This window comes from Kitasatospora sp. NPDC017646, assembly GCF_044329365.1.
Classification (GTDB): Bacteria; Actinomycetota; Actinomycetes; order Streptomycetales; family Streptomycetaceae; genus Kitasatospora.
Genome location: NZ_JBIRJC010000011.1, coordinates 97,041 through 212,383, shown reverse-complemented (window position 1 = coordinate 212,383; position 115,343 = coordinate 97,041). Strand labels below are relative to the sequence as shown.

Annotated in this window: 98 protein-coding genes and 2 CRISPR repeat arrays (1 of these 100 only partly in view); of the genes, 40 read left to right on the top strand and 58 right to left on the bottom strand. The window is 70.5% G+C overall.

Annotated elements, in window-relative coordinates; all coding sequences use genetic code 11:
* Positions 1-1,174: direct repeats of the CRISPR family, unit length 30 nt; unit sequence CCGGCCAACCTCCGCGCGGGCGGAGAGGAC (it extends 252 nt beyond the left edge of the window).
* Positions 1,175-3,365: 2,191 nt separating this feature from the next.
* From ACH4J0_RS19790 to casA, 7 genes are all read right to left on the bottom strand, one after another.
* A complete protein-coding gene (locus ACH4J0_RS19790; RefSeq protein WP_396241751.1) occupies positions 3,366-4,202 on the bottom strand; it encodes a transposase family protein in 837 nt (278 codons plus the stop codon).
* Positions 4,203-4,262: 60 nt separating this feature from the next.
* A complete protein-coding gene (locus ACH4J0_RS19785) occupies positions 4,263-4,718 on the bottom strand; it encodes a hypothetical protein (protein WP_396241749.1) in 456 nt (151 codons plus the stop codon).
* Between the two features lie 1,544 nt (positions 4,719-6,262).
* A CRISPR array of direct repeats spans positions 6,263-7,205; the repeat unit is 29 nt; unit sequence CGGAAGACCTCCGCGTGGGCGGAGAGGAC.
* Between the two features lie 87 nt (positions 7,206-7,292).
* Positions 7,293-10,022 (bottom strand): CRISPR-associated helicase Cas3', encoded by a 2,730-nt coding sequence (cas3, locus tag ACH4J0_RS19780; RefSeq protein ID WP_396241747.1) that lies wholly within the window; start codon positions 10,020-10,022, stop codon positions 7,293-7,295.
* Between the two features lie 25 nt (positions 10,023-10,047).
* The gene (cas6e, locus tag ACH4J0_RS19775; RefSeq protein ID WP_396241745.1) at positions 10,048-10,719 is read right to left on the bottom strand and encodes a type I-E CRISPR-associated protein Cas6/Cse3/CasE; all 672 of its coding nucleotides are present in this window, start codon (positions 10,717-10,719) and stop codon (positions 10,048-10,050) included.
* Positions 10,716-11,453 (bottom strand): type I-E CRISPR-associated protein Cas5/CasD, encoded by a 738-nt coding sequence (cas5e, locus tag ACH4J0_RS19770; protein WP_396241743.1) that lies wholly within the window; start codon positions 11,451-11,453, stop codon positions 10,716-10,718. Before cas5e ends, cas6e begins: the two co-directional genes overlap by 4 nt.
* Before the next feature lie 84 nt (positions 11,454-11,537).
* A complete protein-coding gene (locus ACH4J0_RS19765; RefSeq protein ID WP_396241742.1) occupies positions 11,538-12,848 on the bottom strand; it encodes a type I-E CRISPR-associated protein Cas7/Cse4/CasC in 1,311 nt (436 codons plus the stop codon).
* Complete coding sequence (gene casA / locus ACH4J0_RS19760; RefSeq protein ID WP_396241740.1) at positions 12,845-14,995, bottom strand: type I-E CRISPR-associated protein Cse1/CasA; 2,151 nt, start codon at positions 14,993-14,995, stop codon at positions 12,845-12,847. The genes ACH4J0_RS19765 and casA overlap by 4 nt, the downstream gene beginning before the upstream one ends.
* A 799-nt stretch (positions 14,996-15,794) precedes the next feature.
* Here casA and ACH4J0_RS19755 point away from each other — a divergent pair.
* Positions 15,795-16,991: a hypothetical protein gene (locus ACH4J0_RS19755; protein WP_396241738.1), complete on the top strand. Its 1,197-nt coding sequence runs from the start codon at positions 15,795-15,797 to the stop codon at positions 16,989-16,991.
* A gap of 86 nt (positions 16,992-17,077) precedes the next feature.
* On the opposite strand, the gene xerC is transcribed toward ACH4J0_RS19755, so the two are convergent.
* Both xerC and ACH4J0_RS19745 read right to left on the bottom strand, forming a co-directional pair.
* On the bottom strand, positions 17,078-18,331 hold the full coding sequence (xerC, locus tag ACH4J0_RS19750) for a tyrosine recombinase XerC (protein ID WP_396241736.1): 1,254 nt from the start codon (positions 18,329-18,331) through the stop codon (positions 17,078-17,080).
* A 394-nt stretch (positions 18,332-18,725) separates the two neighbouring features.
* Positions 18,726-19,379 (bottom strand): helix-turn-helix domain-containing protein, encoded by a 654-nt coding sequence (locus ACH4J0_RS19745; RefSeq protein WP_396241734.1) that lies wholly within the window; start codon positions 19,377-19,379, stop codon positions 18,726-18,728.
* 172 nt (positions 19,380-19,551) lie between these two features.
* On the opposite strand from ACH4J0_RS19745, the gene ACH4J0_RS19740 reads away from it, so the two are divergent.
* Together ACH4J0_RS19740 and ACH4J0_RS19735 are read left to right on the top strand one after the other, a co-directional pair.
* Positions 19,552-19,713, top strand: a complete 162-nt coding sequence (locus ACH4J0_RS19740) for a hypothetical protein (RefSeq protein ID WP_396241732.1) — start codon at positions 19,552-19,554, stop codon at positions 19,711-19,713.
* An 88-nt stretch (positions 19,714-19,801) separates the two neighbouring features.
* Positions 19,802-20,608, top strand: a complete 807-nt coding sequence (locus tag ACH4J0_RS19735) for a class I SAM-dependent methyltransferase (protein ID WP_396241730.1) — start codon at positions 19,802-19,804, stop codon at positions 20,606-20,608.
* Here the strand turns inward: ACH4J0_RS19735 and ACH4J0_RS19730 are convergent.
* A complete protein-coding gene (locus ACH4J0_RS19730) occupies positions 20,589-21,362 on the bottom strand; it encodes a phytanoyl-CoA dioxygenase family protein (RefSeq protein WP_396241728.1) in 774 nt (257 codons plus the stop codon). The two genes, ACH4J0_RS19735 and ACH4J0_RS19730, sit on opposite strands and share 20 nt — an antisense overlap.
* A 431-nt stretch (positions 21,363-21,793) precedes the next feature.
* On the opposite strand from ACH4J0_RS19730, the gene ACH4J0_RS19725 reads away from it, so the two are divergent.
* The gene (locus ACH4J0_RS19725; RefSeq protein ID WP_396241726.1) at positions 21,794-22,567 is read left to right on the top strand and encodes a TauD/TfdA family dioxygenase; all 774 of its coding nucleotides are present in this window, start codon (positions 21,794-21,796) and stop codon (positions 22,565-22,567) included.
* Positions 22,568-22,754: 187 nt separating this feature from the next.
* On the opposite strand, the gene ACH4J0_RS19720 is transcribed toward ACH4J0_RS19725, so the two are convergent.
* The gene (locus tag ACH4J0_RS19720; RefSeq protein ID WP_396241724.1) at positions 22,755-24,125 is read right to left on the bottom strand and encodes a transcriptional regulator; all 1,371 of its coding nucleotides are present in this window, start codon (positions 24,123-24,125) and stop codon (positions 22,755-22,757) included.
* Positions 24,126-24,451: 326 nt separating this feature from the next.
* Here ACH4J0_RS19720 and ACH4J0_RS19715 point away from each other — a divergent pair, with 326 nt between their 5' ends.
* From ACH4J0_RS19715 to ACH4J0_RS19705, 3 genes are all read left to right on the top strand, one after another.
* Complete coding sequence (locus ACH4J0_RS19715) at positions 24,452-25,873, top strand: putative PEP-binding protein (protein ID WP_396241722.1); 1,422 nt, start codon at positions 24,452-24,454, stop codon at positions 25,871-25,873.
* A 74-nt stretch (positions 25,874-25,947) separates the two neighbouring features.
* Positions 25,948-27,378, top strand: a complete 1,431-nt coding sequence (locus ACH4J0_RS19710; RefSeq protein WP_396241720.1) for a Gfo/Idh/MocA family oxidoreductase — start codon at positions 25,948-25,950, stop codon at positions 27,376-27,378.
* A 31-nt stretch (positions 27,379-27,409) separates the two neighbouring features.
* Positions 27,410-28,921 (top strand): glycosyltransferase, encoded by a 1,512-nt coding sequence (locus ACH4J0_RS19705; RefSeq protein ID WP_396241718.1) that lies wholly within the window; start codon positions 27,410-27,412, stop codon positions 28,919-28,921.
* Positions 28,922-29,110: 189 nt separating this feature from the next.
* On the opposite strand, the gene ACH4J0_RS19700 is transcribed toward ACH4J0_RS19705, so the two are convergent.
* The 12 genes from ACH4J0_RS19700 to ACH4J0_RS19645 form a co-directional block, all read right to left on the bottom strand.
* Entirely contained in the window at positions 29,111-30,421 is a 1,311-nt protein-coding gene (locus tag ACH4J0_RS19700; protein ID WP_396241716.1) for a UDP-glucose dehydrogenase family protein, read from the bottom strand.
* Positions 30,422-30,574: 153 nt separating this feature from the next.
* A complete protein-coding gene (locus ACH4J0_RS19695; protein ID WP_396241714.1) occupies positions 30,575-31,450 on the bottom strand; it encodes a hypothetical protein in 876 nt (291 codons plus the stop codon).
* A 117-nt stretch (positions 31,451-31,567) separates the two neighbouring features.
* On the bottom strand, positions 31,568-34,231 hold the full coding sequence (locus ACH4J0_RS19690) for a hypothetical protein (protein ID WP_396241712.1): 2,664 nt from the start codon (positions 34,229-34,231) through the stop codon (positions 31,568-31,570).
* Between the two features lie 235 nt (positions 34,232-34,466).
* On the bottom strand, positions 34,467-35,630 hold the full coding sequence (locus ACH4J0_RS19685; RefSeq protein ID WP_396241710.1) for a hypothetical protein: 1,164 nt from the start codon (positions 35,628-35,630) through the stop codon (positions 34,467-34,469).
* A gap of 240 nt (positions 35,631-35,870) precedes the next feature.
* Positions 35,871-36,689, bottom strand: coding sequence for a hypothetical protein (locus tag ACH4J0_RS19680; RefSeq protein WP_396241708.1), 819 nt, complete (start codon positions 36,687-36,689; stop codon positions 35,871-35,873).
* Between the two features lie 78 nt (positions 36,690-36,767).
* Positions 36,768-37,628: a PP2C family serine/threonine-protein phosphatase gene (locus tag ACH4J0_RS19675; protein ID WP_396241706.1), complete on the bottom strand. Its 861-nt coding sequence runs from the start codon at positions 37,626-37,628 to the stop codon at positions 36,768-36,770.
* A gap of 39 nt (positions 37,629-37,667) precedes the next feature.
* On the bottom strand, positions 37,668-38,303 hold the full coding sequence (locus ACH4J0_RS19670; protein ID WP_396241704.1) for a DUF5753 domain-containing protein: 636 nt from the start codon (positions 38,301-38,303) through the stop codon (positions 37,668-37,670).
* 95 nt (positions 38,304-38,398) lie between these two features.
* Complete coding sequence (locus tag ACH4J0_RS19665; RefSeq protein WP_396241702.1) at positions 38,399-39,079, bottom strand: hypothetical protein; 681 nt, start codon at positions 39,077-39,079, stop codon at positions 38,399-38,401.
* Positions 39,080-39,147: 68 nt separating this feature from the next.
* Positions 39,148-39,423: a hypothetical protein gene (locus ACH4J0_RS19660; RefSeq protein WP_396241700.1), complete on the bottom strand. Its 276-nt coding sequence runs from the start codon at positions 39,421-39,423 to the stop codon at positions 39,148-39,150.
* 57 nt (positions 39,424-39,480) lie between these two features.
* The gene (locus ACH4J0_RS19655) at positions 39,481-39,840 is read right to left on the bottom strand and encodes a hypothetical protein (protein ID WP_396241698.1); all 360 of its coding nucleotides are present in this window, start codon (positions 39,838-39,840) and stop codon (positions 39,481-39,483) included.
* A 210-nt stretch (positions 39,841-40,050) separates the two neighbouring features.
* The gene (locus ACH4J0_RS19650; RefSeq protein ID WP_396241696.1) at positions 40,051-40,584 is read right to left on the bottom strand and encodes a GNAT family N-acetyltransferase; all 534 of its coding nucleotides are present in this window, start codon (positions 40,582-40,584) and stop codon (positions 40,051-40,053) included.
* Positions 40,581-41,711, bottom strand: a complete 1,131-nt coding sequence (locus ACH4J0_RS19645) for a hypothetical protein (RefSeq protein ID WP_396241694.1) — start codon at positions 41,709-41,711, stop codon at positions 40,581-40,583. The genes ACH4J0_RS19650 and ACH4J0_RS19645 overlap by 4 nt, the downstream gene beginning before the upstream one ends.
* Positions 41,712-42,078: 367 nt before the next feature.
* Between ACH4J0_RS19645 and ACH4J0_RS19640 the strand changes: the two genes are divergently transcribed.
* The 7 genes from ACH4J0_RS19640 to ACH4J0_RS19610 all read left to right on the top strand — a co-directional run bounded on the left by ACH4J0_RS19640 (position 42,079) and on the right by ACH4J0_RS19610 (position 46,257).
* Positions 42,079-42,531, top strand: coding sequence for an ATP-binding protein (locus ACH4J0_RS19640; protein ID WP_396241692.1), 453 nt, complete (start codon positions 42,079-42,081; stop codon positions 42,529-42,531).
* Complete coding sequence (locus ACH4J0_RS19635; RefSeq protein WP_396241690.1) at positions 42,528-42,713, top strand: hypothetical protein; 186 nt, start codon at positions 42,528-42,530, stop codon at positions 42,711-42,713. The genes ACH4J0_RS19640 and ACH4J0_RS19635 overlap by 4 nt, the downstream gene beginning before the upstream one ends.
* A gap of 21 nt (positions 42,714-42,734) precedes the next feature.
* Positions 42,735-43,877 carry a cyclophane-forming radical SAM peptide maturase AmcB gene (amcB, locus tag ACH4J0_RS19630; RefSeq protein WP_396241688.1) on the top strand — a complete coding sequence of 381 codons (1,143 nt, stop codon included), beginning with the start codon at positions 42,735-42,737 and terminating at the stop codon, positions 43,875-43,877.
* Entirely contained in the window at positions 43,874-44,044 is a 171-nt protein-coding gene (amcA, locus tag ACH4J0_RS19625) for a multiple cyclophane-containing RiPP AmcA (protein ID WP_396241686.1), read from the top strand. Before amcB ends, amcA begins: the two co-directional genes overlap by 4 nt.
* Positions 44,045-44,109: 65 nt before the next feature.
* Positions 44,110-44,799 (top strand): pentapeptide repeat-containing protein, encoded by a 690-nt coding sequence (locus ACH4J0_RS19620; RefSeq protein WP_396241684.1) that lies wholly within the window; start codon positions 44,110-44,112, stop codon positions 44,797-44,799.
* 22 nt (positions 44,800-44,821) lie between these two features.
* Positions 44,822-45,538 carry a hypothetical protein gene (locus ACH4J0_RS19615; protein ID WP_396241682.1) on the top strand — a complete coding sequence of 239 codons (717 nt, stop codon included), beginning with the start codon at positions 44,822-44,824 and terminating at the stop codon, positions 45,536-45,538.
* 113 nt (positions 45,539-45,651) lie between these two features.
* Entirely contained in the window at positions 45,652-46,257 is a 606-nt protein-coding gene (locus ACH4J0_RS19610) for a 2'-5' RNA ligase family protein (protein ID WP_396241680.1), read from the top strand.
* Positions 46,258-46,382: 125 nt separating this feature from the next.
* On the opposite strand, the gene ACH4J0_RS19605 is transcribed toward ACH4J0_RS19610, so the two are convergent.
* From ACH4J0_RS19605 to ACH4J0_RS19485, 25 genes are all read right to left on the bottom strand, one after another.
* On the bottom strand, positions 46,383-47,357 hold the full coding sequence (locus ACH4J0_RS19605) for an endonuclease/exonuclease/phosphatase family protein (RefSeq protein WP_396241678.1): 975 nt from the start codon (positions 47,355-47,357) through the stop codon (positions 46,383-46,385).
* Between the two features lie 41 nt (positions 47,358-47,398).
* Complete coding sequence (locus ACH4J0_RS19600; protein WP_396241676.1) at positions 47,399-47,911, bottom strand: NUDIX domain-containing protein; 513 nt, start codon at positions 47,909-47,911, stop codon at positions 47,399-47,401.
* Positions 47,912-47,946: 35 nt separating this feature from the next.
* Positions 47,947-48,285: an HIT domain-containing protein gene (locus ACH4J0_RS19595; RefSeq protein WP_396241674.1), complete on the bottom strand. Its 339-nt coding sequence runs from the start codon at positions 48,283-48,285 to the stop codon at positions 47,947-47,949.
* 2 nt (positions 48,286-48,287) lie between these two features.
* Entirely contained in the window at positions 48,288-49,628 is a 1,341-nt protein-coding gene (locus ACH4J0_RS19590) for an NUDIX domain-containing protein (protein WP_396241672.1), read from the bottom strand.
* Positions 49,625-49,996 carry a glutamate ligase domain-containing protein gene (locus ACH4J0_RS19585; protein ID WP_396241669.1) on the bottom strand — a complete coding sequence of 124 codons (372 nt, stop codon included), beginning with the start codon at positions 49,994-49,996 and terminating at the stop codon, positions 49,625-49,627. The genes ACH4J0_RS19590 and ACH4J0_RS19585 overlap by 4 nt, the downstream gene beginning before the upstream one ends.
* Complete coding sequence (gene fxlM / locus ACH4J0_RS19580; RefSeq protein ID WP_396241667.1) at positions 49,993-51,237, bottom strand: methyltransferase, FxLD system; 1,245 nt, start codon at positions 51,235-51,237, stop codon at positions 49,993-49,995. The genes ACH4J0_RS19585 and fxlM (ACH4J0_RS19580) overlap by 4 nt, the downstream gene beginning before the upstream one ends.
* A complete protein-coding gene (locus ACH4J0_RS19575; RefSeq protein ID WP_396241665.1) occupies positions 51,234-53,192 on the bottom strand; it encodes an ATP-binding cassette domain-containing protein in 1,959 nt (652 codons plus the stop codon). Before ACH4J0_RS19575 ends, fxlM (ACH4J0_RS19580) begins: the two co-directional genes overlap by 4 nt.
* Positions 53,189-53,515, bottom strand: coding sequence for a MazG-like family protein (locus tag ACH4J0_RS19570; protein ID WP_396241663.1), 327 nt, complete (start codon positions 53,513-53,515; stop codon positions 53,189-53,191). Before ACH4J0_RS19570 ends, ACH4J0_RS19575 begins: the two co-directional genes overlap by 4 nt.
* A 110-nt stretch (positions 53,516-53,625) precedes the next feature.
* Positions 53,626-54,228, bottom strand: coding sequence for an exonuclease domain-containing protein (locus tag ACH4J0_RS19565; RefSeq protein WP_396241661.1), 603 nt, complete (start codon positions 54,226-54,228; stop codon positions 53,626-53,628).
* 7 nt (positions 54,229-54,235) lie between these two features.
* Positions 54,236-55,324: a hypothetical protein gene (locus ACH4J0_RS19560; protein WP_396241659.1), complete on the bottom strand. Its 1,089-nt coding sequence runs from the start codon at positions 55,322-55,324 to the stop codon at positions 54,236-54,238.
* Between the two features lie 4 nt (positions 55,325-55,328).
* Entirely contained in the window at positions 55,329-57,404 is a 2,076-nt protein-coding gene (gene fxlM, locus ACH4J0_RS19555) for a methyltransferase, FxLD system (protein ID WP_396241657.1), read from the bottom strand.
* Positions 57,405-57,418: 14 nt separating this feature from the next.
* A complete protein-coding gene (locus tag ACH4J0_RS19550; RefSeq protein WP_396241655.1) occupies positions 57,419-58,678 on the bottom strand; it encodes a lanthionine synthetase C family protein in 1,260 nt (419 codons plus the stop codon).
* Complete coding sequence (locus ACH4J0_RS19545; protein WP_396241653.1) at positions 58,675-61,734, bottom strand: lantibiotic dehydratase; 3,060 nt, start codon at positions 61,732-61,734, stop codon at positions 58,675-58,677. Before ACH4J0_RS19545 ends, ACH4J0_RS19550 begins: the two co-directional genes overlap by 4 nt.
* A gap of 126 nt (positions 61,735-61,860) precedes the next feature.
* Positions 61,861-62,028, bottom strand: a complete 168-nt coding sequence (locus ACH4J0_RS19540; RefSeq protein ID WP_396241651.1) for an FxLD family lanthipeptide — start codon at positions 62,026-62,028, stop codon at positions 61,861-61,863.
* Between the two features lie 396 nt (positions 62,029-62,424).
* Positions 62,425-62,913, bottom strand: a complete 489-nt coding sequence (locus ACH4J0_RS19535; protein ID WP_396241649.1) for an NUDIX domain-containing protein — start codon at positions 62,911-62,913, stop codon at positions 62,425-62,427.
* A gap of 65 nt (positions 62,914-62,978) precedes the next feature.
* Entirely contained in the window at positions 62,979-63,563 is a 585-nt protein-coding gene (locus tag ACH4J0_RS19530) for an AAA family ATPase (RefSeq protein ID WP_360330612.1), read from the bottom strand.
* Positions 63,560-64,000, bottom strand: a complete 441-nt coding sequence (locus tag ACH4J0_RS19525; protein ID WP_360330615.1) for an NUDIX domain-containing protein — start codon at positions 63,998-64,000, stop codon at positions 63,560-63,562. Before ACH4J0_RS19525 ends, ACH4J0_RS19530 begins: the two co-directional genes overlap by 4 nt.
* A 316-nt stretch (positions 64,001-64,316) precedes the next feature.
* Positions 64,317-66,212 (bottom strand): glycoside hydrolase family 15 protein, encoded by a 1,896-nt coding sequence (locus ACH4J0_RS19520; RefSeq protein WP_396241647.1) that lies wholly within the window; start codon positions 66,210-66,212, stop codon positions 64,317-64,319.
* A gap of 27 nt (positions 66,213-66,239) precedes the next feature.
* Entirely contained in the window at positions 66,240-66,719 is a 480-nt protein-coding gene (locus tag ACH4J0_RS19515) for a nucleoside 2-deoxyribosyltransferase domain-containing protein (RefSeq protein WP_360330621.1), read from the bottom strand.
* Between the two features lie 118 nt (positions 66,720-66,837).
* Positions 66,838-67,083, bottom strand: coding sequence for a hypothetical protein (locus ACH4J0_RS19510; RefSeq protein ID WP_396241645.1), 246 nt, complete (start codon positions 67,081-67,083; stop codon positions 66,838-66,840).
* Positions 67,080-67,598: a LuxR C-terminal-related transcriptional regulator gene (locus ACH4J0_RS19505; protein WP_360330627.1), complete on the bottom strand. Its 519-nt coding sequence runs from the start codon at positions 67,596-67,598 to the stop codon at positions 67,080-67,082. The genes ACH4J0_RS19510 and ACH4J0_RS19505 overlap by 4 nt, the downstream gene beginning before the upstream one ends.
* Before the next feature lie 32 nt (positions 67,599-67,630).
* On the bottom strand, positions 67,631-69,139 hold the full coding sequence (locus ACH4J0_RS19500; RefSeq protein ID WP_396241643.1) for a glutamate ligase domain-containing protein: 1,509 nt from the start codon (positions 69,137-69,139) through the stop codon (positions 67,631-67,633).
* A gap of 98 nt (positions 69,140-69,237) precedes the next feature.
* Positions 69,238-70,674 carry a glutamine synthetase family protein gene (locus tag ACH4J0_RS19495; RefSeq protein WP_396241641.1) on the bottom strand — a complete coding sequence of 479 codons (1,437 nt, stop codon included), beginning with the start codon at positions 70,672-70,674 and terminating at the stop codon, positions 69,238-69,240.
* Complete coding sequence (locus tag ACH4J0_RS19490) at positions 70,671-72,170, bottom strand: amino acid permease (protein WP_396241639.1); 1,500 nt, start codon at positions 72,168-72,170, stop codon at positions 70,671-70,673. Before ACH4J0_RS19490 ends, ACH4J0_RS19495 begins: the two co-directional genes overlap by 4 nt.
* A gap of 53 nt (positions 72,171-72,223) precedes the next feature.
* Positions 72,224-73,129 carry a hypothetical protein gene (locus tag ACH4J0_RS19485; protein WP_396241637.1) on the bottom strand — a complete coding sequence of 302 codons (906 nt, stop codon included), beginning with the start codon at positions 73,127-73,129 and terminating at the stop codon, positions 72,224-72,226.
* 349 nt (positions 73,130-73,478) lie between these two features.
* Between ACH4J0_RS19485 and ACH4J0_RS19480 the strand changes: the two genes are divergently transcribed.
* A complete protein-coding gene (locus tag ACH4J0_RS19480; protein ID WP_396241635.1) occupies positions 73,479-74,801 on the top strand; it encodes a helix-turn-helix domain-containing protein in 1,323 nt (440 codons plus the stop codon).
* Here ACH4J0_RS19480 and ACH4J0_RS19475 read toward each other — a convergent pair.
* From ACH4J0_RS19475 to ACH4J0_RS19465, 3 genes are all read right to left on the bottom strand, one after another.
* Positions 74,779-76,554 carry a prolyl oligopeptidase family serine peptidase gene (locus ACH4J0_RS19475; protein WP_396241633.1) on the bottom strand — a complete coding sequence of 592 codons (1,776 nt, stop codon included), beginning with the start codon at positions 76,552-76,554 and terminating at the stop codon, positions 74,779-74,781. The two genes, ACH4J0_RS19480 and ACH4J0_RS19475, sit on opposite strands and share 23 nt — an antisense overlap.
* A gap of 151 nt (positions 76,555-76,705) precedes the next feature.
* Entirely contained in the window at positions 76,706-77,389 is a 684-nt protein-coding gene (locus ACH4J0_RS19470; RefSeq protein ID WP_396241631.1) for a RibD family protein, read from the bottom strand.
* Positions 77,390-77,421: 32 nt separating this feature from the next.
* Complete coding sequence (locus ACH4J0_RS19465) at positions 77,422-78,837, bottom strand: helix-turn-helix domain-containing protein (RefSeq protein WP_396241833.1); 1,416 nt, start codon at positions 78,835-78,837, stop codon at positions 77,422-77,424.
* Positions 78,838-79,133: 296 nt separating this feature from the next.
* Here ACH4J0_RS19465 and ACH4J0_RS19460 point away from each other — a divergent pair, with 296 nt between their 5' ends.
* From ACH4J0_RS19460 to ACH4J0_RS19435, 6 genes are read left to right on the top strand one after another with little or no spacing between them, the layout of a single operon-like run.
* Positions 79,134-80,300 (top strand): cytochrome P450, encoded by a 1,167-nt coding sequence (locus ACH4J0_RS19460; protein ID WP_396241629.1) that lies wholly within the window; start codon positions 79,134-79,136, stop codon positions 80,298-80,300.
* 56 nt (positions 80,301-80,356) lie between these two features.
* Positions 80,357-81,751, top strand: coding sequence for a hypothetical protein (locus ACH4J0_RS19455; protein WP_396241627.1), 1,395 nt, complete (start codon positions 80,357-80,359; stop codon positions 81,749-81,751).
* Between the two features lie 29 nt (positions 81,752-81,780).
* Positions 81,781-82,755 carry an aspartyl/asparaginyl beta-hydroxylase domain-containing protein gene (locus tag ACH4J0_RS19450; RefSeq protein WP_396241625.1) on the top strand — a complete coding sequence of 325 codons (975 nt, stop codon included), beginning with the start codon at positions 81,781-81,783 and terminating at the stop codon, positions 82,753-82,755.
* A 22-nt stretch (positions 82,756-82,777) separates the two neighbouring features.
* Entirely contained in the window at positions 82,778-83,923 is a 1,146-nt protein-coding gene (locus ACH4J0_RS19445; RefSeq protein WP_396241623.1) for a glycine amidinotransferase, read from the top strand.
* The gene (locus ACH4J0_RS19440) at positions 83,920-85,197 is read left to right on the top strand and encodes an ATP-grasp domain-containing protein (RefSeq protein WP_396241621.1); all 1,278 of its coding nucleotides are present in this window, start codon (positions 83,920-83,922) and stop codon (positions 85,195-85,197) included. The genes ACH4J0_RS19445 and ACH4J0_RS19440 overlap by 4 nt, the downstream gene beginning before the upstream one ends.
* Position 85,198: 1 nt before the next feature.
* Positions 85,199-86,209 carry a hypothetical protein gene (locus tag ACH4J0_RS19435; RefSeq protein ID WP_396241619.1) on the top strand — a complete coding sequence of 337 codons (1,011 nt, stop codon included), beginning with the start codon at positions 85,199-85,201 and terminating at the stop codon, positions 86,207-86,209.
* On the opposite strand, the gene ACH4J0_RS19430 is transcribed toward ACH4J0_RS19435, so the two are convergent.
* Positions 86,200-87,183, bottom strand: coding sequence for a phosphotransferase family protein (locus ACH4J0_RS19430; protein ID WP_396241617.1), 984 nt, complete (start codon positions 87,181-87,183; stop codon positions 86,200-86,202). The two genes, ACH4J0_RS19435 and ACH4J0_RS19430, sit on opposite strands and share 10 nt — an antisense overlap.
* 354 nt (positions 87,184-87,537) lie before the next feature.
* Here ACH4J0_RS19430 and ACH4J0_RS19425 point away from each other — a divergent pair, with 354 nt between their 5' ends.
* The 8 genes from ACH4J0_RS19425 (at position 87,538) to ACH4J0_RS19390 (ending at position 97,389) form a co-directional block, all read left to right on the top strand.
* The gene (locus tag ACH4J0_RS19425) at positions 87,538-88,383 is read left to right on the top strand and encodes a hypothetical protein (RefSeq protein WP_396241615.1); all 846 of its coding nucleotides are present in this window, start codon (positions 87,538-87,540) and stop codon (positions 88,381-88,383) included.
* A 3-nt stretch (positions 88,384-88,386) separates the two neighbouring features.
* Positions 88,387-89,217, top strand: a complete 831-nt coding sequence (locus ACH4J0_RS19420) for a hypothetical protein (protein WP_396241613.1) — start codon at positions 88,387-88,389, stop codon at positions 89,215-89,217.
* A 52-nt stretch (positions 89,218-89,269) separates the two neighbouring features.
* The gene (locus ACH4J0_RS19415; protein WP_396241611.1) at positions 89,270-89,989 is read left to right on the top strand and encodes a class I SAM-dependent methyltransferase; all 720 of its coding nucleotides are present in this window, start codon (positions 89,270-89,272) and stop codon (positions 89,987-89,989) included.
* 161 nt (positions 89,990-90,150) lie between these two features.
* Entirely contained in the window at positions 90,151-91,470 is a 1,320-nt protein-coding gene (locus tag ACH4J0_RS19410) for a GDSL-type esterase/lipase family protein (RefSeq protein WP_396241609.1), read from the top strand.
* Positions 91,471-91,809: 339 nt separating this feature from the next.
* On the top strand, positions 91,810-93,096 hold the full coding sequence (gene serS / locus ACH4J0_RS19405) for a serine--tRNA ligase (RefSeq protein ID WP_396241607.1): 1,287 nt from the start codon (positions 91,810-91,812) through the stop codon (positions 93,094-93,096).
* A 740-nt stretch (positions 93,097-93,836) separates the two neighbouring features.
* The gene (ltrA, locus tag ACH4J0_RS19400; protein ID WP_396241605.1) at positions 93,837-95,201 is read left to right on the top strand and encodes a group II intron reverse transcriptase/maturase; all 1,365 of its coding nucleotides are present in this window, start codon (positions 93,837-93,839) and stop codon (positions 95,199-95,201) included.
* A gap of 180 nt (positions 95,202-95,381) precedes the next feature.
* The gene (locus ACH4J0_RS19395) at positions 95,382-95,900 is read left to right on the top strand and encodes a GNAT family N-acetyltransferase (protein ID WP_396241603.1); all 519 of its coding nucleotides are present in this window, start codon (positions 95,382-95,384) and stop codon (positions 95,898-95,900) included.
* Positions 95,901-96,444: 544 nt separating this feature from the next.
* Positions 96,445-97,389 carry a hypothetical protein gene (locus tag ACH4J0_RS19390; protein ID WP_396241601.1) on the top strand — a complete coding sequence of 315 codons (945 nt, stop codon included), beginning with the start codon at positions 96,445-96,447 and terminating at the stop codon, positions 97,387-97,389.
* 203 nt (positions 97,390-97,592) lie between these two features.
* Here the strand turns inward: ACH4J0_RS19390 and ACH4J0_RS19385 are convergent, their stop codons facing one another.
* The 4 genes from ACH4J0_RS19385 to fabG all read right to left on the bottom strand — a co-directional run bounded on the left by ACH4J0_RS19385 (position 97,593) and on the right by fabG (position 101,347).
* Positions 97,593-98,780, bottom strand: coding sequence for a cytochrome P450 (locus ACH4J0_RS19385; RefSeq protein WP_396241599.1), 1,188 nt, complete (start codon positions 98,778-98,780; stop codon positions 97,593-97,595).
* Between the two features lie 9 nt (positions 98,781-98,789).
* Entirely contained in the window at positions 98,790-100,031 is a 1,242-nt protein-coding gene (locus ACH4J0_RS19380; protein ID WP_396241597.1) for an MAB_1171c family putative transporter, read from the bottom strand.
* A gap of 18 nt (positions 100,032-100,049) precedes the next feature.
* Positions 100,050-100,547: an ImmA/IrrE family metallo-endopeptidase gene (locus ACH4J0_RS19375; RefSeq protein WP_396241595.1), complete on the bottom strand. Its 498-nt coding sequence runs from the start codon at positions 100,545-100,547 to the stop codon at positions 100,050-100,052.
* A 92-nt stretch (positions 100,548-100,639) separates the two neighbouring features.
* Complete coding sequence (gene fabG / locus ACH4J0_RS19370; protein ID WP_396241593.1) at positions 100,640-101,347, bottom strand: 3-oxoacyl-ACP reductase FabG; 708 nt, start codon at positions 101,345-101,347, stop codon at positions 100,640-100,642.
* Between the two features lie 402 nt (positions 101,348-101,749).
* Here fabG and ACH4J0_RS19365 point away from each other — a divergent pair, with 402 nt between their 5' ends.
* Positions 101,750-102,568: a helix-turn-helix transcriptional regulator gene (locus ACH4J0_RS19365; RefSeq protein ID WP_360330716.1), complete on the top strand. Its 819-nt coding sequence runs from the start codon at positions 101,750-101,752 to the stop codon at positions 102,566-102,568.
* 290 nt (positions 102,569-102,858) lie between these two features.
* On the opposite strand, the gene ACH4J0_RS19360 is transcribed toward ACH4J0_RS19365, so the two are convergent.
* Positions 102,859-103,284, bottom strand: a complete 426-nt coding sequence (locus ACH4J0_RS19360; protein WP_360330719.1) for a helix-turn-helix transcriptional regulator — start codon at positions 103,282-103,284, stop codon at positions 102,859-102,861.
* Between the two features lie 357 nt (positions 103,285-103,641).
* Between ACH4J0_RS19360 and ACH4J0_RS19355 the strand changes: the two genes are divergently transcribed.
* From ACH4J0_RS19355 to ACH4J0_RS19320, 8 genes are all read left to right on the top strand, one after another.
* Complete coding sequence (locus tag ACH4J0_RS19355) at positions 103,642-103,983, top strand: hypothetical protein (protein ID WP_396241590.1); 342 nt, start codon at positions 103,642-103,644, stop codon at positions 103,981-103,983.
* A gap of 209 nt (positions 103,984-104,192) precedes the next feature.
* Positions 104,193-105,539 carry a winged helix-turn-helix domain-containing protein gene (locus tag ACH4J0_RS19350; RefSeq protein ID WP_396241588.1) on the top strand — a complete coding sequence of 449 codons (1,347 nt, stop codon included), beginning with the start codon at positions 104,193-104,195 and terminating at the stop codon, positions 105,537-105,539.
* Positions 105,539-106,207 (top strand): DciA family protein, encoded by a 669-nt coding sequence (locus tag ACH4J0_RS19345; protein ID WP_396241586.1) that lies wholly within the window; start codon positions 105,539-105,541, stop codon positions 106,205-106,207. The genes ACH4J0_RS19350 and ACH4J0_RS19345 overlap by 1 nt, the downstream gene beginning before the upstream one ends.
* A gap of 112 nt (positions 106,208-106,319) precedes the next feature.
* Complete coding sequence (locus ACH4J0_RS19340; protein ID WP_396241584.1) at positions 106,320-106,856, top strand: WhiB family transcriptional regulator; 537 nt, start codon at positions 106,320-106,322, stop codon at positions 106,854-106,856.
* Entirely contained in the window at positions 106,853-108,259 is a 1,407-nt protein-coding gene (locus tag ACH4J0_RS19335) for a DUF2637 domain-containing protein (protein ID WP_396241582.1), read from the top strand. Before ACH4J0_RS19340 ends, ACH4J0_RS19335 begins: the two co-directional genes overlap by 4 nt.
* A 51-nt stretch (positions 108,260-108,310) precedes the next feature.
* Positions 108,311-108,535: a hypothetical protein gene (locus ACH4J0_RS19330; protein ID WP_396241580.1), complete on the top strand. Its 225-nt coding sequence runs from the start codon at positions 108,311-108,313 to the stop codon at positions 108,533-108,535.
* A gap of 255 nt (positions 108,536-108,790) precedes the next feature.
* The gene (locus tag ACH4J0_RS19325; RefSeq protein WP_396241578.1) at positions 108,791-109,204 is read left to right on the top strand and encodes a plasmid mobilization protein; all 414 of its coding nucleotides are present in this window, start codon (positions 108,791-108,793) and stop codon (positions 109,202-109,204) included.
* A complete protein-coding gene (locus ACH4J0_RS19320; protein ID WP_396241576.1) occupies positions 109,194-110,924 on the top strand; it encodes a relaxase/mobilization nuclease domain-containing protein in 1,731 nt (576 codons plus the stop codon). The genes ACH4J0_RS19325 and ACH4J0_RS19320 overlap by 11 nt, the downstream gene beginning before the upstream one ends.
* 511 nt (positions 110,925-111,435) lie before the next feature.
* Here ACH4J0_RS19320 and ACH4J0_RS19315 read toward each other — a convergent pair.
* Positions 111,436-112,902 carry a hypothetical protein gene (locus tag ACH4J0_RS19315; protein ID WP_396241574.1) on the bottom strand — a complete coding sequence of 489 codons (1,467 nt, stop codon included), beginning with the start codon at positions 112,900-112,902 and terminating at the stop codon, positions 111,436-111,438.
* A 458-nt stretch (positions 112,903-113,360) separates the two neighbouring features.
* Here ACH4J0_RS19315 and ACH4J0_RS19310 point away from each other — a divergent pair, with 458 nt between their 5' ends.
* Entirely contained in the window at positions 113,361-114,626 is a 1,266-nt protein-coding gene (locus tag ACH4J0_RS19310) for an acetyl-CoA carboxylase biotin carboxylase subunit family protein (RefSeq protein WP_396241572.1), read from the top strand.
* A gap of 124 nt (positions 114,627-114,750) precedes the next feature.
* Entirely contained in the window at positions 114,751-115,152 is a 402-nt protein-coding gene (locus tag ACH4J0_RS19305) for a hypothetical protein (protein WP_396241570.1), read from the top strand.
* Positions 115,153-115,343 lie beyond the last annotated feature (191 nt).

Below are 115,343 nucleotides of genomic sequence, written 5' to 3'. Positions count from 1 at the left end.
CTCCGCACGGCGGAGAGGATGGGATATAGACGGGGATGATGATGTAGGCCATCGGTCAACCTCCGCACAGCGGAGAGGACAGGATGTGCTGTATGTGGGGCTGAACCCGAACGGCCAACCTCTGCATGGGCGGAGACCACGCGGCCAGCAGGTCGAAGACGCCAGCCACCTCCGACCAACCTCCGCGCAGGCGGAGAGCACAAGGACGCCCTGGAGCCGATCCTCGGCACCACCGGCCAACCTCCGCGCGGGCGGAGAGGACCGCACCTCCGAAAGGTCGTCGCCGTAACCGCCCGGCCAACCTCCGCGCGGGCGGAGAGGACTCCTCCCACAGGCCGTGCAGCCACCACAGCGCCGGCCAACCTCCGCGCGGGCGGAGAGGACGACCCGTAGGAGCAGTAGACGATGCAGATCCGCGGCCAACCTCCGCCCAGGCGGAGAGGACGCGGTCGCCCGGTTCGCGTCGGTGCGCAGCACCGGTCAACCTCCGCGCGGGCGGGGAGGACGGCCACGCCGACCCCTCATCGGTCAACTGCCGCGGTCAACCTCCGCGCGGGCGGAGAGGACATCGAAGCCGGCGACGAGATCAAGGTCAAGACCGGCCAACCTCCGCGTGGGCGAAGAGGACCGCTGGTTCCTCGTGCTGGAGGAGCAGAACGACGGCCAACCTCCGCGTGGGCGGAGAGCGTGTGATTAGGTACACAGCCGCCAGCCGAACCGCGGCCAACCTCTGTGCGGCAGAGAGCGAGTCGATCTCAATATCCGAAGCTGTGACGGCTGCGGCCGACCTCCGCGCGGGCGGATAGCGCGGCCAGGGCGTCTGGGTGAGCATCAGGTGGGGCGACCAGCCTCCGCGTCGGCGGAGAGCACAGTATTGGCGGCCTGCTCAAGGGCGGCGTCGGCGGCCGACCTCCGCGCGAGCGGAGGGCACATGTACGCTCCGAAGGACGAGGCCGCGAAGATCGGCAAACCTCCGCGTGGGCGGAGAGAATACATTTTTGGTCGCCAGGGTCTCCACGGCGTCCGGCTAACTTCCGCGCGGGCGGAGGTACCTGCTGATCGGCGTCATCCAGATGGTGATGATCGGCCCACCTCCGCGCAGGCGGAGAGCACCCGCGCTTGGTGAACGCGGCTGGGATGCCGTCCGGCCAAACTCCGCACGGGCGGAGGGTGCGCCAGCGCTCACTTGAGCCGGTGGTGCAGGGTCGGCCAACCTCCGCCGCGAAGGCGGAGAGCACGTGACGCCGATCCGCGCCGCCGAGCAGGTCGACGGCCAACCTCCGCACGGGCGGACAGGAGACGGCGTCGGCGGCCACCTGCATCGCGGTGGTCGGCCAACCTCCGTACGGCGGAGAGCAGTGTGGACGGATTCTCGCCGAGACCCGCAGCCGCGGCCAACCTCCGCACAGACGGAGAGCACTCTGACGGAGCCAGGTATGGATCGGCGCTTCGCGGCCAACCTCCGCGCGGGCGGAAACGACCTGGGCTACGCGGCCTCGTTCCGTCCCCACGACGGCCAACCTCTGCGTGGGCGGAGGGAACCCCTCGTACTCGCGGCCGACCTCGGTCATGACCGGCCAACCTCCGCACGGGCGTAGCGCACGCCAGCGCGCGCTTGAGCTGGTAGTGCAGCGCCGGCCGACTTCCGCGTGCGCGGAGAGAACACGCTCGTCTACGACGGTGTCCGGCAGCCCAACGGTCAACCTCCGCACGGGCGGAGAGGACTGTGCCATGTCGTCGCCGAAGCTCGGCACCCACGGCCAACCTCCGCAGGGACGGAGAACAGATCGACGAATTGGCAGACCCACGATATTTGGATTGGTCAACCTCTGCGCGGGCGGAGAGCACGAGGCTAGGAATGCCCAGGAGAAGGAGGTGCTTGGCGAGCCTCCGCGCGGGCGGAGAGTACCCGCCGGTGATGAGCCGTTGGTGGGCCCCGGCCGGCGAACCTCCGCACGGGCGGAGAAAACCAGGTGCTGGCCTTCTGGGATCCGGACAAGATCGGCCAACGTCCGCGCGGGCGGAGAACATATGCAGCTGCGGGCGGTCGGGGTCGGCGGCGGCGGCCAACCTCCGCACGGGCGGAGAGCATTGTTCCCACGGAACGAACTTGATTCCGCTGTCCGGCAGACCTCCGCGCGGGCGGGGGCGCGACGAGGCAGCCATGTACCTGATGATTCTGGCGAGCCTACCTCTGCGCGGGCAGAGGGAACAGGCACCGGCGAATCGGCGTGGGGCACCTCGGCGACGGACCTTGGCGAGGGCGGAGGGCACTGAACCTTGTTCTCGGGCCAGCCGACCACATTCGGTCGACCTCCGCGCGGGCGGAGGCACTTGGGCGCACTGAATGTCACGTCCACCTATGTCGGCCAACCTCTGCGCGGGCGGAGAGGACCGCTTGGTCTCGCGCAGCGCGTTGAGCAGCTGGGGTCAACCTCCGCGTGGGCGGAGAGGGCCTCGTGCGGCTCGGCCTGGAAACCGTAGGCCGCGGCCAACCTCCGCGCGGGCGGAGAGGACCGGGCCTCGGCCGGCACGGCGATACCGCGGGCCGGCCAACCTCCGCGTGGGCGGAGAGGACACGCTCCCCGAGTTCGATCGAATCGGCCGTACCGGCCAACCTCCGCGTGGGCGGGGGCGCGACGAGGCAGGCATGTACCTGATGATCCTGGCGAGCCTACCTCTGCGCGGGCGGAGGGCACCGGCACCGGCGAATCGGCGTGGGGCACCTCGGCGACGGACCTCCGCGTGGGCGGAGAGCACGAGCGGCCCGCGACGCAGTGCAGCAGAACCCGCGGGCAACCTCCGCGCGGGCGGAGAGGACTCCAACCACATCGGCACCAAGGCCAAGCAGGACGGAAGACCTCCGCGTGGGCGGAGTGCACGTCGTTGGGACGCATCAGTTCGCGAACGCCTACGGCCAACCTCCGCGCGGGCGGAGAGCACCTGTAGGTCGATCGGATCACCTATATCTACGACGGCGAACCCCGCGCGGGCGGAGGGCACGAAATTTCCAGTCGGACGGCATAGGCATAGTTCGGTCAACCTCCGCCCGGGCGGAGAGGATGCGGGGAAATATGGTGGCGCCCATCCAAGGTACGGCCGACCTCCGCGTGGGCAGAGCGAGCACGACGAGGCAGCCATGTACCTGATGATCCTCGCGGGCCTACCTCCGCAGGGGCGGAGATCACGAAGGCTGGCACTCGCAGTCCGCGGCCACCCGCGGCCGACCTCCGCGCAGGCAGACAGCACTGAGCCTTCGCCATCTTCGAACGTGCTGGTCGGAGGGGCTGGCGTGGCGCTCGGTCGGGATGCTCGGGCTGGTCGCGGGCGGGAGTCTGCGGTCTTGATCATCCGTCAACCGTGCGTCACCGGTTGACCTCGAGGTTGGTCAGGACGAGCAGGGCGCGCAGGAGGGCGGTGGCGCGGGCGGGGTCGGTGCGGAGCTTGGTCAGCACGCGCCAGGCCTTCAGGTTCGCGAAACCGTGTTCGACCGGGGCGCGCCCGGCGGCCAGGATTCGGTTGGCCTGCTTCTGGCCCGGGGTGAGCTGGCGGGCGCGGGTGGCCTTGTAGCCGGTGACGATGACCAGGTCGTCGGGGTCCTCGGGCTTGTCGACGCCGATGAAGCCCAGGTCGGCGAGCGCGCCGAGGCCGGCCGCCTTCAGGTGATCGACGATCTTGTCGTGGCGGGTCGCCGTGGCGTCGTGGGTCCGGCCCGGCCGGGCGGCGGAGATCCAGATCAACCTGCCCTTCTCGTCGGTCAGGGCGAGGAAGTGCAGGCCGTGGCTGTGGTGCTTGCCGGAATAGTTGCGCCGGTTCTCCGCTCCGGTGCGGCGCTGGGTGGGGATCAAGGTGCCGTCGATCAGCACGACCTCGCCGCCCCGCCGGGCTACCTGGCGAAGCGCCCGGTCCAGGCGCGGGGCGCGGGCTGCGAGCAGGTCGATCATCTCGTCGCGCCAGCGCCGCAGAGTGGATTCCGGCACGCCGTTGCCGCCGGCGAGGTCCAGCAGGCGCTGGTCGTGCCGCAGCATGGCCAGCACGAGCACCGCGATCCGGCCCGGCGGCAGCGACCGCCACGGGGAACGTATCGCCTTCAGCCGGGAGCGCAGCAGGTCGGCGAGGTGGTCGATCGTGCTCGTGGACAGGTTCAGCTTGCACTGGTAGACAAGGGAGACGCCCTCGGCGGGCGCGTTGTTATTCGTCACACAATCTCAACGACCGCCGGGGGCAGCACAGTTACGCCATGCCCCGCACTGCGGTCCCGGTCACAGGCGGGCGGTGAAGCGCCCGTCGGGCAGCTTGCGCAGCCAGCCCCGCCCGGCGAGCTTGGACAGCTTTCCGCGCAACGGCTCCAGCTTGCCCCGCACCGCCACCGGAAGCCCCAGCACCTCGCCGACCCGCCTGGTCGCAACCGGGCCGCCCGCGTCGCGCACGATGGCGAGGATGCGCTGGTAGTCCGGCGGCAGCGCGTCCTCGGCCACGCCGTGCCCCCGGTGCGGGACCAGCAGCACCGCTCGGCCCGCCACCTCCACCGGCACCGGTGCGGCCGCCGCCGTCTGCGCGGCGAGCTGTTCAGCCATCCGCTGCCAGACCCGTTCGGCCACGGCGAGTTCGTCGCGCTCGGCCCGCACCTCCTCCAACTGCTTGACCAGCTGGTCTTCCAGTTCGTCCAGCTCCGCGCGTCGCGCCGCGATCCGTTCCGCGATCTCGGACTCCACCATGAATCGGATGGTAGGCGGCATGGGGCCGACGACGCGGAGGAACCGGAGAAGCCGCCCCGGCCCGCCGCGTCAGACGATCAAGACCGCAGACACCCGCCCGCGACCAGCCCGAGCACCCCGACCGAGCGCCACGCCAGCCCCTCCGACCAGCACGTTCGAAGATGGCGAAGGCTCACTGATCAGGACCGAGCCTACTACGACGCCACCGACCTATCTCCGCGCGGGCGGAGGGCACATTGCTGCTGACCGCCACTACACCGTCCCCGGCGGCCAACCTCCGCAAGGGCGGAGAGCACAGGTAGTAGTGCTCAGCCCCGCGACCAACCTCCGGCCGACCTCCGCGCGTGCGGAAAGCAGACTTCTCTGGTGACTACGTTCTTGTCCTGGGCTGGCTGACTTCCGCGTCGGCGGAGAGCAAGCTATTCGAGTCAGTCCGACCGGTGGGCTCTACGGCCAACCTCCGCGTAGGCGGAGAGCACATCTACGGAATGGGCCGCTTTTCGTCCGGTCCTGGCCGACCTCCGCGGGTGGAGAGTTCCTGAGCCGGGAGGTCAAGCTTCACGGCATGGGCGGCCAACCTCCGCACGGCGGAGAGGAAGGGATGTAGACGGGGATGATGATGTAGGCCACCGGCCAACCTCGGCACGGGCGGAGAGGACCGGTAGATCAGCGTCCCGTCGATCGCGCCCCACAGCCAAGCTCCGCGAGGGCGGAGAGCGCGGACACGTCGCCGCCCGCGTCTCCGGCGCCAACGGCGGGCCTCCGCACGGGCAGAGCGGGCAGAGCGGCGAGCTTGCGGCGCTCAGGGCCTCGCGGCCGACCTCCGCCCGGTCGGAGAGGACGCCATCGCCACCGAGTACGTGCAGCGCATGGGCGGCCAACCTCCGCACGGGCCGAGAGGACGGGTTCGCCGACCGCGGCGAGATCCGGGAGCACGGCCAACCTCCGCGCGGGCGGAGGGCGCGGGTAGATCTTCGCGTCGATGTCGCCAATCGGTGGCCAACCTCCGCGCAGGCAGGAAGCACACTCATCCAGTGACGAGCCACGTCTTGACCGCCGGCCAAGCTTCGCAGGGCGGAGAGGGCGGCGGCGACCTCCACCGCCAGGAGCATTTCACCGGTCAAGCTCCGCATGGGCAACGAAGACACCGCATTGACGTAGTTCCGGTCCTCCTTCTCCGGCCGACCTCCGCGCGGGCGGAGCACGCCTCGACCTCCTGGAGGATGGCAGCACGCGAGGCGGCCAACCTCCGCATGGGCGGAGGGCTCTGTCGATACTGCGACGTTGCATCTCGGGTGATCGGCCGACCTCCGCGCGGGCGAAGGGTACCTCCTCGGCCTCTACGTCGCGTAGGTGCGGGTGGACCAACCTCCGCCTGGGCGGAGAAGTCCAGGCTGGCCTCTCCCTGGATCCCCTGCGCATCGGTCAACCTCCGCATAGGCGGAGAGGACTCGACTTCCGCCGCGTAGCACATCTCCGACCTGGGAAGACCTCCGCGCGGGCGGAGAGGGTATCCCGCCGGAGATGCCCATGACCTCGATCGCTGACCGACCTCCGCATGGGCGAAGAGCATACGGCCGCCAGAGCCTCAGCCCGGGTGAAGTCCGGCCAACCTCCGCCCGGGCGGGGAGCACAATGCGCCGAGCCACGCCGCGCTCTTGTCGTACGGCCAACCTCCGCGCGGGCGGGAAGGACTGCGGGCAGATCTGCCGCAGCGCGGTGAGTAGCGGCCAACCTCCGCACGGGCGGAGAACATGCCGTCTGCATCATCCTGGAGTGGATGGCCCGCAGCCAACCTCCGCTCGGGTGGCGGGCACTGAGCCGGGTAGGGCCAGCGCGGCGGCGGGTTCGGCCAACCTCCGCGTGGGCGGAGAGGACGCGCTGTTCACGACCGGTGTGGCGACCATCGATGGAAGACCTCCGCGTGGGCGGAGAGGACGAACCCCCCAGCACCAACGGCGTGATGACCGCCGGAAGACCTCGCGTGGGCGGAGAGGACATCCACTGGCGGGAGACCTACTGGCGCCGCTACGGAGGACCTCCGCGTGGGCGGAGAGGACGTGCCCAAGGGCTGCAAGGACCCGGTGATGGCCGGCCGACCTCCACACGGGTGGAGAGGACACCTCCAGTCACGGGCGGAACGCCCCGCCCTCCGGCCGACATCCGCGTGGGCGGAGAGAACTGACGGAAGGCCGGCGCGACCTCGTCGGAGGCCGGAAGACCTCCGCGTGGGCGGAGAGGACGTTGGGGCCTCAGCCCTCAAGGGCGATGGGCTCGGAAGACCTCCGCGTGGGCGGAGAGGACCTCCTCCCGGCGGCGAACCCGAAGCCGCCGGCCGGAAGACCTCCGCGTGGGCGGAGAGGACGACTTCACCGACGAGGCCCGCAACGCCGATGTCGGAAGACCTCCGCGTGGGCGGAGAGGACTTGCCGCTGCCCGCGGACGAGAAGGTGATGAACGGAAGACCTCCGCGTGGGCGGAGAGGACCCTTCGCGACCTGCGGTGCTGGGAGGGCTTTGCTGTTTCTTTTATCAAGGAGCGTGGGCTGTTTGGACCTGGTCTGACTCTACGTGGTCAGCGTCTGGTGGTGGTGAGTCCGAGGGTGGGGTGGAGCTGGATGGTGGTGGTTGGGGTTCGGTAGGAGCGGGTTCCTGTTGAGGTGGCGGGTTGAGGGAGGAGGGTGAGGTGGCGTAGGCCTCCGATGGTTCGCCATCCGGGGGGTGGGGCGGTGTCGGGGTCGTGGTGTTGGAGGAGGTCGGCGCGGATGGGGAGGGTGAGGTTCATGAGGTGGCGGATGGTGTGGAGGTCGTCGGGGTTGATGGTTTCGGGTAGCGGGGTGGTGCAGCGGCGGTTGAGCCAGCGGGTGCCGTCGGGCTGGGTGTAGACGGGCAGGATGCGCAGGCTGTCGGCGCCGAGGCGGGTGGCGGGGTCGTCGACAAGGCCTTCGGAGAGGAGGTGGAGATCGTGGACCTTGCTGGGCGGGTTGATGGCGGTGATGGCGGCTTGGGCGGTGCGCTGGCGGTCCTGGACTTCGCGGGCGCGGCCGTCGGGGGTGGTGAAGTCGTCCGCGTACACGGCGTCGATGAGGTTCTGGACCTGTTGGGGCACGGCGAGGGAGACGGTCCCGGTCTTCGTGGGATCGAGATCGTGTAGCTGCTGGCGGGTGTTGAGGAGCAGGATCTTGTCGTAGATGTAGAGCCAGGCGGGCGGCATGGCGCCGGGCGGGGTGAGGACGACGAGGGTGGGGTGCTGGGCCCAGGTGGGTCGGTCGGTGCGGTGGTGTCGGTGGCCGCGGCCGGCGCGCTGGAGGAGCTGGGCTGCGGGGGCGAGGTCGGAGATGACGAGGTCGAAGTCGACGTCGAGGCTCTGTTCGCAGACAGGGCTGCTGACGACGACGAAGGGGCGGTTGGGTCGGGTGCGGCCTCGTCCGGTCCAGCGTTCGATGCGCCGGGTGATGGCGGTGCGCCGGTGGGCGGGCAGTTGGGAGTGGAGCAGGAGCAGACGGGGAGTGTCGGGGCCGGTTCCCCAGGTGGCGCGCAGGAGTTGGTGGGTGCCCTGGGCGGCGGCGACGGTGTTGCAGACGACGAGGGCGCTGCCGGTGTGGGTGTCGCGCAGCGGTGCGAGGGCGTCGAGGAGCGCGTGGGTGCGGCTGCCGAAGGTGGTGGGGTCGTCGGGGGTGGCGTCGGGCATGGTGATGGTGAGCTGGTGGGCGCGGCTGGAGGGGATGTCGTCGTGGGAGACGGTGGTGGTGCCGTTGGCGTCGGTGTAGGACCAGCCGGGGTAGGCGGGCTGGATCTTCTCGGGCACCGCCTTGGGGTTTTGGCCGGTGCGGTAGGCGTTGATGAGGCTGGCGGCGGTGCGGCCGGTAAGGGTGGCGGAGAGCAGGACGACGGGGGTGCCGAGGGCGCCGAGCCATTCGAGGAGGCGGGCGGTGAGGTAGTGCTCGTAGGCGCCGTAGGCGTGGGCTTCGTCGACGACGACGACGTGGCGAGACAGGCCGAGCCAGCGCATGGCGTTGTACTTCACCGGGAGGACCGCGGTTGCGGCCTGGTCCCAGGTGCCGGCGCAGGCGTGGGTGAGCAGGCCGCGGTATCGGCCGCGCAGCCATTCGTCGACGGTGGCGTGGTCGCAGTGCGCGGTGTCGCCGGCGGGGTTGTAATCGGCGTGGTACCAGGCCGCGGAGTGGAGGAGGGCGGTGGGGTGGCGGCGGCCGGTGAGGTTCGCGAGGTGGCGGCAGTGGTCGCGCAGGCGCTTCCACATGGCGTCGGTGGTGGCCATGGTGGGCAGCAGGACGCAGGGGCCGGCCGCGCCGCTGGCGGCGGCCAGGATCGCGCTGGCGAGGAGGGCTGACTCGGTCTTGCCGTCGCCCGTGGGGGCGGTGACGAGCAGCAGGCCGGGCCCGCCGTTCTTGATGAGGGCGGGGAGGCGCTGTTCCAGGTCTTCCTGGAGCGGGTGGAGCGGGTGGCCGGCGAGGTGGGGGAAGAGGCCGGTGAAGGCCGTGGTTTTGGGGCGGGGCGCGGTGGTGAGCTGGGCGCGCTGCAGGGCGCGGGGTGCGGCGCGGCGCGCGGCGGCGAGGTGGGCTGCCCAGTCGCCGGGGTTCTTCTTCCACTGGCGCTGGCGGGCACGGATCCAGCCGATCTGGGAGACCAGCCAGTCGGCGAGCATGACGGTGCCGGTGACGAGGACGGCGGCCGGTGCGGGGGCGACCCGGTTGGGCATGACCGGGACGCCGAGGTGGTCGGCGGCCAGGCGGAGGAGGGCTTCGCGCTGAGTGTCCCACTGTTCGCGGCCGAGGCCGGGGGCGGCGTCGAGGGGGCAGGTGAGCTGGTTGCCGTGGTGGGAGAGGGCGGGGTGCCACAGGCCGTGGTGGCCGCCGAGTATCTGGGCGAGTTGGTGGGCGACCAGGCGCAGGGGGCGGTCGTCGAGGGGGAGTTGGTGGGTGCGGTGGAGGATGTTGGGCAGGGCGAGGTGGACGCCGCGGTCGTGGCGCAGTCGCTCGCCGGGCGGGGCGGCGGGGTAGCCGGGGGTGCCGGTGAGCTGGTCGGCGTCGCCCAGGCCGCGAAGGAAGGTGGGGCTGATCTTGGCGAGGTCGTGGAGGGCGGCGAGGAAGACGATCAGGGTGCGAGCCTGGTCGTCGGTCAGGCCCCAGCCGGTGGCGATGACGCGGCGCTGGGCGGGGGTGAGGTAGGTGTTCCACAGGCGTTCGGCCATGGCGCCGGCGTCCAGGGCGTGGCAGCCGGTGGGGTAGGGCTCCTTGAGGCCGTGTTCTTTGGCGGGCAGGCGAGGGTCGAGCGGTGCGGGCACGTTGGTCGTTCTCCGGGCGGGGTGGTCAGGCGCGGTTGGGGGCGATGGAGAGCATGCCGAGGCCGAAGGCGCGGCCCTGGCCGATGCCCTGGCGCAGCGCTTCGTGGAGGGTGTCGGGGTCGGTGATGGTGGCGGTGCCTTCGAAGCGGGTGACGCGGTAGGAGATCCGCTTGCCGCTGTCGCGGTTGGCGGTGACGGCGGGTTGTTCGAGGTCGAGGACGACGTGGGGCTGGAGTCCGGCGAGGGTGGCCTGGCGGTGCCACCAGTCGATGGCGTCCTGCCCTTGCAGGGGTACCCGCTTGCCGCGGGGGCGGGCGACGCCCGGTTCGTGCGGGGCCCGCACGGCGCGGGCGGGGTGGGCGTCGATGCGGTACTGGACGATGCGGCCGGTGCCGGCCCAGTCCAGCAGCGGCGTCAGGTCGCGGTACTCGACGTCGGCGTTGGTGTAGCCGGTGGGCAGGGCGTTGCGGTTGATGGGGATCGAGGACTGGATGAGGACGGTGGCGGCCTGTTCGGTGCGTTCCAGGCGAAAGAGGATGCGGGCGGCGGCGCGGGGCTCGGCGCCGAGCTGGTCGGGGAAGAGGGCCTGGATGCGGCGGTGGAGCGAGCCGCGCTCCTTGAGGTCGTCACGGGCCTCCTGCGAGTAGGGGTTGAGGGAGAGCCGCGCGAGGTGGAGGCCTTCGGTGAGGGCGGTCATCGGGCGTTCTCCAGGTAGTCGCTGAGGGCGGTGAGGTAGGTGGTGCCGAGGCCGGCGTCCGGGGCGGGGATGTGGCGGGTGCGGTACCACACGTCGCGGTCGGTGAAGTGCCGTCCGGGCAGGGGCTGGTCGCGCAGTTGGCGATCGGGCCGGGCACCGGGTTCGGGGGCGGTGTCGTAGACGAAGCCGACGCCCTGGCGCTCGTCCCAGGACGCGGGGGCGGGACGGTGCAGCGGGAGGTGGTCGAGGGCGGCGACGGGGTCGGGGTGGGTGGTGAGGAAGATCGGCACGTCGGGCGGGCAGGAGCGGCGTCCCAGATAGGGCCCGTACACGGGGTTGGCCAGGGAGTGGGCGGCGTGGGCGATGGTGTCGGCGGGGCCGGTGATGGCCAGGGTGAACGCGGCGCCGGCGCGGTAGGCGCGTTCGGTGACCATGGTGCTGGTGCCCTCGTCGCGGGGGCCGCCCTCGGCCTTGGGCACGGCTAGGTGCGCGGGCAGGCCGCCGCCGATGGTGTGGAAGTCGACCTCCCGCTCGCCGGGGCGGTCGATGCGGATGGTGAAGCGCAGGTGCTGCAGGTCGGGGTTGGGGTGATCGCTGGAGCGGCCCATCGCGGAGGCGATCAGGCCGATCAGGGCGCCGCGGGTGGGGTGCTTCTCCGTGGGATGGATGTTGTGTTCGGCCTGCAGACCCCAGGACTGCCAAGGCGCGGACATGTGGGCGAGGATGCCGGTCATCGGGGCCTCCAAGGACGACGGGGTGGGGTGCCCGGGCCGCCGGTGGGCGGCGGGGGCACCCCGTGAACAAAGGTGCAGGAAGGGCTACTTGGTGGTCGTGCCGAGGTCGGCGATGGCGCCGGTGATGCCGTCGATGAGCTCGTCGAGGCCGCCCAGGCGCTTGCCCAGGGCCGGGATGTCGTCGTCGACGAGGCCAGTGTGGGCGTGGAAGGCGCGTCCCCTGATGCCGAGGAAGCGGTCAGTGGCCGCGGCGTGCTTGCCGAGCGCGGCGAGGGAACCGGGCAGGAAGCCGCCCTCCTCGGCGGCCCGGACCGGGGTCTCGAACGCCCCGACCAGGTTGATCGGACGGTCGGTGCGCACCGCGGTGTAGACGAGGTGCGGCAGGGTGAACGCGGCGGTGTTGTTGCCCTTGGCCGGCAGCACGGTGGTGATGAACGAGCGGGTGAACGCCTCCAGGACCTCCCGGGCGGTGGCCTCGTCGCCGTCGAGGTTGCGGACCAGCTCGTGCCAGTTCAGCGAGGCGTAGCGGTAGTACACGCCGGTGGTGTACCGCTGGTCGCCGATGTGTCCGGCGCCGGTCTCGGTGCCGCCGGTGAGGACGTCGTCGACCGCGGAGAAGAAGTCGACCTGGACCGACAGGCGGTGGGTGGTCAGGCCGTGGGCGACCTGGACGGCGCCGTTGACGCTGGACTCCGCCTCGTTGGCGAGCATGCGGCCGTAGGCGGCGACGGCGGCGTTACGCGAGCGCAGGATCGCCAGCACCAGGGCCTTCAGCTCCTTCGGGGCGTGCTTGGCCATCACCGCGCCAGCGGCGGACTCCGCCTCCTCGTCTTCCTCGTCCGCCTCGGCCTGGTCGTCGACGTCGGCCGTGTCGCTGCTCTTGGCGGGCCGCTTCTTCTTGGCCTTGGCGAGTTCGGCCTCGACCTTGGCCAGGGCCCCCGCCAGCTGCTCGCGCTCGGCCTCCGCGAGGTCGGCGAAGTCGGTGAGGGCCGCTTCGGGCAGGAACAGCAGGGCGTTGGTGCCGCCGTTGTCCGCCACACCCAGACCCTTGACGTGGGCGCAGTAGATGAGCATCTGGGCGGCGGCCAGGGCCTCCTGCGCGTCCCAGCCGCGTTCCGCGAGGATCGCCGCGACCTCCTTGGGCACCTGCCGGGTGCGCAGCGCCCGGACACCGAGGGTCTTCTCCACATCGGTGCGGGTGTGGCGGCGGGTGTTCTGCGCGGACAGCCGCCCGCGCACCGTCGCGCCGTACGAGGCGGTCTTCGGCGCGCCCTGGCGGTCGCGGTTCAGGTTGGAGTACGGGAACGACTGGATAAGGTGGACATCGACGTGCACCTTCTGCGCCGGGTCGAAGACCGAACCCGTGGTGGCCTCGGCGTCCTTGGTGGTGGTCATGCGGCGTTCTCCTTCGAAGCGGTGGCGGGGTGGAAGGCGTGGATCCAGTCCAGGCGGATCGCATCGGCGTGGCGGGGCCAGCGGGTCAGGTCGCGCAGGAGCACGGACCAGGTGACGGGGACCTTCTGCGAGCGCAGCTGGCTGATCGCGCCGGGAAGGGTGAGAACGAGGTCGTCGAGTTCGAGGCCGGCCAGGGAGAGCAGCGCGTCGCGGGCGTTGCCCGCGCGCATGCCGCGGTTCGCCGCCTCGCGGTAGGTCCAGCCGAGGTTGTGCCGCAGAACGCCCGGCCGCGGCGGCCGGGGCCTGCGCTTTCCGGCGGTCTTGGGGTTCGGGGCGTCATGGAAGGCGTAGAGGCAGGCGATCAGGATGAACAGCCGGGCCTGCCGCGGATCGACGATGGACCCGCGGACGCGGTCGGTGGGCTCGGCGTCCAGCAGCGCCTCGACGAGGTGGAACGGAGCGCCCTCGGTCAGGTCGCAGGCCAGGCCGTCGGCGAGCCGGGCCCGGCCGCCGGACGTCGAGCAGACCTTGGCGACCAGACGCAGGAAGTCGTCGAACACCTCCAGCGGACTGGGACGGCTGGAGGCGGCCGTTGCCGTGGGCGGCTCGGCGGACGCGGTGTCGGCGGTCACGGGTTTGGCCTTTCCACGGCGGGGAGCGGGAGGGGAGATGACGGAGTGGCGGTGGGCGGCGATCGGGTCCATGCCGTCGACCGTGGCGGCCTGCGGTGCGGTCACGGCGTCGTAGACCTGCAGCGCGATCCGGCGAAAGCCCGGACCGGAGGGCCGCGCCCTGTCCTCGACGGCGTCCTCGACCGCGGGCTCGGCCGTGATCGCAGCCCAGAACGGCGCCTCTGCCCGGTCCCAGAACGCGGCGTCCGCCGACTCCGTCCAGGCGTTCTGCTTCGGGTTGCTGCCCATGTCCCGCCACGCGGCCCGCAGTGCGGTGCCGAGCGACTTGGCGGCGTCCTCGGCGGCCTTACGGGTCCGGCAGACCAGCGCGGACCGCTGCGGATCACGTGACGGCAGGTACGGGGCGACCGCCACCGGAGTGGTCTCGGCCCACCAGTGCTCCATGCCACCGGCCTGCGCAGCCTGCTGGCATCCCAACACCCGCACCCGGACGTCGGAGAGAACGTCCAAGGCCTTCGGTGGCAGGTCAGCGAACGTGCTCAGCCAGATCGGCGGCACGCTCGACACCTTGGCGCTCGCCGATGCGTCCTTCGCGTGCGCGAGCGCGTCGAAGTCCCGGAGGAGCGATCGGCCGGCGTTCGCCAGCCGGGCCTTGCCCGCCGACGTCGTCATGGTGAACGGATCGACGGCCGCCGGCAGATCGGTGCGCGTACCCCAGGCGATCCAGCACGAAGTCGTCTCCGCACCAGCCACCCCGGGCGCCAGCTGCACGGAGTGAGCCGCCCGGCCCGTCAGCAACGACACCGGCCCGCACGCCGCGACCGGAGCCAGCGGATCCGGCAGCTCCTCGCGCTCCCACGGCGCCAAGTCCTCACCCGGCAGCTGCGGCCACCGCGACGGCGGCGGACACCCCAGCACCAGCGACGTGAACAGGCTCTCGCCCACCGGGAAGTAGGAGACCGTCCGCCGGTTGGGCCCCGCCTTCGACGACTTCGTGCTCTGCCCACCGTGACTGCGCAAGGCCGCCATCCCGCACGGCCCGTAGTCCCGCCACGCCAGCAGCCACCCGAACGCATCCGCCGACGCCACCGGAACCTCCTGCGGCACCCGGCTGCGCCACGGCTGCGTGTTGCCCGACGGGCGGGTCATCGCCAACCGTCCCGGCGCCGAGGCCTTCGTGCACTCGGCAGCCAGGCGCGGGTCCTGGAGGAACGGCCTTGCCGGGTCGTAGAGGTCAAACCGGCCCGGGAACTGCTCCAGGTAGCCGTCCACTGCTGCCGCATCGAAGCGGCCGGCCAGCAGCAGGGCCTGCTGTACGTCCTGCCACTCGTATTCGTCCGGCACGTCCAGCCCCGTCACGCGCACGGCCAGAGCGGTCAGGAACCGCCGCAGCGCTGCTTCGACGGCGACATGCGGCACTTGCAGGTCGGCAATAAGGTGGGCGGCCACCAGTACCTGGCGCACGCTCATCTGGACGGCCCCGCCCGGGAGGGCGCCCGGCGCTAGCTCGGTCACCTCTCCGTCGTCGGCATCGGCGCGAATCCGCACCAGGACGCACGGCGAAGCCATCACACTGAAACTGGGCAGCGAAGGCAAGGCGCTACTCCTCTTTGACAACTAAGAGACGGCTTCCGGTAGTTGGCGGCAAGTGCCCTTCACTGCCGAGATCGGGCGGGGCCGCCGGACGGGCGATGGAGGGAACATAGGCTCGTCAGCAATTCCTGACAAATCATCAGCAAACTTGTGCGAATAGCTACTTGGAGGATCTGTCGGACCGCCCGTGTACGGTGAGCGAGGCCGCACGCCACACTCGTCGGAGGCGAAGCGCGTTGGTGGGGGCGGGGGTTGGGATCGGTTGCTGTGAGCATTGACCGGCCAACGGGCGCGTCCGGGGCGAATGGTCAACCCTGAATCGCGAGGCGGGCATGCAGGGCCTTGATGGTCTTTGTGCGCACCGATAGATCGCGGCTGTTGGCAGCGGGGAGTGTCCGAGGCTGGTGATACTGGGGCGGCCAACCCGGCCTGCCGTTGATCCGGTGAGCTCCTTTCGACGTCTCGGATCTTCACTGGGAGACCCTGTCGGCGGATGCGCCCCTGTGGCGTGAATCACAGGATCGGGGGCACTGGAAGCCTTGGTGATGGTCGTCGAGGAACAGTCATCGAACAGCCGCGATTGCGACTCCTCAACGGCCGGCCCCCGGCGGCCGGGTAGTCACGTCGGGTGAACAGGGCTCCATCGCGAGGCTGCCGGCTATGCGTGGGCCGTATCCTCCGACGCAGGCGGTCGCAGGGGACGGTTGAAGGAGCGGATGCAATGGCCGAGCAGCGTGGCGGGGCGTCAAGGCAGGCGGATCCGTCCGGCCTCGTGATGGAGTTCCAGCATGCCTACCGATTGCTGGATCCCGGCACAGATGATGTCCACCATTGGCGCGTGAGTGTGACCGACGCCGGTGGCGGTCAGGTCGGGCTACTGGGCATCAGTCGCTGTCGGCCATGGGGTGTCGGCAACTTCAGCGATCGTCTCAGGGACGAGAGTCCGCTGCTCGCTGTGATCGCCTCCGAACTCCTCACACCGGACGGCGACCCGAACGTGAGGTTCGACGGCGCTGTCGAGATGGCAGTGGGGGACTTCCTCGTGATCGAGCATCTCGACTTGGCGGCGCCGTACGACACTCCGCTGGTCGCGGCTGCGGTGGTGGCGAGTGCCGCCGATCGGCTCGCCGGTGACTGCGGAACGATCGTCATCCCCCGATCAGCGTTCGTCCTTGAGGGAGGCAAGCTTCTCGATGAGGCGGGTGCGCTGCTCCAGGCGTTCGAGTTCAGCGACCGCTTGCGACTGATTGACACCGCGCTTGCCGCCTCCGAGGAGGCCAGCCGACAGGTCAGAGAGCGGCTTGGGAGACGGCGTGTCGAGCGCTGGGAGGAAGGCCCGGACGAGGAGGTTGACGAGGACAACTGGCAGCTGAGTGCGCGCACCGCCACCGTACTGCAGGCAGCCCTGGAGGATCTGTCGCAGCAGGCTTGGGAGGAGGTCGTGGCATTGGACGATGAGCCCCTGGCCCGAGGAGCCGCCGGCCTGTTTGCGGAGCTCCCGCCGTTGACGTTCCATCGCCCCCGAGCTTGGCGCAAGCACATGGCCCGCGCGTTCGATGATCTCTGCGCTGATCTCGATGCCGGGAAGACGCCCTACCCGCGGTGCACCGGCGAGGAGATGGCCCTGCATCTGGCGATCCGGCAGGCCAAGACGCTGCTGCGTGATCGCCCTAACCGGATCACGGACCTTGTGCATGAGCTGCCAGTCAGCGAGGACGACTTCGACTGGGAGGCATGCCTGGACCTCCTGTTCGAGGATCACGACGTCCTGTTGCTGTTCGACCGCAGCCTTGACGGCGTCGATGATGCCGACAGCGAGATCAGTCAGAAGCTGGGAACCGTGAACCTCAACCCGGATGACTGGTTCGAGCCGTTCGGCGAAGAACGCGATCCACAGCGAGGGTTCCGGCACGAGTGACCGTGCCCCACGACGAGTACCTGGGTTAACGCGCTGGGTCCTCCGTCCGGGCACCGCGACACGGATGGAGGACCCAGCGGACCAGGTCAGCGGACGATGTAGAGACGACGGACAGGGGCCTCGGGCTCGGGATCCGGAACCGCCGAGGCTGTGTCCCGACCACCGCTGAGGTGGGTGCTCAGCTTGTTGCCGGCCTCGATGTAGTCAGCATGCGACGGGTGGAGATAGCGCTGGGTCGTGGTGATCTGCCCGTGACCAGCGATTTTCTGCAGGACGTGCAGGCGCACGCCGGCGTCGGCGAGCCACGTGAGACCGGTGTGCCGCAAGCCGTGGCGGCGAAGCCAGGGGTAGCCGAGCGCAGTGACGACCTCGTCCCAGTGGGTGGCGTCACGGAGTACGGCGGTGCTGATACGGCCACCGCGAGGGCCGGTGAACAGCCGTGCCATCGGGTCGTGTCCGACGACGGTGAGGCGCCAGGTCACCATGTCGCGGATCTCTTCGATGATCGGGACGGTGCGCTTGCGCTTGCCCTTGGTGCCCTTGTCGGTCAGCCCTCCGGGGCCAGGCGTGGTCTGTCGCAGTAGGTCCCAGGTCCAGTCGAAGCGGTTGATGTCCCGGACCCGGACCCCGGAGACCTCACCGATGCGCGCACCGGTGCAGGCGGCGAAGCGGACGACGTCGCCCCAGATCCGATAGTTGCCGTGGGAGCGGGCCACGAGCGCCTCGGCAAGGGCCTCGAGGGTGTCCCAGTCGGGCAGAGCGAGGGCGCGCGGGTTGTCCAGCTCGTCCTCGTACTGCTTGTACAGGGACTGCCAGCCGGTCAGCCGGCAGGGGTTGAGGTCGATAAGGCCGTCGCGGCGGGCCTGCTCCATGATCCGGACAAGGGGGGCAAGGGTGTTCTTGACGGAGGACTTGCCGACCTCGTCGGAGATCCAAGTGTTCAGGGCCCGGTCGGTGATCCCGTTGGTCATCGACACCACCGGGACGTGGCCCATGGTGGGGACGACACGCAGCTTCCAGCCGGCGCGATAGGGGTCGAGGGTCTTCGGCTCCAGACCGCGCATGGCCAGGTCCCAGTTCTCGTCCCCGTAGTCCGCCAACGTCACGTTCGAGAGCGACGGAACGATTCCACGTTTGGCAGCCTTGCGCAGACGGTCGATCCAGTCCTTCGCCTCGTCCTCGGAGGCAACGGAGTTGGACAACGACTTCCGCCCGCCGCCGTTGGGATCCCACCAACGGACGCGCGCGCGGTAGCGGAAGTCGGGACGGCGGTCCGCCCGGAACTCGATGTCGTCGGTCAGGTCGATCGCGATCGGGACGATCACGGGGGTGTCAGCCAAGCTAGCCGGCCTCCGATTCTGCGGGGACTATTCGTTGGGACAGGAGCCATGCCTGCGTGTCGGGGATGGAGTAGACAACGGTCCGGTTGGCGAGGCGCACGAAGGGAGGCCCTTGTGGGGGCCTGGCGTTGCGCCAACGGCGAAGGGTTGACGGATCGACCTTCAGGAGCGGCGCGAGCTCCTCCGCGGTGTACCAGCCGCTGTGGAGTAGATCGACGGCCGAAGGGCGTGTGGTGTCCTCCCCGTGTTCTGTGGCGGTTCGACCGACAGGCTGAAGGCCGCTCATGCCGCATGCCCTGTGGTGGGGATCGGGCGCGGGGAGAGAGCCGGAGGGCGTGCGGAAGATCGGGGCATGTCGGTGATCCTCGGGGCTGGCTGAAGTGGATGCGAACGGTTAGCTGTCGGCCGGTGCTGGTCTCTCCGGGTCGACGAAGTCGAGTGCGGAGGGCAGGGGCGCTGGCTGGAGTCCGTCTGCCCGCATCTGGTCTCGGACGGCCTTGAGCCGGGTGCAGTCCTCGTGGGCCATGCGGTCGAGTTCGTCTGCCTGGCGGGCCAGCTGCTCGTAGCGGGCCGATCCGAGTGCCTGGCGTGCCTGGAGGCGGCGGTTATGGGCTTCCCGGGTGGAGATCAGCGCGGTACGGACGTCGACGTCGTGCTCGCGGAAGGCGGCGAGTATGGCTCGTGCCGACCCCGACGGTGGCGCTTCGACGAGGTGGTCCTCGCCGGTGACCCATGCCGCTGCCTCCCAGATGGACAGGGTCACCTCGGGCAGTAGATCGACGTCGGTCTGGCTCTCCAGCGGGATGAGCAGTGCCACGAACGGTAGATCGAGGGCGTGCGCGAGGACGAGGGCCTCCTCCACCTTGAGGGAGTCCCGCTGACCCTTCTCGATCTTGGTGATGGTGTTCGCGGCGATCGGCACGCCTCGTGCCGCGCAGGCTGCCGAGAGGTCGCCGGTCGTCATGCCGCGCTGGGCCCGGTGCGTCTTGACCGTCTGGGCGATGCGCGCCGTGAGGGCGGCCGGCCACTGCTCCTTCGATTCTGTCACTAGAGAAGAATACACACGGAATGTTCTTCGTCCAGAGCAGATGTGATAGATGTTTCTCGCACAGAGAACATCGCGTGGGAGGGAAGTTGCCGTGAACGCAGTCCGAACTGCCCGGCCGGGAAAGTACTCGCCGGAAGCTCTCGCTGCCCTCCCGCCGGCGATTCCGCTATCGGTGGCCAACGAGCTGCTCTCGCTCGGCCGGACGGTCGGATACCGCATGGTCAGGGAGGACCGCTACCCGGTCACCGTCGTGGAGGTCGGCGGCAGCTACCGCGTGATCACCGCAGACCTCCTCCACTTCCTGCGCCCGCGTACCTCGCAGAACGCGGCGTAGATGCCAGGAGGAGGACGCTTCGACCGCCGCTCCGTTCCAAGGGGGAGCTCGACCGATGCGACCTGGGCGGCGGTGGCAGGATGGCTGCGTGGCGGATACGAGTAATGGGCCGGCCGAGCTGTTCGACGGCACCGCGCCGTACTACGCGGCCTACCGGCCGCGCTACGACGAGCGGATGTTCACCCATGTCGCCGAGCGCATCGGCCTCGACGGAACCGGGTGGGCACTGGACCTGGGCACCGGCACTGGAGCGGTCGCCCTACCGCTGGCCCGCATGGTGAACTCAGTGATCGCCATCGATCCGCAGCCGGGCATGCTCGCCGAGGCCCGAGCGCTCGCCGCCGCGGACAGCGTGACCAACATCGAATGGCGCCTGGGCGAGGCGGCACAACTGGCCAGCATGGACCTGCCACCGCTCCGGCTGGTGACCGTAGGAGCCGCCTTCCACTGGATGGACCGCGCCGCCGTCGCCCAGGACCTGGATGCCCTCATCGACGACGGAGGCGCGATCGTGCTGGCCTCCGGCGGCGCTCCGGGCGACATCGCCCCGCCGCCCTGGTCGGACACGATCAGGGAAGTCCGGGTCCGGTACCTCGGCCCGGAGCGCCGGGCCGGGCGCGGTACCTACACCCACCCGGCCGAGCGCCACCAGGACGTGCTGGCCCGTTCCCCGTTCTCCCGGATCGAGACCGCGCACTGGGACCGGACGATCGCCCGAACCGCGGACGAGGTGGCCGGCCTGCAGCTCTCCTACAGCTACAGCAGCCCGCGCCAACTCGGCCCGGACACAAAGGCGTTCGTGAACGACGTTCGGGACGCCTTGCTGGCCTTCGAACCGGCGGGCATCTTTGAGCAGACGATCCGCACGGAGGCGATCATCGCCCGCCGCCCGTGACGGAGCCTCCCGTCTGATCCGGCAGCGCGAACTCCAACAGTGGGTCCGTCACAACCTCGCGCCAGCGTTCGCGGTGGCCGACGGTGCGCAGCCGGAAGTACACGGTCTCGCGGCGCTCGTCGTCGGCGGTACCGAAGTGGCCGCCGATGTTGTGGGCGAGCAGGTAGTGGACGAGGACGAGGCTTCCGGCCGTGCCGGTCACCTGGAGCGGGATGGGCAGGTCCACGGGCGGGTAGGGCGTGGCGTCGCGCAGCGCGTCCGCGCCGTGGTGGCGCAGCCACGCTGCCGTGCTCAGGTGCGTGCCTGGCCAGACCCAGAGGTTGCCGCGGTCGCGCTGGCGCTGGTCAGTGAGTAGGAGGCCGGCCAGGACGGTGAACGTGCCGGGGCGGCCGTCGTCCTCGGTGGGGGTGAGGCCGTCGATGTGAGGGGCGCCGGGGCGGTGCAGGTGTGGCGGCAGGGTGAGCGCCAGCTGCGCGACCTCCGGGGCCGGCAGGGCGAGGTCGGGCCGCAGAAACGCGCGGACGGCGTCGCCGATGCCGCTCTCCTCGTAGAGGGCGCGCAGGTCGGCGTGGTCGGCGAGGGCCGGCCACAGGAAGTACGGGCCGGTACGGCCGGGCTCGGGCGGCTGGGCCGCAACGTGCCGCGCGAGCGCCGAGCGCCAGTGGCCCACCTGCTCGGCGGTGAGGACATCGGGCAGAACGCAGTAGCCGTCACGCTGAAATGCCTTGCTCAGAGAGCGAGTTGTCGTCTCCATCCTGCAATGGAAGCGGCAGTGAGCTGGGGTGGGCAACAGGATTTCCACCGCTTGTACGGCGGCGGGCCACCCGTCCGACCGGCACTGAGTCGGGTATTGCTCGCTCGGCGGAGGCCCCGTCTTGGCAGCATCGGGCTCGTCGTTGCCGTCTGTTGACCCCATCCGGCTGTTGACGGTTCCCGCCTGTCGTCTCATGTTGCCTTCTATGTCGCGGCCGTTGCCCAGAGATGCGCCAACGTCAAGGCTGGGGTGGGCGACGGTATCGGTACCGACCACGTGACGGCCAGGCCGACCAAGCCAGTCCGTCCGCTCGCCGCGCTGGGCACCGCAAAGGAGTCTGGCGCCCTGGACGGATCGGCCAAGAGCGCGCGATGTGTCCGACTCGAGACCGCCGCAGGAATCCCGCAGCACATGCAAGAGGAGGCTCGCACGTGACGGATCTTGAACTGATCTCCGAAGTGAATGAACGCGGGTACGCCGTCATCTCGGCGCCCGCACTGGAGGACGACCCGTTCAACGCGCACAGGGACATCGCCCGATCGCTGGGCCTGTCCGACGCCTACACGCCAGTTCTCTACAGGGATCCGGAGGTGTGTGAGGTGGTTGGCCAGGTGGGGCCGTACAACGAGATTCCCCGGGACAGTACCTCGGCACTGCCATGGTCCGAGATGCCAGGACAGCAGTTCCACGTGGACGGCCTGCTGGAACCCCTCGCTGGGATCAAGACCACCGTTCTCCACTGCCTGGAACAGGCGCACACCGGTGGCGAGACGGAACTGTTCTTCTCCTGCGAGGCGTTCCTGAAGCTGTCGGTGGCCGATGAGGACGCGGCGGTGAGCCTGCAGCACCCCGAAGCGTTGACGCGATTTGCGACCATCGCCGTGGCGGACCCCGCGCGCCTTCGCGCCGCAGGGCCGGCCTTCGGCCGGGTCGACGGGGAGCTGGCCACCCGCTTCTCGGACGGGACGACCGAGCTGTGGAACACTCCGGGGAACCCCGCCCTGCAACGGGCGTTGGACTACCTGCGCGGACCGGCGCTCGAAGCGCACTCCGCTCGCATCCGTCTCGCACCGGGCGAGATGCTGATCTTCCGGAACGACCGGGTCTCGCACCGCGGCTGCGCCTACCGGAACGGCGACCGGCCGCGCAGGTTCACCCGCTCCATGTACGGCAGTGCTCCGTACCACCGGACGCTGGACAGGTAGAGCCACGCCCGGCGCCGACACAGGTTCGGACGGTCGGCACAATTCCGAGAACAGGCGTTCAGTCGGAATCGCGCCGACCGTCCAGGGGCACACCCCATCCGATCGGCCGGGCTCGCGACCCGGCTGACAGTCGGTGAGCCTCCTGGACGTCCCGTGCCGTCGGCCCGAACGGGCCGACCGCTCGAGGTCAGGCTGAAATGCTGAGGAACTCCGCGACGGTCGGGACGTGCCGGTGCCGGTGCAACTGTGTGCGCAGGTCGCCGAGTGTGCTGGTAGAGCGGGCTGAGTCGACGCCGCCCATCGCGTCGATGACGTGGTGTCCGATGGCGACGGCGGCGTCGAGTTCGCCGAGCGCCAGATGGGCCTCGGCGCGTCGGGCCTCGTAGATGACGGTGCCGCGGATCTCGCGTTCGGTGTCGTATGGGTCTTCCTGGGTGGCGGCGGCGGTGAAGTGGTCCAGGGCTTTTCGAGGCTCGCCCAGGCTGAGCGCCGAGCTCGCGGCGACTTGGTGGATCTCGCCCCGTGACAGCCAGTACAGGGCAGGCAGGTCGGCCTCGATCGCTTCGGCACTTTCGTATGCCGCGAGCGCATTGTCGATGTGACCGTAGGCAGCGGTGCTCTCGCCGGCCTTGGAGTGGGCTCGGGCCGCGCGGGCGTGGAGCATTGCCCGTACGCGGGGTGAGGAGATCTTCTTCCGGTCGGACATCGCCGCGTCGATCAGGTGGAGCGCACCTCGGGGGTCGCTCTTCTCGGCGTTGTAGCGAAGGTTGGCCCAGAATCCGAGAACGAGGGCGCCCAGGGTCGGGTCCTGGGCGGTGGCGGCGGCGCGCAGGGCGGTGACGAAGTGCCGCTCGGCAGCGGCGTGCCGGCCTTCGTCATAGGCACACCATCCGGCCAACCGGGATGCCTCGGCTGCGACGGCGAACAGTCGGCGGCCGGTCTCCTCGGTGTAGGTGGCGTTGATGATCCGGTCCCGGATCATCTGTAGTTCGAAGACGGCGCCTTGGTAGACCTGCTCGGATCCCACGGTGTCGTCGAGATGCCGAAGGGCGTCCAGGCGAAGTTCGAAGAGCCGGGCGTCGCTCGTGCCGAGCCTGCGGCCGGTGGTGGGGAGGGCGAGTGCGGGATCGGCGGTTTGCCACTGGGCGAGGATCGCCCCGAGCGCGCCGGTGGACGTGATGAGGAAGGCGCGCCGGTCCACGTGACCTCCTAGGTCAGTCAGTGAGAGGACCGTACCCGCTGCCGTCCAGGGCGACTCCAGGACGACGCCATCGTCGTGGAGCGCGAGGTACAGGAAGTCCGGCCAGCCGTACCGGTCGACGTCCGTGAGGTCGATGCCGTGGTAGCGGGCCATGGCCAGCAGCGCAGGCCGTTCGGGGGTCACGCCTTTTCGTGTCCACCGCGTGAGCTTCTCCCTGCGGACGGCCATCGCTCCGAAACCCAGTTCCTGGTGCGCCTGGTCGATCCGCGTGAGGTAGCGCGTGGCACTGAGACCATCGCGGACCAGCAGCGCGGTGAGCGGGTGGACGGACTGCCCGACCTCGACCGCCTTGGCCACGATGTCCTCCCTGCAGTGGTGTCAGCTCCATCTTTGACGATGCATCACGACCGATCAAGTCCTGTGTGTCCGAAGGCAACACGGAGCAACGCGAGGCAGCACGAGGCAACGCGCGGCGCCTTCCGCCACCGCCCTGTGCGGGCGGACAGTAGCGATCCCGCCGGCCTGCCGGCCCTGGTGAGCCCGTCGCGCAGTGAACTCGCGCGGCCGGCGGCCCGCGCCAGTTTGCGGCCACAACGGTTCGCTGCCGCAGCGACCTTGCCGCACACCCGGTCGCACCCGGCGCACTTTGGACGATCCCGGTTCCCGACGACGGAGGCACCGACATGAACTCCACGGCCAGCAGCAAGGGCCAGACCCAAGCCATCGAGGGCGGCAGCGCCGGGTACCTGCGCGCGGACGGTGCCAAGGACAACCCGCTGGTGCTCTCCGGATCCGTCATCCGGCATGACGGGGCCGCCGGCACCCGCGGCTTCGCGGTGGCCCCGGTCTGGCAGCTGCACAGTCCCCAGCCTGCCGCCGACGGGCCGCACATCCTGATCGCCCATGATCTGACGCCCGCTGACACCGCAGCCCTGGACCTCACCCGGATCGCCGCGTTCTGCACGGCCGCCGGAGGCCCCACCTCCCACGCCGTGCAGGTCGCCTACAGCCTCGGAATCCCGACGATCGTCGCGGCCGGCGACTCAGTTCTTGCCGTCCCGGACGGGACGATGTGCGCCCTCGACGGCGATACCGGCACCCTCTACACCGGGCTCGCGGGGAGCGACCTGGCCGCAGCCACCACGCACCGCGACCGCAGCCTGGCCAAGCCGCGGGCGCGAGCCAACGGAGGACACGTCCCGGTCACCCTCACGGGAACGATCACGCGGCCGTCCCAGGCGGCCGAACTCAGCGAGGCCGGCGCCGACGGCCTCGGCCTGCTCGCCACCGAGCTGCTGTTCCTCGGCCGCGAACAGGACCTCGCCGACGAGGAACGGCACTACACCGCCTACCGCGAGATCGCCCGCGCCGTCGGCGGGGCACCCGTGACCCTGCGAACACTGGACATCGGCGGCGACAAGGACATGCCGGCACTCGGCCTGCCCCGCGAGAACAACCCGTTCCTCGGCGTGCGTGGCCTGCGCCTGAGCCTGCGCCGACCGGACCTGTTCCTGCCACAGCTGCGGGCCGCCTACCGGGTCGCCCGTGACGAGGGTGCCCAGTTGCGCCTGATGTTCCCGATGGTCACCCACGTCGAGGAGTTCCTCCAGGCCGCCGAGACGGCCCGCACGGTGCAGGCCGAGCTGGACGCCCCCGCTCTGCCTCTGGGTGTGATGGTCGAGGTTCCGGCGTGCGCCCTGGCCGTCGACCAGTTCGCCGAGCACGTCGATTTCCTGAGCATCGGCACGAACGACCTCGCCCAGTACCTGACGGCCATGTCGCGCACCAGCGCGGACCTCGCCCGTGACATCGACCCTCTGCACGTCGCCGTCACCCGCACCGTGCGGGCGGTGGCCAAGACGGGCGCCGACCACGGCATCCCCGTGTCCGCGTGCGGAGGGCTGGCCGGCGATCCGGTGGGCGCCGTCGTCCTGGCGGCTGTGGGCGTCACCGCTCTCACCGTCGCCTTGCCGTACCTGCCCGAGGTGCGCGACGCCCTCGGCCGCACGGACACCGCCACCCTGGCGACGATCCGAGACCACGCCCTCAGCACCGGCGGCAGCCGGTACCTGCGGGCCTTGGTAGCCGAACTGCTCGATCTCTGAGCAGACCACCACCCGCCTGCCCAGTCTCACTCCTGATGGGCTGCCACATCGTGGCGGCTCGGGAAGGCACCACCATGCCCTCACCTGCACCGTGGCCGATCAGCGTTCTGCTGGTCGGCGGCTGCGGCCACTGGGCCGCGGCCGAGAACCACATCCCGGCCATCCTCGCCCTCCAGAAGAACGGCGTCTCCGTGCGCGTGGCCGCCATCTGCGACCCCCGCGACCCCTACAACCCGGCGCTCCTGGCCCACATGCCCGACCTCGACGCCCTCGTGCAGCGGGACAAGCCCGCGTGGATCAAGCCCCACCCGGGCGAGACATCCGACCGGCTCGAGCACCGCCTGCAGCAGGCCCACCAGGAACACCGCTTCGACGCGGTCATCGTCGCCTGCGACCCCGTCGCCCACTACCCCTACCTCAAGTGGGCCACAGACCAGGGCGTCCACGTCCTGTGTGACAAGCCGATCGTCTGCGTCGAGGACGCCGCCTGGAACCCCGAGCGCGCCGCCGAGATCCACCACCGCTTCGACACACTGCTGCGCGCCCACCGCGCTCGCCCCGGCCACCTGTTCGCGGTACCCCTGCGGCGACGCGCCAACGACGCCTTCCTGCACGTCGGCGAGCTTCTCCGCGAAATCCACGACGACCACAAGCAGCCCCTGACCATGGGGCGCATCGACGTCGCCGGCGGCCACTTCCGCCTCCCCGAGGAGTACGCGCTCGGCAACGCCCACGGCTACACCCACGGCGTGGGGGCGCTCAGCTTCAGCAGCTACCACTACCTCGACGAGCTGACCCGCTACCTTCTGCTCGCCTCCGGGCAGATCAGCGCACTGCGCCTGACCCTGCAGTACGTCCGCCGCGTCGGCGACCACCTGGCGACCGGCCAGAATGATGCCCTCGCCGCCCTCCTGCGGCTCCATTCGGAGGCTGATCTGCCCGCTGCGGACCTCCCCGAGCGCGTCCTCCTGGCCGAGATGGACTTCGGCTTCACCGTGGAACTCCTCGACTCCCGGCAGCGCTCTCACGGCGTCCTCACCTACAGCTTCACCTCCAACTCCCTCTCCAACCGCACCGTCGGCACCCTGGCCCGCGACGTTCAGGACGACGTCGCGTTCCGCGAGAAGGGCCGCATGTCGCAGTACGTCATCGACCTGCATCAGGGCAACCTCCAGCACGTGCGGCTGACCAAGAACGACGCGGTCGGTGAGACGTACACCATCCGCGTCGAGCACCGGCGCAACCCGCTGATCAGCGCCACGGGTCGACTCGAGACCGTCTACGAGAACGCCCACGCCAGCAGCGCCGTCACCCCCCGCGACATCACCGCAGCCTTCCTCGCCATGGCCGCCGGCGGCACCACCAGCGCGGACGTCACCGACAAGATCGCCTTCCTCGACGGCCAGACCCTCACCCACCAGGTCTACGCCGCCATGTACCAGCTGATCGCCACCAGCCACCACGATGCGATCCCCTGCCCGTCGATCCTCGTCGACCTGCCCTGACCCACGGCGCATCACAGACAAGGAGCCGCACATGAACCGCCTCGTCCCCGTCGATCACGGCCTCATCTTCTACCCCCGTGGCGGGTCCGCCCTCGTCGCGAAGAACCTCACCGAACAACTGCGCGCCCAGGGCCGCCCCGCCCGGGTCTTCGCCGGATCCCTCGGCGAGCCCGGGGACTACTCCCACGCGCCCACCTTCTACGGCCCGGCCCACCTGGTGGCCTCCGACTACAACCTCGCCGCGACCACCCACGCCGCCGGGCTGGATCCCCTGGAGATGCCCGTCCCCCTGCACCCCTCCTACGAGGACCGCCCCGGCGTGCCGGACCGGGTCTTCGCCGCGGTCTCCCCCCGCACCAACGCGCACCTCGAGGACTACTGGACCCGGCAGTTCGCCGACCACGGCGCCGGCGAGGGTGGCCTGCTCCACCTGCACCACCTCACCCCGCAGCACACTGCGGCCCGCAGCCTCGAGCGCACCGTCGTGACGACCCTCCACGGCACCGACCTGAAGTTTCTCCAGGGCGCCCTGGACCGTGTGCGTCGAGCCGCCGCCACCAGCCTGAGCGTCGCCGAACTCGCCCGGCGCGAGGAGATGGCCGGCGACCGCACCGAGAACCCGCCAGACGAGCGCTGGCGCAGCTGGGCCCACGCCGAGTTCTGGATCCAGACCCTGCGGGAACACGCCCAGAGCAGCGAGCACATCGTCACCGTCTCCGAGCAGGACCGCGCCCTCGCCCACGAGCTCCTCCACATCCCCGAAGACCGACTCGAGGTCATCCCCAACGGCGTCGACACCAACCTGTTCCAGCCCCACCCCACCCTCGACGACACCGGCAAGCGCACCCTCCTGCACCGCTGGCTGGTCGAGGAACCGCAGGGCTGGCTGCCCGGCCACGGCCCCGGCACGATCACCTACACCCACTCCGACGTGGACCGCATGCTGTGCGACGACGCGGGCAACCGGCGCCCCCTGCTGCTGTGGATGGGCCGCTTCCTGGACTTCAAGCGCCTGGATCTGCTGCTCCACGTCTTCGCCGCCCTCAAGGAGAGCGCGCCGGTGCGCCCGGCCCTGCTGGTGCTGGGCGGCTTCCCGGGCGAGTGGGAGGGCGAACACCCTCACACCCTGGCCGAACGCCTCGGCATCGGCAACGACGTGTACTTCGCGGGATGGCGACCGCACGGCGACCTTATCGACGGCCTCAACGCCAGCGATCTGTTCGTGACGCCCTCCGTAGACGAGCCGTTCGGGCTGGTCTGCCTGGAGGCGATGGCCTCCGCCACCCCGGTCGTCGCGACCGCCAGCGGCGGCCCCCTCGCCACCATCCGGACCCACGGGCCCCGGCCCACCGGGTGGCTCACAGTGCCGGGTGACGCCGAAGATCTGCACGCCACCCTGTTGGAGGCCCTCACCCGTCCCGGGGAGATCGAACGGCGCGGACGCCACGCCCGTGACTTCGTCGTCCAGCACTACAGCTGGCGCACCATCACCGACCGGTACGGCCACATGTACGACAGGGTGTTGGCGAGCATCCGCGCATAGCGACCAGCAAGCTTGGCCGACTGGGCGCAGTGGGTCGGTTCGACCGGGCGTAGGTGACTTGCATGGCTGCGCATTCAGCTCCACCGGTTCCGTTCGACGAGGAGGACTGCCGCCGGTAGCCACTTCACGGGAGGGCGAACGCGATGGCCGGGGCAGCGACACTCGCTGCCCCGGCCATCGCGTTTCGGATCAGGCCGAACCGCGGACGGTCGTGCGGCCCACACTCATGTAGGTGAGGCCGAACGAGGCCATCCGCTGCGGGTCGAGGAGGTTGCGGCCGTCGAAGACCAGGGGACGCGCCATGAGGGCCGCAGCCTGGTCCCAGGCGACGTCCTGAAGCTCCGGCCATTCCGTCACGATGATCGCCGCGTCGGCGCCGATCATCGCCTCCAGCGGGGTGGTGCAGCGCGTGGTCGACGACCAGGGCGCGGTGTCGAGCTGGCGGACCAGCGGATCCCAGCAGCGGACCGCCGCGCCCTCGGAGAGGAGCCGGGAGGCGATGATCGTGCTCGGGGCCTCGCGAACGTCGTCCGTTCCGGGCTTGAACGCGACGCCGAGCAGGGCGACGGTCCGGTTGTGAAAGGCGCCGCCCAGCTCGTCCTTCAGCCGCTGGATCGCGCGCCTCGGCTGCAGGTCGTTCACCTCGATGACGGAGGTGAGCAGCTGGAAGGAGTACCCGGCGTTGCCGGCCAGGGCCCGAAGCGCTCGGGAGTCCTTGGGGAAGCAGGAGCCGCCCCAGCCGACGCCGGGCCGCATGAAGTGCGGCCCGAGCCGGTGGTCAAGGCCGACCGCGCGGACCACGTGTTCGACGTCGGCGCCGGTGGCCTCGCAGATCGTCGCGATCTCGTTGGTGAAGCTGATCTTCGTGGCCAGCAGCGCGTTGGCTGCCAGCTTCACCATCTCCGCCGAGCGGACGTCCATCTCGGCGATCGGGCCGTCCACGCCCTCGTGCAGAAGGGCGACCAACTTCGCCGTCTCGGGATCGTCAGCGCCGATCACCACCCGATCAGGGTGCATGAAGTCCCGCACTGCCTGGCCCTCCGCGGTGAACTCCGGGTTCGACGCGTACCCCACATGCCGGAGACCGGCGCGGTCCATCGCGGCCCTGACCCTGGCGCCGGTGCCCACGGGCACCGTGCTCTTGACCACCACCGCAGCCAGATGACGAGCATCCCGCAGGGTCTCGATCACCTGCCAGATCCTGGACAGATCGGCATCCCCGGAGGGCGTCGACGGGGTGTCCACGCACACGTACACGACGTCAGCGTCGCGGACAGCCTCTTCCGCGTCCAAGGTGAACGTCAGACGGTCGGCGTTCTCCGCGATCAGGGGCGCCAGCCCGTCCTCATGGATCGGAACTCCACCGCTCCGGAGGAGCTCGACGCGCTCCCGCTGGATGTCGCGAACGACGACGTCATGCCCCAGTTTCGCGAAGCAGGCGCCCGTCACGAGGCCGATGTAGCCCGCACCGAAAACCGCGATTCGACGTTGTCCCAGCATCGGTTCGTTCACCTTTCCGGCCCCGAGGCGCCGTGCCTGTCAGCCGCATCTGACCCTAGAGCATGTCGCAGGCTGCGTCCGTGGGATGACGAGCTGGCCACCCGCTACGTCGGGCGGAGGCCCTGCAGGCGTCCGGTCAACCCGGAGCGCCGCCTAAGACTTGCCCTTCCGCTGGCGCTTCGGTTGGCGCTTGGGCTGGACCCGCTTACCGACCGTGCGCACCGAGGGCTTCGGCGCCTGGGTAAGCGTGGCCGTGGCAGCCTGCAGCACAGTGAGAAGCTTGGCCTTGAGTTCCTCGGCCTGCTCCGAGGTGGTGGCGTCGGCGGGCGTTTCCAGCAGGTGCATCTTCAGGACGGCCAGCATGTCCCACTCCCAGGGGCCCCGCTGACGCGGGCCGGGGATCAGGCGGACGTAGTCCTCGCCGTACAGGTCGGCGAGCAGAGCAAGCGCGTCAGCGTCGCTGACGTCGTTGACCTGTTCGCGTTCCGGCGCGCCGGTGGCCACGCTCTCTGCGCGGCGGACCTCCTTCAACAAGGCCAGCCGCAGGTTCTGCTGCATCGCCACGCGCCCGCCAGCGCCGCCGGCAATCCACGCCGCCGCTGCCGCGGCGATGACGTAATCCACCGGCCCGACTTCATCGCCGCCGGAGAGGTCCATCGGCTCCCTGCCGGGAGGGAAGGTCGCCAGCTTCTGCAGGGCGGCGTCGCGGAACTCCGCGGGCGCGAACGACTCGATCAGCGGCCGGGCGCCTTCCACCACCGCCTCATTGAGGAGGGGGCCGTGCTCTTCGATAGCCGTGAAGCCGTTGTTGACGACGCGCAGCGCCTCGGTGACCGCGAACTTGTAGCGCGGCATTGGATACGGCGAACGTCCTGGATCGTCGTCCCAGGTGCCGATCCGGTCCACCAGCGCGGCGAAGGTGTCCGGCTCCTCGTCGACCAGGGCGATGACGCCGCGCAGCGCCATGCCGCTCATCCGGCCCATCCGCTCAACCAGCGGACGGGGCAGCTGGCTCATTAGATCGTTCACCGAGTTTCCCTCCCGTAGCTTTCGGTGGCGCCGTGATGTCCGGCCGAGCTGCTGGGAGCCGACGACCCCGGAGAACGGCGTCCGGCGGGCCAGGTTGGGACCAACGCCGAAATGAGCCTATCGCGCGGTCGGGTCGCCAGCCGGGTCGTTCGGGGTGGCAGGTGGGGAGCCGGGCCGGCTGCGTCCGTCCGTGTGGCTAGCGAGCTGGCCGGCGTCGATCTCCACCGCGCCGTCGAGGTCGTCGAGGTCGACGACGTATGTGGCGGGGGGCACCGCGATCTGCAAGGTCTCGCGGTCCAGCCTCCAGGCGGGGCGTCGTGCGAAGCCGGCACGGCCCTCGTACGGGCCGGCCGTGACGCGGATGCGCTGATGCTCGGTGAAACCGTCCTCCAGGACTGCGTGGACGGCGGTGGCAGCGCGAGGGACGCACGCTTTGATGATCGGGTCGGGCCGGCCGCTGCGGCGGCTGCCCTGGAGGTCGGGCCCGGAGCCGGGCCCGTGGTCAGGGCCGTCGTGTAGTCCGCCCGCACGCGGGTCCTGCGGGCGGTTCGGGTCCTGCAACCGGTTCAACCGGTCCCACCGCCGGGTGATGGGGTCGGCTCTCCTCTGGTCGGGCGACCTGAAGCTGAGTCGTGGGATCACGTCGTGGCCGGTGTTCTGGAGCGTTTGCTCCACCAGGTCGATGAGGTGCTGGTCGTCCTGGAGGTGGAACAGCACGGTCCACCACGACACTTCGGCAACTGGCTGTCGTTCGCGTAGGTGGAGGGCGTAGAGGGTCATCGCGATGACGTCCCGGACGGCGGCAGAGCCCGCGGCATCGTCCGATCCCTCGTGGCGGGGGACGGTGAGGGTGGTGGCCCGGCGGACGGCCTCGCGCCACTGCAGCGTCCTCTGGCGCGCGGCCTCCGGGTCAAGGGATGCGGTTGGCGGGTTGGGCTGCACGGCGGTGGTGATGGCGCCCAGGGTGGCCCAGTCGCAGACCGGGTTCGCCATGAGGTCAGCCAGCCGGTGCACCTCCGGCGCGCCGACTGGGCTCAGCTCCAGTCGGTCCTGGAGGTCGTCGAACTCCCTGTCGGTCAACGCGACGCGGACGACGCTGCGGCGGGCGGAGGTGAGGTGGCTGTCGTTGCGGAACGCGCTTCCGCGCAGGCGGTCGGAGTCGAGGAAGAGGCTGAGCCCTTCCACGAGGAACGACCAGGCGCGGTCGGTGTTGCCTCCGCCGGCGCGCACGTTGTTGGTGACGGTGGGAAGGCGCAGGAACTCGCGCGTTTTCCCCCGTGCGGCGGCGGGACTGGGGACAAGGACGACCTCGGTGTCCGTCCACGGTTCCCGCGGGTGGTAGACGACTACGCTCAGCAGGCCCGGGTGCGCGAGGACGGTCTCCTCGCTGCGAGAGAGGTCCTGGTGTCGAAGGCGGGCGCGCAGGATCCACCAGGAGATCGGCTCATCGGCATCCTCCTCGCGGCACACCCACTCCACTCGGGCTTCCTCCAGCACCGTGCCGGCCGTCAGCTGTTCCACGGACCAGCCGATGAACGCTGCGGAGTTGGCGACGAGAAGCGGCACCTGGCGATGCCCGGCGGCCCGTTGGTGTCCTCGGCCGACCCGGCTCAGCGCTGCCTCGACCGCCCCAGCGATCGTGGGCGCAACGCCGACGCGGTGGGTCCGAGCCCAGGAGGGTGTGTCTTCGGGGGTCGGAACACGTCCCGGGGCGGCTATGAGGGTCAGGCGCGCAGGGTGGTGAACGGCGTCGGCTGGCCGGTCGGGCGTGAGCCGAGGCGGGGAGGAACGGTCGTCGGGTTCGAGGGCGATGATCTCGTCGGCCCAGCCGGCGGCCGAGTCAACCCACCGCTCCTCCTCGGCGCTCAGCGCCTGACCGTGGAGCGGCCGGGCCAGGAGGACGACCATGCGTCCACCGCCCTGCCACTGCCGAAGGCGCTCCACGGCTTCGTCGTGCCAGGCGGGCGACGGACCGGCGGCGGCCAGCAGCACGGTGGCAGCCCACTCGGTGGGCAGCGGCTCGCCCGCGTGGATGACGACGAACCGGCGGTCCCACTCGGGCAGCTTCTCCACGTCGCCGGGGGCAATGTCGGCACTTTCGCGGCGGTCGTCGAAGTCGACCCGGAAGGTCGCGGGGGTGTCGGTGCAGGTGCGCTGTTCGTCGTCGGTGCCCCAGGTGACTGCGCTGAGACGGCCGGTCCGTCCGGCATGGACGCCGTCAGTGACCCGGACGTGGGCCCACAGGCTCAACGCTCCGCTGGCCGGCAGGAGAAGCCGGTCGACTTGGCTGGTCAGCTCGCGTACGGCGTGCTCGAAGACGGTCATCCCGCTCGACCGGTATCTGCCGTACACGTCCTCGGTGACCATGTCGGACGGCAGGGTGTCCTCCAGCGGCACTCCGTGCTGGGCGTTCAGCGCGTGCCAGAGCTTCCAGATCGTTCCCTCCACGGGGGGCGGGCCGGTGAACGGGCCGTAGTCCTGGGCGTGCTCGAGCAGCCGTGCCTGCGTCAGGTCGGCCAGGCCGGTCCCGACCGGCCTGGTTCCGTCCTCCTCACGTGCTGGGCCGGGCAGCAGTTCGGCGAGGGCTCGGTGCAGGCGCCGCGGATCGGCCAGGCGGTAGCGGACGGACCGCAGGGAGAGCTGGTCCATGGCGCCGCCGTCCTGAGCCGCGATCAGGTAGTAGATCAGGGCGAGGACATCCCGTACGTTGCGATCAACACGCTGGAACTCGCGGGCCTTGGCCCGGGCGTCATCCCACCCTCTCCCACCGTTGCTGACCATGCATCGATCCTAGGCGGTGGGGCCCTGTTCACGAGTTTCAGCGCCGGTTCAGCACTCTGGGGGGCACCCCGTCAGCGCGGTATTCGATGTGCACGTGCTTCGACAGCACGCCTACCGGTCCGGCTTCATGCGGCGGTGAGAATCATGTCCCCGCCGGGCAACTCGATTTGAGGCATCTGCGTCAGATCGCGCACTGAGCCCGGATCACTACTCGTGAGCGGCTGATCGGCGCTGGCTACCCAGACGAGTTCGGAAGAGCCCTCTCTTCGGCGAGTGTGTCCCACCAGCGCAGCAGCATGCCGCGCACCAAGTGAGCGAAGACCGCCAGGGTCATCGGCAGCTCCGCAGCCGGCCACGTGGTGTCCCCCGACCCGTAGGTGTCCTGGGTGAACACCTCAGCGGGCAGACCGTCGCCGGCGGCGGGTGGCGGGATCAGCAACGGCCACGGGAAGGCCGTCCCGGCATGCAGGCGGGCGGAGCGCAGCTTGTACACCGCCTCCAGGGCCGCGCTCATCTTCGTCTTGGACCACGGCAGCTGGCCAGCCTGGTCGGTCGTGCGCTCGTCCGGCGGGTTGGGGAGGAACTTCTTGGCGAAGGCGAGGAAGCGGCCAGTGGCCCCAACGAGCTTGTAGAACTCGGCGTCGGCAGCCTTGGCGAGCAGGGTCTCCCCACCCGTGGCGATCAGGGCCTCGGCGGAGATAGGGAAGGATTTCTTCACCAGCAGCGCGTAGTCCTCGGTGGCGGCCTGGTGGGCGGTCGCGGCGACCTCGACGGCGCTCACCAGCATCAGCCATGCCAGCTCCGGCGCGCCCTCGGCCATCCACAGGGCATCGGCGTACTGCCTGGCGGCCCGCACCAGCTGGACAGTGTGGTCCGGGGCGAGGTGAGGCAGCGACTCCAGGTAGGGCTGCAGCGACCCGAAGTCAGCCGTGCTGCCCGCCAGACCCGGCAGGATCGGTGAGGACCAGGGCGAGGCCGGAGCGCTCGGCACGACCTGCGCGGACACCTCGTAGCTGGTGACGTCGCCGTCCTGCTGGCGGTAGCGGGGGCGCGGGTCATCGCCGCGCAGTCTGACTCCCAGGACCAGCGACGCCAGCGCCCCGACCTCCTGGTGGATCGACAACCCCGTCCAGCCTGCACTGCCCGAGGCGGCGGGCTGCTGATTGGGGTAACGGAACCAACTGGCCAGCTCCAGCACCGGGCGCAGCCGCCCCGAGCGCTGGCCAGCAGCTTCGTCGACCGGGGTGAAGCGGTAGGGGCCGATGATCTGCGTCCCAGCGATGCCGGCGATCTGAGCGTCGGAGTAAAGCAGGCTCACCCAGCCGCGGTGCGGGTCGTCGAGGTAGCGCCACAGCCTGACCGACCAGGCCGGCTGGTCGATGCTGCTTGGATCTCCCATGACGTCCCCCTGCATGTGTGGCGAAGGCCGCCTTCGCAAAGTGAGGGTACTGGTCCCCAGCGGCGGCAACCTTCAGGTCCTAACAACCCACGGCGCTGCCGAGTCCCATGAGCGGTTCGATCTTCAGCACGGCTGCCTCTGACTCCCGGACCGATGAACAAACAGGGCCAGCGGCGGGTCGCCGAGGACCGACCGAACACCTCGTGGGGCAAGGAGTGAGGCGGCAGGTCGTGGCAAGCGTCAGTAATCGACGTCGCCGGTGGCGCCGGCGGTCAGTACGACGTGGACGCTGCCGAGCGCACCTCGGGCGTCATCCAGCACGGGCGGCATGCCGGACAACGTCTTGCCGGGCTCCAGGTCGTTCACGGTCAGAAGGGCAGCTGGCTGCAGCGCGGCGGCGCAGTCCGACAGGAACTGCCCGAGACGGTCGCCGGTCTTCCCGCTGTGATCCTCCAGCGCCCGGAGACTCTCATGAACCCAGCGGAGGTGGTCCTCGTCGGTCGGCCTCTCCTGCGCCAGCGCCTCCAGCGCCTCGGGACTCCAGAACACCCGGCAGCCTGCCCGCGTCAGCAGGTCGGAGGCCACGGAGCACTCCCGATCGCTGAACTGCCACTCCCGACGGTTGAGGGCGCGAGAGGCGTCGGCGACGTACGGGTGGACGGCCTGCTGGAGTGGGGTGGGAGGCTTGGCGTCGTGGTCGGCCCGCATCCGCCACAACGGCATACCGGGACCGGGATCCGATGTGAGAGCCAGGCGCACGAGCTTCCGCAGAACGTCCTCGGGCGAGAGGCCGGGCAGCCGGGGCGTCCACGAGTGAGCGCACACGCAGGTCAGCCGGGCGGGGCCGCCCCAGACCCCGGAGACGGTCAGGCCGCGATCCGCCATGCACAGCGGGCAGCACACGTCCAGCTCGTGCGTGCCGTCCGGCAGCGGCGGGGTGCCGAGCCAGAACACCCCACCGAACCGATTGCCGTAGTCCGCGCGACGGTGGCAGACCTCCATCGTGAGGTTGCCGACGCCGTCGTGGCCGATGTGGCTCGTGGTGAAGTTCCAGGTCACTGCCCCACCATAGTCGCGTTGTTGTCATCGATCGCCCTGGTTGGCTGCATAGCTGTTTCCGATTCTGGCTTGCTCGGATCACGGGCGGCCGGGTTGCGGGGCGGCAAGCAGCCAGTGGGCGAGGGCGGCGTCGTCAGAGGGCTTGTACCGGGGATGGTGGCGGGCGTCCGGGTCCTGGGCTTCGAAGTCGCGAATGGTGTCGATGACGGCGTCCGGCCCGACTGCGCGAGAGAGGGCGGCGATCTGCGGCCAGGTGAGGAGGCGGTAGGCATCGACGGCCTCGGTGATGCCATCGGTGGCCAGGAACAGGTCGGTGAGCCCCTCGGCCGGCCAGGTCGCGGCGAAGGCGTTCTGACCGGCCTCGGGGTCGGCTTCGGCGATCCAGTACCCGCCGGGGCGGTTGACCTGGGTGTTCTGGAAGTCCCGCAGTTCGCGCAGGATTTCGCGGTGCTGCTCGTCGAAGCCGTGGCCGGCGCGGAGCCGGGACCGGTAGAGGGCCGCCTGGGGCTGGGCGTCGACGAGCTGCGCGAGACGGTCGTCCCGGAGCTGAAGAAGGGTGCCGTCCAGGTGAATTGCTGTGATCGGGCTGTCGCCGAGGACGGCGACGTCGATCTGATGGTTCGCGAGGCGGACGACGGCGACGGTCGCGGCTGGGGAGCGCCCGGGGATCAAGTGGTGGTCGCGGGCGAGGCCGCCGATGGCTGCGGTGAGGACCTCGCGAAGATCGGATCGGGGTGTGCGGGTCAGCAGGTTGGCGATCCGCTCGCCGAGGGCCCCGGCGTACCAGCCGCCGCGCGGCTGATCGTCGGTGACGGTACTGACGCCGTCCAGAACGACCAGGGCGTGGTCAAGCACCACGATCCGGTCCTCGGTGGGGCGGTTGTCCTGTCCGGCGCGCTCGCCCGTGCGGACGACGGGCACGGTGGAGGTGGTCGACATCGGCAGGATCCTTCGCGGTGTGAAAGCGGTGGCCGGAGCTCAGCAGGTGTGCAGGGCCGTGGTGATGATGGCCCGGGCGTCGTCGCCGTACACGGCGGACTCGTGGAGCCGATCGAAGGCCCGGTGGAAGATCTGAACACGGTCGTCAGTGATCGTCTCGCCCCCTCGGTAGCCCTCGACCTCGACGCGGGCGCCGTCGAAGATCCCAAATCCGTCGCCGGGATAGACGGCGAGCCGGGCGCGGGCGGGGATGATGCCGAGGGTGAGGCCGGGCAACTTCAGGGCGCCCAGGAGGTGTTCGAGCTGGGCACGCATGACCTCGGGACCGCCGATGCCGGTGAGCAGCGCCTGCTCACCGAGCAGGACGTGGAAGCTGCGCCCGCCGACGCCGAAGTACTGGGCGCGGGCGACGCGCTCGGCGGCACCGGCCTCGATGTCCCGCGGGATGTCATGCAGGTCGACGACCAGCCGCAGAACCTCCTCAGCGTAGGCACGGGTCTGCAGGTTTCCCCAGACGAGGTCGGGGCTGTAGCCGTGGTAGTGCGTGGTCTGCTCGACGAGCCGGCGGAACTCGGCCTGGGTCGGCCCGGTTCCCTGCCGGAGAAGACCCGGCCAGTCGATGGCGGCCGGGCCGGCAGCTGTGAGGTCCAGGGCGGGGACGGTGGGGTCGGACATGCGGTTCCTCCTGAGAACGGGCTGCGGTGTGGAGCCTGGTGGAAGGGTTGTCCCGCCCGACGCGTGCCTGCGCCGGGCGAGACGGCGAACGGGTGTCAGTGAGCGGGCTGCGACGGCTGGGCGTCGTCGGAGCCGTTGTTGAGGGAGATGGCTGCGACCGGCTCCCACGTCAGTTCCCAGGCCAACTCGCCACCCGGACGCGGGACCTGCTGGAACTGCACGTCGAGCAGGTGGAGCGCGGTGAAGCGAACGGGGACGTGGCTGGGCGAGATCCTCCGCAGGGCCGTCTGCAGCGCGTCGGAAGACGCCTCGGCCCAGGCATAGCCGAGTGAGATGTGGTGCCGGCCGCCGTCGTGGAGCAGCGCGCCGGGCCCGCGGACCTCGCGGATCGCGTCGCGGACATGCTCGCGCAGGTCGACCAGCCTCTCGTCGGGCGAAAGGTCCATGAAGGCCCCGGCCCGGTTGGCGATCGGGCTGCCAGCCGTGACTTCCAGCGGGCCGGTGAAGGCCAGGTGCGTATGCAGGGCGGCGACAAGGTCGTCGCGCTCTTCCGGGGTGATCTTGTCCGCGGTGGTGTCGGCGACCATCTCGATGGTGCAGTGCAGCGTGTCGTCGCCGATCGGGGTGATCGGGTAGGGCGTCATCGCGTCCCGGCACTCGTTGACCAGCCGGGCCAGGGGGAGGTCGGTCTGCAGGTTCGGAACGGCGTAGACGTGCAGGACGCGGGCGCCGTCGGGCCACGGCGCGCCCTGGAATTTCGGAACGAACTTCTCCACGATCGCTTCTCCGTCAGATTGGTGCGGTGGCCGTTCCCTGTGGGGCGGCGCGGCCTGGCCGTTGTTGGTCAGGACTGGCCGAGGTGCAGCTGGTGGACGCGCTCGAAGGTGTAGCGGGGCACCGGGGCGGGGTGCTGGCGTTCCCACACCAGCCACGCGCTGGAGACGGTGGCGTTGGTGCGGATTCCCGGCCGGATCTGGCGGCCGAGGTCGGAGGCGAGGCGGTCCGAGCGGGCGGCGAGTTCGGGGGTGTCGGTGTCCTGGACTGATGGTGCAGTCGGGTATCGGAACGGAACTCTCCGAATGGCTCGGACAGCAGGTGCCCCTCTGTCGACTCTGTACATGGCCTTGCCGGGATGGCGGTAGCCGCGGCACGGCGATGGCTCCGTCGCCGAGGGCGGTTACAAGAGTTGGTGCGGAGGGAGGTCGTGACGGTCCTCCGGCGCGTCGATGCCGTGCAGTTCCAGGTACCGGTCGGCGAGCATCGTGATCGCCTTCCACTCATCCTCACCGGTCTCCTCCAGCCATGCCTTGAGGTACAGCCTCGCCATGTACCGTCCGTCGTGGCGCTTCTTGCGCTCCTTGCCCTGACTGTTGGGCGTGGACATCACCTCCCGGTCGATCCGGGACGTGATCTCCACAGGCACGAGGTGCGGGGCTTCGACGAGGAGGGACCGGCAGTAGATGAACGGGTAGGAGTCTGCCTCGTAGGTCTCGGCGGGCGGGTTCCAGGCTGCAAGGGCATCGGCAACAGTCTTCATGACGTGCAGCATTACCGCACAGGTCGGCACCTGTGGGGCAGTTCCGGAGATCTCTCCCCGACCGTCAGCGGCACAGCTACCCTGCGCCCGTAAGGACAGCATGGCGGAGCTGAACAAGCGTGTCCGCGCCGCGGCCTCCTCCATGGCGGGCATCAGCCTGCGTGCCCCAGAGTCCCGGTTCTGGGCGTACCCGAAGGCTTGACTGCCTGGCTACAGGGCCAGTGCCCGGATCATCGCGGTGAGCCTGGGCGACTCGGGCGAGGGCTGCTGGCTGTTGAATGGCTGATAGCCCCAACTCTCGTACAGATCTTGGACCTTGCCGTCCCCGGCGAGCGGGTTGACCATGAGGGTGACTCGGTCCTCGGCGCGGTGGGCGAGGAGGTCGTCGTGGATGCGGCGGGCAGTGCCGGTGCCACGCCAGGCCGTGCGGACGCCGATCTCCTTGATGACCAGTACGGGGGTGTCGGTGTAGCCGCCGGGCAGTGGTTCGGCCATGCGCTTCCAGTACCGGTCGCCGGCCTCGGCGGTGTTGCCGTAGGCGTACCCGACCGGCACGTCGCCGTCGTAGCCGAGGACGAGTTCGAAGCCGGGCTCGGTGGCGTGCCGGTCGAGGCGTTCGGCGAACGACTCGACGCGGTAGTTCGCCAGGTGCAGCAGCGGCGCGCGGACGTCCGCGTACACGTCCAGCAGGTCTTGGCGGACGCCCTGGGTCAGGTCGGTGTGGTGGCGGAGTTCGACGGTCACGCGCTGGTCCTCCAGGTCTCGTGGGCGTATTCGGCCCAGGTGCGGGCGGGGCCGCTTCCGGCGGCGCGGTCGGTGAGCTTGGTGCCGAAGACGGTCAGCATGCCGGTGACACGGGGGTGGGTGGAGACCTCGGCCGGCACCGACATGGCGGTGGCGACGGCGGGCTCGAGGGCACCCTGGCTGAGTTGGGCGTGGGCGAGGCGGACGGTGGTGATCGCGTGGGATCGCTGCATGGCGCCCCGGCGAAGCGCGACGCTGCGGTGCGCGTGGGCCTCGGCGTCCTCCCAGTTCCCGGCGGCCAGGTGGGCGGCGAGCGCGAGGGAGTGGAGCTCCGACTGGTCGTAGAAGGCGGTTATCCACAGCGGGCGGGTCGCGGCGGGGTGGGCCCGGTCGAGGGCGTCCTGCGCGTGGCCGAGGGAACGCCGCACGGCGTTGGTGTCGCCGGTCAGGCCGTGGATGGCGGCGTGGCGGGCGTGTCCGAGGGAGGCGAACAGCGGGTCGCGGCGGGCGATGGGCAGGTTTCGGGCCACGTCGTTGGCGGCGAGGGCGTCGCCGGGACGGGAGAGGTGGCGGTAGAGGCTGCCGGCGTGGGACCAGATGCGGAACTGGATGCCGCTGTCGCCGGACATGGCGGCCAGGGACGCGGCCTTCTGGTGGTGCTGGAGGGCGGCGTCGAAGCGGCGGCCGTCGATGGCGGCCCACATCGCGCTCGACATGAAGGAGGCCGCGCTGGCGTACAGCTGGGCCCTGATCCGCTGGGTGGCGGTGCCGTGCTCCTGGAGGGCGAGGGCTTCGTCGGCGAGCTGGGCGGCGCGGGTCTCGATGCTGAGCCGGCCGCCGTGACGGTGGTCGCTGGCGACGACCTCGGCGAAGCGGGCCTGCAGTTGCTGCACGTCGGTGATCCCGATCCGACGCGGCCCGGCCGCGGTGCTGGTCAGCACGGCGGCTGCCGTGCCTCCGGCAGCCGCTATGAAGTCGCGTCGCCTCACGTTGACCTCCGTTGTGCTGCGGGTCCGCCCGGTGGGGACGAAGCCCAGTTCCTCGGGCGTGCAGTCGAATACTGCCGTGAGCGCGAGGCGGATCTTCACCGGTGGCCAACGGGTCTGGCCCGTAAGCCAGTTGTGCACCGTTCGCTCTGATACCGTGCCGAGCTTCCCCGTGAGGATCTTGACCTCGGCGTTCACTTCGCGGGCTAACTCTGCCTTCGTCATGCGGCGTTCGGCCATCCGGAGGCGGAGTGCGACGTTGGCCACCATGCGATCAACGTAGTCGCGGTGTGACGTGGTGTGCAGGGGAACGGGTAATGGGACGGTCAAGTTTTCCGGTTCGGCCGGGACCTGCAACGTGCGTACTTTTCCTCACCACTCGGTAGCTGACGGTCGTTCACTGGTTGCGCGCCGCCGCCCCACCCCTGGGGGCGGCACCTGGCGCCAGGCCCGTCCTGCGTTCCGGGCCTGGCGTCGGCCAACCCTCGTCCGCACCAGGAGTTCCGTCATGGCGTTCACCGCTGGCATGCCCCCGGGAGCCGAGCCGCTGGCCGCCGCTGCCACGGCCGCCAGCGGCACCGAGTCGGCCGGTGTGGACCTGCCCTACCGGGCCGAGTCCGTGTCGGCCGCCCGCAGCCTGGTGCGTGTGCAGCTGGCGGCCTGGGGTCTGGATCACCTGGTCGATGACGCCCAGGTGATCGTCTCGGAGCTGGCGACCAACGCGTCCAAGACCGGGTGCCGGCTGCGGATGCGGGTCGAGATCGAGCGGCTCGGCGCGAATGCGGTCCAGATCCGGGTTACCGACGGCTGCCGCGTCCTGCCGGTCATGGTCGAGGCCGGCCGTGAGGCTCTGGGCGGTCGGGGTATCGCCCTGGTCCACTACCTCACCGGCGGCCACTGGGGTGCCGACCAGCTGCCGGACGGCAAGATCGTCCATGCCGAGCTGGGGGCCGTGGCATGAGTGCCCAGCACCGCGGCCCCGACCGCGACCTGTTCGGCGGCGCCATGAAGGCCCTGGTGGTGTCCGGCCACCTCGTCGTGCTCGGCCTGCTCGGCTACCTGGTCGAGCACCAGCCGCCCGGCTACCAGCCGCTCACCGCGGCCAGCGCCCTGGACACCGACCCGGGCACCGAATCCCTCTGATCCGAGTGAGGAGCCAGCACGATGCAGACCCTGGCCCGCTACCGGCGCCGCATCGCCCGCCGCCCGAACACGGTGGTCGTGCAGCCCGACGGCTTCTGCAACCTCAACTGCACCTACTGCTACCTGCCCGACCGAGACAGGCGCACCCCGATGTCGGTGGCGGTCGCCGAGGCGGTGGCCGCCTCGATCGCCGAGTTCGCCGACACCGCCTCGCCGGAGCCGGTCGAGGTCGTCTGGCACGCGGGCGAGCCGCTGGCCGTCGGGCGGCAGAGGCTGGCCGAGCTGCTGGCCCCGTTCGAGCCGCTGCGGCAGGCCGGCCTGGTCGAGCACTCGGTGCAGACCAACGCGGTCCTGATCACCCCTGCCTGGTGCGACTTCCTGATCGAGTACGGGTTCCGGGTCGGGGTGAGCATCGACGGCCCGGCCGCCCTCAACAACCAGCGCGTCGACTGGGCCGGTCGCCCCGCCTTCGACCGGATCATGAAGGGCATCGGCCGTCTGCGGGAGAACGAGGTCAGGTTCTCCGTGATCGCGGTTGTCAGCGCCGAGACCATCCTCGATCCGGAGGGACTGCTGGACTTCATGGCGGGCCTGGGCTGCCACAGCGTGGGGCTGAACATGGAGGAGACCGAGGGCGTCAACACCGACCGGGCGGTTCCCACGGTCGAGCAGGCCCGCGAGTTCTGGCGCCGCACCATCGCCTGGTCCCGGCGGCACCGCGAGCTGGCCGTCCGCGAGGTCGACCGTCTCGGCGGCTACCTCAAAGCCGCCCGCACGGCGGGTCTGGCCGCGTGGGACAACACGCTGATCGACCCGATACCGACCGTCTCCGCAGCCGGGGACGTGGTCCTGCTCTCGCCCGAGCTCGCTGGCATCAGCGACCCGGCGTACAACGACTTCCGGGCTGGCAACGTCCTGGAGCTGACCATCGGCTCCATGCTGGACCGCGCACACCACCTGCGGTACGTGCGTGAGTTCCTGACCGGCCTGGACGAGTGCGAGGCCCGGTGCGAGTTCTTCGGCTTCTGCCGGGGAGCGCAGGCCGGCAATCGCTACTTCGAGAACGGGCGCCTGGACACCACCGAAACCAACTACTGCCGCGTGTCCAGGCAGGCCCTCGTCACCGCACTGTCCGATACCGTCCGAGAGGAGCAAGCAGCATGACCGTCCTCGAACTGCTGGCCACCACCGATTCCCCGGTGGTTGCCGACCTGACGTCCAGTCACCCGGTCGCGGTCGCCAAGTTCGACAACCGGCCGACCTGGGACAACGCCGGCTCGTCGTTCGACAATCGGCCCACCTGGGACAACTGGTCCAAGAAGAGCAAGTAGCACGTCCAACCCTTCCGGGCCCGCACCGCGCGGTGCGGGCCCGGCCCGACAGAGCGGAGCCCCCCATGGACAGCAGGACCTTCGGCCGCGTCACCGTCACCCTGCCCACCCTGAACGAGCCCGGCCTCTACCTGTCCAACGTCACCTCCCTGGACTCCGCCCGGGGCATCGTCCAGGACTTCCAGTACAGCGACGCCGACCTGCGGGACCTGGACCTGACCGACACCAGCCTCATCACCGGCCGCGTCAGCGGGTTGCGGGCCGACCGCTTCCAGCTCGACAAGGTCCGCCTGGACTCCGTCGAATTCGACACCTGCGACCTCGCCACCGCCCGCATCAGCGACAGCAAGCTGTCCCGCGTCGTCTTCCGCAACTGCAAGATCATGGGTGCCAACCTCAATGGCCTGGCCATGGACAACGTGCTGTTCGAGAACTGCAAGCTCGACTACGCGAGCTTCGAGCAGGTCCGGGCCACCGGGCCGGTCGCCTTCTCCAAGTGCGTGCTCACCGAAACGACCTTCACCGGCTGCGACCTGACCGGGGCGGTCCTGGACGCGTGCACGCTGCGGCTGACCGAGTTCGGCCGGGGCAAGTACAAGGACCTTGACCTGCGCGGCAACGACCTGACCTCGCTGCGAGGGGTGGCCAGCCTCGGCAAGGTGGTCATCGACCGGGCCCAGCAGGCCGAACTCGCCGAAGCCCTGATCGCCGAGCTGGACGTGACCTTCGGGGACACGCTCGACGAGCGCCGGTGACCCGACCCGGGAGGAGCCCGGAGTGAACCTCGCCATCGCCCACATCGACCCCGCCGCCCTCATGGCGCGATGCGAGACCACCGGGGTCCGCATCGCCGGCGGCGAGCCGGAGTACGAACCAGGGGCCGTCCTGCCGGCCGGCCCCTGGCAGCCCCTGACCTCCGATCTGGCCGCGCGCCTCAAGCCCACCGCCCAGACCGCCGATTCCACGCTGGTGGAGCTGGTCAGGCTCCCCGACGGCCCGGCGCCCACCAGCCTGGCCGCTCTCGCCGACCCGCTCGGCGACCCGGACGCCGTCCACCTCGGCCAGGCCGCCAGCCCCGCCAAGGCCCTGACCACCACCCCCAACTACCAGGACGGCCGCCGCATCGGCCTGCACCTCGACAACTGGGACAAGCTGGACTACCAGTCCAAGCACACCGGACGCCGGCGCCTGTGCTTCAACCTCGGCCCCGGCACCCGCTACCTCCTGCTCGGCGACCTCGACATCCGCACCATCTGCCGCACCCTGTACCGCGACCCGGTCAACCGCTATCCGCACACCGACGACCTGCGCGCCTACATCGCCAGCGGCCACCAGATCGGCGTCTATCGCCTCCGCCTGGAGCCCGGAGAGGGCTACATCGCCCCGACCGAGCTCCTGCCCCACGACGGCTCCACCGAGGGCCAGCCGCAGCCGTCCACCGCGACATTCTGGCTCGGCCATTGGCCACGCGGAGTGCTTCCCGCCATAGCCTGAGCGGTCATCACAGGCAGGCGGGGCCGGACAAGCCTGTGCGTGTGCCGTGGGGCGCTGACTGACCGTAACATTTCGAACTTCGGTTCTCAGGGCACGACTTGAGGAGATAGGCATTGGAGACCTTCTTTGTCCCCAGCAAGATCTGGAAGGACGGTGGCCCGTTCCCGCACGTCCTTGTACTGCTCAGTGAGTACGAGGAGTACCGCGAGTACGCTCGCGCCCACGCTGAACTGCTCTCTCAGTACAGTGACCAGCTCGGAGTGATCCCCGAGGAGTGGCTGCACTCCACCGTCCAGGGCATCCACCACGCGCTCGATGCCGAGCAGTTGGCTCAGTTCCGCGGCACCCTGCGCGACGAGCTCGCCGGCATACAGCCGTTCCGGGTCCAGCTCGGACCGGTGTGGCCCGGCATCACCGCGGTGACGGTCGCGGTCTACCCGGAGGACGGGATGGCCGCGCTCAACGACCGGGTCCGGACCGCAGCCGAGAAGGTGCCAGGCGTCTCACTGCGGGAGAAGGAAGCCAGATTCTGGGCTCACGCATCCTTGGCCTACGCCCGTTCGGACTTCTCCAGCCGGGACCTGAACCGGGCGCTTCGGGCGCTGCGGCCCCCGCGCGTGGACATCACGATCGACCGTGTGCACCTCGTCAACCAGTACCAGCACCCTGACCTGGGCTACTACACCTGGGACGTTGTCGAGGAGGTTCGACTCGGCTGAGCGTTCGGGGCGTCCGTCGTCCCGGAGCCGGCACGGATCGCGGCCCGGGCGGCGATGTCGGCGGCGTAGCCCGTCCAGTCGCCGCCGCTCGCGCGCTGCCAGGCCACAGCCACACCGATGCGCACTTACCGCGTCTCCTGCGGGGCCGGGATAGCGCTGACGTCCAGGTCGGCGTAGACGGGGCGGTGGTCGGCCGCAGCCTCGCTGGCCGGGCTGACGTGGGCACGGTAGTGGACCAGGGCGGGGGCGACGGGCCGGGTCGCAAGGATCAGGTCGATGCGGCGCTCGCCCCACGGATCCGGATCGCCTTGCCCGTCGGCCCAGTAGCCGACGGTCGGCTGCCACGGTTCCGCCAGGTGGGCGGCGGCGTCGACCATGAACCCGCGCCTCAGCAACGCTGCGGTCTGCCGGCGGTCGGCCAGGTTCTCCCCGCCGACGGTCTCGGCGATGCACTGGTACTCGAGGTCGTCGTGGTCCTGGTCGGTGTAGGGCTCGGCGTCATAGCACTTGCCGTCGGACGTGGTGGCGGCGGAGATGGAGTTGAAGTCGCCCGCCAGGATGCCCGGCTTCGCCCCGCCGGTGCGGCGGAAGATCCCCTTGAGCCGTAGAGCCTCGTTCGCGCGGCCGTCGGGCCGGAACGGATCACCGTGGTAGCTCCCGACAAGGAGGGGCTCCGCCGCGCCGACATTGAGTTGCAGGGCCGTGCAGCTATGCCAGAAGTCTGGTGCGCCGAACGGGCGGAACCCCCCAGGTACCGCGCGCACGGTGTCCGGGTTCCAGAGGATGGCGGTGTACCAGCCCCGGTGCTGGTTGTTCGCCATGGCGATGGCGCCAGGCGTTCCGTCCGCACGTATCGTCGTGGCGGTCAGGCCGCAGTCGGCCGCGAGGGATCCGATGATCTCGCCGGCCTCGGCTCGCCATCGCTGCGCGCGGTCAAGCTCCGTCTCGTTTTCCTTCAGATCCTCGTCGACGATGACTTCTTGGAGGGTCAGGATGTCGGGCGCTACCTCCTGAATGGCAGTGACGCGGGCTCTCCAGCCAGGGGTGTTGCGATCGGTGAGTTTGAGCTTGTAAGCGTTGAAGTTGGTGATGCGGACCAAGGTCGGCTCCTCGGGTAGGACTGGCTGTGGTGTCACGGGTTCTACATTGGACGCCCGTTGTGCAGGACGAGCTGGCGGCTCTCCGTGCGGGCTTGGGTGAGCGAAGACAGCAGGTCGTAGCGGTTGGGCGGCAGGATCGGCTGCCAGTCGGTGAGGCTGCGGAAGGCGTAGCTGTCGTGCTCGTCGGACAGCCGGATCGCTCCGGCCTGGGCGGCGGTGAGCCAGCCCCCGTCGAAGTGGTAGTCCGTCACGGCCGGCCGATGCTTGGTCGGGTCGCGAAAGTCCGTCGCCAGAGGGCGCAGGATGCCGGTGAGGTCGAGGCCCGTCTCCTCCAGGGTCTCGCGTGCCGCGGCCCGAAGCGGGTTCTCGCCGTGGTCGAGGCGTCCTCCGGGGAACAGCCAGCGTGGCTCGGCGCCGAAGGCGTCCCGCTGCTCGTTCGGGGCTTCGTGAAGCAGCAGGACCCGGTTGCGCTGGTCCGTAACGAACACGGCGCAGCCGTGGAGCGCCTGCGGCATCGTCTTGAGGTATTCGGCGGGGGGAATCCACTTCGGCATCGTGGGCGGTCTCCTGTCCGCTGGCGCAGCCGGGTTCAGGCCAGGCCCTCGGGCTTGTCGCCCCGGTAGAGGACATGCACGTGGAGGTGCTTGGACTCCTGGTAGTCGCCGAGGTTCGTCACGACGCACGCGGCGCCGTGCTCGGCCCGGACCAGGGCGGCCACCTCCCGGACAACCCGCATCACCTCGGTCAGCAGCTCCTCGCCGCCGACGCCCAGGTCTTCGAGCGAGGGGACGTGCTGCTTGGGGATCACCACGATGTGAACCGGGTAGCTGGGCTTGGTGTGGTGGAAGGCCAGGACCGAGTCCGTCTCCTGGACGGTGTCCACCGACGTGAGGCCGTTGAGCACCTGCTCGCAGTAGAAGTCGGACATGCTCAGGCTCCGATCAGGTCGAGGTAGTGGGCGACGTACGGCGGGGTCTTGAGCGCGGCGACCTCGGAGAACGGCACCCAGGCGATGCTCTGGCCTTCGTCGCCGAGCCGGATCGCGTCCTTCGGGCCGGTGTACACCGCGTGCAGGACGCGAGTCATCGCCGAGACGCGCTCGTGACGGGGGCCGGGCAGCTCCCGGACGTCGGTGATGGTGATCCCGGCTTCCTCGAACACCTCCCGGGTCGCGGTCTCGCGCGGCGTCTCATCGTGCTCACGCCACCCGCCGATCGGGGTTCGGTAGCCCGGCCAGGCGATGCCCTCCTTCTCGTCCCGGTGGTGCACCAGCAGCTCGCCGTCCGGAGTGGTGACGAACACCACGATGCCCTCGAAGTCCTGGTGCTCCGGGGTCGGACGCTCGATGTAGAGCACCCGGCCGGAGCGGGCGGCGCGCAGCACCTGGAGGTCTTGCCGGTACTCCTTCGGCGTCAGGAAGTGGCGCCAGTTGTAGTCCGTCTCGAAGCGGAACTCGCAGTGCTCGTCCGGATCGAGGACGATGCGGGCCTGCTGCTCCTCGGTGAGCGTGCCGCCGTCGAAGACCCAGCCGATCGACGGCACGGGGCGGACGTGGTCGGCCTGCTGGTGGATGACGGCGATCAGCCGCTGCCGGCCGACCGGGTCCGGGTTCTCCGCGAGCAGGTCGAGGCCGATCTCCTCGCGGGCCTCGCGCAGCGCGGTCTCGAACGGAGACTCGCCGGGCTCGGAGTTCCCGCCGGGCCAGTCCCAGCGTTCGGTGTCCACGGAGTTGCGCATCCCGAGGACGCGACCCTCGTGGTCGCGCACCAGGAAGCAGGCCCACGTCATCGGCCGGTCGATCGTGGCCAGGTAGCGGCTGGCGGGCTTCCATCCGGCGGCGAGGCGGTGGGTGAGCCAGGTGATCACCTCGCGGTAGCCGTCGCTGGTCGGCGGCAGTTCGTCCGGGTGGAACCAGCCGAAGGCGTCGTGCTCGGAGAGGGTCACCGCGGTCTCGTCGGGGACAGTGCAAGTGAAGACGAACTGGCGGGTCAGGCCGCCTCGGGAGTTGATGAAGTCCAGGGCCCGCACGTACTCGATGTCGGGGCAAATGATGCCGGTCTCCTCGGCCAGCTCCCGGATCGCCCCGTCCCGGGGGTCCTCGCCGTCGTTCAGTCCGCCGGCCGGGTAGTCCCACAGGCCGGGCAAGACGTCGTCCTGCTTGCGGCGCAGCATGAGGATGCGGCCCTGCGGATCGCGGACGACGGTTCCGGCCGCGAGCTTCTGGACGCCCTCGGCCAGGGCCTGTTCGGCGAGCAGCTTGTACGAGATCATGCGGTGGTCTCCTCCTTCGTACGGTTCCAGTCGCCCCAGGCTGTGACCTGCTGCCCGGCCAGGGTCTCGGCGACCTGCCAGAGCTTCCCTGAGCGGGAGCCCTTCACGAGGACGACGTCGCCGGGGCGCACCTCGCTTTGGAGCCAGGCGGCGGCGGTGTCGTTGTCGCGCACGATCGCGACGGTCTCCACGCCCGCTGCACCGGCGGCGAGCGCCAGCTGCTCGGCCAGCGCGCCGCCGACAGCGAGGACCAGGTCCACCCCGAGTTCTCCGGCCTCCCGTCCGACAGCGCGGTGCCCTTCGACGGCGTCCTGTCCGAGTTCGGCCATCTCACCGAGCACGGCGATCATCCTGTGCTGCTCGTTCAACGGGGGTCCTCGGTGTTCCAGGTGACGGTCATCGGGGTGGTGGAGCGGGCCAGGACGAAGCGGCCACGGTCCGGGTCGGCGGTCGGCGGCGTGGCCGGGATGGCGATGACGGCGGGGTGGTTGCGGAAGCGGTGGTCCCACAGTGCGGCTTCGGCGGCGAGCTGGGCGGCGAGGTCGGCGCCGCCGGGGCCGTAGCCGTGGAAGTCGAGTTCGAACCGGTCGCCGCCGTCCTTGGTGAGGTGGTAGCCGAGGTGGGCGAGGGAGCCGCCTGCGGTGGTGGCCATCGTCTGGGCGGGCAGGCCCGGGAACGCGTCTTTGGCGGACCGCAGCCACATCGGCGGGTTGGGCAGGCGGCAGGCGAGCCACAGGTACAGCTGCTCGAACGACTCCTGGCGGCCGACGAACACCCCGGTGGGCACGATGGTGTGCCGGGTGTTCAGGACCCCGGTTAGGGCGGCCGGGTCGGTGGCATGGAGGTTGTCCCGGTTGGGCTGGAGGGTGGCCGCGCCGGTGCCGGTCAGGTCGATGGCGCTGGACCCGGCCGGGGTGGTGCCGGGGTCGCGCAGCGGCATGAAGCCCGCCATCTCGCTGCCGTCGCCGATCCAGCCGCCGTGGCCGTCGCTGACGAAGGGGACGGTCCGCGACACTGCCCCGGCCAGGCGCACCGGGACGAGGAGACGGCCGGCGGGGTGGAGCTGGTCCAGCCAGGCCCGGGGGACTTCGAAGGCGCCGACGGTGGCGGTGATCCGGTCGAACGGCGCGGTGTCGGGGTGGCCGAGCCTGCCGTCGCCGAGGACGATGTCCACACCGGTGACGCCCGCTCGGGCGAGGTTGGCGCGGGCACCGCGGACCAGGTCGTCATCGACGTCGATGGTGACGACCCGTCCGGCCGGTCCGGTCAGGTGGGCCAGCAGGGCCGCGTTGTAGCCGGTGCCAGCGCCGAGTTCCAGGACCCGGTGGCCGGGTTCGACCTGGAGCTGCTCCAGCATGAGGGCCACGATCCGCGGTTGGGACGCCGCGCTGATCGACGTCCCGGCCTCGTCGGTCTTGATGGACACGGTGTCGTCGGCGTAGGCGGTGGCGAGGGGGACGCCGGGGACGAACAGCTCGCGTGGCACGGCGCGCATCGCCGTCTCTACCGCGCTGGTGCGGATCTTCTTGTCAGCGAGCAGTCGATCGGCGAGCTGGTGGCGAAGCTCCTCGGCGGTGCTGGGCCGGGAGGCAATCTGCTGGTCGCTCACGCGGTCCGCTCCTTGCTGGTCGTGCCGGGGGTCTCGGTCAGTGGCGGCCTCTGCGCTGGCACCCCGCTGCGGTCGTGCTGCAGCGCCCGGAGGTCGGCGAACATGCCCGGCGTGGAGGCGAGTTCGTCGAAGGTGCCTTCCTGGATGACGCGCCCGTGGTCCAGGACGACGATGCGGTGCGCGACCCGGGTGTTCTCCAGGTTATGGGTGACCAGCACGGTGGCACGGTCCTTGGCGATGCCGGCCAGGCCGTTGAAGATCCGGTGTTCGGCCCTCGGGTCCATGGCGCTGGTCGGCTCGTCCAGGATGAGCAGATCGGACTGCCGGTGGAACGCGGCGGCGGTGACCATGCGCTGCCACTGGCCTTCGGACAGGTCGGTGCCGCCCCAGAACTCCCGCGACACGAGGGTGTCGAGGCCCCGGTCGAGTTCGGCGATCACCTCGTCGGCGCCGGTGGCGGCGGCGGCCTCCAGCACGGCGGCGTCGCCCCGGCCGGTGGGCTGGCCGAGCGTGATGTTCTGCCGGGCGGTGAGCGGCCAGTGGGAGAAGTCCTGCTGGACGAACGCGGTGTGCCCCCACAGCAGGTCCGGGTCCATATCGCGGGTGTCGCGCCCGTCCCACGTCACCGCGCCGTCGCCGGGCAGCGTCAGGCCGCACAGCAGCCGCATCAGGGTGGACTTCGCGGCGCCGTTCACCCCGACCACGGCGACGATCTCTCCGCGCCTGACGCGGAAGTCCACGCCGCGCAGGGCCTGCTTGTCGGAGCCGGGGTAGGTGTAGGTGACGCCCCTGGCCTCGATCACGGCGGTCTCCTCCGGCGGGGCCTGGGTGCCGCGGTTCCGACGCTGGGCGCCGGCCAGCTCAATGAAGCTGCTCCAGTCGCCGACCCACAAGCCGGTGCGGTGGACGGCGGCCGCGTAGCTCGCCGCGTTGCGTAGGCTCGCCGAGGCCGCCCGCAGGGCGATGACGGCGGTTCCGGCGGCGGCAAGGGAGACCCGGCCCGTGGCCAGGAGCCAGGCCAGGCCACCCCACACCAGAGCGGCGCCGATGCCGGACACCACCGACCCGTACAGGTTCAGGCGGGCGGAGCGGGCGGCGGCCTCGTCGGTGGTGGCGCTGATCTTCTTCACCGCGCGGGCGTGGTGGCGCAGCAGGAACGGGACGAAGGTGTTGGAACGGACCTCGGCGGCCGAGCGGCGATCGCACAGGTACCAGCGCAGTACGGCGGCGGCGCGCAGCGGGCCGTAGATGGCGAGCATCGCGCGGTGCAGGGAGGTCGCGGCGGCGGTGCGGGCCAGCGCCTGGGGCAGGACGGCCAGGACGAGCAGGGGCAGCAGCAGGGGGTGGATCGTGGCGATCACCACGGTGGCGGCGGCCAGCGAGGCGGCGTGGGTGATCAGGTCGCGGACCTGGGAGACGAGGTCGCGGGTGGAGACCGCGCCTCGGTCCCCGGCGTCCCAGGCGGCGTGGAACTTCGGGTCGTCGTAGGCGGACAGCTCGGCGCGCGTCGCGGCCTCGATCAGCTCCATCTCGGCCAGGCGGTTGATCTTGGGGCCGAGCCGGTCGGACACCCAGCCGCCGACGATGTCCAGCAGCGAGCCGGCGGCGGCCATCGCGGCCAGCACGATGATCGAGGGCAGGGAGTCGGAGAGGCGCTGGCTGATCGAACCGGTGCTGGCCAGAAGGTGGGTGATCATGCCGGTGGTGGCCAGCAGGCCGAAGGCGCTCGCCGTCGAGGCGACGACGGCGCACACCAGCATGATCGTGAGGGAGCCCGGGTCGGCCTGGCGGCCAAGGCGCAGCGCGAGGAGGACCAGGCGGGGCAGGGCGCGGGCGGTGGCCAGCACGCTGGCCTTGCGGCCGGAGATGAGTTCGGCGTCGCTCTCGGGCGGGCGGTACTCCATCATCTCGGCCTCGTCTTCGGCCGTGAGGTCGAGCTGCGGCGTGGTGCTCAAGCGGTTGCCTCCCAGCCCTCGGCCTTGGTGCGGATGGTGCGCAGGTGCTCGGTGAGGAACCATTCGGGGTCGCCGCCGAGCATGCAGAGCGTGACGAGGGCGGTGAGGGCGGTGTCGCAGGCCTCAGCGCGCACGTGGTCCCAGGTGTGGGAGTGGCCCTTGTTCGGGTTGAGGCCCAAGGCTCCGATGATGGCCTGGGCGAGTTCGCCGGCCTCCTCCTGGACCTTGAGTCCTTGCAGCATCCGGAGCTTTTCGGGATCGTCCGCGAAGCGCGAATTCAGCTTATTAGCAACCAAGTTGGCGACTTGCAGCAGCTCTTCCATGGGGGTTGATCCTGCTCCCTGTTCGATTTCGCATCCAAGCGCCGGGAGGTTCCCGGCGGTTCTCGGCGAGCCCGGGTCGAAGACCACGTTTTCGATTCGGGCCGGGCCGCTCACCACAAGGTCGGGTCTTCCTGCGGCTGGGGGTGGCCGGGCAGGCCAGGCGGGACGGCAGCGGCCAGCAGAGCGGTCCAGGTGGCGTGGTGCCCTGCGAGGTGGATCAGCAGCAGGGCGGCTGCGTGGGCGTCGAAGGCGGCTCGGTGGCGCTTCCCGGGGACGGCCGACAGGTCGATGCCGCACAGCTCGATCAGCGCGTCCAGGCCGTACCCGGCGGCCTGCGGGTAGGTCGCGCGCGCCAGGCGCAGGGTGTCCAGCACCCCGGCCGGCTTCCACCCCGGCAGGTGCCGGGACAAGACGCCGTAGTCCACGTGGGCGTTGTGCGCGGCGATCCACGCGCCCTCCAGATTGGCGCGCACCCGCTCGCCGATCTGCGGCCACGATGGCGCGGAGGCGACGTCCTGGCTCGTGATGCCGTGAACCCGCGTGGCCATCGGGCTGATCGGCCGGGGCGGGCGGACCAGGGTGGAGCGCACGGAGGCGGACACCGGGCTGCCGTTCACCACCGGGACGGCGGCCAGCTCCACCAGGTCCGGCGGCTGGGCGCCGTTGCCCTCCACGTCGACGACGACAACTCGGGGCCAAGTGCTGTAGTCCATGCGTTCCCTATCGGCTGGCGGCCAGACTGCGGGTTAGCGCCGAGGCGGCGCGGTCGAGGGCGGTGGCGAAGTCGCTTTGCAGGTCGGCCGGTAGATCGCCCTGGTCCAGGCCGCAGGCGGTCACGGTCCCGGTGAGCTGGTGCCGTTCGGCGGGGAACATGGTGGCGGCGACGGCCGGGTGGTCGAGGACGTCACGGGCTGCGTAGCCGTCGCCGCATTCGATCGTTTGGCTGGTCAGTTGCCGCGCGACCTTCCTCGTGGCAGGGGTGTCCGGGCCGGTGGTGTCGAAGGCGGTTAGGCCGAGGCGGGTGGTAAACACGGCCAGGCCGTCGCCCGCGGCGAGCGCGAGCCAGCGGTCGATCGCCGCTTCGGCGGCGTGTTGGTCGCCAGGGCAGCACAGGGCAGTGAGCACTGCGGTGACGGCGTTCTCCCAGGGGTTTCCTGGCTCGGTGCCGCTCAGGAGCGCGAGGGCGCGGGGGAGATCTCCCGTGGTGGCCGCGGCGAGGACGGCGGTCTGGCGGCCGTCGAGCATGCGCAGCCCGACACCCCGGTGCTCTTCGAGGTGACGAAGGGCGTCGCTCCAGCGTCCGGTGCAGGTGAGGGCGCGGGTGCCGTCCGCGATGACCACGCGCCACAGCCACGCCCGGACCTCGGCACGCTGCTCGTCGGTCTCGGTGAGCTGAGCGGGGACGGTGATGCCGTCCAGGACCGTCTCAGTGGCGCTGGTGATGGCCTGGTAGAGGTCGAGCAGGAGCTGGTGGCCCTGCTGGTGTTGGCCCGCTCGGAGGTTGAGGCGGGCGAGGTTGACGAGGGGTTCGAGGCCGCGGATGGCGCTCATTGCCGGGAGTGGGCCGCGGGTGAGGTAGAGCGCGGCGTGGCGGTGGCACAGCTCGCGGGCGTAGTCGGGTAGCCCGACGTCGGAGGCGAGGAGGGCGGCCTGGTTGAAGACGGTGGACGCCGGGCCCGGGGCGGTCTGCCGCGCGGCCGTGTCGGCCAGCTCGGAGAGCTGGCCGACACGGGCGTCGAGGGGCAGGCACGCGGGCCGGATCCGGGCGACCAGCGGGAAGCGCTGGGCTATGGGTCCGGTCGGGTGCACGCGGCTACTCCCAGATGACGGTGATCGGGTGGTGGGGGCGGTTCAGGACGAACCGGCCGGCCGCCAGGTCGGCGACGGCGGGGGCGTCGGGCAGCTCGAAGCGCGGCCTGCGGCCCCGGTAGCCCGCGTGCCAGGTGCCGATCTCGCGGGCGACGAGATCGGCGAGCAGTTCGCCGCTGGGGCCGTGGCCGATCACGCCGGTCTCGTAGGTCTTGCGGCCGTCGGCGTCGGGCTCGCTGGGGCGCAGGGTGAGGTAGGCGAGGGAGTCGGCGTGGACGGTGGCCATGGCGCCCCAGTCGAACATGGGGACGATGCCGCGTTCGCGGGCATCGCCGGTGACGCTCATCCGCATCAGGGAGTTGTGCATCCGGAGGGCCAGCCACAGGTCCTGGTACTCGTAGGTGGTGCCGGCCGGGATGGTCACGCCGGTCCAGACGTTGTGGCGCTCGGTGTCGAGGACGCCCAGCAGTTCGGAGGCGTTGACTGCGTCGGTCTGGTCCTTGTGGACCTGGAGGGTGACGTCGCCCTGGTGGGTGAGGGTGACGGTGCGCCGTTCGTCGTCCATGCTGCCGCGCAGCGGCATGAAGACGGCGAGCCGGTCGTTGACGGACCTCCAGCCGCCCTCGCCGCGCTCGAAGGCGATGACGCGGCTGGCGGTGCCGCGCAGGCGCAGTGGCAGGACGATCCGGCCGCTCGGCTTTACCTGCTGGGGCCAGGCGGTGGGCATCTCGCTGGTGCTCACGGTGGCGATGATCCGGTCGTACGGCGCGCCTTCGGGGTGGCCGAGGGCGCCGTCGCCGAGGACCACGGTGACGTTGTCGACCCCGGCGTCGGCGAGGTGCTTGCGGGCGCCGTCGACGAGGTCGTCGTCCACGTCCACGGCGACCACGTGCCCGTCCGGGCCGACGATGTGCCCCATGTAGGCCGCGTTGACGCCGGTCCCGGCACCGGCCTCGAAGATCCGCTCGCCGGGCCGGGCTCCGAGCTGCTCCAGCATCATCGCGACGATCGTCGGCTGGGAGGCCGCGCTGATCTGCGTGCCGGACCCGTCCGTCTTGGTGTAGGTCGGGTTGTCAGCGTAGGCGACGTCGAGCGGGAATCCGGGCAGGAAGTGCTCGCGCGGGACGGCGCGGAAGGCGCCCTCGACCGGGGCGCTGGTGATGTGCTTCCCGGCGAGCAGGCGCTCGGTGAGAGCGTCGCGCAGATCGTCGGCGGTCGGAGTGGTGCTGTCGCTGAGAGTAGTCACGTGGGCGACCCTAGTGGTTGTGCGGATGGTTGACTGCGAGGGCGCGGGGTCCTCGCCGGAGTGGAAGACGGCGGCCACCGCCCTTGCGGCGATGGCGGATTGGTGCTCGACGGGTACGCCAGCGCGGTTGGCGTGGAAGAGCACCTGGTGGGCGAGAACGGCCCGCAGTCCGCGGGTGAGCCGGCCGTCGCGCACCAGGCCGACGAGGTCCTGCCCGGCCTTCTCGAAGGCGGCGACCCAGTCGGCACGCCCGGCGAGCGGTTCACCGGGGCGGGTGAGGTGGCGGGTGTCGAGGATCATCAGCCGGCGCATCGCGGCGGTCAGGGTGGCCACCCGCTCGGGCGCGAGGGCGGGCGGCTCGGGCCGCAGGTCGGCGACCCTGCTCCAGACGTCGCCCTGTTCGTACCAGTCGAGGCCGGCGGCGCGAAGCATGGCGGAGACGAGGACGACGACGGTCTCGGTGCGGCCGAGGGCGGGCGGGTCGGGCTGGGCGGCGCGGGCCATCAGGTGACGGCTGTCGGTGTGGAAGAGCCGGTGGGCGATCTCCATGCCCTCGGGGCCGCCGAACGCCTCGGTCTCGGGCTCGTAGGTGACGGTCACCCAGCCGGTGAGGAGTCCTTCCTCGACGAGCGTGTCCAGGAGCGAGGTGACGATGGGGACGGGGGCGTCGGCGAGGTAGCGCAGCCGCAGCCCGTGCTTGCGCATGTACCACCAGCCTTCCAGGTCACCAGAGTTCTGGGCGAAGGCGAGGGCGGGGGCGAGGTGGTGAGCGGCGGTCTGCTCGACGGTGGCGGGGTCGGGGAAGGTGAGGTTGTGCTGAATCCAGGCGGTCATCGGTCGGTCCTTGGTCAGGCGGCCAGGAGGCAGGCGTCCCAGCGGGTCGCGGGTGCGGCGTGGGTGGCGGGGGCGAGCAGCGCGAGAGCGGTGCCGGTTGCGCCTTCCAGGAGGTCGGGCCCGGCCGCCGAGGCGAGGAGTCGCCGGGCCTGGGCGTCGGGGTCGGTGCGCGGCGGGTGGGTTGTGTCCAGGAGAAGGTCGGCGGCGGAGCGCAGCCGGGCCGCGGTGCGCGGGGAGGCGTCGGCGGCGGCCCGGTGCGCGATGTGGGCGAGCCCGGCGTAGCCGTGGCAGAGCGAGATATCGGTGGTCGCGGCCAGCGACGGCGGGTCCAGCAGCGCGGCGGCGAGGGCTTCCTCGGCGTCCTGGCGCAGGCGCGAGTCGCCGAGGGCGAGGGCGGCGAGCTGCTGGGCGCGGGCGATTCCGGCGGTGCCGTAGCACCAGCTTGGCCGCTGCGGAGCCAGCGGCCCGCGGACGGTGCCGGCCAGGTGCCCGGGGGTGATTACGTACGGCCAGGCGTGCCGGTCGCGCCAGCGCTCCAGCCAGGCCAGGATCGTGCCGATCGCTGCTCGCTGGCCGTCCACCTCAACTCCGTGGCGGAGGGCGAGGGCGAGCAGGGCGAGCGGACCGGCGATCCCGTGCGCGAGGCCGTTGTTGGCGTGCCCGCCGGGGAAACGGCCGTCCGGCTTGCCGGAGGGTCCGCTGAGGGCCCACCAGCCGGGCAGCACCTGGCCGTCGTGCTTGACGTCGTCGGTCAGACGCACCAGGTAGGTCAGCACGGCGCGGATCGCCTCGCCGCGCGGCGCCCGGTCCAGTAGCACCGAGCCCATGCCCGCCAGGCCGCGGATGCCGTCGAACTCGGAGAGGGCCGGGAGTTCGCCGGCGTCGATCCGGGCGAGAGCCGCCTCGCAGCGGCGCACCGCGTCGGCGGCGACCGCCTGGCCGAGGTGGGACAGGGCCCGCCGGTAGGAGCCGGGCCGGGCCTGGGCGGCGCATCCGAGGGCATGGGCCAGAGCGGGGGCGCCGTAGTAGAGGTGGCTGTCCGGGCCGCTGGTGACCTGGTCGTCGGCCGCGACAGCGAGCCACGCGCGGGCAGGTTCCCACGGGCCCCGGCCGGCAGCGGCGCGCTCGACGTGGAGCAGGGCGATGCCGGGGGCACCGGTGGCCAGGGACTGGCGCCAATGCGGGCGCGAAGTCCATCCGACGGGCGCCTCGTTGGGGTCGGCGAGCAGTTCGGCGATCCGGTCGGACAGCTGGAGGGCGGGGTGCTCGGTCACAGGTCACCGTCCCGGGAGAGGCGGGCGTAGGCGGCGGCGCGGGCCAGGTACAGGACTTGGGCCTCGTCGTCGAAGTCGATGCGGAACGCGCGGGCGTAGGAGCAGTGGAGCATCGAGCCGAGGACGTCGTCCGGCGCGATGCCCCGGGTGTGCGGGCCGGGGAAGAAGCGGCGGTAGGTGTCGAGGGCCTGGTGCCGGTCGGCCCAGGCGTCCACGATCGCGCCGCCGCCAGGCTGTTCGCGCAGCGCCGCGAAGTCGCCTGCGGGGTCGGCCAGGCGCACGGCCTCCTGGAAGAGGGGCCGGGGGATGGCGGTCGGAGGCTTGGCGGGGACGTTGCGGACGAGCCAGCGGAGCCCGGCGGAGGGGGAGCCGGTGAAAGCGGCAGCGATGGCGACGGCGTGGGCGGTCAGCAGGGCCAGCCGCTGCGGCCGGTCGGGCTGGGACAGCTGCGCGAGGACGGCAGCGGAGTCGGCGCGGAAGACCCGCTCGGCTGCGGCCCAGGCGGGGCCCTCGCCCCAACGGCCGTGCTCCGTGTAGGAGGTGGGGTAGGCGACTTCGGACAGCAGCCCGGCCTGGTGGAGCTCGTTGGCCCAGGTGCTGATCACGGTGGCGGCGGGGCCGAAGCCGGCCGGGTTGGGCAGCGCGATGCGCAGCCGCAGGTGCTGGCGGGGGTCGCGGAATCGGACGAACCACCACTCCGGTCCCCCGAGGCGGTCCAGAAGGTCCGGCAGGTGCTGGGTAAGGATCACGTCCTGGCGGGCGAGGTCGCCGTACAGCGAGGCGAGCAGCACCCAGGAGGTGCCCGGGACGTCGCCGTGGCCACGGCGCACGGTCCGCATCGTGGTGGGTTTGGGCAGGCGCGGCCAGGCCGGGGGCCGGGTGGCGGTGACCGGGAGGGCGAACTCGTGCGCCCGGCCGCCCGCCCAGCCCAGGTCCGTCGGTGCCGGCGTCTCCACGAGGACGGCGTGCGGCGCTGAGGTGAGGTGGGAGCGCAGTAGGACGCGGTGGCCGCTCTGGTCCAGGTCAAGCGGCAGGCCCTGGCTGTCGGCGGCCAGCAGCACCCGCCGCGGTGCCCGGCGCCGGTCCAGCAGGTCGAGCAGGGCCTTCTCCCACTGTTCCCACGGCGCCCGTGCGGGCGGCAGCTCGGTGGCGGACAGCCGCCAGGAGGCTGGGGAGAGGATGATGCGGCCGTGCCGCAGCCGGGGCCGGAACGGCAGGGACTGGAGCGCGCCCCAGGAGAAGCGGGTGACCTGCGCGCCCTGGGCGCGGGAGAGTTCGGAGATCAGCCGGGCCATCGGAGAAGTGTGGACGCGCAGGTTCAGGGCGTGGATGGCGCTCGCCTCGATCCGGACCCCGTGCGCGGGCGCGGCCAGGTACATCCGCCGCCCGTCGCATCCGACCGCGAGGTCCCCCAGCCGCAGGGCGCCTTCGGAGCCTGGGCGATGCTCGGCGAGGCTGACGACCAGCTGCCCGGTCGCCGTGCTGCGGGCCACGTGCCCGGTCGCCGGGTCCAGCGGCGGGCAGGACAGCTGCGCGGCGACCGCCTGATCATCCATGGCCGGCAGGTTCGTCAGCACGCCGGTGAAGGCCGCTCGGTGCTGCGGGTCGAGGAGGTGGAGGAAGCGGCCGGTCGAGACCCCGGCGGCGCGGGCGACGGAGACGACCTCCAGCCAGAACTCCCCCTTGTCCAGGGCCTGTCGGCTGGCGGCGTGGAGGCCGAAGACGACCTCCAGGTGCGGGGGCAGGCGCGGCCCCTCGGCGGGGCCGAGGTCGAGCACGCCCAGCAGCTGCTCGTCCAGGAGGACCTCGCGCTGCCCGTCGAGCGCCGCCCGCTGGGCGAGGGTGGCCAGGATCTCGTCGCGCTCGCCGAACCGCGCGGGCTCTGCAGGCCGGGCACCCGGGTAGCCGTCGGGCCAGCCGATCCCGCTGTCCGCGACCATGTCCAGTAGCGGCACCAACGCGCCCCGGCCGAACCTCTCGTAGAACCGCTGGTGGTAGGAGCGCCACGACCCGCTCCCATACGGCAGAGGGCTGAGGCGGGCGAGCAGGCCGGCCGCCGTCGCGGCCTCGTCGGCCACGGCCCTGGGCAGCACGAGGTCGGCGTCCAGGCACAGGTCCACGGCCAGCACCGGCCGCCCCGCCGCGCCGGGCCGCCCGTTGGCGGTCACCGCCCGGGTGATCTCCGCACGGGCAGCACGGCTCGGTGCCTGGGCGTGGGCGGTGATCGCGCTGTCGGCGGCGAGCAGCTCGGCGAGCAGTCCGGCCGCCTCCGGGACCTGGTCGGCGCCAGCCCGCTCCAGCGCGGCCAGCAGATGGCCGAGCGGGTCCGCCTCCGTGGCCGGGGCGTGGAGGCTGGTGATCAGCACGCCGCGGGCGACCAGCTCGGTCAACACGCCCTCGATCCGCGCACCGGGCGCGGTAGGGAACTCGGCGGAGAGCTTCTCGGCCAGCACCCCGAACGCCACCGGGCGGCGGGCGGCGGCGAGCACGAAGGCGACGGCGCGGGTGTGGCGCAGGCTGACCTCCGCAGCGACCGTGCCGCGCTGGGGCCGGTCGAGCGGCTGATGCGGGATCACCAGACGGTCGCCGCGCACCAGGACGGCGTCGTTCGCCGCGACCTCCAGCCGGGCGAGCAGCGCTGGCATGCTCTCCAACTGGCCGATCAGCTGGGCGAGCCAGGCGGCCGAGGCCCGCGCGACGGCGCGGTGGTCGTCGCCCCAGCGCAGGTCGGTGGCAGACCCGAAGACGGCTGCCTGGACACCGGCGAAGTGCCCGAACGGCGTTGGCCTCCCGAGAGCCCGCAGCAGGTAGCGGGCGGTGGACAGGGCGGCGCGCCGCACCTCGCGCGGGGGCGGCTGCTCGCCGGAGAGCAGCTCTGCGACCTGACGGGCCAGGACCGGACTCGCGAGCGCGAGCGCCTCGGCGACACCCTCGTCGGCCCACACCCCGCGCAGCCACTCGGTCTGCTCGGCGGCCAGTTCAGGACGGGCGGTGGTGAGGTCTGGCCAGGCAGGGACCGGAAGATCGGGATGGGCGACGGCGCGGACAAGTGCCACCTCTGCGGCACGGTATAAAGCCGATGGTGTGGAGCGGCGCATCGGGGACCTCGGTGGTTGAAGCGGACGTCGGCCGGGCGGCGGTGCCGCCAGAAGGGGTCCTTCCGGCGGCACCGCCTGGGTGGATCAGTGGAAGCCGGTGGTGCAGGCGCCGCAGGTGCTGCCGCAGCCGTCGTCGGTGAGCACCTCCAGGCTGGCGGCATCGGTCCGCTCCACGACGGTCACATCGAGGTCGAACTCGTCAACGCCGACGCCGGCCGTGGCCTTGGTCTCGGCTGTGATCTTCTGAACCATGTTGGTTCCTCCTTTGGTTGTTGCTCTTGTGTGTCCTGGCACCGTTGCGCGGTGCGCGTCCCGGTGCCAGGAGTCGGTGGGGCAGTGCTGCCCGCGAGCGGGCAGCTGCCTGGCAGGGCGAAACTCGGAGGCCGCAGGCGGGGGCCCAGCCCAGGAGCCTGGCCGGACCGTGCCGCTGCCGGGGGTCAGTTCGCACTAGCCAGCCGGTAGTCGAACTTCGGTTGTAGGTCGACGGCGGGCCACAACAGGCAGTTCAGGAAGGCGCCACCATCGAGCGCCGGTGCCGTCAGGGCTCGGCGTGGCCGCGGGGCAGCCGGTACGGACCGGCCAGGGTCGAACCGGCCGGCACCGTGCCGGGCGGGCGCACTCGCCCGGCACGCTGCTGGCGGGCGCCGGTCACGTCTCGACGAGCTGCCGCCCGCCGGAGGCGAGGTCGAAGCCGTGGGTGGAGAACGCGGGCCCGCCGGCCAGGTACGCCTCCACCGCGGTCTTGGAGGTCGGGAACATCGGGCTGGGCAGGATGTCGGCGGCGGGGTGCCAGCGCACCTCCAGGTGCTTGTCCGGCTCGACGTTGACCAGCTCGCCCGTGAACTCGCTGGTGGCGAAGACGAACAGCACGAACCCGCCGCGCCCGTCCCAGCCCTCCTTGGCCTGGATGGTGTGCACCAGGCGAAGGTCGGACGGCCGGGCGATGAGCCCGGCTTCCTCGCGTAGCTCCCGGGCGGCAGCATGGGCGATTTCCTCCCCGGGGTCGACCTTCCCACCGGGGATCGTCCATGCGGGGCCGGGGGTCCAACTGCGCTGGGCGTAGTGGACGGTGGCGATCCGGTCGGTGTTCAGGTCGTGGGCGATGACGCCGGCCGACAGCCTGCTCGTCGCGTGCATCAGGGGTGCTCCTGGGTGAAGGTTGAGGGGGCAATGGAGGGGACGCGACGGTCGGGAGACTGCTTCTAGGTGTCGCGCGGGGGCAACTCCGAGAGTGTGGTGTCGCGCATGATGCGCTCGACCGTGTCGTGGAGGGTGCTGTCGCAGCCGATGACGGTCTCGATTCCGCCGGGCAGAACGTCGTGCTCGCGGTACCAGTCACGTAGTTCCCGCTCGGTGACGGCCGCCAGTAGCGCGGGATCGGCCTTCGAGGCGTGCCGTACCAGCGTCTCGTCGATCGGGATGTCGAGGTAGTAGCAGCGGGTGACGCCGCGATGGTCGCCCACCAGGCGCGTGAGCATCTCGCCGTAGTGGTCGGCGTACAGGATGCCTTCGATGACGACGTGGTAGCCGGCGTCCAGGGCGTAGCGTGCCACGGTGTCGATCAGGCCGATGTTCGCTCCGCCGGGCCGGTCCCGTTCGCGCAGCACGATGCGGCGCAGGTTGTCCTGCGCGACCACGGCCAGGCCCCGGCCGAACTGGTCCCGGATACCCGTAGCCACCGACGACTTGCCCGACGCCGAGTTTCCCCGGACGACCACGAGCCGGGTCTCCGCGCTCCCCGCGGGCGCCCCGGTGGCCGGGAGCGCCGGGTGGCTCGTGGTGCTCATGCTGGCCAGCCGACGACGGACAGCCGGCGGCCGGCGGTGATCTGCGCGAGCGCGTCGGCGGTGTAGCCGACGATCGGCGTCGGAAGCCCGTCCAGCGGCCAGAAGCGCAGGGCGGTGCACTTGTCCGGCTCGCGGTTGGTGATCTTGCCGGTGTACGCGCGCGGGGTGAAGAACAGCTGGAGGCGTCCGGCGCCGTCGTCGGCGTCGAGGTGGTGGAGGGTGTGCACCAGGTCGAGGTCCTCCTCCCGGATGGTGATGCCGAGTTCCTCGTCGGCCTCGCGGACCATGCCGGCAAGCACGGACTCTCCCGTTTCGAGATGGCCGGCTGGAGCGTGCCAGTGCTGATCGGCGAAGGTGGTGTTGGCGCGCTGTCCGAGCAGGACCCGGCCGTTCTCGATCAGGATCAGGTGGACTCCCACAACCAGCGTGTGCGGCACGGGACGTCTCCTTCCCACGGGTGAGGGAACCGGTGCGGGGAGCGCGGCCGGTTCTGGGCATGGCGAAGCTGCGATCAAACTGGTGATCGTTTGTCGTACGTGAGTGCGTAGGTAGGTGTCCCACCGTAGGCGGCCCGGCGGGGCCATGTCGGCGTGTCGCGGCAGAAGCCACACGATCCGGTGAACAGCCCCAACTCGTCATACTGTTAGGGAGGTTGCGGGTCGAACAGGGCAGTGTGCCATGGGGTACTGACAATCGCGCCAGCGACGTTCACCTTCGCCCCGCAGACGATGTTGCGGACCTTGCTGCCGTCCACTACGCCACCACGGCGGCGGGAAGTACCTGATTGACGACGGCGCGCGGCTCGGGCAGCGCCGGGCGCCGGAGTTGCGGCCGACTGGCCAGGCGGACGGCCGCGTCCGTCAGGCTCCAGTGCGAGAAGCCCTGCGGGTAGTTCCCGATCTGTCGGCGGGCGAGGGGGTCGTACTCCTCGGCGAGGAGCCCGAGATCGCTGCGCAGGGGAAGTAGCCGGTCGAATATCTCGCGGGCCTCGGAGTGCCGGCCGATGACGGCAAGGCTCTCGGCCAGCCAGAACGTGCAGGCCAGGAACGCACCCTCCTGGCCAGCGAGCCCGTCCACGTTGCCACCGGCATCCCCGCGGGTGGCGTAGCGCAGCACCAGCCTGTGCTCGGTGAGTTCGCGCTGGATGGCTTCGACGGTGCGGATGAGGCGCTTGTCGTCCGATGGCAGGAAGTCGACCAGGGGCATGAGCAGTAGGGAGGCGTCGAGGGCCCGGCTGCCGTAGGACTGGGTGAAGGTGCCGCTCTCCGGGCTGAAGCCGCGGGTGCAGACGTCGGTGTGGATCTGCTCGCGCAGTTGGGCGAGGCGGGCGAGGACAGCAGGGTCGGTAGCACTCCGGCGTTCCAGCAGCCGCAGGGTCCGGTCCACGGCTACCCAGCACATGATCTTGGAGTGGGTGAAGTGCCGGGCCGGTCCGCGAATTTCCCAGATGCCCTCGTCGGGCTCCCGCCAGCGCTGCTCCACCTGTTCGGCGAGCGCCAGGAGCATGGCATCGCACTGCGGTGACGGGGCCAGGCCGGCGTCCTCGGCGAGGAGCAGGGTGTCGGCGAGTTCGCCGTAGACGTCGAGCTGGAGCTGGTCGGCGGCGCCGTTGCCGATGCGCACCGGCCGGGAGCTCTCGTAGCCGGGCAGGTGGTCCAGGGTTTCCTCGTCGAGGTCGGCGTCGCCGTTGATGCGGTAGATCGGTTGGAGGTGCTCGGGGTTGACGGTGTCGACCAGCCAGGTGCGCCACTGGCGGGCTTCGTCGAGGAAGCCGAGTCGCAGCAGTGCTGCGATGGTCAGCGCGCTGTCGCGCAGCCAGACGTAGCGGTAGTCCCAGTTCCGTTCGCCGCCGAGCTGCTCGGGCAGGGAGGTGGTGGGCGCGGCGACGACACCGCCGCCCGGGTGGCAGAGCGCCTTGAGGGTGAGGGCGGAGCGCACCACGGCCTCGCGGTCCGGGCCGCGGTAGGTACAGCCGGCGGCCCATTGCTCCCAGAACTCGATGGTGGCGTCGAGTTCGGTGAAGGCGTCGGGCGGGATGGGGGCCGGACGGTGGGAGGGCACCCAGGTGAGGGTGAGCACGACGATCTGGCCGGCGCGGACGGCGAAGTCGGCCCGGCACACGCCTCGTCCGTTGGCGGTGTGCTGGGGGCCGTCGAGTGAGTATGAGTCCGGGTTGGCGGTCGCCCGCAGCCGGTGGGCTCCGTGGGCGGTCCGCTCGATGCTCGGCCTGGTGGCGCCGTAGCCGGGGCGGGGGCGGAAGACGCTGGCGACGTGGACCTCGCCGCTGATGCCTTCGACGATCCGGATGATCCGGGGTTCGGCGTGGTCGCTGACCGTGGGCGCCGGCATGAAGTCGGTGACCGCGACCGTGCCGGCCGGGGTGTCCCACTCCTGGCGCAGGACCAGGGAGTTGCCCACGTAGTGGCGGCGGTCGGCGGCCGGGGGCGGTGTGCCGTCGTAGACGGCCGGGCCGACGCGCCACAGGCCGTGGTCGGCGGTGCCGAGCAGCGAGGCGAACACCGCCGGAGAGTCGAAGCCGGGCAGGCAGGCCCAGTTGATCGCGCCGTCCGGGCGGACCAGGGCGGCGGATGCGGTGTTGCCGAGGAGCGCGTGGTCCTCGATCCGGGGAGGGGTGGTGAGGGTGTGCATGGGGTCCTGACGTGGGCGGGTGGATGGTCAGCGGTGAGCGTGGGCGGGGGTCGCGAGCGCGGCGAGGGCGGCGGCGACGGTGTCGGCGAGCGTTTCAGCTACCGGCAACCACGGCATGAGGCTCGCGAGTAGCACGCGGTTGGCCCGCTGAACGGGGTCGGCCGGGTCGCAGCCGACGACCACCGTCCCGCCGTACGGGGCGAACAGGCCGGCCTCGTAGCAGTCGTGCACGCGCACGTGGCCGATCGGGTTCCAGAACAGGACGACGTCGGTGCGCCGGATGTTGCGGTCCTGCCAGCCGAACGGCTGCCACGCGAGGTAGGGGTCGGTGGTCGGGTTGCGCGACGGTCGGGGGTTGAGCACCGTGCCGTCGAAGCCCGCGGTCGCTAACAGGTCGACCGCGTCGCTCTGCCAGTCCGGGCAGCCAACGGTTGCTCCAGCGAGGAACACCGCTGGGCGGCCGTCCCGCTCGTACGGCTGCGGTGCCTCGACGTATCGAAGGTTCACCGGGCGCCGCCGCCAGGGATAGGTCCGAGGAGGACGGTAAGGGTGATCATCTGCTCTCTGAGGTCGACGGGGTGCGGCCCTGGCCCGAACGGCCGCCATGGGTACTGTGGGTTGCTGTTCAGCCGGACCGGCGGCGGTCGCCGGGATGGTCCGGGTTGTTCGGCGGCGGCGAGCGGTGGCCCACCAAGCGGTCGGCCACGCCGAGAGTGCACAGGGCGACGACACCGAAGGTGCCCAGGCAGAGCGGCTGCCTGAAGGCGGCGCGGTGATCCAACAGGTAGATGGCGCCGCCCCCGATCAGAACGCCGAGCAGGAAGCAGAGCACGGCGAGCCCGATGCGCCCGATACCTCGTTGACCGCTCACGGGGCCACCGCCTGCGGCTCGGCGGCCGGGGCGAGCGGGTCGGCGGGCCAGGCGGGGTCGATGCTGTTCAGAGGGACCAGCTGGGCGAGGACGCCGACGACGACGGCCTGCGGCTGGGAGTCGACGTTCAACTGGCTGAGCAGGCTCTTGGCGTAGGTGCGCATCGTGCTCGGCGCGATGCCGAAGTCGGCGGTCAGCTCGGGCGTGCTGCGCCCGCTCGCCCAGCCGCGCAGGATCTGCAACAACCGCGGGGCCAGCTGGGGGTTGATGGTCAGCGCACCGCTGGGGTGCACCGGCTGGGTGACGATCCGGTGGGCGGTGGCCCAGGCGGCGAGGTGCAGCACGGTGCGGGTGCCGGTCGTGACGAGCAGCGCCTCGATCGCGCTGCGGACGTCGGCCGGTTGCAGCCTTGTGTCAGGGTCGGCGGCGATCTGGTCGTGACTGGCGCTGGCGGCGACCAGGACGATCAGCCGGCGCTCGGAGGCGGTGAGGGCGGGCAGGGGGCCGATGGCCACGGCGTCGTCTCCAGCGGGATGGGTCGGGCGGGTCACAGCTGCTGAGGGATCGGCACGGCGGGGGCGGCGAGGTGGAACAGCAGCCTCGGACCGAGCCGCTCGGTCTGGCCGGTGCCGATGACCAGGACGAGGTCGCCCTGGGCGGTCATCTCGGAGATCCGCTGCTCCGGGGCGGGTTCGCACGGTCCGAGGCGGATGCGGTGGACCGCGCCCTGCCCGAGCTTGTGAAGAGCGGCCTGCTCGACGGCCTCCAGCGGGTCGGGCCCGGCGTCCTCGGTCAGCGGTGTGCTGACCGGCAGCAGCACCGCGTGATCGGCGTCGCCGAGGGCGGCGCCGATTTCGGTGGCGTGCGCGCTGGTGCGGGCGACGCCGTCCGGTTCCAGAACGACGACCAGCGAACCCTCGGTGAGCATCCGGGCGGCCGTGACGTCCTGCGCGATCTCGCGCGGGTGCCGGGCACGGGAGTCCACGACGGTGACACCGGCCTGAGTGCCGAGCACAGCCAGCGACCGCTCAGCCCCGCGGAAGCCGCTGGCGCGCTGGGCGACGGCCTGCGGGTCCTCCCCGACGACGAGGGCGGTGGCGATGGCCGCGCACACCGCCAGGGCGTGATGACGGCCGGCGACCGGCACGGTGAACTGGTGCCGCTCACCCCGGCGGTGGAGGGTCAGGAGGTACTCGGTGCCGAGCCAGCGGGGCGGGAGGACCCACACGTCGGCGCTCTCCTCCAGGCCGACCGTGACCACGGCGGGCCCGGGGCGGTCGCTGAGCCGCTCGTGCACGATTTTGGCGCCCTTGTCCCACAATGGCAGCACCACCGTGGCGGAAGCACGGGCGAGGGCGGTGGCGGCGTCCAGAGCCTCGATGGTGTCCGCGAAGTGCGGGGCGTTCATCGCGGCGGCGGTGATCAGCGCCACTGCCGGGGTCGCCCTGCGGACGGGCTGCGGGCCGTGCGGGAAGCGGCTGCGGGAGACCGCCTCGTGCGTGCCGGTGTCCGGGCATAGGTCCACGACCAGGCGCTGGCCGTTGATGCCCTGTCCGGGAACGCCGCCATGGGCCGGAGCGGTGAGAATCCAGGAGGTGCGGCCGTCGTCGAGGACCGCGGCCAGGGCCGCTGCCGCAGTGGCGGTGTCGTGGCTTCCGTAGACGGCCACCAGCGGGTCACCGTAGTCCCCGGTCAGCGTGGTGAGCGCGAGCGCGCGCGTGAGCACCGGCAGCCCCAGGGCCTGGGCCTGGTCGAGTTCCGGGAGCAGGCCGGTCGTCGCGCCGGACCACACCACGGTGGTTCGGTCGGCCTGGACGTGCTCGGCGTCGAAGCCAACGACAACCTTCACGCCGGCCGTGCGCAGCCGGGCGGCGGCCGGGCTGTCCTGCTCGGCGTGGGTGATGCTGGCGGTGATGTCCATTCGGCGCGTGGCCAGCCACAGCGCGAGGCTCTCCATGCCGGGGGCGGTGGCGTCGACGAGGTGGGCTCGGATCAGCAGATCGGCCCCGGTTGGGCGCGGGCTGGTGCGAGTTGGGGGGCGGGTGGTGGTGTCCATAGGAGGGCTTCCTCGGCAGGGTCGGAGACAGAGGGGTGGGGGTTGGAACCGGGCCGGTCGCGGGTCTCGGGGGTTTGGCGCCGCGACCGGCCCGGGGCTCATGCCTGGGTGAGACCGCGCTCCAGCTCGACATCGCTCACGGCGGCGGCGTGGTGCTCCAGGTCCAGGCGGGCGACGGCGGCCAGGTGGGCGACGACGTGCTCGTCGAGCAGCTCGCCTGCCAGCGGGCTGGTCTCGAACGCGGAAACGGCCTCGGCCAGTGACAGCGGTACGGGCTCGGCCTCGCGGTCCAGGTAGGCGTCGCCGCGGGTGGCGGCAGGGGGCTTGAGCCCGGACTCGATGCCGTGCCGGATCCCCGCCAGGACCGCCGCCGACGCCAGGTAGGGGTTGGCATCGGCACCGGGCACCCGCACCTCCAGGCGCAGACTGCGGCCGTGACCGACCACCCGCACCGCACACGACCTGTTGTCCCGCCCCCAGCTGAGGCGAGTCGGGGCGAAGGAGTGGTCCCGCAGGCGCTTGTAGCTGTTTACGTACGGCGCCCACAGCGGGCCGAGGGCGGGAAGCACCGTCAGGAGTCCGGCCACTGCCTGCTCGCCCGGCTCCGACAGGCCGCTGCCGAACTCGGGGCCGGCCAGCAGGACCGGCTGGTCGTCGACGTCGTGCAGCGAGACATGCAGGTGCATGCCGCTGCCGACCCCACCCGGCAGGGCCGCCATGAACGAGGCCGTCATGCCCTGCTCGTCCGCGACCGCCTTCGCGGCGTGCTTGAACAGCACGTGCTGCTCGCACGCCGCCGCCACCGGCCCGTAGGGAAAGGTGACTTCGACCTGGCCCCCCGCGCCCTCTCCTTTCACGGCTTCGACGGGCAGGCCGGCGCCAGCGAGGACCTGCCGCAGACGCCTGCTGAACTCCCGCACCGGCAGCGGCTGGTCGAGGGCGTAGTCGCGGTTGTCCCAGACGGCGGGGCGAAGTCCGCGGAAGCCGATCGCCGCCGCGTCCCGGGCGGTGCCCTCGAAGAGGACGAACTCCGTCTCCACCCCCACCTTCGCCGTCAGCCCGAGACCGGCGAGACGCTGCTCCTGCTCGTCGAGCACGGTGACCGGGGCGAGCGGGTGCGGCAGGCCCACACTGATCGGCCCCGCGAGCACCAGGGCGGTGGACGGAAGCCAGGGCAGGACGCGGGCGTGCTGGGTGTCGGGCAGCAACGCGACGTCCCCGAACCCGGACTCCCACGAGAACGACCCGCTGCGCGCAGCCGTCATCCCTAAGTCGGTACCGAGCACGTACCCGCACATCTCCGGTGAGAGCCCACCCGAGCGCAGCCGCTGCACCAGCGAGGCCGCGTCGAATTCCTTGCCCTTGAGGCGGCCCTGCGCGTCGACGGTCGCGAGCAGCACCGTCGTGATGCCGAAGGCGTCCACCAGTTGGTGCAGCGGCCCCGTCGGCGAGGCCGCCACCGGCGAGTTGCCGACGGTGCGGTACCGGGCGGCCCGCATCGTTGCCGTACGGCCCGGGCGTCGGCGGCTGGTCACACGACCTCCTCGGTCAGCTCGACCAGCTCGGTCGACTGCTGGACCGGAGGCGCGTACGAGCGCCCGGCCTTGAGCCACCATCCCCAGGCCAGCAGCAGCACCACCGCCAAGGCCACCGGTGCGTAGTTGAAGGTGTCGACCGTCACCGGCGAGGACTGCGGCAGGCACACCAGCACGCTCACCACGGCCACCCAGCCCACCGCGATCCACCCGATCACCGGCCCCCGGCGACCCAGGTTCCACGGACCGGGCTTGAAACGGCGGCCCTTGCGCAGCCGGAGGTAGATCGGCACCGCGTACGCCGGCGTCATCCCCACCACGTTGACCGCGGTCACCGCGCCGTACGCGGTCGCGCTGTACAGCGAGGGCAGCGCGAGCACCAGCGCCGCCGCGAGGGACAGCCACACCCCGGCCACCGGGGTGCCGGTGCGCTCGGAAACCCGGCTCCACAGCGCCGATCCGGGAAGCGCGCCGTCCCGGGAGAACGCGAACACCATCCGGCTGGACGCCGCCGTCTCCGCGTTGCCGCAGAACACCTGCGCCACGATCACCACGGCCAGGAGCACCTTCGCCCCGGTCGTCCCGAGCGCGTCGATGAAGATCTGCGCGGGCGGCACGCCGGTGGGCGAGTTGAGGGCACCGTTGTAGTCCTGGATAGCGAACAACATGCCCGCCAGCAGGACGGCACCGGCGATCCAGCTCACCCAGATCGAGCGGACGATCCCGCGCGGCGCCGACAGCGACGCCTTGGTGGTCTCCTCGCTCATGTGCGCGGAGGCGTCGTAGCCCGAGAAGGTGTACTGGGCGAGCAGCAGCCCGACCGCGCTCACGTAGATCGGGTTGCTCCAACCGGTGTTGTTGACGAAGTGCCCGACTACCCAGCTGACGTCCTGGTGCTGGCCGGGCACGAGCGCGAGCGCCCCGACGATCAGCGCGACGCCGCCGATGTGCCACCACACCGAGATGCCATTGAGCACCGACACCAGCCGCACGCCCCGCAGGTTCAGCACCGCGTGGAGCAGCAGGATCGCGGCGAAGATCCCGAACAGCCCGGCAGGCGTCGGCGAGTACCCGAACTGCATGTTGAGGAACGCGCCGACGAAGGATGCGGCACCGTAGTCGATGCCGCAGATGCCGCCCACCAGCCCGAGCAGGTTGAGCCAGCCGGTCATCCAGCCCCACCGGGGACCGCCGAGCTGGTGGGCCATGAAGTACAGCGCCCCGCTGGTCGGGTAGGCCGAGGTCACCTCGGCGAGGGCCAGGCCGACGAACATGACCAGGCCGCCGACGCCGATCCAGCCCCAGATGATCACCGCTGGTCCGCCGGTGTTCAGGCCGAACGCGAGCATCGTCATGCAGCCGGACAGGATGCTGATGACCGAGAAGGAGCTGGCGAAGTTGCCGAACTCGCCCATCCTGCGGCGCAGTTTGGGCTGGTAGCCGAGCTGGAGTAGGCGTTCCTCGTCGGTCGGTGGTGCGGCCGGGGCGGGGGACATCGGGACAACCTCCATGCGGAAAGTCGAGTGATGGGAACGGGAGTGGCCGGGGCTCAGGCCAAGGCGGTCGCGCGGCCGGCAAGGGCCTGGTCCCGGGCGGTCAGCAGCAGAGCCTCCGCCTGGCCCGGGGAGTCGGCGACATGGGCCCACGGCGCCTTGGATGCGAACTGGCCCAGAGCGCCGAATACCTCGACGGCGGCGCCCATCTGGGCCGACGCCCACAGCGCGTGGGCGAGATGGCTGAGGTCGACGACCGGCCATGACCCCGGCGCCGCCACGGACCAGCTCTCGAACGCGCGCCGAGCACGGGAGAAGTGGGGCTCTCGAAGCCATTGCCGGAGCACGACCGCGGTTCGCCTCGGCTCGGTGCGGTACTGGTCGACCGACAGGTATAGCGGCAGAACTGCGAGCGGTGATCCGGCCGGAGCCTTCGACATGGCGAGGTGAACGAAGTCGGAAGCCGCCGGCCGGTAGACCCGGAGCCAGTAGCGGAGCATGCGGTGGTGGGCCTCCCGGTTGCCCGGATCGCGTGTGAGCGCCTCGTCGAGCAGCCCCCACGGACCGCGCGGCAGCATCGGGTCCGACGAGCGATTCTGGTGCTCGGGGCGGCTCTTGGCGCGATCCAGTGCCGCCAGGGCGAGCAAGCACACCCACGGCACAGGGTCCGTGCGCACCGCTTCGGCGGCGGCCTGGCACGACTCGCGGGCCTCCTGCTCCAAGGGCTCGGCCTTCGGCGAGCCGGCCTCGGCTGCGGCCAAGGCGTGCTCGACCGTCACCCTGGTCCGCAGGATGGCGAGCCCGGGGTCGTCCGGTTCCTCGCGCCCCCAGTCGGTGAGCACCGTCGACCGGGCCGCGACCAGGGCCAGCACCTGCGTACGAGAGGTCCGCAGGCCGACATCCTGGGTCGAGGCCAGCAGCCGCTGGGTCGACAGCCAGCGTCCGGCCTGCAGGTCGTCCACCGCGGTCCGGAGCGCCTCGTCGAACCCGGCAGGGTGGTACACCGGCCGGGCCGGACGTGAGGTGTTCATGGTGGCCGAATACTCCCTCTCTTGCGCGTGGCAGATTGGTCGGTCCCGAAAGCGGGGGCGGCAGATCGAACCGTGGTCAACCGGGTTTCACGCAGCTGCGAATGGGCGCAGGTCAGGGCTGGGCTGATGTCTGGATGCCCGACCTCCGGTGGCGATTGATACAGAAGCAGTACGAAGCGCCAGAGAACAGAGCAGACTTGACGCACTGATGACGCATTGCTGCGGCAAAGTGCCTGCTGAGCTGGGTCTTTGGCGCGTAGACGAAGTTTGGAATTCAGCCATGGTGGTCAAGAAGCGCACCGCACTTGCCCTGCAGCGAATGGCAGCGGGCCACTCGCAGGAGACACTTGCCGCCGCGATGGACGTCGAGCGAACCACCGTGGCGCGCTGGGAACGGGGCAAGGCCGAGCCGCGGCCCTGGCAACGCCCCAAGCTCGCGAAGCTGCTGAACATCGGGGCCGTGGAACTCGACAGGCTGCTGCGGCTGACCTGTGAGCAGACGGCAGCGGAGTCCTTGCCCGCACCCACGGGCCAGGCAGCGCTCCAAGCAGGACCCAATCGCCTGCCGAACGGTGATGCTGTACAACTCGCCGAGGTGGATACGCTGATTGGCGACTGGGCCGCAGCAAACTCGGCCGGCCATGGGATCGGGGACACGCCGTGGGTCACTGAAGAGGAGGTCGGTGTCGCCGAGGGCATGCTCGGGATGTTTCGCCAGCTCGACCACACGCACGGCGCCCGCCACTATGCCCGACAGGTCCGCGACTACATCGACACCGAACTCGCCGCGATGCTCCGCCGCCCTGCCGCCGATGACGAGGTCGCCCGCAACCGGGCCAGGCTCACCGCCGGATTCTGTGAACTCGCCGGATACCAAGCCGTCGATACCGGAAGCCCAGTCCGCGCTCAGGCGTACTACCAGCGCGCCCTGGCCCTCACCACCGCCACCAACGACCAGGCGTACGGCTCCTACCTGGTCGCCGTGAATCTCGGACACCTCGCCTTGCACTGCGGCCAGCCGGAAGTCGCCCTGCGCTGGGCCTCCTCAGCCCGCGCCACGGCCGGCACCGCGGCCAGCCCCGCCACCCGGGCAGCCATCACCGCCGTTCTCGCCCGCGCGAACGCGCGCATGCAACGCGAAGCCGAGGCGACCCAGCTGATCCGGCAGGCCGAGGAACTGCTCGACACCGCCGATGGGGACGAACCGGCCTGGATCCGGTACTTCACCCACGCCTACCTCGCCGACGAGATCGCACACTCCCTCCACGACCTCGGCCGCGCACCGGCTGCAAGAGCCCAACTGGCTGACGCCCTCCAAGGAGTCGGCAAGGACAAGGTCCGCCGGCTCGCCATCGACGCCGCCCTGCTCGCCTCCACCTGGCTGCGCACCGGAGACCTCGACCAGGCGTGCGCGGTCGGCCGGGAAGCCGTCACATACGCTGCCAGAACCGGCTCCGGCCGGTGTATCGACCGTGTGGCCGGCGTTCTCGCCGATCTCCAGGCCCACGCCGACTACGCGCCCGTGCGTGAGCTTCGGGAGTTCACACGGGTGGTGCTGCCCGAGGCCGAACGCGTCGCGATCACCCTGTCCCGCGGCGCATGATGCGCTGGTAGAAACCGAGTTCGGCGCCGAGGGCCTGCTGCCGTGACGCGGGATCCGACAGGTAGTGGTCACCACCTGCAAGGAACACGCTCTCGTGGTTTCGGTCCCGAGCGGACAGGACGCTGGCAAAGCGCCTCGCGTCGTCGGCCGAGGTGATCGTGTCGGCGGTGCCGTGGATCACCAGAACAGGAACCCGGACATGGTCGGGGACCGCCGCACCGGCAGGCCCGCGCAGTACCGCGGCATGCGGACGCTGGAAGGGCGGCACGGACCTCTCCCACCGGGCCGGGTCGATGATCGCCGACGTGGCTGTCGCCGCGCTGAAGGGACTTGGGCGGCAAGCAGCTTGGAGTGCGGTGTACCCGCCAGCACTGGCACCGCTGATGAACAAGGCTCCGCGTAGCACAACGCCGACCGCGAGGAGATGCTCGCCGACAGCGGCGCAGTCATCGACGTCGTACTCACCCCAATGGCCGTGCAGCGACTGCCGGAAGGCTCGTCCCTGTCCGGTGCTGCCCCGGTACAGAACTTCGGCGATCGCAAAGCCGTGACTGATGAAGAACTGTGTCGTCCAGTCCAGTCGCAGGGGGACATCATCGGTCGGCCCGGGATGAGCCCGGACGATCAGCGGCACCGCCCCGGTGTCGTCCGGGCGGTGGAGCAGGAAGCGCAGCGGCCCGTTGATCGTCTCCACGGTCTCCACCGAGGGCGGTGAAACCGTCCATGGTGATGGGGATGACGGCTCTGGTACCACCAGGCGGGCACGACCGTTCGATCCGGCCGCGGGGTCGACCGACCAGATCGAGGGTGAACTGGTTGGGGTGGAACCAATCACCGACACCGCGGTTTCCGTGGCGGCGACATAGGGCTTTATCGAGGTGAGGTTCGACGCTATGCGGCGTCGGTCAGGCCCATTGACGAGCAGCAGTTCGGTGGCGATCCCGTCCGTTGTGGTCAGCACGATCTCACCGCGCGGCGTGAAGCCGTACGACTGGTACCCGCCCTCCCACGGCGCAGGGGCGCAGTCCGCGTCGATCGGGGCGATGGCCTCCGCCACGCCGTTCCACCGGTACAGGTTCCACCAACCCGTTCGGTCGGACATGAAGTGCAGTCGGCCGTCCGGCCCCCACGATGGCTGCGTCACGGACTCCTGCCCATCGCCGGCGATGACCACGCCCGGCTTTACGGCGTCATGTCGGACGGGTGCCAGCAACAGCCGGGAGCTGTCCCACGGCATCTGATCGCGGCCCCACTCCAAGTAGGCCAGCATGCCCGGCGCAAGCCGCGGGCTGGCCAGGAACCCGGAGGAGCGGACCAAGACCTCGGCGTGCCCCGTCCTGGATACGGAAACGATCTCGTCGGCTGCATTGCCACCGCGGACCGCCAGCGGAAGTCCGTCCCAGGACAGCGCGAGATCCCCGTACTGCACCTGATCGTCGCCGGTCGCGACGCACACCGGAGTTCCGCCAGTAGGAAGGTGGAAGAGGGAGCCGTCGTCGATGAACCACACGCCGCCCGGTGCTGCCACGAAACTACCGCCGCCGTAGGCGTGAAGCTGACCACCGACCGAGAACTCCGGCGAAGTTACCGGCATGGTTGAGCCGGCGAAACTGCGCATGAGTCGTCGGCGTCCACCATGGTCGGGATCGGACTGCAGCCACCATAGTGCGCCCTGCGCGAAGCAGAGTTCGTCATAGGTCACCACGGTCTGGGCCACCCACGCGGGCGCCAGCCCGGTGCCGTCCTCGGTCATGCGGTGCAGTCCTCCTGGCATCGCTGCTGGCCTGCCCGTAGGCTACCCGTCGGCCGGGGCTCGGACGAACCTGCAGACCACAGCGGTGCCCGCGCTCAATGAGTGCTCCGGGGCTGGACAGCATGTGGTGACATCGGGCTGGCAACCTGGATCAGCTGGCCTCGGTTTTGGGCGCGTATCGCAGCACCACCACGTCGCCGACCTGCTCGGACCCGAGAAGCTTCATCCGCCGGCCACTGCCACCCGGGTAGTCGGCCGGGTGGAGGAAGCGGGGTGCTGCGGCGTCGCCGACGAGCAGCGGAGCGATGGCGAGGTGGATCTCGTCGGCCAGCCCTTGGGAGAGGAACTGGGTGTGGATCTTGCCGCCGCCCTCGACCATGAGGCGCTCGACCCCGCGGGTAGCGAGGTCGTCGAGCAGTGCGCCGAAGTCGACGGTGGGGCCGGTGCTGACGACGTCGGCAAGGCCGTCGAGCGTCTCCCGGAGCTTCGGTGCGGCAGCGTCAGTGGTGTAGACGACCTTCTTGTCGCCGAAGTGCCAGAACTTGAGGTCCCGACCCAGGTCGCCGCTGGCGGAGATGGTGACCTTGAGCGGGTACTCGGGCTTGCCGGCCGCGATCCGGTCGGCCCGGCGCTTGTCGCTGTTGACCAGCAGCCGCGGGTTGTCGCTGCGCAGGGTGTTGCCACCGATGAGGATGGCGTCGGATTCGGCGCGGACCTGGTCGACGCGGTCGAAGTCCTCGGCGTTCGACAGCAGTAGACGTTCGGGGGAGGCGTCGTCGATGTGACCGTCGACGGAGGTTGCGACGCTCAGCAGGACGAAGGGGCGGGAGGCCATCAGCGGGTCCGTTCTCTCAACAAGGACTCTGATCACACTTCATGGAGCAGGACGCTGTCGAGCGCCTGCCGGAACTGGGTGACTTCGGGCACGCGATCACACCTTTGCAGTAGTGCGTCGAGGCGCGCCAGTTCGGTGAGGATCCGGGCGGATCCGGTGGTCGTCGCAATCGACAACGCCGAGTACGCGGTTGTGGCGGCGTGCTCGGGGCCGTCGGCGTGGAACTGGGCGATGGCCGAGCGGGCGAGGTAGACGCCGCGGTCGCGCTGGTAGGTCGCGGGCAGGGCCCGGATCGCCTTCTCGAACCCGGACGTCGCCTCGCGGTGGCGGCCCAGTAGCGACAATGACCGTGCGCGCTGGGCCTCCACGTACGCCTCGTTGAGCCAGCGGCCTCGGCCAAACGGTGCCTCGGGCGGTTTGGCGAGCAGCGCGAGAGCCTGGTCGAAGGCGTGTTGGGCTGTCCGTTCGTCGCCGAGCAACGCGTGTCCGTGGGCTGTGTACACCGCGCCCATGGCACTCAGCCGACTTCCCGCGCCGGCCATGCGCTGGGCGGAGGCGCCGAGGTCGATGGCCTCGATCGAGTCCTGCATGTCGCCGGCGAGTTGGGACTTGCGGGCCATGATGTAGGCGGACAGGTCCTGGTCGTCAGATGCGCTTGCCCAGTCGACGGCGCGGTCCGCCCAGTACTGGGCGGCAAGGTGGTCGCCGCTGTCCTGGTACAGCCAGCTGCAGAACTCGGCGTACTCGGCTTGCACTTGCAGCAGGTCATGCCGGTCCCGGCCGGACGCCTCGCGGCGAAGGTGCTGGATGAGGCGGACCTGCTCCTGCGCCGTGGCGACGACGTCGCGAGGCCCGAGGACGTTGTCGCACTCGACCAGCGACCTGCGCAGGGACCTCATGTTCTCGACCGGGTGGATGTCCGGCGAGAGGACAGACGGGGTTGCCTGGACGCCGGGCGCCGCGAGGCCCGACAGAGCCGTGACGCCCGCAGCACCGGTGGCGCCCCGCAGCAGGGCTCTACGCGGAATGGCCACGAAGATGATCCTCCCGTCTGCGGTCCGGCAGCCTACCCGGGCGCCGCCGTCCATGAGCGCCATCGAAGCGGCGCCGACTGCAGCGCCAGCTGTGTGCCCGTCGCGGCCGGGTGTCTTCCATTCCGGCATCGTGACACGCTGAACGGCTCCACTGGGCAGCGAGGCTCCAAGCACCGACGCCGTGTTGGCGGCCAGTACATCCTGCTCGAGAGGTGCCAGCAGCGCGGCGAGTTCGCTCGTGCTAACCCCCATCAGTCTGGCGAGCTTCGCCATCTGCCACGGGCGTGGGAGAGCGGAACCGCGCTCCCACCGGCCGACCGTCGTCCGGTCGACCCCCATCGCGACCGCCAGGGACTCCTGCGTGAACCCCGCGCTCGCGCGTTGCGCGATGAACCGGTCGCGCCTAGCCCCCATAACCCACCCCCTGCCGCGCCAGGACTCTGTCGGCTGCAGAAGTTGCCAGGCCAGACGCGGGTTTGCCACATGAATGCCTCATCGATGCATCAATTCTGCTCTGTTCAAAGCTCATCCGCAGCGATTCCCTGAGGTCTCGCCGGAGGCATGGCTGCCGGCGGCCCGCACCGGCACCTCGAGAGGAGGTCTGCAATGTCCTACGACCACTGATCTTGATCGTCGGGCTGGGGCGGGATCACAGCGGCCCCGGCCCGACATCAGCAGCCACGAACGCTCTGGAGCCGCGAGGAGAGTTGATGCCGTCCCTGACGATCTACAACCCGCTGGACCCGGCGACGTTGGAGAACCCCTACCCGGTACTCGCCGCACTGCGCGAAGCCACGCCGGTGTTCTGGCATGAGGGCATGCGGTCGTGGACGCTGACCCGCTACACGGATTGCGTCGCTGTGCTGCGCGACCACCAACGCTTCGCCCGCGACCGCCGCCGCACGGGCACCGTGGTGCCGCAGCCGAGCCTGAGCGTGCAGTCGCTGGATCCGCCCGACCAGGCTCCGGTGCGCTCGCTGTTCATGAACGCGCTGCGCGCCCAGGACCTTCGAGCGATCGAGGAGCGTGGCCACCGCCTACTGGCCGCGCGCTTCGAAGAGCTCACCGGTGAGGGCCCCTTCGATCTGATGGTCGGGATCGCGGCGCCACTCGCGCTCGCCGTCATCTCGGATCTCCTCGGAGTCGAGCAGCCTGACCTCCATTCCTTCGCCGAGATCTCCGACCGGATCATGCGAAGCATGGACGCGGGCCTCGATCCGAGTCTCGCCGAGCCGGGCCAAGTCGCCCGGCAGCAATTGACCGCCCTGGTGGACTCCTGGTTCACCGTCAGCAGCCGACCGGGGCTGCTGGCCCACGTTCGCCAGCACGCCGATCCGGCCGGCGGCGCCGACCTCGACCTGTTCGTCCGCAACACCGCCCGGGTCATGTTCCAAGGCGGATACAGCACCATGGTTGCCGCCCTCGGCAACGCCGCGCACACCCTCCTGCGGTACCCGGACGCCCTGGAACGGATGGCCGAGCCCAACCTGCTGCGCAGCGGAGTAGACGAGCTGGTCCGGTTCGATGGACCGGTGCAGGGCACCAGCAGGATCGCCACCGCGGACTGCGAGATAGGCGGTACCGCAGTGCGGGCGGGAGAGACCGTACTGGCGCTGTTCGCCGCCGCGAACCACGACCCGGAGCACTTCCCCAAGCCGGATCAGCTGATGCTGGACCGTGCGCCCAACCGGCACCTCGGATTCGGCTGGGGAACCCATTCCTGCATCGGTACGGTCCCTGCCCAGGCCGCGCTGCGCGTCCTGGTGCGCGCCCTCCTCGACCACCCGGCCCACCTGCGCGCGGCGGAAGCACCGGTGCGGCGCCGCACCGCGACGATGCGCGTCTTCGACCGGTTTCCGGTCGTCTTCGGCGCGTGATCCCTCCAAGCCGCCCCGGCGGCAGCCGCACATCCCTCGTGACCTGGAGTGCCCTGATGAGAGTCCTGATCGGCAACCACATCGATCCCGCCATCCGCGACCGCGGTGATCTGCGAGCCTGGACCCAGCGAGTGCTGTGGTTCGCCCAGGACGGGGACCTGATCGTGCTCTGCGATGCCCCCGACCCGCAGTTCCTCGCCTACGTCACCACGCTGACCGGTGTGGACGCGGCGAGCCTGCACGTGCTCATCACTCCGCCCGGACGCTTCGGTGGCCGTCTGCTCGACCCCGATGTTCTGACTAGCCCTCTGTTCCTCGATGCGGCACGCGAGGCGCTCACCGCTTCCGGAAGCCGGCACGTGGAGGAGGTGTTCGCGCTGTGGCCGTCCGCTTCCGTGGCCCGCTTCGCTGCCGCCCTCGGCCTGGGCGACCGGTTCCCCGGCGCCGCGTTCTTCGCCCAGAGCGGTGGAGAACTGGGCAACAACAAGGCCGTCTTCCGGGCGCTCGCCGCCGGGGCCGGAGTGCCGATCGCCCCTGGCGCGGTGTGTCGCAGCGTGAGCGAGGCAATCGATGCGACCTACACCCTGCTCAGCAGTGCTGGGGCGGTCGTGGTCAAGCAGGCCCACAACGGAGCTGGTGTCGGCAACCAGCTTCTGGTCCGCGACCCGATGCTGGCCGTGGACCACGTTGGCGCCCGCCACCTCCACTGTCTCGGCCCCGGGCCGGACGTGATCGAGGCGTATTGGCAGCAGCGTTGGGACTGGGCCAGTGGTGAGGGCCACTTCTCCGTTGTCGTCGAGGAGTTCACGCCCAACGCGACCTCCCTCTACTCCGAGCACTACGCCGCTGACACCGGCACCCGTCCCACCGAGATGGGCACCCTGCTGTACGTTGGCCGGCGGCTGAGCCACCAGATCGTCCCCCTGCGCGACGTGGACGACAAGGTCCGTGCCCAGCTCCTGGACGGCGGAACCCGTCTGGCCGAGACCTGGCGGGCGCTCGGCTACCGCGGTCACCTCAGCGCCGACGCCATCGCTGCCCCGGACGGCCGCGTGCTGTTCACCGAGGTCAACGCCCAAGTCTCCGGCTCACTGCACATCTACCAGGTCATCGCTCACCGCATCGTCGACACATCTGCCCTGCCCGAGCGATCCGTCGTCGAATACCACGTCCCCCCGACCTGGTCCGTCCCCGACGCCGACAGCTTCTTTACAGCCCTCACCGAGCTCGGCTGCGCCTGGGATGCCAACAGCCGCACCGGCGTCATCGTCTCGATGCCGATCGTCCCGCTCCAACCGGGGCTCGCGCAGTTCGTGTTCTGCCTCGCCTACGCCACCGAAGCCGACCGCCAGGCGGTCTGGCGGCGCCTGGACGCCCGCTTCGCGACGGTGCCCGATAGCGCATACAGCGCCAGCGACCACGTCGGTGTCCCCGCGCACTTCGCGTCCTGACTACCGCCGCCACCCCGAAGGGTTCCACCATGAACGCGCCTGAGCGCCCCGGACCCGTCCGGCTCGCCGAAGCCACCCGCCTCACCCCGGCGTTCGACGCCGACCGGCTCGCCTGCGAACTCGCTGCCGTCACCAGCCACCGCTGGCAACGCCAGCGCATTCACGCCCCCGGCGGCCACATCGGCGAGGCGACCGCGATCGACTGGCGCGTCCTGCCGCTGCGCAGCCCCGGTGGCGACGGGGAGCGCACCGACCCCGGCGGGCCCGGCCCGGTCGACTTCGCCCCCACCCCATGGCTCGAACGCCTGCCCTACCTGCGCGACATCCTCGCCGGCATCCCCGCGCCGCTGAATGCCGTGCGGCTGATGGCACTCGGCCCCGGCGCCGCCTCGCAGCCCCACTGCGACCCCAAGTACCGCCTCGACCGCGGGCTCGTACGCCTGCACATCCCGATCGTCACCCACCCCGGCGCGATCCTCGTCCTGGACGACGCCGAGCACTGCTGGCAGCCCGGCGAGTTCTGGTACGGCGACTTCTCCCGCGAACACCTGGTGCGCAACACCGGCCACACGGTGCGGGTCCACGCCGTCATCGACGCCCTGCTCACCGAGGATCTTGTCGACCTGTTCCCCACCGCCTGGCGGGCCGCCCTCACTGAAGCCGACGTCCTGTTCAACCGGCCCACCCCGCGAGCCACTGTCTTCCCCTCCCCGCTCCCGTACCCGGCGCTCCTGCCCAGCGGATTCACCGACTTCGACCACGATGACCCCCTGGAGGGCGAACTCCAGCCCGCCCAGATCACCCAGCAGCCTGACGGCCAGCTGACGTTGACCACCGCCGGACGCCTCCTCGCCCTTGCGCCAACTGGAGACGGCGAGTACCGCTTCGCCGGCTGGAGCGAGCAGCGCACCCTCACGCCCGCCGCCGACGGGGTCCTGCTGCACGTGCGTCGCGGCCGTACCACCCTTCACCGCCACCTGCCGGCTGCGAACACCACCCACTGACCAGCCCGGAGGACCACCAGCCATGAAGCTGCACAGCTACGACGACTTCACCCCGCTGCGCGAGATCATCGTCGGCTCCGCCGCCAACTACCTCTCCCACGAGCGTGACGTCACCTTCGAACTGTTTCACCACGAGAACCTGACGGGCTTCCGCTCGGACTGGGCCTACCCTCGCCTGGCCACCACCCGCGGGGCCGCGCCGCAGAGCTGGCACATCAAGCGCCGCTACACCGAGGAACTCGACGAGGACGTCGAGAACCTCGCCGCCGCCCTCGCCGAGCTCGGCGTCATCGTCCACCGACCCTTGCCGCTACCGCCGAACCCCGCCCCCATCGCCGGCCTCGGCTGGCAGGCCGCGCCTACCCCGGCACTGAACATCCGCGACAACACGCTCATCCTCGGCGAGGAGATCATCGAGACGCCGCCGGCGATCCGCTCCCGCTACCTGGAGACCCGCCTGCTCGCCCCCGTCTTCCGCGCCTACTACGCGGCTGGCGCCCGCTGGACGACGATGCCTCGCCCCCTGCTCACCGACAACTCCTTCGACCTCTCCTACGCGCGCGACACCGCCACCACCCTCGGTGGTCCCACCGAACCGATCGCTGATCCCCAGCCGTCTCCGTACGACATCGGCTTCGAGATGATGCTCGACGGCGCCCAGGTCCTGCGCCTGGGCCGCGACCTGGTGGTCAACATCGCCCACGAAAACCACGTGATGGCGGTCGAGTGGCTGGAAAGGCATCTGGACGGCCACTACCGAATCCACCGTGTCCACCGGATGGCCGACAACCACATCGACAGCATGCTCCTGGCGCTCAAGCCCGGGGTGTTCCTCGCCCGCCACGACGGCATTCGCGACCTGCTGCCCGAGCCGCTGCAACGGTGGCAGTTCATCGTCCCGCCGCAGCCCGACCCCGGCGCGTTCCCCGCCTACGACGACGCCGACCTGGTCCTGACCAGCCCCTACATCGACCTCAACGTGCTGTCGATCGACGAAAACACAGTGCTGGTCAACGAGGAGTGCTCGGGCTTGATCAAGACGCTGGACGCAGCTGGCTTCACGACCGTGCCGGTCCGCCACCGGCACCGGCGGCTGTTCGGAGGAGGATTCCACTGCTTCACCCTCGACACCCACCGCTCTGGCGGATGCGAGGACTACCTGTCGTGACGAAGCCCCGCGTCCTACTCCTGGAGGCGGCCGGCCCCGAGTCTGGTGCCCTCGTCGCGACTGCGGTCGCAGCCGGCTACCAGGTACACGCCGCCACCGATCTCGAGACACATGCCACCTTTGCCACCGACCTCAAAGCGCTGTTGTCCGGCTGCCTGCTGACAGACTTCTCACGCACGGAGCAGGCGCTGCGGGATGTCATCGACTACGCCCACCGCCGCGGCATCGGCGCGGTACTCACCACCAATGAGTACCTCACCGAGCTGCTCGCGCACGTGTGCGCGGCCCTCGGCCTGCCCGGCAACGATCCGGCCCGGGCCGCTGCGGCACGGAGCAAGGCCGCTATGAGCGAGGCGTTCGCCCGCCACGGCGTCACCGCGCCCCGCAGCCGGGTTGTCGGCACCGAGGACGAACTGCTCGCCCTATGCTCCGCCCGACAGATCACCTTCCCGTGTGTCATGAAACCCGCAGCAGGGGCAAGCTCCGCCGGCGTCACGGTAGTGACCAGTCCGGCCGAGGCGACCGCTGCCTTCCAAGCCGCAAAGGTGCCGCGCGGGATGTACGGGATGGATCTCGATCCGCGGGTCCTTGTCCAGGAATTCATCGAGGGCACCGAGTACAGCGTCGAATCCATCACCCAGAACGGGACAAGCACACACCTGTGCGTGACCCGTAAGACGGTCACCGGCGGTGCCCATCGAGTCGAGCTCGGCCATGCCCTTCCCGCCGTTCTGTCTCCGGAGACCGAGCAGACCGTACTCAAGGAGGTAGACCTGGCCATCGCCGCAGTCGGGATACGCAACGGGGCGTCACACACGGAGGTGATGCTGACGCCGAACGGCCAGTGCACCGTGATCGAGATCGGAGCCCGTATCGGCGCCGGGCAGATCGGCTTCCTCATCCAGCACGCGCTCGGTATCGATCCGTGGGCGGCCTGTCTCGACACGGCCTTGGGCCGCCCAGCTCACCTAGCCCCAACCCGCAGCGGTTACGCCACCGTGCGCTTCCTGACCAGCCCGCACCCTGGACGCGTGGCGACCGTGACCGGACTACCCGACCCCAGTCCCCGAGTTCCGATCGTCCGCGTACGCAAGGTCGTCGGGCAGACCGTCAACGGAGCCACGGACAACACCGCCCGCCTCGGAAGCTTCGTCGTGGTAGGCCCCAACCAGCAGTCTGTCGACCTATATGCAGAGCAGCTGCTCGACCAGATCCGCATTGACGTCGAGCCCGGCGACTGGCCGGGCAGCCACTCCACGACCACGGAGACCTAGGATGTCCCGTCCAGCTCCCACGCTGATCACAGCTGAGTGCTTCCCGACACCGGACGTGGTTCTGCGTAGCAACGAGCCGACCGCCCAGAGGGTCGTGCGCGAGTTCGCTCACTGTCAGGCTGAGGCAGCACTCTCACTCCACCAGACGTTGACCGAAGTTCTGCCTACGGCCCGCGACATTGACGCGCGGGCCACGGCATTCACTACGGCGTTCGAAGTAGCGGAGGACTGGCGGTACCGGACCGCGGTGGCGAACCCGCACCCGACCGGCCGCTACGGCGCAGCCTCGGCGGAGCAGTTCCGCACACCGATCACCGACGACAACCCGAACCTCTTCCGGATCGGGGAGCACGAGCGGCTCCGCGACGGCGCCACCTGGGACCCGGCCACGCGGACCTACCTCGGCGGCGCCGAGACTCCCGCCAGCCAGACTATGCGACGGATCGCCGCGCTGATCGCCGCGAGGTTCACCCAATCGGCCGACATGGACGTCGTGTGCAACCACGTCACGCTGCCCGACGGTCAGGCAGCACACGGGATGCGACTACTGCGAGGCAGTGCCGCCCACAATTCTGCGGCCGTGATGGTCGCTCGAGTCGCCGCACGTGGCGGGGACACCTCCCGGATTGCCACCGACGGCCAGCTGCTGGTCTACAGCGCCAGCTCTCCGGAAACGGACCGAAGTGCGATCTTCCGCAGCGCCATGACTCTGCTTGCCCAGGACCACACCACCCCGGCCGCCGCGCTGACCGCTTGGCTGCAGGCGGCGTACCTGCTCTATCAGGCGCCGCGCACGAAGCGAGGCAGCGACGCCACGACCCGCACCTTCCTCATCGCTGCCGGCACGCATCTGCTGAGCCGGCCACCAGTACTGCTGCACGACGTCGACCTGCGTGCCTACGTCCAGCCACAGGACCAGTTCATGACCGAGCTGCGAGCGGCGCAGATCAGCGTCAGACGCATGCCGAGCCACGAGACCTCTCGGCAGCGCGACGCCGCGACTCACGCTTGAATCTGGTCGAGCACGTCCCGCATCAGCTCGTATGTCTGCGGCACCATGTCAACGTTTCCCAGCCGATGCCGCTCAAGGCGGATGGCACCGATGTGGCGGGCCTCGTAGATTCGCGAGCGCAGCACCGCGGAAGGAGAACGATCCTGAGGGCCGTAGCTTTCCCAGAACGCCTCCCGCTCGTCGGCTTTCGCCAGCGCCATGCGGATCGTCCAGTCAGCGGCGGGGTCACCCCACCAGGTGCGGTCCAGGTCGAGGACTCCGGAGATCACTGGGTTGGGTGCGCTCTCGGCGAGCATTACATTGACGGTCCACAGGTCACCCGAGAGAAAGCGTGGCTCGGTGATCTCGTCGAGAACTGCACGGTGCTGGCTCGCTACTTCGGCTACCTTGCGCAGATCAGCGGAGTCCAGGCCGACAGCGTCGAGATCGGCAGCGATGTCCTCCAAGGAGGCCGCCACGGCTGTGCTCCATGCGGAGTATGCCGGGCCGGCGATGGGGCCGAAGTGCGGACCGCGCACCCCGTGGATCTTCCGCGCGATCGAGCCCATCTGCCGGAAGAAGCTCGGCCAGCTCGTGCGGGAGTACCTACCGAGACCTTCGGGGGCGGGTACGCCGTCAAGATGGGTCTGGACCATGTAGTCCCGGCCGATCACCTCGTGCGACCAATCCGCGGCAATGACACGCGGCATGAGAGGCGCAATTGCCGTCAACCATGGCACGCTGGCGTACTCGTTGCGCATCAACTGCAGCTCGGAGCGGAACTGCCGACCCGGCTCCGGAGCGATCCGGAGGATCACCGGACGTTCATGTCCGGCCACGGCCACGCGGTAGGTGTTGTTGTACATCCCCGAGCCCAACTCTCTGGCGGACAGTACGTCGGCGCCGAAGACCCGCTGGCAGACCGCCTGGATCTCGCTGGCAGTCACCGGTTGCTGAAACGCGTCAGCAGCGCGCTCGATCGGTAGAAATTCCATGCGGTTTCCTTGAACTTCTGACAGGCGCAGTGAAGCGCAGGAGGGAATATGATCGACGGCCAACTACGTTACCTGTGCGGCGAGTCGACGATACCGGTGCTCGCGACGAATGCTCGCGGTTCTCCACAGTTATCCCGCGTCGAGCCAGAAGCGAGCCTGTAGCGCGGCTGCCCGGCCTGATGACACCCGAACTGGTGAACCTAATCCAGCCGGGACGACCCTGCACGCCGCCGCGTTCCAGGTCATCGGAGCATGCTCGGCGCTGGACGTCGTCCTCACGGTGACCAGCACCCGTCGGCACTGGGACGATGCCAGGGTGGCCCTCGCCGAACCGAAGCGACTCAGGAGTGCTTGATGCCCTTTCAGCCGAATGACGACACCCGGCACAGCCTGACGACAGCACACCAGAAGGCCGCCGCGTTCCTCGGCCTCGTGTGCACCGGACCGCCGGTCTTTGGTACCTCCGGAACCACCGTCGGTCGCCGGGCCGAGAACACCTGGCTCCGCGTCTCCAGAAGCAGCTGCCACCGGGCGCGGCCGACCGGCCAGGGGGCCCTCGGCGCGGAGCAGCGCGTCCACGCGTCCGTCCCGCGACCCCGGCTCCACGACACCGTGGACTGGACCGAGGCCGACTGGCTCTACCAGGCCGACGTCTTCGACCTCGTAGGTTCCGCGGTCTCCTCAACCCCGGATCTTCGCGATGACCCCGGCCTGGACGATGGCTGGTGGACCGGGCTGCGGAACGCGCTGGCCGGCATCGCGCAAGCACCGGGCACGAAGATCACTCTGCGCCAGGCATGGGTCGAAGAGGTCTTCCCGAAGTACCTCGGCATCCCGGCCCCGGCCGAAATCGAGCGGATCACCGGGCACGGTGATCTTCAGTGGGCCAACCTGACCGCCGCGCCGCTCAAGATCCTCGACTGGGAACGCTGGGGCCTGGTGCCGGTCGGCTACGACCCTGCGGTCCTGTGGGTCAGCAGCCTCCTCGTGCCCGCGGTCGCGGACCGCATCCGCACGGAGTTCGCCGACATCCTCGACACTCCGGCTGGACGCGTGGGTCAGCTCATCGCTCTCGCGGAGATGCTCCAGGCTGTCGATCGGGGGTACTACCCAGAACTCGCCCCTCTCCTCGCCGAGCGGGCACGTGAGCTGACCGGTGTCACCCCGCCGCAGGGCACCGACGCCAGCCTCGTCCGGTAGATCATGGACCTCCGGCAGGAGCCCGTCGATCACGTCCTGGACCAGGCGGAGCAGCGCCTCGGCACGAGGCTGGACCGGCGCAGCGTGGTGCGCAAGCGCCGGACGGTCGGAACCGGCACCGACCGCGGCACCTGGACCCGGGTCGAACGCCGCCCCTGGGCGCGGGCGCGGGAACAGGGCTGGGGCGGATTCGAAGCCGCAGTGGTGTTGCCCGGCGTGGCGATGCCACGCTGGTACAGGTCGGCGACATGGCAGGACCCGGACGACCATGCGATCTGGCACGCGGACGAGATCTCGCTGCTGCCCGAACTCCCGGTCGGACCCGCGGTGGTGACCGTCGACCCGGAGCTGCCGGACGATTGGTGGCGCTCGCTGAACGCCTCGCTGGCAGAGCTGGCCCTTCAACGAACGGCCCGGGTGGCGGCCCCGGACACCGAACGGATCACGCAGCAGCTGGTCGACGACACCATCAAGGCCGCCTTTCCCGGAGCGCACGACACTCGGGTGGAGCGGTGGTGTCCTGCTCACGCCGACCTGAACTGGGCGAATGTCACCGGCGCTGGTGGGTTCTGCATGTTCGACTGGGAGGACTGGGGAATGGCGCCAAGCGGACTCGACTCGGCGTCGCTGTACGCCGCCTCCCTCGCCGTACCGGCGCTCGCGGACCGGGTACGCAGGGAGCGCCGGGCAGACCTTGAGAGCCGCGACGGGATGGTGATGCAGCTGTTCGTGCTGGCGAAGATCGTCGGACCACACGCCGGTCCGAACGACCCGCGATTGGGGCCGGCGCACCGGGAGGGCGTGCGGCTGATCCACGCTCTTCAAGGGGGCTGAACGCCACCCTGACTGCAAGGCGCCAACGTCAGCGAGTAGGGAAGGAGAACGCATGGACCCCACCGCGCGCCGTCCGGTCGGCCACGACGCCGAGGACATCGCGAGCGCGAAGGAGCGAGGCTGGAGCGATCTGGCACCCATTGACGACGCGTACCAGGCGGGCGAGATCACGGCCACCGAGTGGCACGCCGCCGTCCTGGGCGTCATCGAACCGGCCTACCTCAACGGCGACAACCCGCGGGCCCAGTCCGGCCACAGCGGTGACGAGACCCGCTGGCGAGAAGCCCGCAGCCTGCTCGTCGACCTGCTCCCGCCCCACGGTGGGACGTTCCTCGACATCGGATGCGCCAACGGCCACCTGATGGAGAGCCTGATCGACTGGGCGGCCGAAGCCGGGATCACCATCGAGCCCTACGGGGTGGAGATCTCCACCGCCCTCGCCGACCTCGCCCGAACCCGCTACCCGCAGTGGGCGCGTCGAATCTGGACCGCCAACGCGATGGGCTGGAAGCCTCCGCATCGCTTCGACGCCGTCCGCACCGGCGTGGACTACGTGCCGGCGGACCTGCGTGGAGCGTACGTAGCCCATCTGCTGGACCATGTCGTCGCCCCGGGCGGCCGATTGATCATCGGTGTCTACAACGAGGAACGGGACCGGTCCACGACGGCAGACCTGCTGCGGTCCTGCGGCTACACCCCGGCCGGGACCACCACAAGAGACCACCGCCACCCCAAGATCCAGTACAAGGGTCTGTGGCTGGCCAACGCTTGAGCTTGAGTAAGCGCATCGCTGCCGGCGCTGGGGTACGCGCTTCCCAGCGCCCTGATCAGCAGCGGGCTCTTCTCAGGTGGTCCGACACAAAGCGCTCACGGTCGGTACGTTGAGGCCCGGCCCGGCCATCATCCGCAGCAAGCGAAGGACCGATTCCCGCGATGACCAGCACAACCTCCCCCGCCCAGAGCACCGCCGAACGGCTGCGCGCCGAGTACGGCCCGGCGCTCACCCTCGGCGACGACTGCGACCTGGCCAACGACCTTCAGGTCGGGATCGACCAGGGAGCCCACCTGACGATCGGCGATCGGGTCTCCAACCGCCGCGGATCCACCCCCCAGGTCCACCGCGGAGCCACCGTCGCCATCGGCACGGACGTCGCCGTAGGAGAACACGCCTTCATCTCCGTCGTGGCCGGCATCCGCATCGGCGACGGCGCGGCCGTGTCGAACATGCGCGACCTGCACGACCACAACCACCGCCCCCGCACCACGGCACACGTACCGAGCGGGCAGCTCGTTCCGTGGGCGTCCGGGTTCGAGGCCGCGCCGATCGTCCTCGAATCCGGCGCGATCCTCTCCAACAAAGTCGCCGTCACCGCAGGCGTTCGCATCGGGGCCAACGCGCTGGTCGGCGCAAACGCGGTCGTCTCCCACAGCATCGCTCCCGACACCATCGCCACCGGCGTCCCGGCTGGCGTTCGTCGCCGCTTCGACGGGGCGCCCGCGCCGCGCGAGGACCGACGCACCCTGACCGTGGGCTTCTTCGGCACCTCGATCATGGAACACCTGGAGGCGGTCAACGCGCAGATGACCACCCAGGCCAACCTGCCCGAGATCGGCTCGAAGGTCACTGTCGAGGGCTGGCACCAGCGCGGCTGGGTTCACCGCCTCGCCCTGTCCCTGCGCGCCGCCTGGCCCCACGTCACGTTCAACATCCGCAACCATGGCGAGGGCGGCGCCACCAGCCGGGATATCGCCGGCATCGTCGAAGGCGACCGGGCCACCACCGGCACCGACTACGACCTGGTGTTCCTCGGCTGCGGCATCAACGACGTGTGGCGCCGCTTCCAGAACCGGATGGCCGAGGCGGTCGACCTCGACGAGTACACCCGGCACTTCAACACGATGCTGGACCAGCTCAGCGGCTACACTCGGCGGATCATCGTCATCTCTGAGACCCCCTTCGGGCCCATCGAGTTGCCGGCGACTGTGGCCGACATGAACACCGAACTCAGCCGCTACAACGAGGCCGCCGCCAAGGCTGCCGCCGACCACGACGCCCTCTTCCTGGACGTCTGGGCCCCGTTCACCGCAGCCGCCCACCACCTCGCCCCTGCAGGCGGCGAGGACGACCCGGGCAGCCTGTGGAGCGATGGGGTGCACCTGACCGAGCTGGGCGACACCGTGCTGCTCCAGCAGGCCGAACAGCTCCTCGCCGAGCACCGCATCGTAGAGAAGCTCCTCGACTACTCAGGGTGATCGGCCGAATCTGGACAGCGATTCTGCGTTGCTCGCGGCGCTCCGGGCGCTCTATCCTCTGAGCAACGCGCTGACGGAGACGAGTAGCCGCAGGGCACGCGAGCCGAGAGAGCTGCCGGCAGCTGGGAAGGCAGTCTCGCGTCCTGGGGTGAATCCCCTCCCGAGTGCGGGGAGGAACGGCCGCTTGCGGCCCAATGCCCCGCCGGTTCGCTCCCGTTATCGAGCTGTCGAGGCCGTCACCTCGGGGTGACGGCGAAGGCGTGGTGGCACCGCGAGTTCCCTTCTCGCCCACGCCCCCAAGGGATCATGTCGCACTGCGACTGATCGATGGGACCCGAAATGCTGGACATCACCGTGATCCGCGAGCACCCGCAGCGCGTCAAGCGCGCGCTGGCGAAGCGAGCCGTTCACGTCGACCTCACCGCCTTCCTCGCCCTGGACGAGAAGTACCGGCATGGCACGACCGAGGTCGAGACGCTACGCGCCGAGCGCAAGCAGATCTCTCGCGAGATCGCGCGGTTCGACCCGGCGGACCCGGCCGTCGTTGCCAAGCGCACCGAGGCAACCGAACTCGGCACCCGCCTTGCCGAACTCGAAGAGCAGCTCACCGCCTTGGCCGGCGAGCGCCAGGCGTTCCTCGACCAACTGCCTAACCTGCCCGACGAGGACGTGCCGACCGGCGGCAAGGAGCAGAACCAGGTCGTCCGCGAGCACGGCACCCGGCCGGACTTCGACTTCGAGCCGCACAATCATGTCGATCTGGCCCGCCGACTCGGGCTGATCGACTACGAGCGCGGCGTCAAGCTCGCCGGCACCGGCAACTGGGTCTACCGCGGCAACGGCGCCCTCCTCGAATGGGCGCTGCTCAACTACTTCATCGAGACCCACGTCCAGGACGGATACGAGCTGATCCTTCCACCCCACCTGCTGACCTATCAGGCTGGCTACACCGCAGGTCAGTTCCCCAAGTTCGCCGACGACGTTTTCGCGCTCGAACAGGGCCCTGCCGGGCCGCAGCGGTTCCTGCTGCCGACCTCGGAGACCGCCCTGGTCAACCTCCACCGCGACGAGGTCCTGACGGAGGCCGAACTCCCGCGCAAGTACGTCGCCTACTCGCCCTGCTACCGGCGAGAGGCCGGCAGCTACCGCGCCGCCGACCGTGGGACCCTTCGCGGCCACCAGTTCAACAAGGTCGAGATGTTCCAGTTCGCGCACCCCGACGCCTCCGACGCCGCCCACGAGGAACTCCTCACCAAGGCAGCCAACTTGGTTGAGGCGCTCGGTCTGCACCACCGAATCACCCGGCTGGCAGCCGAGGACACTAGTGCCTCGATGGCCAAGACCTTCGACGTCGAGGTCTGGCTGCCCAGCATCGACGGCTACGTCGAGGTGAGCTCGGTATCGAACGCCCGGGACTACCAGGCCCGGCGCGGCAACATCCGCTACCGCGCCGCGGGCGGAAAGCCCGGCTACGTGCACACCCTGAACGGCTCCGGGCTGGCGACCAGCCGCCTGGTGCCGGCCCTGCTGGAACAGCACCAGCAGCCGGACGGCACCGTCGCGGTACCGGCGGTGCTGCAGCGCTGGCTCGGCTGCAAGTCCTTGACCCCAGCAGAACCCAGATAGTTGCACCGGCGGCAGGCCCAGAGCAGTACATCCCTGCCAACGATGGAGGAGAAGCCATTGCCCGGGTCACCCTACAACGGTGACCCAGGCAGTGCGCGCTCTCTTGCAGCAACGGGCTCTGGCGTTGCAGCAGGACGGACTTGGTAATCGATCATCGTACGTCCAGCAGTCCGGGCGTCATCGCGACCCAGAAGGGATGTGAACAGATGTAACCGGACGTCAAGCTCAGGACAGCCAGCCGGTGCAAGTCCGGTCCGGGGAGACGCCAGGGTCCCCGGTAGCTGACTCCCGGCGTCGTTCGAGAGGGCGGCGTCGAAGTGGAGTGACAAGCGTCCTTCGGGGGCGTGCAACCGACCAGTCCGCAACATGAAGTGAAGCTTGCAGCGTCGTCAATTCCAGCTCGCCCTGCGGGGCGAACCAAGGAGGTGCCGAGCCTGTGATGATTTGGCGAAGGCCATGGAAGGCGTCCGGGAACCTGGAGCGGGCGCCGAAGAACCTCCCGGCGTAAGGAGCGTGGAATGGTCGGAAGGTTGTCCTGGGAACTGGAGAGGGCCTCCTCGGCCCCGGATGTGCGGTTCGGGAGCGTGGCCCGCCTATAACCGGCCGAACCGGGAAGTGGCGGGCTGCCGAGAGGCAGTCGGAGGGGGTCGTAGTAGTGCTGATCGGCGGGACAACACAACCCGTCAGGAGCGAAGGGCCCCTGCTTCATCGATGCGTGACACGAACAGGGAGGTGCCCGGATGAGTGCCGAGACGGCTAGATCCATCCGCCGGGAGGAAGGCCCCGCAGGACCGGGTGGCCGGCCTCTGGACAAGGTCCGAGCCTTGCAGTGGACGCTCTACCGCTGTGCCAAGCAAGAACCCGAACGACGGTTCCATGCCCTGTATTGCCACGTCCACCGCATGGACGTCTTGTGGCGGGCATGGTCGGTCGTGTGTGCGAACCGGGGCGCGCCGGGCGTGGACGGCGTGTCCGTCGACGCGGTGGCCGCCGTCGGGGTGGAAGTGTTCCTCCAGGGCCTGTCGGAGCGGTTGCGGACGCATACGTATCGTCCGTCGGCGCTGCGACGGGTCCAGATCCCCAAGCCGGGGCGGCCAGGGGAGTTTCGGCCGCTCTCGATCCCCACCGTGGCGGACCGGGTGGTGATGACGGCCGCGAAGCTGGTTCTCGAACCGGTTTTCGAGGCCGGGTTCACCGACGCGAGCTATGGGTTCCGGCCCCGGAGGTCCGCGATCGACGCGTGCGAGGCTGTGCGCGTGGCTGCGAACCAAGGGCGGGAGTGGGTGTTGGAGGCCGATATCCGGGACTGCTTCGGGACGATTGATCATGACGCACTCGTCGCTCAGTTGGCGAGGCGCGTGGTCGACCGGTCGATGCTGAAGCTGATCCGGGCGTGGCTGCGGATGGGAGTGCTGGAGGGCGGGGTGACCTCCCCGACCGGGGCGGGAACCCCACAGGGCTCACCGATATCCCCCTTGCTCGCCAATATCGCTCTGCACGTCCTCGACGAGGCGTGGCAGGAACAGGGGCAGCGGTTGGGGGAGTTGGTGCGCTACTGCGATGACTTCGTGGTCCTGTCGCCGACCAGGCAGCGCGCTGAGCAGGCGCGCGAACTGGCGGCTACGGTGCTGGGTGGGCTCGGGATGCGACTGCACCCCGAGAAGACCGGCATCGTCTGCCTTCGTGAAGGCGGGCAGGGCTTCGATTTCCTCGGCTTCCATCACCGCAAGGTGGAGTCGTGGAAGCGGCGGGGCAGGTTTTATCTGCAACGCTGGCCCTCGGCCAGGGCGTTGGGGGTGCTGCGGGACAAGATTCGCGCCGCTACCTCCAGTTCCCGGACTGAACGGCCGGTGGCCGCCGTGGTGGCCGACATCAACCCCGTCCTGCGGGGTTGGGCCGCATACTTCCGCAACGGGAACTCCGGGCGGAAGTTCAACGCGGTCGACGGCTACGTCCACGAGCGGCTAGCGATCTTCGCCAGCCGGAAACACGGTCTCGCGGGCCGGAACTGGACCACCCGCTACACCTATGGGTGGACCACCAGGCTCGGGGTCTTCCGCCTGACCGGAAACGTACGCAGGGTGGCAGCGCATGCCCAGCGGTGAACGATGTCGGAAAGCCGGATGCGGGAGAACCGCACGTCCGGTTTGAGGTGGCGGGGGCTGGAAACGGAGCGGAAGCCACCGCGCCAGCCCCCGACCCTACTCCAACTGATGGCAGTAAGGCGCCGCTGAGGCGCGTCGCTGGCCTCGCCGAGGGGCGGGACAGGCCAGGAGGACTTCAACATGCTGATCCGAGAAGCGATCGCCGACGACGGTCCAGCGCTGGCCCAAGTGCACCTTGACGCTTGGCTTGTCGGGTACGCCGGCCTCATGCCGCAGGGCCTGCTCGACGCGACGACGCTGGAACAGCGCACAGCGACGTGGCAACTGATCTTGAGTAGGGACCGTGACCCGAGTGAGAAGATCTTGGTCGCTGAAGTGAGCGGAGCTCCACTGGGCTTCGCGCACGTCGGTCCTGGACGCGACGCGGACGCGGACGGCGCGGGAGAGCTCTGGGCGCTGAACGTGGCACCGCAACAGTGGGGGAAGGGCCTGGCATCCAATCTCGTCCGAGCAGCTCACGACGTCCTGCATCGCGGTGGGTTCGACAAGGCGACTCTGTGGGTGCTCACCGGCAATGCCCGCGCCCGACGGTTCTATGAACGGCACGGCTGGTGTACCGACGGCGTCGCCCGCGAAGAAACCATCAGGGGCTTCCCCATTCCCGAGCTGCGATACACACTCGACCTACGTCTCAGATGACTTGCCACGTCGCAGGTAGTGTGCTGAGTGTCGCTGGCACCGAGGCGCGTACCCGCTGCGCGGCGAGCGCCCGACCGCCGGGACCAGGCGCCGCTGGCCGGTGGGTCGGAAGAGTTCAGGTCCGCAGGCCCACGGCTACCACTGCCGTCTCGGAGAAGAAGAATCGCCCATCACGGGCCGCGGCTTGCACGGCCGCGTGCCAGTCCGTTGACCGTCGTTGTGCCGCGTCCAGCTGAGCTCAGCCAACCCCCGGAGCATGAACCGGCTCCGAGAGGTCGTCGACACCCATGCGGCGCAGACCGGTTCAACGGCTACATCGAGCACGCCGGGAGCGACTGCGTCGACTACATCTGAGCGGTGATCACCGTCCGGCGTAGGTGCGACCAACAGGGGCCGCGGCCCTGCGGTTGGAGATGGTCAGCTCGCGAGCGGGTGCCGCACGCGGGTGGGACGGTGATCAGCGTCACTCTGTTTGCGGTTCACTTCTGGCGAGTTGCTCGCTATGGTCCGTCGTCCCCCGGCTGGGATCGGCCCCGGCCGAGGCTTGAGGAGGACCTCCCTGCGTATCCACCGCAGCCCGCATCCGTCGAACTTCCTGATCGTCCCGAACGAGTTGGCGCAGAACCGCGCCATGACCTACACCGCCCGGGGGTTGCTGGTGGACCTCCTGTCCCGCCCGGCCGACTGGCGCGAGACCTGCCGGCAGATGGCCGACTCGAGCCCGCAGGGACGCAAGGCGCTGGCGGCGGCGCTGGACGAGCTGCGGGCATGGGGGTACTACCGGGTGGACGTGGTCCAACTTCCGAACGGGAGAATCCGATCGGAGGCGCACGTCTACGACCGGCCGCAGCCGGGAGGGCTGCCGGGTGCCACTGCACCGGACTCCGGTGAGTCGGACACCGCTGAACGTGGCGTCCTTCCAAAGGACCTGGTCGAAGTACCTACCCTCCCCGCCGGAACGGTAGAGCCGGCCGTCGAGGACAGCCCGGCGGAGGCCGAGGGAGGGCGGGAGGAGACCGCTCCCGCTCCCCGACCCGCCAAGCCTGCCGGACAGGCGGACGAGGCGACTCGCGCCGCGATGAACGTGCTGTTGCGCGCGGTCAGACCGGAACGACGGCTGCCGCTCGGCGCAGCGGAGGCGGCGGCGCTGGCGCCGATGGTGCGGGAGTGGATGGAGCGGGGCGGCTCGGAGGAGAAGTTGCGGGAGGCGCTGCTGGCCGGGCTGCCGGAGGTGGTCTACTCCCCGGCCGGGGTGCTGCGCTCGCGCCTCGCCCGGAAGATGCCTGCCGAGCGCCCTGCGGCGCCGGTGACGAGACCGAGGGTTGCGGAGTGCGAGGAGTGCCGTGATCCGCTGCCGAAGCCGGGGTTGTGTCCGCCGTGTGCAGGGGCTGGTCGCCCGCCCGTCCCGGACGAGTCCTGGGGGCAGGTGACGGCCAGGGGCATGGCCAAGGTCCGGGCGGCGCTGGCCGGGACGCCCGAGGCGACGTAGGCCGCGCTGAGGGGCGAGTGCACGGTACGGCGACTCCGTGCTGGGCTGCGCGCCGTCAGGCCCGCTGTGGCGGCGTGTCGGGCCCGCACGGGCTGAGCCGGTGCAGGGCGGAGCCGGCTACCGCGCGGCAATGAGCCTTCGGAGGCGGACAGTTGAGCTGCGGTGCGGGGGCCCGGCGCATCCGAGTCCCCGCACCGTGGCGCCTACAGCCGCACTGGCAGGGCCTCCAGGCCGCGGACCAGCCGGGACTGCCGCCAGACGAGTTGGTCGGCGGGGACGGCCAGCTGCAGGTGCGGGAAGCGCTCCAAGAGGACGCCGAGCACGATCTCGATCTCGGCCAGGGCCAGTGGGGCGCCAAGGCAGCGGTGGATCCCGTGGCCGAATGCGATGTGAGCGGCAGCGTTCGCACGGCGGAGGTCGAGCCGGTCGGCATCGGGGAACCGGGCGGGGTCGCGATTGGCCGCGCCCGGGCAGATGAAGACCGGGCTGCCGGCAGGCACTTGGGTGCCGCTGAGGTCCACCTCGGCGGGAGCCCACCGCCACGTGGCGATGCTGACCGGAGAGTCGTAGCGCAGCAACTCGTCGACGGCGGTGCGGATGCAGTGCGGGCTGGTGCGCAGGTGTTCCAACTCGGCGGGGTGCTGGAGCAGCGCGAGCACGGAGTTGCCGATCGCCGCAGTGGTGGTCTCGTGGCCGGCGACCAGCAGCAGCACGGCGAGGGAGAGCAGCTCATCCTCGCTGAGCCGGTCGGAGTCGTCGTCGCGCACCGCGATCAGGTCGGCGAGCAGCGAGCGGTCCGGCTGGGCGCACTTGCTGGCGATCAGCTCCGCCATGTAGCCGGCCAGGGCGTGGGAGGCCGCGTCGATCCGCTGGTGGTCGCCGGTGGCGAACAGGTCGGTCGACCAGGTGCGGATCAAGGTCCGGTCGATCGGGGGGACGCCCAGGAGCTGGCAGATGACGGTGACCGGCAGGGGGCCGGCCAGCTCCTCGACGAAGTCGACCTCGCTGCCCGGCTGCCACATCCCGACGAGCTGCTCAGCGAGGGAACGGATGTAGGGGCGCAGACCGTCGACCCGGGCGGCGGTGAACGCCTTGGTCACCAGCCGTCGGAGTCGGGTGTGCGCGGGCGGGTCGGTGTGCAGCATGGTGTGGGCGACCGCAGGGTGGAGTGAACGGCCGGACGGGCGGTCGGCGAAGTAGGCCCCGGTGTCCTTGGAGAGGTCGGCGGCGAATGCCCGGCGCGCCTGCTCGTAACCGGTCACGGCGACCGCCATTGCGCCGCCTTCGCCCATGGGGACCTGGAGAACGGGGGATCGACCGCGCAGTGCTGCGTAGATCGGGTAGCGGTCCCGGTAGAACTCCGGGTCCGCAAAGGGGGATGCGGAGGCCATGTTGTCTCCCTAGGCCGCAGTGAGCGCCGGGAACTGATGGTCAGCGGCGCGGTGGACGATGTCGTTGCTCGCGTACTGCCGAGAAACCGAGCGTAGCCACAACGCCTCGGCACGCAGGTCTCCCTCGCGGGCCTCGGCGCCGGACGCCTGCGGGGCAGGATCGTCCTGGGCAGGGGCGTCTGCACGGGCGGCCCGAATCGCTCCGGCGACCACGGCCGCCTCGACGATCGCGGCGCCGCGATCGGTCCCGGCGTGCCGGGTGGCGGCGACGGCTGCTGCTGCTGCGTGCTGGACGGCCCTCGAGCGGTGCTCGTCCAGGGTGAGGATCCCGTCGCAGACTTCCACGACCCGTCGGTGAAGGACGAGGTCGGACTCGGTCGCCCCGCCGATCGACCGGAAGACCACGCTGGGGCACACCTCCGTCAGGTCCTGCCAGAGCGGGGTGAGGTCCGAAATGGACTGGCGCTCCCAGCGGCGGCGGAGGAACTGTGTTACCGGCCAGAGAATGGCGGGCAGGGTCAGCCCCGTCGTGATGAGTAGCACGCTGACGGCTGGCGCAGTCACGCTGAAAGCGCAGTTGACCGGCGTGACCGGGCTCGTGCAGCGGGGGCCACCGGGGATGGCGTTCCAATCGAACAGTGCCGCCACGGCGTTGACGGTCTTGTAGGTGGTGTAGAGGAGCGCGACGACGCAGCCGGCGGCGGTCGTGCGGAGCCCGAGTCGCTGGGTGGTCCGGGTTGCCTTGCGGGCTCTGGTCCAGGTCTGGGTGAGGCAGTCGAAGACGGCGTACGAGAGGAAGGCGATGTACGCCGCCGAGTAGACGTGAAGGGACGTGGGTGCCTCGTCGAGGCCGCCCTGCGTCTCGGCCGTGCTCCACATCAGCTCGCGGGGTGTGACGGCGAAGGCGACGGCCATCGTGGCGACGGCCACGGCCAGGAGACGAAGTCGCCAGCGGACCCGCTGGCGGGCGTCGGCGACGTCGTAGTTGAGGTAGAGGAGCACGGAGGAGACAGCGGCGCCTGCGGACAGGGTCGCGCTGTTGCTCACCAGCCGGGAGAGGTCCAGAGAGACGGCGTCCTCCAACGCCCGGATCGTCGGCTGGTAGGCGCTGAAGGCGACCGCGAAGCAAGCGAGGAGAGCGGACAAGCTCAGAGTGCCCGCAGGCCGCTGGCCCGGACGCCGCCGGAGGGCCCAGTAGAGCGAGGCAGCGAGCAGGATCAGGGGCATGCCGCCGAAAATGGCGTTGATCACGACTTATTCCTTGAGGGATCAGGCGAATATTGCATCCCAGCGCTCATCGGCGGCGCTGGGGCGCGCGGCGGGCATTACGGCTCCGCGGTACATGCGCTGAAGTATGAGAGTGGCCATCATTTCCGCCTCGACCTCCGCGTCGGTTTCGTACGACGTGCGGGCGGAAATTCCGAGGACACTCCAGTCCATCAGGCTGGCGAGTTCCTCGTCAGACATCAGGTCGGCGAGGTCGATCTCACCCTTGTGCTCCCAGAGGATGTGGGAGAGTTCATGGGCAATAATCTGTCGCTGATGCAGCGCCGAGGCGTTTTTCTCGTAGTAGATGACCTCACGGTCGGCATATCTCTTGCGCAGTCCGCACGAGAATGCCCCCCTCATATCGACGGGCTCGCAGGCGATTGTCCGTCCGACCAGTGAGGCGACCGCTCCAATCAGGTCGTTCTCGCTGAACTGGTGCGGCAGATTCAGGCGCCCGAGTCGATCTTCGCAGGCGGTCCGGAGTGAACCCGCATGCACGGCACCTCCCAGAGATGATCAAGAATTCCGCTGGAGTCTTGGGTGGGCCCTGGGCGTCCCCTCGTGCGCCCAGGGCCCGGATTCAACCGGGGTCAGTGCCCCATGCCGACGCCACCATCGACCGGGATGACCGCACCGGTCACGTAGGAGGCGGCGTCGGAGGTCACGAAGGCGACAGCAGCCGCGACCTCGTCCGGCCGGGCCATGCGCCCCATGGGTACGCGCTGCAGCAGGGACTCGCGCTGGGAGTCCGTCAGCACAGCGGTCATGTCGGTCTCGGTCAGGCCGGGCGCGACCACGTTGCTGGTGATCCCGCGCGAGGCCAGCTCTCGGGCCAGGGACCGGGCGAAGCCGATCAGGCCCGCCTTGGAGGCGGCGTAGTTGGCCTGGCCGGCCTCCCCCGTCATCGCACCCGCGGAGGAGATGAACACCAGGCGGCCGAACCGGCCACGCATCATGCCCTTGACGGCTCGCTTGGCGACCCGGTACGCCCCGGCCAAGTTGGTCTGGAGCGTGGCGTCGAAGTCCTCCTCGCTCATGCGGAGCAGCAGGGTGTCGCGGGTGATGCCCGCGTTGATCACGACGATCTCGATCGGGCCGTGCGCCGCCTCGACCGCGGTCAGGGCCGCGTCGACCGACTCGGGGCTGGTGACGTCGCACGGCACCGCGAGGAGCCCCTCCTCCGGGGAGTCTCCGCTGCGAGAGGTGACGGCGACCCTGTGGCCCTGCTCACGGAGCTGTCGCGCTACGGCAAGGCCGATGCCACGGCTGCCGCCGACGACGAGTGCGGATCGAGACATGGGTACGTACTCCAAACGGGGTGAGGGAGGCCCGGCGCTACCTGGCAGCGGCCGGTAGCCCCACCCTGCCAAACCGTCGCCGGAACTTTCAGTTCCGGAACAAGCACTTCCGGAAGTGCCAGTTCCGGAACTGGTAGTTCGTGCTACACGCATCGACTCCGCTGCGTTATCGCCTGATTGGGGTCACGGAAGGTAATCGTTTGGCCCCAGGGGCCGTCGGTACTGGGATCTGACGCCCCATGAGAATCAGCCCGAATGATCATTTCCAGCTGACGGTTCATCATCCGAAAACAAGCATCGAAATCGTTTCGTTACGTTGATTCGACTTTGCTGTTGGTGTGGTGTTCCCCACAGGCTCCTCCGGCATGCCTGCCTCTCGGTCGCTGCCTAGAATCGACGTTCATGAAGACCGACCACGAACGCCTGATAGCCCGTGATGAGACTCTGGCAGGCATGGTGGAACGCTGGCGCCGGCGCCTGGACCCCAATGCCCTTCCGGGTCTGGTGAAGACGACTGGCTCTGCTCGTCGAACTGCCGAAGTCTCGAAAAGCGAGATGGCTCGCTATGTCGGCGTCAGCACCCGCTGGTACAGCAAACTCGAAAACGGCGAGGAAGCCAGCTTCTCCGAGGATTTCCTGGATCGACTCGCCTATACGCTGCGTTTGAACGACGCCGAAAAGCTCGCGCTTTTCCACCGGGCGATCGGGCGCGGACCCACCGAGCGCGGTGCAGAGCCGGACGCCATGGCGGCGATGGACGGCGACATGCAGCGCCTGCTCGCGAAAATGCTGCCGAGCCCGGCCTATATCTCGGACCTTGCCTGGAACGTCGTCGCGCACAACTCGCCGGACAGGGTGATGTATCCGTGGGTCTACTCCGGCAACATCATGAGGTGGAGCTTCCTCTATCCGGAGGCGCGCGAGCAGCTGGTCAACTGGGAGGAGGATTGGGCCGTCCCGTTCTTGGCACAGATTAGGACCGCGGCGGCGCAGCATCCTGACCACGTCCAGCTGAAGCAGCTCGTGCAGGACATCATGGAAGGCTGCCCCGAGGCGCAGGAAATCTGGGACCGCCACGACTACTACGTCCACCCGGACGGCGACGTGAGGTACATGCGCATGCCCCATGGCGGTGACGACAAGGTGCCTTGCCGGATCATGGCCCTGGCCCCGCTGCGCAACACCACGCTGCGGTTCATTGTGAGCTTCCACGGCGTCTGAACCCCTTGCGGCGGACTCGGCCCAGGTTTCCCGGGTGGCCTTGGCCGAGTCCGCCGGTGCTGCCTTCGGCGGGTGATCACCGCGCCGCTCGGAATCGGGCCCCGCATGCCGGGCCGTGGTCGTCCGGGCGGCGGGCTCAGGTCGGCCTGCGCTTGACCTTGCGTGCCCGCGTCTCTCGCCTCCGCCCCGGTCGATGCCGGGCCAGCGGGAGGGTGAGGGAGCTCGCCAGATATCTATGCGCGTAGACAGGGTCGAGAAAAGAGCGCCACCCGTTCCTCTCGCCCGGGGTGTCAGGCGGGGGGGATCGGGGGTAGCCCCTGGGACTCTCTCGCCATGTCGATCATCTCCGTGATGCGCGACAGATTCTTCGGGCTGAGTCCCTGGCTGCGCAGCGCGATCGACTGGACGCCGGAGTCCCGCATGGCAGACGTCAGGTCACGCTTGGCGAGCACCGCCTCCACTTCTTCGTCGGACACGACCCAGATCGTCGGGGGCGCGTCGAAGAACGTGGAGATCGCAGTGAGGGTGTTGATCGTCGGGTTCGCCCTGCCACGGCCCCGCAGCTGCTTGATCGAGGACTCGCTGATGCCGGTGCCGGCTGCGACCTCGGCGATCGTGTACGGGCCCCGTTCCTCGGGGTGCCGGTGCTCGAACAGATAGCCCAGCCGTTCTGCGATGCGCACAGCCCCCGTGTCGGCGTCGATGTGCTCGGCCATCGTCGCTCCTCCCGTGTCAGATCGTCCCACGGGGACACTTTAGTGCCTGATCGTGCTTGAGCGCACATCTTAGGGGTCAATCTATTGCCCACGGTCGGGCCATTTTGGTGTACGTTGATCACGCCGAAGGGGCAATAAAGTGTCCGCTCTCTTCGGGGGTGCCGCCCTGCGCGCTCTCGAAGGGCGTTGGCCGACCCACTGACCCGCTGGACGGGTCACCTCGGCCGTTCTCGCCAAGGGCCCGGGAGTTGGCGCTCCCGGGCTCCTCGACAACGAGGACGTTCAATCACGTCCGAAGCAGCCGGCCTACCTGTTCCACCACGCGGCCGACCTGCTCCACCTGCCGAGGAGTCTCGCATGTCCTCCTTCTCGCGTACAGCCGCGTCGCCGACCAGGCCCGACAGCACCGAGATCGCCACCGCCCCGGCCTCCTTCGTCGAGGCCCTCGCCGGCCTCCTCGCGCCGGACGCCGCGATGGTCCGGCTGGACCGCCGAGCCGGCAAGTTCCCGCGCACGGCCAGCGCCTTCGACGCCCAGCGCCAGCACGTGCGCCAGCCGCTCGTCGACCGGCAGCTGGTGGCCCGCTGGATCGTCCAGCATTTCCCCGGTCTCGACCCGTACCTCGCCCACGAGCTGGACCTCGCTACCGGACGGCTGACCGCGGTGGCCGCGGCGGAACCCGCCACCATGGCGGCCTGACCCAGGGCGCCGCCCAGCAGCCTGACCACCCCGGTCCCGCCGACCCCGGCGGGCACCGGCGGTCCGTCCTGCCTCGACCCGCACGAGGCGGCTGCCCCTCGCGATGAACGCGCCCAGCGCGTACCGCCGTCCGAATCCGCCGACGCCGTGCCCCGAACTGCGACAGCTCGTGGCGCCAGGCCGCCGTGCCCAGTGAAACCAGGACTTCCGTGCCCAGCTCCACCCTGCCCGTCCACGGCGACGAGGCGCAGGCGGCGGGCGGCTCCGGCCTGCTCGCGCCCGACCCCGCTCAGTGGATATCGACCACCTCCGGACGCATCGCGCCGGACCCGTACACCTGGCTGCAGGCCGTCCACTGGGTACGCGACAGCCAGGCCCACTGCCCAAACCGCCGCCACGGTCCCCGCTTCGGCGGCACCACGATCCGCATCGCCGAACTGCTTGCCCAGCTCACCCCGTGCAGGCCGGGCGTCGGCTACCTCGTCCGGATGCTCCAGGTGTCCGAGCGCACCGTGCAGTACCACCTGTCGATCCTCCGGGAATCCGGACTGCTCACCTACACCGCCAAGGGCACCCGGATACGCCAGGCCGCCGCCAGGGCAAGCGAGTTCGTCCGCACCATCCCCGTGCTGTTCGACGAGGCCATCGGATTGCGGACCACCGCGTCCCAGACGTTCATCCGCACCGTCGTCGGCGTCGCCTCCGACGAGAGCCGGCTCGCCCTCGCCCAGCTCGGCAAGAAGGCTGCGAGAACCGTGCGCCGGGCCAAGCGAAACACCAGGAAGGCTGGCATCAACTCCCCTCGGAAGAAGTCCCGTTGCACCCCAATAGGGGCAGGTTCTGTTACGTCTTCTCCTGCAGCACCTACCAACAATCCCTTTGAGGGCGACCTCGGGAACGGGAAAGACCAGCAGGATCGACCGGGGAGGCGGACCCGTCGGAAGCTGAACGCGGTCGGACGGCGCCACCAGCTGGCCCTCGAACTCGTCCGGCAGGTCCCGTGGCTCAGCAGTAGCCCTGTTGCCCGGATCGCCTGGGCCGTTCGCCACCTCGCGGACGCCGGGTGGACCGCCCACGAGGTCATCGCCGTCCTGGCCCAGCGGGCGCCCGCCCGCCGAGTCCACCGCCCGGTCGGCTTCCTTACCGCCCGCCTCGCCGGAGCCGAACTGCTCTACGACACCCCGGCCAAGCGCGGCGCGATCGTCGCCTGGTGGCGCGACAGCCCGCAGGCGGCCAAGGAACGCCACGCCGAATGGCAGGGCACCTGGCAGGCCCCGCGCAGCACCGCGGTCCAGCGCCTGTTCCGGGACGCCTGGACGAGAGCGACCCGCCGACAGCCGCTGGTGGCCCTCGACGAGCAACCCACCAGCGAAGAGCACCGCGAGGTCCGGACCACCGCGTGGCGCCAGTACCTCACCGGAAGACCCGAACTCGTCGCCTCCGCCCTGGCCCTGGCCGGCCGGGACCAGGCCGAGCAGATCTACGGGCGCGACCTCGTCGAGCGCGTCCTGCGCCTCCGCACCACCAGCAGCCACCTGAGAGCAGGAACCGCGTGATGAACCACAACGAGAACACCGGCATCGACCTCGCCCGCCTCGCCCTGCGCCGGGCCCGCGCCGACGCGAGCAAGCGCCCCGCCGGAGCGGTCAAGGCTCCGACCATCGGGCGCGCTGCCGGGCTGCGGCGTGGCGGGCTCGACCCCGTGGGGCTGGGAACGGCCCTGTCCGACCTGATGGCCCAGCACGCCTGGCAGGAGCCGCTGGCCGGGGGCGAACTGCTCGACCTCTGGCCAGCAGCCATCGGTGACCTCGCCGCCCACGTCACCGCCGTCAGCTTCGACCACCAGGCGGGCCAGCTGGAGGTCCGCGCCAAATCCCCCGCCTACGCAACCCATGTGCGGGCCCTCGCCCCAGTACTCGTCGCGAAGATCAACCAGGCGCAGGGAGAAACGATCCTGCGCAGCATCCGAGTGCTGAGCTCGTATGGCACCCGGCCTGACGAGGAATCCCGTCGGCCGGTCAGGTACGGCGAAGGCGTCGCCCAGGCCCCCAAGATCAAGACCCGAGACGACGCCTCGCCCGGATACCTGCGCGCTCTCGCGCAGCTGCAGGCCAGCCGCCCGAGCGCGCCGGCCGATTCGAGGACGAGCCCGGCCGTCGACCGGCGGATCAGAACACTGGCCAGAGAGACGGCCCCCCTTCTCTCCGGCCCGCTACCCCGCTAGCCACCGAACGGCGGCACCAGCGCGACCAACCCACCCCGGCCCCGGCCGCGCCGCCGCCCGTACCCCGCACCTCCGCGCCCCCGGCAGCGGACCCCAACCGGAGAACCACCCCGTGTCCAGCACCATCACCTCGATCGCCAGCCGCCGACGCGACAACACCTGGGTGCGGCGCGCCGCCTGCGCGAGCAATCCCAACCCTGACCACTTCTACCCGCTGCCCAGCCAGGTCGAGGAGACCCGGGAGGCCAAGAGGATCTGTGGCTCCTGCCCCGTGAAGGAGGAGTGCCGCACCGAGGCCATGGAAATGACCGACCGCTGGGGCATCCGCGGCGGGCTGACCGAGGGCGAGCGCAAGACTCTGCACCGCCGTAACAGCGCCCACCGGTGGGAGGAAGAGCGAGTCCTGAACGCCCTCAACGGGCGCCCAGGCCACCTGTCCAGGCTGGAGCGCGCCTCCGTGACGATCGTCGCGGCCCTCCTCGACCTCGACCTGAACGTTTGGGCACCGGTCCTGGGCGCCGACCGCAAGTACGCCCTCTACCTCCTTCGGGAAGCCCGCAAGACCTTGGACGAGCAGCCGCTGGCCGTCCTGCGGGAGCAACGGATCGCCGCCGAGTTCACACCCGAGCCCGTGGCGGTGGCGGCATGAGCGAGGCTGGCGGAACGCCGGCGGGGATGTCCCGGTGGGACAAGGCGGCGATCGGCGTCATGGGCGCGGTAGGCGGAGCCCTGAGCTACGACGCGCTGCAGCAGATGGCCGTCGCCATGCACGTCCGTCCGGAGCTGTCCTATCTCTTCCCCGTCGCGATCGACGGCTTCATCGCCTACGGGGTGCGGGCGCTGGTCGTGCTGAAGGAGGCGCCGCTGCGGGCCCGTGCCTACACCTGGGGGGTCTTCGGCGCCTCCACGGCCACCAGTGTCTGGGCCAACTGGACCCACGCCGTCCGCCTCAACATGGCGACGGCGCAGGGCCCGGGCCTCCACCTGACCAACACCGCGGTCGGAGCCCTCAGCACCATCGCCCCGCTGGTCCTCGGCGGTGCCACCCACCTCTACATCGTCATGTCGCGGCACGCCCCGGGACGAGGCGGCCAGGAACCGGCGGCAGCCCCGGAGTCGCAGTCGTCCCGCTTCACCCGCTGGTGGGGTCGTCCCCGGGACCACGATGCCGTCCCCGGTGCCGAACCGCGGCGGATCGAGGAGCGAGGCCGGGACCGGGAGATCACCGCGGTCCCGACCGCCGCACCGGTCGTGCCGGCCGAGTCCGCCGTGCTGGAGGCCGTCCCCGTCCCTCCGGTCCCCTCCGTGACCGATCCCGGGAGCGCCCCTCAGCAGGGGACCGTCCCCGTCCCCGCCGAAGTGACACCCGGCGCCGGGACGGGACGGGAATCGATACCGCAGGCCGTCCCGACCGTCCCGGCCCCCTCAGCCGGCACGGCTCCGGGGACCGTGCTGTCCGGGACCGAAGCCCCCACCTCGGTCCCCACCCCGTCGGCTCCGAACCGAGGGCCTGCGGAACCACCGCCCGACACGGGTTCCGGGCGCGATTCGGGACCGACCGGGGCAGAGCCGGGCCCCCGTCCCGGGGGCGCCAGCGGTCCCGTCGTCCCCGGGACGGGGGACTCAGCGGGCACTGCCGCACAGAGTGCGGGACGAGCGGTCCCCGCCGGTCCCGAGACGAAGCCGGGGACCGCCCCCGCCGGACGGTCCGGGGACGGTCCCCGTCCGGAGGCCGCCAGTCCCGCCAGGACCCCGGCGGTCGTCGCGGCCCCGGTCCCCGCCCGGGCGCAGGCCCCGGACCCGGCCTCCGTCCCGGACCAGCGCCCGTCCCCGGCCGCTGACCGCCGCCGGCAGCTGAGCAGCACCGAGCTGCAAGAGCTGGTCCCCATTGCCCGCAAGGCTGCCGCCGAGGCCGAGGGACGGCTGAACCGGGACGCCCTGCGCGCCAACTTCAGGGCCCAGAACATCCCGATCAACAACGTCGCCCTCGGCCAACTGTTGAGGGAGCTCAGGGAGATCGACGCGGGGAAGCCGCCGCCTGCCCGCCGCTGACCGTCCCCGCCTCACACCGACCCGGCCGACACCCCACCGAAGGACTGCCACGTGACCGCCACGAACCGCTCCGACACCGCCCTCACCGACGCACTGATGGGCCTGCTTCGCGACCAGCGCCTCCTGTACTCCGCCGAAGGCGCGGGTGACGGCAGCTGGATCGTCCGCCGCTCGTCCCGAGGGCCGAAGTTCGTCCTGGAATCGCCGCTGGAAGCCATCGAGTACGCCCTCGACGTGCTCGTCGATACTCGCGCCGAACTCGAAGCGGCAGCGTGAAATCCCTTTCCATGTAACGGACTTGATGCCGCGCGGATCGTTCACGACTGGGCCCGTCGGCGCAGCAAGCTATCGCCTGGGGCAGCCCTACGGGCCGCCCCAGGCACTTGCCCTCGCCCCGAGGGGGCGAGGGACCTGGGGAGAAGCCGAGCGAGGGCGCCCGACTCCTCCCCAGGATCCGGAGCGAGGGCGCTCCGGGAACAGAGGAAAGGAGAAACCACGACCACCGAACAACCCGAAGAAGCAGAAGCCCAGTTGACGCCAGCACGCCGCCCACGCCGCCGCCACCGCGACGACCAGCAGCGCGCCCACCGCATCGTCGTCCGCTTCAACGAAGCCGAACGCGACGAAATCGCCGCAGCCGCCAGCACGCGCGAGCAGACCGTCGCCCGCTTCGTCGCCACCAGCACCCTCGCCGCCGCCCGCGGCCACAGCTCTGCCCGAGACCCGCAAGACCGCCTCGACCACGCCGTTGACGAACTTGCCGCCGCCCGCGCCCAGCTCGCCCGTGTCGGCAACAACCTGAACCAGCTGACGTTCGGCCTCAACGCAGCCGGCTACGTCCAGCTGGCCGAGCTGGCCTCCACCCTCGGCGTGGTCCGCGCCGCGATCACGGTCGTCGACAGTGCAGCAGCCAAGCTCGTGGCGGGCGGGCCGGTTGGTTCCTGACATCAGCCGCGGCTCGAAGACGTACGGGCTGCTCGCCTACCTCTACGGGCCGGGCAAGCACGACGAGCACTTCGACCCCCACATCGTCGCGTCCTGGGACGGGTTCGCCCCCGACCCCGGCCGCGACCCCTCGGCCAATCTCAAGCAGCTCGAACAGGTCCTGGACCTTCGGGTGAACCAACTCGGCAGTCGGCGACCGAAGAAGCACGTGTGGCACTGCCCGGTCAGCGCCGACCCCGGCGACCGGATCCTCACCGACGAGGAGTGGGCCGAAGTCGCCCGCCGCGTCGTCGCTGCCGCCGGCATCGCCGAGCCAGGCGACCCGGACGGCTGCCGGTGGATCGCCGTTCGCCACGACCCCCGCCACATCCACATCATGGCCACCACGGTGCGCGGCGATCTGCGCGGAGCCCGTCTCCATGGTGACGCCCAGCGCGCGCAGGACGAATGCCGCCGGATCGAGAAGGACTTCGGCCTCAAGCAGCTCAACCCCGGCGACAAGACGGCGGCCAAGCGCCCCACCAGCGCGGAGGCCCACAAGGCCGAGCGGCTCGGCCGGCCCGAGCCCGTGCGCCTCCAGCTGCGCGACCAGGTCCGCCAGGCCGTCGCGGGCGCCGCATCCGAGGCCGAGTTTTTCGCCAGGCTCACGTCCGCCGGCCTGCTGGTGAACCGCAAGGTCGGGCCGTCGGGCGCCGCGTTCGGCTACTCCGTCGCCCACCCTGACGACCGCAACGCCGCCGGCGAGCCGGTCTACTACGGCGGCTCGTCACTGGCCCCGGACCTCTCCCTGCCGCGGATCCGCAAACGACTGACCGCAGTACCGCTCGGCTACGGCGCCGGCGACGCCGACCTCGGCGACCAGGCCGCCGGGAAGAAGCGCACACCCGGCTCACGAGCAGCCCAGGCGCGCCGGGGCGCCGCCGCAGCAGTGGACGACGCCACCCGGGCCATCGACGAGAGCGACGACGAAGCGGCCTCCGCGCAGCTGGCCGGAGCGATCGAGATCATCGACGTGATCGCCGTCCGCGCACCGGCGGACACCCGGGCCCAACTTCTCGCAGCGGCAAGGGCCTTTGAGCGGGCCTCCCGCTCGCACGTCCGGGCCGAGCGGGCCGACAACCGGGCGCTGCGGTACGCGGCCCGGCAGATGCTCTCCAACGGCTACACCACCAACAGGGGCGAGGACGGCGGCGTCACCGCGATGCTGCTCTCCGCCCTTGTCCTGCTGGCCATCGCCGCCGCGAGGTGGCACTCCTCGCGCGGCCACGCCCAGCAGGCCGCCGCCGCGAACGCCGCCGCGCTCCAGCTGCGGACGGCGTACGCGACCGTCGCCGCCCGCCCGATGGCGGCGATGGCAGGCCAGGGCAAGGCCCTGCCTCCCGCCGTCCGCGAGCGGCAGACGGCCGTGATCCGAGAGCAGCTGGCCGGGGTCGACGAGGACACCAGGGAGGAGGAAGGCCGGAATGCCCTCGCGGCAACCCTCGCCGAAGCCGAAGCGGCCGGCCACGACCCAGCAGCCCTCCTTGAGGAAGCCCGGAGCTGGCGTGAGCTCGGCACTGCCGACTCCGTCACCGCCGTCATGGTCTGGCGGGTGCGGAGGCTGGCCGACCTGCCCGCCAGCCCGGCCAGCAGGACGACGCCTCCGCGCCCGGGACCGGGCGTCCGCGCCGACCGGCCCGGCAGTGCGCCGAAGGCCCCCCACCGCCGTCCGGGCCGGTAATAGGGGAAGGGCTACGACCCGCGTCAAGGGTTACCGTAGGCGAGCCCTGAGAAGCAGCACCGAGGACGCCAGCCCGGCCGGGCTGGCGTCCTCGGTGTTTCCGGCACCGGGCCGGAGCGCAGAAGAGGAGCAGAAACGGGAAATCGAACAGGCGTACGATGATGCTATGAGCACCACCCTCCCGCGCACCCGATCTGGCCGCCGTGCCCTCGGAATCGACGATGGAGACGCGATGCCAGCACCGGTAGCGTTGCTGACCGGTCCTGGCCGGACCTGGCCAGCGGAAGCCTGCTGGGCGCGGGCCCAGATCCGCGTCGGTGGACAGTGGCACCCCGCCCGGATCGAACACTGGCGGCTGCGACTGGGCAGCCTGCGCTGGTCGGCGCAGGTCAGCTGGCAGGACGAAGACGGCCTCCTGCTTAGCGGGTGGTACCTGTGCCACCCCGCTGGCCTTCGCCTGCTCTGCTGAGTCCGGCCCGCCGGGTCCAGCCGCTTCGATCCGGTGACGTGGCTACTCGCCGACGCGGGGGATCTTCCGCGTGAGCGTCTGCGGGTTGGCCAACAGCGCGGCCAGCTGGAGCAACGCGATGTTGGCCAGGCCCCGAGGGAGCCGACCGGTGTGGGAGAACAGCGTGGCCTTCTCCTCGGCATCGAGCTTCAGGTACGAGTGGGCGCTGTTCCGGTCGACCCGCAGGTACCGGCTGGTTGCGGTGTCCCAGCTGCGGTCGATGGTGCCGCCCTTCTTCGTAGGAATGCCGACCAGGCCGTTGGGACCGAGGTACTGGCTTGGCACGAACTCGTCCTTTACGCGCCCGAGCGCCTCGACGCCGAGTCGGCACGCCGGCAGAAGAACGGCAGCCACGTCAGCGGGCAGAGTCTGTGCGAGGTCGCCGAGGAGCTTCTGGGCCTGGCTCGGCTTGAGGGCCTCATCGAACGAGCCGATCCCCATGCCCTCCAGCGTGTCCAGGGCGTCGTAGGCCGCACGCAGTTGGGCCGTCTCGTGCTGCTCGGTCAGGAGCATGACCTCCCCCACGTCGCGGAAGAGTCGTTCCACGCTGGCCAGGTACTGCCAGTGCCGGGCAGGGTCGTAGGGGCCTGTGCTCTGCGGCAGAGGGAATCGGCTCGGGTCGGTCACGACGGTCAGCAGCCTGTTCACCGCCTCGATCCACCAGCTGACGAACGACCGGAACTGCGCGGCCGACGCCGTGGGCTGCTGCCGCCCCAGCCGCTGCCGCGGGCCGGTCATCCGGTCGTCGCCGTAGGACAGCGCGTCGACGAGCTGGTTGCTCGGCCACTCCGCCCCTGGGCAGGGCGCCCCGAACAGCCACACACCCACTGCGTGGTCGCGCGCCGCGGTGATCCCGAACAGGTACGGGGAGGCGACGGCCAGCGCCGGGGAGAGAAACGGCTGCAGCCCGTGGATCACGCCCATGGCCAGACCGGCCCCCGGACGCTTGGTCGGATCGGCCGTGGCCACCTGCGGATGGATGCGCGCGTGGTGGAGGAGCCGGACCAGCGTGTAGCGCTGGCTCAGCGCGCTGGCCATGTCGACCACCATGAACTCCGAGTCGGGGAGCGCCGGCAGAGCCCGCTCGGCGAAGAAGCCCCGAAGGCGGTCCGGCAGCACCGGCAGGCTGGAAGCCTGGAAGGTGAGTTGGAACTCGGCCACCCGGGCCGGAAGCGTGTCGTCCGCGCGCAGCTTGGCCAGGAAGGGGTCGTAGTCCTGCGGGTTGAGGCCGGTTCCCCGATCGGGAAGCGTGCTCAGCTGCCGGAACCCGGCCTCGGTGTGGGGGACGCTGCGAGTGACCAGAAGGTGCGGCTGCGCCTGGCTGTAGGACTCCCTGGTCCGAATCTTCAGCAGGTTCCCGTCACGGCGGTGCTGGAGTTCTGCCGAGTCAAGCAGGTCAGTGACACCCGCAGTGAGCGGCGGCGGCACGTCAATGACGATCCATCCAGGCGTGGCAGCGCGAGAAGTCATGACGACCATGATGTCCGCCCAACTAGCCGACTGCGCATGTTTTTCCCGACGCATCCGATGAGCCTCGGACTGGGATCAAGGGCCCCTCGCCGCCCCCTAGCACAAGATCGGCCGAATGCGTTCGGCCGATCAGCGCTGAAGCTGGTGACCCGCCCGCCGACGGACGCGATCGACGCTGCGCCGGCGGGCGCGCCAACGTCCGACGCAGCAGCAGGAGACCTCCGTGCGAACCGATCTGGTCACCGTCCTGATCACCGAGAGCGGCGCCGACGCCGCGCTTGGGTCGACGCCGTCTACGGCCCAAGCGGGTGAACCAAGCCCGAGGCCGATCACACAGGTCCACGCCGCCGCGACCCTCCCGAGCGGTCGGCGCAGCTGACGAGCCAACCCCGGCTGCCTGAATTTGCGTTCCCGGCCGCCCCGACGACTCACCCGACCAACACGCCCGAAGGACCTGCATGACGTCTGCCGTCCACCCGACCACCTCCGATTCGCCCGAGCCGAGCGCGGTGCTCCTGGTCATCGGCTCGGGCTGCCAGCCGTATCGCGAGAACACCCTGGCCTCCATCGCCTCCCGTCACCCGCTCGCCCTGCTGACTCCCGACGAACCGACCTGGCAGCGCCCGTACCTGCTCGACCACGAGATCGCCGACACCCGCGACCTCGTGGCCGTGCGCGCCGCCGCCGCCCGCCTGGCCGAACGCCACACCATCGCGGGCGTGCTCACCTGGGACGAGTACGCACTGCTGCCCGCGGCCCACCTCGTCGCCGACCTCGCCCTGCCCGGCCAGTCCTCCGCCACCGCCGCGGCCTGCCGCAACAAGGCCGCATCCCGGGCTGTATGGGCAGCCGAAGGAGTCCCTTCCGCCCAGTCGATCCGGGTCACCTCGCCCAAAACCGCGGCCACTGCCGCCCGCCGGATCGGGTACCCCCTCGTCCTCAAGCCCTCCGCCCACGCCGGCTCCATAGGCGTGATCAAGGTCCTGGCACCCACGGACCTCCCCGCCGCCTACGCCTACGCCTCCGCGCGCACCATCGGTCAGGGCGAGGACGGCTCCGGAGTCCTCGTGGAGGAGTACCTCGACGGCCCCGAGATCTCGGTGGAGTGCGTCACCTCCCACGGCATCACCACCGCCGTGGCCGTCACCCGCACCCAGCTGCGCGGCGAGCCGCTGTTCCAGGTGCTCGACCACGTCGTCGAAGCCGGCGACCCGCTGCTGCGCGAGGCCGGTCCGGTCGCCGAGGCCGCCCTGGACGCGCTCGGTGTCAACGCGGGCATCTCCCACGTCGAAATGCGGCTCACGGCCACCGGCCCCCGCCTGATCGAGGTCAACGCCCGCATTGCCGGGGACGCCATCGACCAGCTGGTCCACCTCGCCACCGGCATCGACCTGGCCGCGGCAGCAGCCGACATCGCCCTCGGCCGCGAGCCCGAACTCACTCCGACCCGCCAGCGCGCGGCCGGCATCCGCTTCGTCAGCCCGGCTACCTCCGGCACGGTCCACCGTGCCCAAGCCCGCCCTGCACTCGGCCAGCCCCACTGGCTGGAGCGCCTGGGCTGGGAGCACAAGCCTGGGGACGCGGTCCTTCTTCCCCCCGAGGGAGACCCCGCCACCGCACGACTTGCCCACCTTGTCGTCACCGGGACCGACTCCGCCGAGGTCTACGAGCACCTTGCCCACGCCGCGGGCCTTCTCGACACCGTCGTCGAACCGCCAAGCTGACCCCGTGCGCGCCGAGAGCCCACGCGCACGGATGGTCACGGTTGGGTCACTTTCCCAGAGAACGGGAATAAAAGTGATCTGGCAGCGGTTCTACGGACCCTCTCCGTGACGAAAGGGCTCCCACTTGACCGACTCGCCGAGACGCGACCTCAACTCTAACGACCCGGCCGACCTGCCCCCGCTGGCGGATGTCGAACTGCACATCCCCGACTATCCGGTGATGGTCCCCGAGCCGGCACCCGGCGGCGCTGTGATCCGGGCGGTCCCGTACCTCGACGAGCTGAACGCCCGTGGCTTCGTGATCACCTGCCCCGAGTGCAAGGCCCGCCGCGACTGGCTGCTGCTGGAGACCCGCAGCATGGTGTTCGTGCGGTGCCGATGCGGCCATGAGTGGCGCGAGCGGGAGGTGGATGTGGAGTTCTTCGAGGAGAACTTCGCCTACCCGGAACGGTCGTGGCAGGACGCCGGCGACGCGATGGTCGCGCTCGGCTTCTCCGGCGAGTTCCGCGGGATCTATTTCAACTGAGCCCCGGCGCGGCGGGCTCACAGGTCCGGCAGGGCTTCCGAGCCCAAGCCGGTTCGTGCGCGTGCCCGGGCGATGACGCCGAAGGGCGGTGGGGGGGGGGGGGGGGGGGGGGGGGGGGGGGCCCCCCCCCCGCGGGGGGGGGGGGCGCCGGGGGGGGGGGGGGGCGGCCCCCCCCCGGGGGGGCCCCGCGC

Excerpts from the sequence above, each read along its gene's own strand:
- ACH4J0_RS19785 (WP_396241749.1), bottom strand. The coding sequence starts at position 4,718 with ATGGTGGAGTCCGAGATCGCGGAACGGATCGCGGCGCGACGCGCGGAG.
- cas6e (WP_396241745.1), bottom strand. The coding sequence starts at position 10,719 with ATGACCGCCCTCACCGAAGGCCTCCACCTCGCGCGGCTCTCCCTCAAC.
- cas5e (WP_396241743.1), bottom strand. The coding sequence starts at position 11,453 with ATGACCGGCATCCTCGCCCACATGTCCGCGCCTTGGCAGTCCTGGGGT.
- ACH4J0_RS19765 (WP_396241742.1), bottom strand. The coding sequence starts at position 12,848 with ATGACCACCACCAAGGACGCCGAGGCCACCACGGGTTCGGTCTTCGAC.
- ACH4J0_RS19755 (WP_396241738.1), top strand. The coding sequence starts at position 15,795 with ATGGCCGAGCAGCGTGGCGGGGCGTCAAGGCAGGCGGATCCGTCCGGC.
- ACH4J0_RS19730 (WP_396241728.1), bottom strand. The coding sequence starts at position 21,362 with ATGGAGACGACAACTCGCTCTCTGAGCAAGGCATTTCAGCGTGACGGC.
- ACH4J0_RS19715 (WP_396241722.1), top strand. The coding sequence starts at position 24,452 with ATGAACTCCACGGCCAGCAGCAAGGGCCAGACCCAAGCCATCGAGGGC.
- ACH4J0_RS19710 (WP_396241720.1), top strand. The coding sequence starts at position 25,948 with ATGCCCTCACCTGCACCGTGGCCGATCAGCGTTCTGCTGGTCGGCGGC.
- ACH4J0_RS19705 (WP_396241718.1), top strand. The coding sequence starts at position 27,410 with ATGAACCGCCTCGTCCCCGTCGATCACGGCCTCATCTTCTACCCCCGT.
- ACH4J0_RS19700 (WP_396241716.1), bottom strand. The coding sequence starts at position 30,421 with ATGCTGGGACAACGTCGAATCGCGGTTTTCGGTGCGGGCTACATCGGC.
- ACH4J0_RS19690 (WP_396241712.1), bottom strand. The coding sequence starts at position 34,231 with ATGGTCAGCAACGGTGGGAGAGGGTGGGATGACGCCCGGGCCAAGGCC.
- ACH4J0_RS19685 (WP_396241710.1), bottom strand. The coding sequence starts at position 35,630 with ATGGGAGATCCAAGCAGCATCGACCAGCCGGCCTGGTCGGTCAGGCTG.
- ACH4J0_RS19675 (WP_396241706.1), bottom strand. The coding sequence starts at position 37,628 with ATGTCGACCACCTCCACCGTGCCCGTCGTCCGCACGGGCGAGCGCGCC.
- ACH4J0_RS19670 (WP_396241704.1), bottom strand. The coding sequence starts at position 38,303 with ATGTCCGACCCCACCGTCCCCGCCCTGGACCTCACAGCTGCCGGCCCG.
- ACH4J0_RS19660 (WP_396241700.1), bottom strand. The coding sequence starts at position 39,423 with ATGTACAGAGTCGACAGAGGGGCACCTGCTGTCCGAGCCATTCGGAGA.
- ACH4J0_RS19655 (WP_396241698.1), bottom strand. The coding sequence starts at position 39,840 with ATGAAGACTGTTGCCGATGCCCTTGCAGCCTGGAACCCGCCCGCCGAG.
- ACH4J0_RS19640 (WP_396241692.1), top strand. The coding sequence starts at position 42,079 with ATGGCGTTCACCGCTGGCATGCCCCCGGGAGCCGAGCCGCTGGCCGCC.
- ACH4J0_RS19635 (WP_396241690.1), top strand. The coding sequence starts at position 42,528 with ATGAGTGCCCAGCACCGCGGCCCCGACCGCGACCTGTTCGGCGGCGCC.
- amcB (WP_396241688.1), top strand. The coding sequence starts at position 42,735 with ATGCAGACCCTGGCCCGCTACCGGCGCCGCATCGCCCGCCGCCCGAAC.
- amcA (WP_396241686.1), top strand. The coding sequence starts at position 43,874 with ATGACCGTCCTCGAACTGCTGGCCACCACCGATTCCCCGGTGGTTGCC.
- ACH4J0_RS19620 (WP_396241684.1), top strand. The coding sequence starts at position 44,110 with ATGGACAGCAGGACCTTCGGCCGCGTCACCGTCACCCTGCCCACCCTG.
- ACH4J0_RS19600 (WP_396241676.1), bottom strand. The coding sequence starts at position 47,911 with ATGCCGAAGTGGATTCCCCCCGCCGAATACCTCAAGACGATGCCGCAG.
- ACH4J0_RS19595 (WP_396241674.1), bottom strand. The coding sequence starts at position 48,285 with ATGTCCGACTTCTACTGCGAGCAGGTGCTCAACGGCCTCACGTCGGTG.
- ACH4J0_RS19590 (WP_396241672.1), bottom strand. The coding sequence starts at position 49,628 with ATGATCTCGTACAAGCTGCTCGCCGAACAGGCCCTGGCCGAGGGCGTC.
- ACH4J0_RS19570 (WP_396241663.1), bottom strand. The coding sequence starts at position 53,515 with ATGGAAGAGCTGCTGCAAGTCGCCAACTTGGTTGCTAATAAGCTGAAT.
- ACH4J0_RS19565 (WP_396241661.1), bottom strand. The coding sequence starts at position 54,228 with ATGGACTACAGCACTTGGCCCCGAGTTGTCGTCGTCGACGTGGAGGGC.
- fxlM (WP_396241657.1), bottom strand. The coding sequence starts at position 57,404 with ATGACCGCCTGGATTCAGCACAACCTCACCTTCCCCGACCCCGCCACC.
- ACH4J0_RS19540 (WP_396241651.1), bottom strand. The coding sequence starts at position 62,028 with ATGGTTCAGAAGATCACAGCCGAGACCAAGGCCACGGCCGGCGTCGGC.
- ACH4J0_RS19535 (WP_396241649.1), bottom strand. The coding sequence starts at position 62,913 with ATGCACGCGACGAGCAGGCTGTCGGCCGGCGTCATCGCCCACGACCTG.
- ACH4J0_RS19530 (WP_360330612.1), bottom strand. The coding sequence starts at position 63,563 with ATGAGCACCACGAGCCACCCGGCGCTCCCGGCCACCGGGGCGCCCGCG.
- ACH4J0_RS19520 (WP_396241647.1), bottom strand. The coding sequence starts at position 66,212 with ATGCACACCCTCACCACCCCTCCCCGGATCGAGGACCACGCGCTCCTC.
- ACH4J0_RS19500 (WP_396241643.1), bottom strand. The coding sequence starts at position 69,139 with ATGGACACCACCACCCGCCCCCCAACTCGCACCAGCCCGCGCCCAACC.
- ACH4J0_RS19490 (WP_396241639.1), bottom strand. The coding sequence starts at position 72,170 with ATGTCCCCCGCCCCGGCCGCACCACCGACCGACGAGGAACGCCTACTC.
- ACH4J0_RS19480 (WP_396241635.1), top strand. The coding sequence starts at position 73,479 with ATGGTGGTCAAGAAGCGCACCGCACTTGCCCTGCAGCGAATGGCAGCG.
- ACH4J0_RS19475 (WP_396241633.1), bottom strand. The coding sequence starts at position 76,554 with ATGACCGAGGACGGCACCGGGCTGGCGCCCGCGTGGGTGGCCCAGACC.
- ACH4J0_RS19470 (WP_396241631.1), bottom strand. The coding sequence starts at position 77,389 with ATGGCCTCCCGCCCCTTCGTCCTGCTGAGCGTCGCAACCTCCGTCGAC.
- ACH4J0_RS19465 (WP_396241833.1), bottom strand. The coding sequence starts at position 78,837 with ATGGGGGCTAGGCGCGACCGGTTCATCGCGCAACGCGCGAGCGCGGGG.
- ACH4J0_RS19460 (WP_396241629.1), top strand. The coding sequence starts at position 79,134 with ATGCCGTCCCTGACGATCTACAACCCGCTGGACCCGGCGACGTTGGAG.
- ACH4J0_RS19455 (WP_396241627.1), top strand. The coding sequence starts at position 80,357 with ATGAGAGTCCTGATCGGCAACCACATCGATCCCGCCATCCGCGACCGC.
- ACH4J0_RS19450 (WP_396241625.1), top strand. The coding sequence starts at position 81,781 with ATGAACGCGCCTGAGCGCCCCGGACCCGTCCGGCTCGCCGAAGCCACC.
- ACH4J0_RS19445 (WP_396241623.1), top strand. The coding sequence starts at position 82,778 with ATGAAGCTGCACAGCTACGACGACTTCACCCCGCTGCGCGAGATCATC.
- ACH4J0_RS19435 (WP_396241619.1), top strand. The coding sequence starts at position 85,199 with ATGTCCCGTCCAGCTCCCACGCTGATCACAGCTGAGTGCTTCCCGACA.
- ACH4J0_RS19430 (WP_396241617.1), bottom strand. The coding sequence starts at position 87,183 with ATGGAATTTCTACCGATCGAGCGCGCTGCTGACGCGTTTCAGCAACCG.
- ACH4J0_RS19425 (WP_396241615.1), top strand. The coding sequence starts at position 87,538 with ATGCCCTTTCAGCCGAATGACGACACCCGGCACAGCCTGACGACAGCA.
- ACH4J0_RS19420 (WP_396241613.1), top strand. The coding sequence starts at position 88,387 with ATGGACCTCCGGCAGGAGCCCGTCGATCACGTCCTGGACCAGGCGGAG.
- ACH4J0_RS19415 (WP_396241611.1), top strand. The coding sequence starts at position 89,270 with ATGGACCCCACCGCGCGCCGTCCGGTCGGCCACGACGCCGAGGACATC.
- ACH4J0_RS19410 (WP_396241609.1), top strand. The coding sequence starts at position 90,151 with ATGACCAGCACAACCTCCCCCGCCCAGAGCACCGCCGAACGGCTGCGC.
- serS (WP_396241607.1), top strand. The coding sequence starts at position 91,810 with ATGCTGGACATCACCGTGATCCGCGAGCACCCGCAGCGCGTCAAGCGC.
- ltrA (WP_396241605.1), top strand. The coding sequence starts at position 93,837 with ATGAGTGCCGAGACGGCTAGATCCATCCGCCGGGAGGAAGGCCCCGCA.
- ACH4J0_RS19395 (WP_396241603.1), top strand. The coding sequence starts at position 95,382 with ATGCTGATCCGAGAAGCGATCGCCGACGACGGTCCAGCGCTGGCCCAA.
- ACH4J0_RS19385 (WP_396241599.1), bottom strand. The coding sequence starts at position 98,780 with ATGGCCTCCGCATCCCCCTTTGCGGACCCGGAGTTCTACCGGGACCGC.
- fabG (WP_396241593.1), bottom strand. The coding sequence starts at position 101,347 with ATGTCTCGATCCGCACTCGTCGTCGGCGGCAGCCGTGGCATCGGCCTT.
- ACH4J0_RS19365 (WP_360330716.1), top strand. The coding sequence starts at position 101,750 with ATGAAGACCGACCACGAACGCCTGATAGCCCGTGATGAGACTCTGGCA.
- ACH4J0_RS19360 (WP_360330719.1), bottom strand. The coding sequence starts at position 103,284 with ATGGCCGAGCACATCGACGCCGACACGGGGGCTGTGCGCATCGCAGAA.
- ACH4J0_RS19355 (WP_396241590.1), top strand. The coding sequence starts at position 103,642 with ATGTCCTCCTTCTCGCGTACAGCCGCGTCGCCGACCAGGCCCGACAGC.
- ACH4J0_RS19345 (WP_396241586.1), top strand. The coding sequence starts at position 105,539 with ATGAACCACAACGAGAACACCGGCATCGACCTCGCCCGCCTCGCCCTG.
- ACH4J0_RS19335 (WP_396241582.1), top strand. The coding sequence starts at position 106,853 with ATGAGCGAGGCTGGCGGAACGCCGGCGGGGATGTCCCGGTGGGACAAG.
- ACH4J0_RS19315 (WP_396241574.1), bottom strand. The coding sequence starts at position 112,902 with ATGACTTCTCGCGCTGCCACGCCTGGATGGATCGTCATTGACGTGCCG.
- ACH4J0_RS19310 (WP_396241572.1), top strand. The coding sequence starts at position 113,361 with ATGACGTCTGCCGTCCACCCGACCACCTCCGATTCGCCCGAGCCGAGC.